103 protein-coding genes, 1 tRNA gene and 1 other RNA gene (1 of these 105 running past the window's edge) are annotated in these 115343 nt (G+C 58.3%); 61 read left to right on the forward strand and 44 right to left on the reverse strand.

What is annotated here, in order from left to right:
• Positions 1-398: 398 nt before the first annotated feature.
• The 4 genes from KFE13_RS05280 to KFE13_RS05295 all read right to left on the reverse strand — a co-directional run bounded on the left by KFE13_RS05280 (position 399) and on the right by KFE13_RS05295 (position 5472).
• The gene (locus tag KFE13_RS05280; RefSeq protein WP_260706122.1) at positions 399-953 is read right to left on the reverse strand and encodes a DUF2127 domain-containing protein; all 555 of its coding nucleotides are present in this window, start codon (positions 951-953) and stop codon (positions 399-401) included.
• A gap of 170 nt (positions 954-1123) precedes the next feature.
• The gene (gene dxs / locus KFE13_RS05285) at positions 1124-3022 is read right to left on the reverse strand and encodes a 1-deoxy-D-xylulose-5-phosphate synthase (RefSeq protein ID WP_260706123.1); all 1899 of its coding nucleotides are present in this window, start codon (positions 3020-3022) and stop codon (positions 1124-1126) included.
• Between the two features lie 194 nt (positions 3023-3216).
• A complete protein-coding gene (locus tag KFE13_RS05290) occupies positions 3217-4011 on the reverse strand; it encodes an NIPSNAP family protein (RefSeq protein WP_260706124.1) in 795 nt (264 codons plus the stop codon).
• Positions 4012-4083: 72 nt separating this feature from the next.
• Entirely contained in the window at positions 4084-5472 is a 1389-nt protein-coding gene (locus tag KFE13_RS05295; protein WP_260706912.1) for a dicarboxylate/amino acid:cation symporter, read from the reverse strand.
• 237 nt (positions 5473-5709) lie between these two features.
• Between KFE13_RS05295 and KFE13_RS05300 the strand changes: the two genes are divergently transcribed.
• Positions 5710-6297: a YybH family protein gene (locus KFE13_RS05300; protein WP_260706125.1), complete on the forward strand. Its 588-nt coding sequence runs from the start codon at positions 5710-5712 to the stop codon at positions 6295-6297.
• A 67-nt stretch (positions 6298-6364) separates the two neighbouring features.
• Positions 6365-8764: a PAS domain S-box protein gene (locus KFE13_RS05305; RefSeq protein ID WP_260706126.1), complete on the forward strand. Its 2400-nt coding sequence runs from the start codon at positions 6365-6367 to the stop codon at positions 8762-8764.
• A 413-nt stretch (positions 8765-9177) separates the two neighbouring features.
• On the opposite strand, the gene acs is transcribed toward KFE13_RS05305, so the two are convergent.
• Both acs and KFE13_RS05315 read right to left on the reverse strand, forming a co-directional pair.
• On the reverse strand, positions 9178-11151 hold the full coding sequence (acs, locus tag KFE13_RS05310) for an acetate--CoA ligase (RefSeq protein ID WP_260706127.1): 1974 nt from the start codon (positions 11149-11151) through the stop codon (positions 9178-9180).
• Positions 11152-11258: 107 nt separating this feature from the next.
• Positions 11259-12596, reverse strand: a complete 1338-nt coding sequence (locus tag KFE13_RS05315; protein WP_260706128.1) for an amidohydrolase — start codon at positions 12594-12596, stop codon at positions 11259-11261.
• A 77-nt stretch (positions 12597-12673) separates the two neighbouring features.
• Here KFE13_RS05315 and KFE13_RS05320 point away from each other — a divergent pair, with 77 nt between their 5' ends.
• Positions 12674-12868, forward strand: coding sequence for a hypothetical protein (locus KFE13_RS05320; protein ID WP_260706129.1), 195 nt, complete (start codon positions 12674-12676; stop codon positions 12866-12868).
• Between the two features lies 1 nt (position 12869).
• Here the strand turns inward: KFE13_RS05320 and KFE13_RS05325 are convergent, their stop codons facing one another.
• Positions 12870-13445, reverse strand: coding sequence for a DUF421 domain-containing protein (locus KFE13_RS05325; RefSeq protein ID WP_260706130.1), 576 nt, complete (start codon positions 13443-13445; stop codon positions 12870-12872).
• A gap of 47 nt (positions 13446-13492) precedes the next feature.
• Positions 13493-14461 (reverse strand): UDP-glucose 4-epimerase GalE, encoded by a 969-nt coding sequence (galE, locus tag KFE13_RS05330; protein WP_260706131.1) that lies wholly within the window; start codon positions 14459-14461, stop codon positions 13493-13495.
• 362 nt (positions 14462-14823) lie between these two features.
• Here galE and KFE13_RS05335 point away from each other — a divergent pair, with 362 nt between their 5' ends.
• The 3 genes from KFE13_RS05335 to KFE13_RS05345 all read left to right on the forward strand — a co-directional run bounded on the left by KFE13_RS05335 (position 14824) and on the right by KFE13_RS05345 (position 18654).
• Entirely contained in the window at positions 14824-15909 is a 1086-nt protein-coding gene (locus KFE13_RS05335) for an energy transducer TonB (protein WP_260706132.1), read from the forward strand.
• Between the two features lie 107 nt (positions 15910-16016).
• A complete protein-coding gene (locus tag KFE13_RS05340) occupies positions 16017-17918 on the forward strand; it encodes a hypothetical protein (protein WP_260706133.1) in 1902 nt (633 codons plus the stop codon).
• 178 nt (positions 17919-18096) lie between these two features.
• Entirely contained in the window at positions 18097-18654 is a 558-nt protein-coding gene (locus tag KFE13_RS05345; protein ID WP_260706134.1) for a porin family protein, read from the forward strand.
• Positions 18655-18726: 72 nt separating this feature from the next.
• Here the strand turns inward: KFE13_RS05345 and KFE13_RS05350 are convergent, their stop codons facing one another.
• The 3 genes from KFE13_RS05350 to KFE13_RS05360 all read right to left on the reverse strand — a co-directional run bounded on the left by KFE13_RS05350 (position 18727) and on the right by KFE13_RS05360 (position 20971).
• A complete protein-coding gene (locus tag KFE13_RS05350) occupies positions 18727-19326 on the reverse strand; it encodes a porin family protein (protein ID WP_260706135.1) in 600 nt (199 codons plus the stop codon).
• 181 nt (positions 19327-19507) lie between these two features.
• Positions 19508-19948 (reverse strand): hypothetical protein, encoded by a 441-nt coding sequence (locus KFE13_RS05355; RefSeq protein ID WP_260706136.1) that lies wholly within the window; start codon positions 19946-19948, stop codon positions 19508-19510.
• Positions 19949-20047: 99 nt separating this feature from the next.
• The gene (locus tag KFE13_RS05360; protein WP_260706137.1) at positions 20048-20971 is read right to left on the reverse strand and encodes a LysR family transcriptional regulator; all 924 of its coding nucleotides are present in this window, start codon (positions 20969-20971) and stop codon (positions 20048-20050) included.
• Positions 20972-21096: 125 nt separating this feature from the next.
• Between KFE13_RS05360 and KFE13_RS05365 the strand changes: the two genes are divergently transcribed.
• From KFE13_RS05365 to KFE13_RS05425, 13 genes are all read left to right on the forward strand, one after another.
• The gene (locus KFE13_RS05365) at positions 21097-22272 is read left to right on the forward strand and encodes a 2-isopropylmalate synthase (RefSeq protein WP_260706913.1); all 1176 of its coding nucleotides are present in this window, start codon (positions 21097-21099) and stop codon (positions 22270-22272) included.
• A gap of 78 nt (positions 22273-22350) precedes the next feature.
• Positions 22351-23457, forward strand: coding sequence for a 3-isopropylmalate dehydrogenase (gene leuB / locus KFE13_RS05370; RefSeq protein ID WP_260706138.1), 1107 nt, complete (start codon positions 22351-22353; stop codon positions 23455-23457).
• 9 nt (positions 23458-23466) lie between these two features.
• Positions 23467-23637 carry a hypothetical protein gene (locus KFE13_RS05375; protein ID WP_260706139.1) on the forward strand — a complete coding sequence of 57 codons (171 nt, stop codon included), beginning with the start codon at positions 23467-23469 and terminating at the stop codon, positions 23635-23637.
• Positions 23637-24353, forward strand: a complete 717-nt coding sequence (locus KFE13_RS05380) for a hypothetical protein (RefSeq protein ID WP_260706140.1) — start codon at positions 23637-23639, stop codon at positions 24351-24353. Before KFE13_RS05375 ends, KFE13_RS05380 begins: the two co-directional genes overlap by 1 nt.
• Positions 24350-25783 (forward strand): 3-isopropylmalate dehydratase large subunit, encoded by a 1434-nt coding sequence (gene leuC / locus KFE13_RS05385; protein WP_260706141.1) that lies wholly within the window; start codon positions 24350-24352, stop codon positions 25781-25783. The genes KFE13_RS05380 and leuC overlap by 4 nt, the downstream gene beginning before the upstream one ends.
• The gene (leuD, locus tag KFE13_RS05390; protein WP_260706142.1) at positions 25783-26418 is read left to right on the forward strand and encodes a 3-isopropylmalate dehydratase small subunit; all 636 of its coding nucleotides are present in this window, start codon (positions 25783-25785) and stop codon (positions 26416-26418) included. The genes leuC and leuD overlap by 1 nt, the downstream gene beginning before the upstream one ends.
• A 41-nt stretch (positions 26419-26459) precedes the next feature.
• The gene (gene ilvD, locus KFE13_RS05395; protein WP_260706143.1) at positions 26460-28160 is read left to right on the forward strand and encodes a dihydroxy-acid dehydratase; all 1701 of its coding nucleotides are present in this window, start codon (positions 26460-26462) and stop codon (positions 28158-28160) included.
• 56 nt (positions 28161-28216) lie between these two features.
• A complete protein-coding gene (gene ilvB, locus KFE13_RS05400; RefSeq protein ID WP_390891604.1) occupies positions 28217-30010 on the forward strand; it encodes a biosynthetic-type acetolactate synthase large subunit in 1794 nt (597 codons plus the stop codon).
• Between the two features lie 135 nt (positions 30011-30145).
• A complete protein-coding gene (locus KFE13_RS05405) occupies positions 30146-30763 on the forward strand; it encodes a hypothetical protein (protein WP_260706144.1) in 618 nt (205 codons plus the stop codon).
• Positions 30764-30777: 14 nt separating this feature from the next.
• Positions 30778-31395 carry an acetolactate synthase small subunit gene (gene ilvN / locus KFE13_RS05410; protein WP_260706145.1) on the forward strand — a complete coding sequence of 206 codons (618 nt, stop codon included), beginning with the start codon at positions 30778-30780 and terminating at the stop codon, positions 31393-31395.
• Positions 31396-31530: 135 nt separating this feature from the next.
• Positions 31531-32556, forward strand: coding sequence for a ketol-acid reductoisomerase (gene ilvC, locus KFE13_RS05415; RefSeq protein WP_260706146.1), 1026 nt, complete (start codon positions 31531-31533; stop codon positions 32554-32556).
• Between the two features lie 79 nt (positions 32557-32635).
• Entirely contained in the window at positions 32636-34168 is a 1533-nt protein-coding gene (locus KFE13_RS05420) for a sulfatase family protein (RefSeq protein WP_260706147.1), read from the forward strand.
• Between the two features lie 195 nt (positions 34169-34363).
• Positions 34364-35860, forward strand: coding sequence for an ATP-binding protein (locus tag KFE13_RS05425; RefSeq protein WP_260706148.1), 1497 nt, complete (start codon positions 34364-34366; stop codon positions 35858-35860).
• Between the two features lie 272 nt (positions 35861-36132).
• Here KFE13_RS05425 and KFE13_RS05430 read toward each other — a convergent pair whose 3' ends face one another.
• A complete protein-coding gene (locus KFE13_RS05430) occupies positions 36133-37605 on the reverse strand; it encodes a pyridoxal phosphate-dependent decarboxylase family protein (RefSeq protein WP_260706149.1) in 1473 nt (490 codons plus the stop codon).
• 62 nt (positions 37606-37667) lie between these two features.
• On the opposite strand from KFE13_RS05430, the gene KFE13_RS05435 reads away from it, so the two are divergent.
• On the forward strand, positions 37668-38033 hold the full coding sequence (locus KFE13_RS05435) for a cupin domain-containing protein (RefSeq protein ID WP_260706150.1): 366 nt from the start codon (positions 37668-37670) through the stop codon (positions 38031-38033).
• A gap of 12 nt (positions 38034-38045) precedes the next feature.
• Here the strand turns inward: KFE13_RS05435 and KFE13_RS05440 are convergent, their stop codons facing one another.
• The 6 genes from KFE13_RS05440 to KFE13_RS05465 all read right to left on the reverse strand — a co-directional run bounded on the left by KFE13_RS05440 (position 38046) and on the right by KFE13_RS05465 (position 44705).
• Positions 38046-38330 carry a DUF427 domain-containing protein gene (locus KFE13_RS05440; protein WP_260706151.1) on the reverse strand — a complete coding sequence of 95 codons (285 nt, stop codon included), beginning with the start codon at positions 38328-38330 and terminating at the stop codon, positions 38046-38048.
• Between the two features lie 181 nt (positions 38331-38511).
• Entirely contained in the window at positions 38512-38925 is a 414-nt protein-coding gene (locus KFE13_RS05445) for a DUF4760 domain-containing protein (RefSeq protein ID WP_260706152.1), read from the reverse strand.
• A 10-nt stretch (positions 38926-38935) separates the two neighbouring features.
• Positions 38936-41836: a type I DNA topoisomerase gene (gene topA, locus KFE13_RS05450; protein WP_260706153.1), complete on the reverse strand. Its 2901-nt coding sequence runs from the start codon at positions 41834-41836 to the stop codon at positions 38936-38938.
• 284 nt (positions 41837-42120) lie between these two features.
• Positions 42121-43311, reverse strand: coding sequence for a DNA-processing protein DprA (gene dprA / locus KFE13_RS05455; RefSeq protein ID WP_260706154.1), 1191 nt, complete (start codon positions 43309-43311; stop codon positions 42121-42123).
• Between the two features lie 22 nt (positions 43312-43333).
• Positions 43334-44458, reverse strand: a complete 1125-nt coding sequence (locus KFE13_RS05460; protein ID WP_260706155.1) for a mannonate dehydratase — start codon at positions 44456-44458, stop codon at positions 43334-43336.
• 37 nt (positions 44459-44495) lie between these two features.
• The gene (locus KFE13_RS05465) at positions 44496-44705 is read right to left on the reverse strand and encodes a DUF3565 domain-containing protein (RefSeq protein ID WP_260706156.1); all 210 of its coding nucleotides are present in this window, start codon (positions 44703-44705) and stop codon (positions 44496-44498) included.
• 35 nt (positions 44706-44740) lie between these two features.
• Here KFE13_RS05465 and KFE13_RS05470 point away from each other — a divergent pair, with 35 nt between their 5' ends.
• Both KFE13_RS05470 and KFE13_RS05475 read left to right on the forward strand, forming a co-directional pair.
• Positions 44741-45601 (forward strand): menaquinone biosynthesis protein, encoded by an 861-nt coding sequence (locus KFE13_RS05470; protein ID WP_260706157.1) that lies wholly within the window; start codon positions 44741-44743, stop codon positions 45599-45601.
• A 71-nt stretch (positions 45602-45672) separates the two neighbouring features.
• The gene (locus KFE13_RS05475; RefSeq protein WP_260706158.1) at positions 45673-46386 is read left to right on the forward strand and encodes a YqaA family protein; all 714 of its coding nucleotides are present in this window, start codon (positions 45673-45675) and stop codon (positions 46384-46386) included.
• Positions 46387-46389: 3 nt separating this feature from the next.
• Here the strand turns inward: KFE13_RS05475 and KFE13_RS05480 are convergent, their stop codons facing one another.
• The 4 genes from KFE13_RS05480 to ffs form a co-directional block, all read right to left on the reverse strand.
• Complete coding sequence (locus KFE13_RS05480; protein WP_260706159.1) at positions 46390-47088, reverse strand: DUF2306 domain-containing protein; 699 nt, start codon at positions 47086-47088, stop codon at positions 46390-46392.
• Positions 47089-47097: 9 nt separating this feature from the next.
• A complete protein-coding gene (locus KFE13_RS05485; RefSeq protein ID WP_260706160.1) occupies positions 47098-47685 on the reverse strand; it encodes a PadR family transcriptional regulator in 588 nt (195 codons plus the stop codon).
• A 122-nt stretch (positions 47686-47807) separates the two neighbouring features.
• Positions 47808-48824, reverse strand: a complete 1017-nt coding sequence (locus KFE13_RS05490; protein ID WP_260706161.1) for a beta-ketoacyl-ACP synthase III — start codon at positions 48822-48824, stop codon at positions 47808-47810.
• Positions 48825-49032: 208 nt separating this feature from the next.
• An RNA gene (gene ffs / locus KFE13_RS05495) (signal recognition particle sRNA small type) lies at positions 49033-49130 on the reverse strand.
• Between the two features lie 68 nt (positions 49131-49198).
• On the opposite strand from ffs, the gene KFE13_RS05500 reads away from it, so the two are divergent.
• The 5 genes from KFE13_RS05500 to KFE13_RS05520 all read left to right on the forward strand — a co-directional run bounded on the left by KFE13_RS05500 (position 49199) and on the right by KFE13_RS05520 (position 54492).
• On the forward strand, positions 49199-50419 hold the full coding sequence (locus tag KFE13_RS05500) for a hypothetical protein (protein ID WP_260706162.1): 1221 nt from the start codon (positions 49199-49201) through the stop codon (positions 50417-50419).
• Positions 50350-51003 carry a MutS-related protein gene (locus tag KFE13_RS05505; protein WP_260706163.1) on the forward strand — a complete coding sequence of 218 codons (654 nt, stop codon included), beginning with the start codon at positions 50350-50352 and terminating at the stop codon, positions 51001-51003. Before KFE13_RS05500 ends, KFE13_RS05505 begins: the two co-directional genes overlap by 70 nt.
• Positions 51004-51059: 56 nt before the next feature.
• Entirely contained in the window at positions 51060-52091 is a 1032-nt protein-coding gene (locus KFE13_RS05510; RefSeq protein ID WP_260706164.1) for a pectinesterase family protein, read from the forward strand.
• 87 nt (positions 52092-52178) lie between these two features.
• A complete protein-coding gene (locus KFE13_RS05515; RefSeq protein ID WP_260706165.1) occupies positions 52179-53633 on the forward strand; it encodes a GH1 family beta-glucosidase in 1455 nt (484 codons plus the stop codon).
• A 301-nt stretch (positions 53634-53934) separates the two neighbouring features.
• Positions 53935-54492, forward strand: coding sequence for a PEP-CTERM sorting domain-containing protein (locus KFE13_RS05520; protein WP_260706166.1), 558 nt, complete (start codon positions 53935-53937; stop codon positions 54490-54492).
• 80 nt (positions 54493-54572) lie between these two features.
• On the opposite strand, the gene argG is transcribed toward KFE13_RS05520, so the two are convergent.
• Positions 54573-55907 carry an argininosuccinate synthase gene (gene argG / locus KFE13_RS05525; RefSeq protein ID WP_260706167.1) on the reverse strand — a complete coding sequence of 445 codons (1335 nt, stop codon included), beginning with the start codon at positions 55905-55907 and terminating at the stop codon, positions 54573-54575.
• A 181-nt stretch (positions 55908-56088) separates the two neighbouring features.
• Between argG and KFE13_RS05530 the strand changes: the two genes are divergently transcribed.
• Both KFE13_RS05530 and rimO read left to right on the forward strand, forming a co-directional pair.
• The gene (locus KFE13_RS05530) at positions 56089-56862 is read left to right on the forward strand and encodes a hypothetical protein (RefSeq protein ID WP_260706168.1); all 774 of its coding nucleotides are present in this window, start codon (positions 56089-56091) and stop codon (positions 56860-56862) included.
• A 356-nt stretch (positions 56863-57218) separates the two neighbouring features.
• The gene (gene rimO, locus KFE13_RS05535) at positions 57219-58817 is read left to right on the forward strand and encodes a 30S ribosomal protein S12 methylthiotransferase RimO (RefSeq protein ID WP_260706169.1); all 1599 of its coding nucleotides are present in this window, start codon (positions 57219-57221) and stop codon (positions 58815-58817) included.
• Here the strand turns inward: rimO and KFE13_RS05540 are convergent, their stop codons facing one another.
• Positions 58818-59594: a response regulator gene (locus KFE13_RS05540; RefSeq protein ID WP_260706170.1), complete on the reverse strand. Its 777-nt coding sequence runs from the start codon at positions 59592-59594 to the stop codon at positions 58818-58820.
• Positions 59595-59737: 143 nt separating this feature from the next.
• Here KFE13_RS05540 and KFE13_RS05545 point away from each other — a divergent pair, with 143 nt between their 5' ends.
• The 14 genes from KFE13_RS05545 (at position 59738) to KFE13_RS05610 (ending at position 74711) form a co-directional block, all read left to right on the forward strand.
• Entirely contained in the window at positions 59738-60514 is a 777-nt protein-coding gene (locus tag KFE13_RS05545) for an SDR family NAD(P)-dependent oxidoreductase (RefSeq protein ID WP_260706171.1), read from the forward strand.
• Between the two features lie 50 nt (positions 60515-60564).
• Positions 60565-60780 carry a DNA gyrase inhibitor YacG gene (locus tag KFE13_RS05550; protein ID WP_260706172.1) on the forward strand — a complete coding sequence of 72 codons (216 nt, stop codon included), beginning with the start codon at positions 60565-60567 and terminating at the stop codon, positions 60778-60780.
• On the forward strand, positions 60780-61289 hold the full coding sequence (locus tag KFE13_RS05555) for a phosphatidylglycerophosphatase A family protein (protein ID WP_260706173.1): 510 nt from the start codon (positions 60780-60782) through the stop codon (positions 61287-61289). The genes KFE13_RS05550 and KFE13_RS05555 overlap by 1 nt, the downstream gene beginning before the upstream one ends.
• A 52-nt stretch (positions 61290-61341) precedes the next feature.
• Positions 61342-62382 carry an SMP-30/gluconolactonase/LRE family protein gene (locus KFE13_RS05560; protein WP_260706174.1) on the forward strand — a complete coding sequence of 347 codons (1041 nt, stop codon included), beginning with the start codon at positions 61342-61344 and terminating at the stop codon, positions 62380-62382.
• 181 nt (positions 62383-62563) lie between these two features.
• Positions 62564-65908, forward strand: a complete 3345-nt coding sequence (locus KFE13_RS05565; protein WP_260706175.1) for a TonB-dependent receptor — start codon at positions 62564-62566, stop codon at positions 65906-65908.
• 182 nt (positions 65909-66090) lie between these two features.
• Positions 66091-67416 carry a Gfo/Idh/MocA family protein gene (locus tag KFE13_RS05570; RefSeq protein WP_260706176.1) on the forward strand — a complete coding sequence of 442 codons (1326 nt, stop codon included), beginning with the start codon at positions 66091-66093 and terminating at the stop codon, positions 67414-67416.
• A gap of 121 nt (positions 67417-67537) precedes the next feature.
• Complete coding sequence (locus KFE13_RS05575) at positions 67538-68245, forward strand: 2OG-Fe(II) oxygenase (RefSeq protein ID WP_260706177.1); 708 nt, start codon at positions 67538-67540, stop codon at positions 68243-68245.
• On the forward strand, positions 68235-68891 hold the full coding sequence (gene alkB, locus KFE13_RS05580) for a DNA oxidative demethylase AlkB (RefSeq protein ID WP_260706178.1): 657 nt from the start codon (positions 68235-68237) through the stop codon (positions 68889-68891). The genes KFE13_RS05575 and alkB overlap by 11 nt, the downstream gene beginning before the upstream one ends.
• Before the next feature lie 86 nt (positions 68892-68977).
• On the forward strand, positions 68978-70246 hold the full coding sequence (locus KFE13_RS05585; RefSeq protein ID WP_260706179.1) for a competence/damage-inducible protein A: 1269 nt from the start codon (positions 68978-68980) through the stop codon (positions 70244-70246).
• 73 nt (positions 70247-70319) lie between these two features.
• Positions 70320-70949, forward strand: coding sequence for a glycerol-3-phosphate 1-O-acyltransferase PlsY (gene plsY / locus KFE13_RS05590; RefSeq protein ID WP_260706180.1), 630 nt, complete (start codon positions 70320-70322; stop codon positions 70947-70949).
• Complete coding sequence (locus KFE13_RS05595) at positions 70946-71944, forward strand: NAD(P)H-dependent glycerol-3-phosphate dehydrogenase (RefSeq protein ID WP_260706181.1); 999 nt, start codon at positions 70946-70948, stop codon at positions 71942-71944. Before plsY ends, KFE13_RS05595 begins: the two co-directional genes overlap by 4 nt.
• A 31-nt stretch (positions 71945-71975) precedes the next feature.
• Positions 71976-72968, forward strand: a complete 993-nt coding sequence (gene ftsY / locus KFE13_RS05600) for a signal recognition particle-docking protein FtsY (protein ID WP_260706182.1) — start codon at positions 71976-71978, stop codon at positions 72966-72968.
• A 139-nt stretch (positions 72969-73107) separates the two neighbouring features.
• Positions 73108-73797, forward strand: coding sequence for an LVIVD repeat-containing protein (locus tag KFE13_RS05605; RefSeq protein WP_260706183.1), 690 nt, complete (start codon positions 73108-73110; stop codon positions 73795-73797).
• A gap of 119 nt (positions 73798-73916) precedes the next feature.
• Entirely contained in the window at positions 73917-74711 is a 795-nt protein-coding gene (locus KFE13_RS05610; RefSeq protein WP_260706184.1) for a YbaY family lipoprotein, read from the forward strand.
• Between the two features lie 29 nt (positions 74712-74740).
• Here the strand turns inward: KFE13_RS05610 and KFE13_RS05615 are convergent.
• Together KFE13_RS05615 and KFE13_RS05620 are read right to left on the reverse strand one after the other, a co-directional pair.
• Positions 74741-74815: transfer RNA gene (locus tag KFE13_RS05615), tRNA-Gly, on the reverse strand.
• 50 nt (positions 74816-74865) lie between these two features.
• Complete coding sequence (locus tag KFE13_RS05620) at positions 74866-75933, reverse strand: alpha-L-fucosidase (RefSeq protein WP_260706185.1); 1068 nt, start codon at positions 75931-75933, stop codon at positions 74866-74868.
• 245 nt (positions 75934-76178) lie between these two features.
• On the opposite strand from KFE13_RS05620, the gene adh reads away from it, so the two are divergent.
• Positions 76179-77714: an aldehyde dehydrogenase gene (adh, locus tag KFE13_RS05625; protein ID WP_260706186.1), complete on the forward strand. Its 1536-nt coding sequence runs from the start codon at positions 76179-76181 to the stop codon at positions 77712-77714.
• Positions 77714-78109 (forward strand): DUF779 domain-containing protein, encoded by a 396-nt coding sequence (locus KFE13_RS05630; RefSeq protein ID WP_260706187.1) that lies wholly within the window; start codon positions 77714-77716, stop codon positions 78107-78109. Before adh ends, KFE13_RS05630 begins: the two co-directional genes overlap by 1 nt.
• Here the strand turns inward: KFE13_RS05630 and KFE13_RS05635 are convergent.
• A complete protein-coding gene (locus KFE13_RS05635) occupies positions 78106-79491 on the reverse strand; it encodes an amidase (RefSeq protein WP_260706188.1) in 1386 nt (461 codons plus the stop codon). The two genes, KFE13_RS05630 and KFE13_RS05635, sit on opposite strands and share 4 nt — an antisense overlap.
• A gap of 68 nt (positions 79492-79559) precedes the next feature.
• Here KFE13_RS05635 and KFE13_RS05640 point away from each other — a divergent pair, with 68 nt between their 5' ends.
• From KFE13_RS05640 to murA, 3 genes are all read left to right on the forward strand, one after another.
• Complete coding sequence (locus tag KFE13_RS05640; RefSeq protein WP_260706189.1) at positions 79560-80321, forward strand: carbohydrate-binding family 9-like protein; 762 nt, start codon at positions 79560-79562, stop codon at positions 80319-80321.
• A 28-nt stretch (positions 80322-80349) separates the two neighbouring features.
• Positions 80350-80904, forward strand: coding sequence for a hypothetical protein (locus tag KFE13_RS05645; RefSeq protein ID WP_260706190.1), 555 nt, complete (start codon positions 80350-80352; stop codon positions 80902-80904).
• A 114-nt stretch (positions 80905-81018) separates the two neighbouring features.
• Positions 81019-82302 (forward strand): UDP-N-acetylglucosamine 1-carboxyvinyltransferase, encoded by a 1284-nt coding sequence (gene murA, locus KFE13_RS05650; RefSeq protein WP_260706191.1) that lies wholly within the window; start codon positions 81019-81021, stop codon positions 82300-82302.
• 13 nt (positions 82303-82315) lie between these two features.
• Here murA and KFE13_RS05655 read toward each other — a convergent pair whose 3' ends face one another.
• A complete protein-coding gene (locus tag KFE13_RS05655; RefSeq protein WP_260706192.1) occupies positions 82316-82786 on the reverse strand; it encodes a GNAT family N-acetyltransferase in 471 nt (156 codons plus the stop codon).
• A 105-nt stretch (positions 82787-82891) separates the two neighbouring features.
• Between KFE13_RS05655 and KFE13_RS05660 the strand changes: the two genes are divergently transcribed.
• Positions 82892-83947, forward strand: a complete 1056-nt coding sequence (locus tag KFE13_RS05660; protein WP_260706193.1) for a LacI family DNA-binding transcriptional regulator — start codon at positions 82892-82894, stop codon at positions 83945-83947.
• A 6-nt stretch (positions 83948-83953) separates the two neighbouring features.
• Positions 83954-85111 carry an MFS transporter gene (locus KFE13_RS05665; protein WP_260706194.1) on the forward strand — a complete coding sequence of 386 codons (1158 nt, stop codon included), beginning with the start codon at positions 83954-83956 and terminating at the stop codon, positions 85109-85111.
• 613 nt (positions 85112-85724) lie between these two features.
• Here KFE13_RS05665 and mqnE read toward each other — a convergent pair.
• The 12 genes from mqnE to KFE13_RS05725 form a co-directional block, all read right to left on the reverse strand.
• Positions 85725-86894 (reverse strand): aminofutalosine synthase MqnE, encoded by a 1170-nt coding sequence (mqnE, locus tag KFE13_RS05670; RefSeq protein WP_260706195.1) that lies wholly within the window; start codon positions 86892-86894, stop codon positions 85725-85727.
• 37 nt (positions 86895-86931) lie between these two features.
• On the reverse strand, positions 86932-88449 hold the full coding sequence (locus KFE13_RS05675; protein ID WP_260706196.1) for a Gfo/Idh/MocA family protein: 1518 nt from the start codon (positions 88447-88449) through the stop codon (positions 86932-86934).
• 146 nt (positions 88450-88595) lie between these two features.
• Complete coding sequence (locus KFE13_RS05680) at positions 88596-88997, reverse strand: nuclear transport factor 2 family protein (RefSeq protein WP_260706197.1); 402 nt, start codon at positions 88995-88997, stop codon at positions 88596-88598.
• 601 nt (positions 88998-89598) lie between these two features.
• Complete coding sequence (locus tag KFE13_RS05685) at positions 89599-91626, reverse strand: WD40/YVTN/BNR-like repeat-containing protein (protein WP_260706198.1); 2028 nt, start codon at positions 91624-91626, stop codon at positions 89599-89601.
• A 113-nt stretch (positions 91627-91739) separates the two neighbouring features.
• The gene (locus tag KFE13_RS05690; RefSeq protein ID WP_260706199.1) at positions 91740-93371 is read right to left on the reverse strand and encodes an OmpA family protein; all 1632 of its coding nucleotides are present in this window, start codon (positions 93369-93371) and stop codon (positions 91740-91742) included.
• Between the two features lie 244 nt (positions 93372-93615).
• Positions 93616-94233 carry an NADH-quinone oxidoreductase subunit B gene (locus KFE13_RS05695; RefSeq protein WP_260706200.1) on the reverse strand — a complete coding sequence of 206 codons (618 nt, stop codon included), beginning with the start codon at positions 94231-94233 and terminating at the stop codon, positions 93616-93618.
• Positions 94234-94323: 90 nt separating this feature from the next.
• Positions 94324-94941 (reverse strand): hypothetical protein, encoded by a 618-nt coding sequence (locus tag KFE13_RS05700; protein WP_260706201.1) that lies wholly within the window; start codon positions 94939-94941, stop codon positions 94324-94326.
• Positions 94942-95017: 76 nt separating this feature from the next.
• Entirely contained in the window at positions 95018-97639 is a 2622-nt protein-coding gene (glnD, locus tag KFE13_RS05705) for a [protein-PII] uridylyltransferase (RefSeq protein WP_260706202.1), read from the reverse strand.
• A gap of 56 nt (positions 97640-97695) precedes the next feature.
• A complete protein-coding gene (locus tag KFE13_RS05710; protein WP_260706203.1) occupies positions 97696-98034 on the reverse strand; it encodes a P-II family nitrogen regulator in 339 nt (112 codons plus the stop codon).
• Positions 98035-98069: 35 nt separating this feature from the next.
• Positions 98070-99491: an ammonium transporter gene (locus tag KFE13_RS05715; RefSeq protein ID WP_313900685.1), complete on the reverse strand. Its 1422-nt coding sequence runs from the start codon at positions 99489-99491 to the stop codon at positions 98070-98072.
• Positions 99492-99712: 221 nt separating this feature from the next.
• Positions 99713-99991: a hypothetical protein gene (locus KFE13_RS05720; RefSeq protein ID WP_260706204.1), complete on the reverse strand. Its 279-nt coding sequence runs from the start codon at positions 99989-99991 to the stop codon at positions 99713-99715.
• Between the two features lie 10 nt (positions 99992-100001).
• Positions 100002-100904: an alpha/beta hydrolase gene (locus tag KFE13_RS05725; protein ID WP_260706205.1), complete on the reverse strand. Its 903-nt coding sequence runs from the start codon at positions 100902-100904 to the stop codon at positions 100002-100004.
• A gap of 145 nt (positions 100905-101049) precedes the next feature.
• On the opposite strand from KFE13_RS05725, the gene KFE13_RS05730 reads away from it, so the two are divergent.
• Positions 101050-101643: a D-sedoheptulose-7-phosphate isomerase gene (locus KFE13_RS05730; RefSeq protein ID WP_260706206.1), complete on the forward strand. Its 594-nt coding sequence runs from the start codon at positions 101050-101052 to the stop codon at positions 101641-101643.
• Positions 101644-101649: 6 nt separating this feature from the next.
• Here the strand turns inward: KFE13_RS05730 and KFE13_RS05735 are convergent, their stop codons facing one another.
• Positions 101650-101925 (reverse strand): Dabb family protein, encoded by a 276-nt coding sequence (locus KFE13_RS05735; RefSeq protein ID WP_260706207.1) that lies wholly within the window; start codon positions 101923-101925, stop codon positions 101650-101652.
• Between the two features lie 67 nt (positions 101926-101992).
• Between KFE13_RS05735 and KFE13_RS05740 the strand changes: the two genes are divergently transcribed.
• From KFE13_RS05740 to KFE13_RS05750, 3 genes are read left to right on the forward strand one after another with little or no spacing between them, the layout of a single operon-like run.
• On the forward strand, positions 101993-102565 hold the full coding sequence (locus KFE13_RS05740) for a thioredoxin family protein (protein WP_260706208.1): 573 nt from the start codon (positions 101993-101995) through the stop codon (positions 102563-102565).
• An 8-nt stretch (positions 102566-102573) separates the two neighbouring features.
• Positions 102574-103224, forward strand: a complete 651-nt coding sequence (locus KFE13_RS05745; protein ID WP_260706209.1) for a carbonic anhydrase — start codon at positions 102574-102576, stop codon at positions 103222-103224.
• A complete protein-coding gene (locus KFE13_RS05750; protein ID WP_260706210.1) occupies positions 103221-104138 on the forward strand; it encodes a bestrophin family protein in 918 nt (305 codons plus the stop codon). Before KFE13_RS05745 ends, KFE13_RS05750 begins: the two co-directional genes overlap by 4 nt.
• 18 nt (positions 104139-104156) lie before the next feature.
• On the opposite strand, the gene KFE13_RS05755 is transcribed toward KFE13_RS05750, so the two are convergent.
• A complete protein-coding gene (locus KFE13_RS05755; protein ID WP_260706211.1) occupies positions 104157-104930 on the reverse strand; it encodes an ABC transporter ATP-binding protein in 774 nt (257 codons plus the stop codon).
• A gap of 36 nt (positions 104931-104966) precedes the next feature.
• Here KFE13_RS05755 and KFE13_RS05760 point away from each other — a divergent pair, with 36 nt between their 5' ends.
• Positions 104967-105557, forward strand: coding sequence for a hypothetical protein (locus KFE13_RS05760; RefSeq protein ID WP_260706212.1), 591 nt, complete (start codon positions 104967-104969; stop codon positions 105555-105557).
• A 12-nt stretch (positions 105558-105569) separates the two neighbouring features.
• On the opposite strand, the gene KFE13_RS05765 is transcribed toward KFE13_RS05760, so the two are convergent.
• A complete protein-coding gene (locus KFE13_RS05765; RefSeq protein WP_260706213.1) occupies positions 105570-105935 on the reverse strand; it encodes a hypothetical protein in 366 nt (121 codons plus the stop codon).
• 107 nt (positions 105936-106042) lie between these two features.
• Between KFE13_RS05765 and acpS the strand changes: the two genes are divergently transcribed.
• The 6 genes from acpS (at position 106043) to KFE13_RS05795 (ending at position 114047) form a co-directional block, all read left to right on the forward strand.
• Positions 106043-106423 (forward strand): holo-ACP synthase, encoded by a 381-nt coding sequence (gene acpS, locus KFE13_RS05770; protein WP_260706214.1) that lies wholly within the window; start codon positions 106043-106045, stop codon positions 106421-106423.
• 153 nt (positions 106424-106576) lie between these two features.
• Entirely contained in the window at positions 106577-107662 is a 1086-nt protein-coding gene (locus tag KFE13_RS05775; protein ID WP_260706215.1) for an MlaD family protein, read from the forward strand.
• Positions 107663-107841: 179 nt separating this feature from the next.
• Complete coding sequence (locus tag KFE13_RS05780) at positions 107842-109905, forward strand: M13 family metallopeptidase (protein ID WP_260706216.1); 2064 nt, start codon at positions 107842-107844, stop codon at positions 109903-109905.
• A gap of 305 nt (positions 109906-110210) precedes the next feature.
• Positions 110211-111395: a lactonase family protein gene (locus KFE13_RS05785; RefSeq protein ID WP_260706217.1), complete on the forward strand. Its 1185-nt coding sequence runs from the start codon at positions 110211-110213 to the stop codon at positions 111393-111395.
• 78 nt (positions 111396-111473) lie between these two features.
• Positions 111474-112718 carry a lactonase family protein gene (locus KFE13_RS05790; RefSeq protein ID WP_260706218.1) on the forward strand — a complete coding sequence of 415 codons (1245 nt, stop codon included), beginning with the start codon at positions 111474-111476 and terminating at the stop codon, positions 112716-112718.
• A 63-nt stretch (positions 112719-112781) separates the two neighbouring features.
• Positions 112782-114047 carry a lactonase family protein gene (locus KFE13_RS05795; protein WP_260706219.1) on the forward strand — a complete coding sequence of 422 codons (1266 nt, stop codon included), beginning with the start codon at positions 112782-112784 and terminating at the stop codon, positions 114045-114047.
• A gap of 374 nt (positions 114048-114421) precedes the next feature.
• Here the strand turns inward: KFE13_RS05795 and KFE13_RS05800 are convergent, their stop codons facing one another.
• Positions 114422-115343 carry the 3' portion of an acyltransferase family protein gene (locus KFE13_RS05800; protein WP_260706220.1) on the reverse strand. It continues 230 nt past the right edge of the window, so only the last 922 of its 1152 coding nucleotides appear in the window; its start codon lies beyond the right edge, outside the window — the gene reads right to left on this strand; the stop codon is at positions 114422-114424.

Consider the following 115343-nt stretch of genomic DNA (forward strand, 5'->3'; position numbering starts at 1 on the left):
CAGCCAAACCGCCTGGAGGTGTCATCTGAGGAGTAAACTTTCCCTAATCTTGCTTGGGATGGTCCTTTTCACTCCACTTTTGACCACTTCCATCCACATCCTTACCCAGCCAAAGCTCGCTGTAAAGCGGTAATTTGTGCTACTTAGGCGTTATTCCCACAATGGGTTGTGGATAACTCAGCGAGTAGGGGAAATCAAGAAGGTAACCACTATAGGTTGTGTTGTAAAAGTTGGTTCATGCCATGGGAGACACTTGTGCGGGTGGTTGCAATCTGGTAGGCGAAATAAAGGCGAAAACGAGATGCTTTGCTGGGCCGCATTTTGTAGCCAAGATACGGAATGCGAGTTCAGTGACTTCGCTGCGCCAGAAATGACACGTTTGTGAGTTGGTAGAGCACCTATCCAATAGGGGCTGCTGCTGACTGTTTTTCTACCCGCTTCTTGCGGAGCAGCCAGAGCAGATACCAGAGCACGGCGAGGTTGATCACCAGCAGGCTCAGGCGGAACCAGTTAGGATGGCGCGCTAATTCAAAGAGCTCCCATGGCAGGAACGACACGGTGAGGATCAGGGTCAGGTATTCAGCCCAGACCTTTTCCAGCATCAACCCAATGCCTTCGGTGAGCGCGAGAGCCGAATAAGCGAACGTTGCGAAGCCAATCTGCTTCAGCCGGTGTGCATCGATCAGATCGACCTTCTCCAGCAGCAGGTTGATGAACTTGCTCTCCTGGTCGAACTTCAGCGCGGCAGCGAGCTTCAACACCTCGTCGGCAAGATCCTTATGAAGCAGATGGATCGCACCAACGCCCAGGGCGAAGAAGAGCAATGCTTTGCCCAGCTTGAAGAGACCGATCAGCATTAGGCCACGGTCGTGATGATGCACCGCCCCCGCTGCACTTTCCTGCGCGATCGGCATCTCAATCCATCCGTGCTCTGTTGTGAATTCGCTCTGCATGCACTCTCAGTTGACGGACTCGCAGAGCAATTGTCAACGACCCAACCGCGTCACCCATATCACCCTTCACGCGCCATACTTTAACGATGCCATGCCATCCCTCTGCCGATGATGAAACGAAAAATGATTTCTATTTTCATTTCTCCACAGCACTAATTCGTCACAAAGATTCAGGAATGCCTCGCGAGGACCTGTTCCATCATGCGGCTGAGATAAGGCCGTGCCTTCTCAAGCGCCGCCTCGGCAGTCAGGCCATAGCGAATACGTAGCGCATCGGGTTTGCCGTGTTCGATAAAGGTGTCAGGCCAACCGATGCGCACGACGGGCGTGGTCTGCTCGAGATCACTCAGTGCCTCCATCACGGCCGAGCCAAAACCTCCGGCAAGAACGTGATCTTCAAGTGTGATGATGAGGCCGGCCCGTGAGGCGAAGTTGCTGACGCAGTCCTTGTCGATGGGCTTAGCGAAGCGCGGATTAATAACCGCGGCGGCAAAGCCTTCGTGCTCGAGCATCTCCTTCAGGCGCATTGCTTCGGGAAGCATCGCGCCGAGGCCGAAGATGGCGACGTCCGTGCGGCCGGGATCGCTGACGATCTCGGCTTTGCCGATTTCAAGAGCGACGGGCTGTGCTTTCGGTGTAACGCCGGGGCCGGTGCCGCGTGGATAGCGAATCGCGGACGGACCTTCATGCAGCATGGCGGTATACATCATGTCCTGCAATTCATCCTCGTCCTTGGGAACCATGTGGATGATGTTCGGAATGCAGCGCAGGTAGCTGATATCGAACAAGCCGTGATGTGTCGGGCCATCATCGCCGCTGAGACCGCCGCGGTCCATGCAGAAAACGACGGGTAAATTCTGAAGCGCGACGTCGTGCACGATCGGATCGAAAGCGCGCTGCAGGAAGGTCGAATAGATGGCGCAGAAAGGCTTGTATCCCTTGGTCGCCATGCCTGCCGCAAAGATGACCGCGTGCTCCTCGGCAATGCCGACGTCGAAGTAACGCTTCGGATGATGTGGCCGGAAGAGATCGAGCGCCGTGCCATTGGGCATGGCCGCCGTAATAGCGACGACTTTGTCGTTTTTATCGGCGAGCTTCGAGAGGCTTTCGGCGAAGATCTCGGAGTACGTCTTTTGACCTGCAGATTTCGTCTCACCAGACTCGGGATCGTACGGCCCTAACCCGTGGAACTTCTTCTGTTTCTCCATCGCAGGCTGGAAGCCTTTACCCTTCTGCGTGATGGCGTGCAGCACGACGGGCTTATTCTGCTGCTTGAGGAAGCGGAAGGTCTCGATCAGCAGAGGCAGATTGTGACCGTCGATGGGGCCGTAATAGCTGAGGCCAAACTCCTCGAAGAGCATGCCGGGGCCGATCAAGCCTTTTGCGGCCTCTTCAGCTTTGCGTGCAACGTGACGGACAGCTTTGCCTCCGAACCTTTCGATCAGGCCAGCAGCCTTATCGTGCAGATGGCTGAAGGTTGGGTTGGCAGTGAGCTTATGAAAATATTCGGCGATGGCACCGACATTCTTGTCGATCGACCAGTCGTTATCGTTCAGCACAACGATCATCCGGCGCGTCTGCACGGCGATATTGTTCAGCGCCTCGAAGGAGATTCCGTTGGTAAATGCAGCGTCGCCTGCCAGCGCAATAATGTTTTCGTTGCCGCCTGCAAGATCGCGGGCCACAGCCATACCCAGGGCTGCCGACAGTGCCGTGCCTGCATGTCCTGCGCCGTAGCTGTCGTGCTCACTCTCGGTGCGAAGCATAAAGCCATTCAGGCCATCGGGCTGCCGAATGGTATGAAAGCGATTCTCGCGTCCGGTTAGCAGCTTGTGGACGTAGGCCTGATGGCTGACGTCGAAGACAAAACTGTCAGTAGGCGTATCGAAGACGTAATGGAGCGCAATAGTCAGCTCCACGACGCCGAGATTCGGACCGATATGGCCGCCTGTCTTAGCGACTCCCGTAATCAGGCGTTCGCGAATCTCTTCGGCGAGCCTCTCCAACTCCACGGTAGAGAGTCGCTTCACATCATCTGGTGATTTAATTCTGCTTAAGATCCCGTTCATTCATAAACCTGCCTCGCAGAGTCTTCACCTCAGAATGATCTCCGCGCCAGCGTCAAAAGGCTCTCTCGGCCTTAGTCACGCCATCTCAAAGTATATCAACCGGTGCAGCAGACAATCAGGCGCGCAGGCGATCACACTGTCTGACTGCGAACGGACGTAGTCGTGAGCAGTGGACCGGAAACCTGAGTAGAACGTTAGATTTGCGAGTAAGGCAAAGGATTCAGAATCAGACTGTCGACATTGCTGACAATAGATTCGAAGCTATATCGCGGATCGGAGGACAGCTTTTTCCAATCGGGATCGGAACCAAAGCGCTGCCATCCTGCGCTCAACGCTTCCATGTCGGGAAAGGAAAGCATGTACGTCAGTTTGGGCAGGTTCGGCCCCACCAGCGCATCGCCATAGAAGACCTGTCCGCAGCCGGCCTTCTCAAAGAATTTGAACTCGCCATGATGGAACATCTCCACCTTGCGAACATGATCTGCAGGTGACGGACTCTCGTAAGTACGCAGCTGAAAGATGCGCTTCGCCTTGGGATCTTTAATGGCAGGAGCAACAAGCTTCGGCCAGCCTTCGAAGGCTTTCAGCAGTGTGCTCTCGATCCTTTCAAATGGAGGCTCCTTTGCCGGGGCGCTCCAGAACGGCTCGGCCTGCTTCAGGAAATCGTTGTCGGCTGCAAGCAGCAGGTCGACGTTCGTCACTGTCTCCAGATTGGTGCCAGGGATCAGCACATAGTACGTCGGTGTCTGCGGGCCGAATTCGACGCGAAAAACTCCGATGGGCGAGAGACCTAGCCGGTTGAGCGCAGGAATCAGCGCGGTGGAGAAAAATTGATCTGCCAGCTTAGGCTGGGGGCCGCTGCGCAGGAGATATTTGCGGAGCTGGTAGTATTCGCGCGCATTGGTCGCCGACGACTGCGCTTCAGCAGTTGCGGCAAAAGAAGCGGCTGAGGTCGCAAGCGCGGCCTTGAGAAAATTTCTACGCTGCACAGAGATCTCCTGATACGTCTCAGACTCTTGTTTCGCAGTTTAGCAAACCTTTCTCCAAGGTGCGGTAAACACTTACTCTGCCATGCCTTCGATCACCGTTTCGCTCACGGGTTCAGCACCAAACTCGCCCTCCCACTTAGCGACAACAACGCTAGCCAGGCAGTTCCCCACCACATTGACCGTGGTGCGTGCCATGTCGGCGAGCGCATCGACACCAAGCAGCACGAAAATCGGCTCCGAGGGCAACCCGAAGGTCGCGGCAGTCGCCAGCAGAATGACAAGCGTGGCGCGTGGAACGCCTGCCACTCCTTTGCTGGTCAGCATCAGGGTCGCCATCATCATCAACTGCTCGCCAATGGACATGTGCCGGCCGGCTGCCTGCGCGGCGAACATGCTGGCAGCAGCAAGATGCAGCGTCGAGCCATCGAGGTTGAAGCTATAGCCTGCCGGTATGACGAACGCAACGATGCGCCGTGGAACCCCAAGCGCCTCCATCGCCTCCATCGCCCGAGGCAGCGCTGCCTCGCTGGTCGCTGTAGCAAACGCAATCGTCGCCGGTTCCGCGACTGCCGCCAGAAACCTGCGCACAGGAACGCGGAAGAGCATCGCCACCGGAAGCATCACCAGCAGCCCGAACGCCACCAGCGCACCGTATATCGTCAGCAGCAGCTTGCCGAGATTCACCAGTACGCCAAGCCCCATGTGTCCGACGGTATAGGACATCGCCGCGCCGACCCCGATCGGAGCCACATACATCACCACGTTGGTGAAGTTGAACATCACCTCGCTCAGGCTCTCGCAGAGGTGAAGCACAGGGGCTCGCTTTTTTTCGCTGAGTCCGGCAAGAGCAATGCCAAAGATCACAGCGAAGACGGCCACCTGCAGAATCTGGCCGTCGGCAACCGACTTCGCGAGATTCTCCGGGAAGACGTGAACGAGGAAGTCCTGCCAGTGCGCCGGTGGTGGAACCTGCGGAACATCCGCTGCCGAAACATGGGCAGGCATGGTGAGGCCGACTCCCGCCTTGCTGATGTTGATCGCGACCAGACCGACGACTAGTGCCAGCGTCGTCAGGACCTCGAAGTAGATGAGGCTCTTGATGCCCATCCGCCCGACGCTTTTGAGATCGCCGTGCCCGGCAATGCCTGTGATCAGCGTGGCCAGAATCAGCGGCGCCACAATCGTCTTGATAAGACGAAGGAAAATATCGCTGAGGAAACGCAGCGAGACAGCGAAGTGAGGCGCGTCGAAGCCGAGCTCCGCTCCGGCAATCATGGCGACAAAGATCCAGGGGGTCAGCGTGCGGCGACGTGCGGCGAAGAAAGCAAGGAGCGCCACAGCGGTCCAGCGCAGCACAACCGCAGCGTGGGGAGCGCGGCTGTGCACGGCCAGGATAATGCCGCTTGCGAACAATGCTATTGCTGCACCGATCAGGGTGCGTTCTGTATGTTGGTTCGTCACTTCGCGCAAGCATATCAGCTACAGAAACAGGAAAGCTTGGGGTAAAGCCCACGGGCAAAGTGATCCTCTACCCCGGTTTACTGTATAAAGAGCTTTACCTGCTAGAGAAGGGTTACCTTCCGCACCGGGGACCAGACTCCGTCTAAACGATCAGAGGGCACGTCTGTCTCCCGGGAAGTAAAACAACGATCCGACCAGACTCCCCCTGTTGTTCGGAAGCATTCGCCGAGGTCTGTCATGCCTGGAACCGAGAACGTCAAGAAGATCCGATCTATCTGCGCCTTAGCTTTCGTGATGAATCTCGCAGGCACAGTCGTCTGCCAGATGCCATCCAGCTCTGCTGCTCCTACGCTCAGCCCTCTGGGGCAGAAGCCATCCATCATCAGCCCGTTGGCGCAGCCCACCTTGTCACCTGGTGTGATTCTGCTGATGGAGCTTGAAGGGCGGTTCGCACAGGCCGTCGCCGCAGGTGGAGGCAAAGCCTTCTCTGACTGGTTTGCCGACGATGGTGTCACTTTGAATAACGGTCAACTTCCCGTTTTGGGAAGAGCAGCCATTGCAGCCAAGGCACAGTGGGACCCCAAAGAGTACCAGTTGACCTGGGTTCCTGAAGGCGCGCAGATGGGGCCATCCAACGATATGGGTTTCACGTGGGGGCATTACGAAGGCCGCTCAAAAGACAAGAGCGGACAGCCGATTGTGATCTCAGGCAGATACATGACGGTGTGGAAAAAGATGCCCGATGGAAACTGGAAAGTGGCCCTTGACGCAAGCGCGAACGAGCCTGCTGCAGCAGGCGAATGCTGTGTCGTTCCAAAACCTTAGTGGATGCGGCTACACCTAAAGTAGCAGTGCGAGCCCACCTTCAACTCTCCTACCATTTTGAGGGAAGATGAACGCACTTTTAGTCAAAGACGAAGCGCTCCGGAACCAGGCCCTCGAGCAGTATGAGGTGGTCAATCCGGCGATCGATCCTGTGCTTGACGAGATCGTGCGTCTTGCTGCGCAGCTGTGTAGTGTTCCGGTCGCAGTTGTGTGTCTGGTGACGCCCGACCGGCTCTTCCTGAAGGCGCGTTTCGGCGTCGAAGCCGGAGAGGTTGCGTTGGGCAGTCTTCCCTGCGAGACGACCATTCAGGGGGACTCCGTGTATGAGATTCCGGATGCGCGAGCGAATCCCAACTATGGCCCCGACGGCATCCTGCTCGAGCGGCGCACGTATCGCTTTTATGCTGGAGCGCCGTTGACGACTCCGGCAGGTATTAACATTGGGACCCTTGCTGTACTCGATCACATGCCTCGCAGGTTGACCGAGGCGCAGATGGATGCGCTTGGCATTCTGAGCCGCCAGGTGATTGCACGGCTCGAGCTGAACGGTCGCATGCGGCAGATGGACCGCGCGGCGCGGTCACAGCAGAGGATTGAATCGGCGCTGACAGTGGAGCGCAACTTCGTCTCCGCCGTGCTCGACACGGTCGGCGCGCTGGTTGCTGTCTTCGATACGGCTGGACGCATCGTCCGTTTCAACCGTGCGTGTGAAGTGGCTTCCGGCTACGACTTCGCCACGCTGGTAGGCCGCTACACGTGGGACCGCCTGATTCCGCGGCATGAGATTCCTGAAGCGATCGAGACCTTTGAGCGGCTGCGCAACGGCCCGTTCCCTGCTGCGTTTGAGAACCAGTGGCTGAACCGCGATGGCAGCATGCGGCGCATTGCGTGGTCGGCCACGGCGCTGAAAGATGCGCAGGATCAGGTGGCTTTCATCATCGCTACCGGAATCGACGTTACGACACAGCGCGTCGCGGAAGCAACACTTCGCGAGAGTGAAGCGCGTTACAGGCAGCTGGTCGAAGGCTCGCTCGGCATGGTCTACACGCACGACATGAAGGGTCGTCTACAGTCGATCAACGTGCATGGCGCTGCGACGATTGGAAGGACCGTCGAACAGATGATCGGCGCCCCGCTTTCGCGGTTTGTAACAGCGGACCGTCGCAGCGGCATCGAAGATTATCTGAAGACCATCGCCGATACAGGCGAAGCGCAGGGCATGCTCTATCTCGAGCATACGGACGGCGAGACGCGCGTGGTTGCGTACCGCAACAAGCTGATCGAATCGCCGGGCCGCGCGCCATATGTGCTGGGCTTCGGCGTCGATATCACGGAGCAGGTGCGCGCTGAAGGCAGGTTGCGCACGCTGACGCGGCAGTCGGACTCGATCCTGGAGTCGGTCGGCGACGGCATCTACTGCATCGACCTGGAAGGGCAGGCGACGGTGGTAAACGCAGCGGCAGCGCAGATGCTGGGCTATCGCGAAGAGGAGTTGCTGGGCCGCGTGCTACACGGCCTGATCCATCACACGAAGGCGGATGGAACTCCGTATCCCGCCGAAGAGTCGCCGATTCGCAAGAGTCTTTCGAACTTCCATACAGCGCGCGTCACCGACGAGGTGTTCTGGCGCAAGGACGGTACAAGCTTTCCGGTGGAGTACATTGCACGTCCGCTGATTGATACGAACACGGGTGAGCCCGGTGAGGGGGCTCGCGCCATAGGGGTGGTTGTGGCATTTACCGATACAACAGAGCGCAGAGCGCTCGACAAGATGAAGGACGAGTTCATCTCGACGGTCTCGCATGAGCTGAGAACGCCATTGACCTCGTTGCGTGGGGCCCTTGGACTACTTTCAGGTGGGGCCCTGGAAGCACGTCCGGAGAAGTCGCGTCAGATGCTGGAGATTGCGATCAACAACACGGACCGGCTGGTCAGGCTGGTGAACGACATTCTGGATCTGGAGCGCATCTCGAGCGGTAAGAGCGAGCTGCACTCGACGATGGTGAGCGCGGAAGATCTGCTGCGCAAGGCAGTCAGCACGCAGCAGGCGCGTACGCCGAAGCCGAATACACGGATCTTCTACGCGGCCAACGGCGTGAGCGTGTGGGCCGATCCGGATCGCATCCTGCAGGCGCTGGATAACCTGCTGTCGAATGCGATCAAGTTTTCGCCTCCGGGCGGCGAGGTCCATTTGTCGGCGCGCAACCTGGACGATCAGGAGGCGCTGTTCGAGGTGAGCGACAACGGCCAAGGCATCGCCGCGGACAAGCTCGAACACATCTTCGAGCGGTTCCACCAGGGCGATGCATCGGACACGCGCACGCTGGGCGGAACAGGGCTTGGGCTGGCTATCTGCCGGAGCATCATCAATCAGCACGGCGGACGCATCTGGGCGACGAGCACTCCGGGTAAAGGGACGACGTTCCACTTCACGTTGCCGACGCGGCCCAAGACAAACCTGCTGTAGCCATCCTCGAGCCACATCGGACGCGATGCGGTCTGCGTCCGATGTGCGGGGCACCCGGCAACATGCTCCCCCTCCCCCCTGTCATGGGGACGCAACTTGCTCTTTTTCAATAGTTTGCTAGTTTTGCACAGGGCAAAATATTGAAAGCAGATGGGTTAACCCCCAAAATATAGATTCCAAAAGAGTTATCCCCAGCACGTGAGGCTGGGGATTTTTTATGGCTGATTTAAGTGTAGCGAAACGGGGGAAACTAATCGGCAGTTTTCGTGCGGTTTATTTGCTTTGAAATGAGCGAGTTGCAAATTCAGGGGCTTGACAGGTTTTTGATTCGGCCTGGCCATCCCTCCCTGCAAAAGCGAAGGGATGGCACCCTCGAGGCGCCATCCCCTTTTGTGCTGCGTTTTATGCGCGACCTACTCCTCGTTTTCGCGGAGCTTGGCGATGACGGAGAAGTCTTCGAGGGTGGTGGTATCTCCCTTAACCTCGCCGGTCGTGGCCAACTCGCGGAGGAGGCGACGCATGATCTTACCGGAACGTGTCTTGGGAAGGGTTTCGGTGAAACGGACGTCGTCGGGACGAGCGAGCGCCCCGATCTCCTTGGCGACCCACTGACGAATCTCCTGACGAAGCTCTTCGGTGGCGGCGTGTCCCTGTTCGAGGGTGACGAAGGCGCAGATGGCCTGTCCCTTGAGATCGTCGGGGCGTCCTACAACGGCGGCCTCGGCGACCTTGGGATGCGCGACGAGGGCGGACTCGACCTCCATCGTGCCGAGACGATGACCGCTGACGTTGAGCACATCGTCGACGCGGCCCATAAGCCAGAAGTAGCCATCGCTGTCGCGGCGCGCGCCGTCGCCGGTGAAGTAGCTGCCGGGAATCTCGCTGAAATAAGCAGCCTGGTAACGCTCGGGATTGCCGTAGACGGTGCGTGCGAGCGAGGGCCAGGGTGTGCGGAAGACGAGCAGGCCACCCTGTCCGTCGGGAACAGGCTCGCCTTCTTTTGTAACTACTTCAGGCACAATTCCGAAGAAGGGGCGCGTGGCCGATCCGGGCTTGGTGGCGACGGCACCGGGGATAGGTGCGATCATGATGGCCCCGGTCTCGGTCTGCCAGAAGGTATCGACGATGGGGCAGCGCTCGTGGCCGACCTCGCGATGGAACCACATCCAGGCCTCGGGGTTGATGGGTTCGCCGACGGTACCGAGGAGGCGAAGCGAGGCAAGCGAATACTTGCGGACCCAGTCGACACCCCACTTGGTGAAGGCGCGAATCGCTGTCGGTGCGGTGTAGAAGATGGAGACCTTGTGCGCGTCGATGATCTTCCAGAAGCGATCACACTCGGGCCAGTTGGGTGCACCTTCGTACATCATCACCGTAGCGCCGTTCTGCAGCGGGCCGTAGACGACGTAGCTATGGCCGGTGACCCAGCCGATGTCGGCGGTGCACCAGTAAACGTCGTTCTCCTGCAAGTCGAAGATGTACTTCGAGGTGAGGTAGGTCTGAACGGCGTAGCCACCGGTGGTGTGGAGCAGGCCCTTGGGCTTGCCGGTGGTGCCGGAGGTGTAGAGGAGGTAGAGCGGATCCTCGGAGTCCATCCACTCGGGCTCGCACTCTTTTTCAGCGGCGAGCATGGACTCGTCCCACCAGACGTCGCGGCCTTCGGTCATCGGAACAGCGGTTCCGCTGCGGCGGTAGACGACGACGTTTTTAACGGAGGGACACTGCTTAAGAGCTTCGTCTACGGTCTTTTTAAGCGGAATTTCGGAGCCGCGGCGATAGGCGGTGTCCTGCGTGATGACGGCGACGCAGGAGGAGTCGTTGACGCGGTCGACGATCGCGTGCGAGGCGAAGCCGCCGAAGATGACGGAGTGCACGGCTCCGATGCGGGCGCAGGCGAGCAACGCGATGGCGAGCTCGGGGCACATGCCCATGTAGATGGCGACGCGGTCGCCCTTTTTGATGCCGAGGTTCTTCAGTACATTCGCAAAGCGCTGGACTTGGGCGTGCAGGTCGGCATAGGTGAGTTTGCGGACCTCGCCGGGCTCACCTTCCCAGAGCAAGGCGACTTTGTCGCGGCGCGCGCCGGTGGCGTGACGGTCGACGCAGTTATGCGCGAGGTTAAGCTTGCCACCAACAAACCACTGGGCACCGAGAGCGGAGCCATCGGGGCCGGGCTGAAGAACTTTGGTCCACGGGGTGAACCAGTCGAGCTCGCGGGCGGCTTCGGCCCAGAACTCTTCGGGTTTCTCGACGCTGTGGCGGTACATCCGCTCGTACTGCTCGAGGCTCGAAATATGCGCCCTGGACCGGAACTCCTGCGAAGGCTCAAAGAGCCGGTTTTCACGCAGGTTCGAATCCAGATTTGTTCCTTCTGCAATGACGGTCACTAACTACTCCCTCAGTTTTCGGTTCACCCAAAAAGGTACGCTAACGATTGCACGACCGGCAACCGAAGCGTAGGACAAATGACGCAGGGGGTGGGGTTCCATCCAGCTTACTGGAGCAAATCGAGGGCAGCGTCGGTCATGGCGGTAATACCCGTCTTGAGAGCAGGCTCGGGCAGCGGAGCGAAGTGTGCGGAGTGGAGTGCGGGCATCGGCGTGCTGGACTTCTGGTGCTCTGCGAACTGCTGCGGATCGTCGGCACCGAGCCAGAAGATGACATAGGGGACTTTGCCGTCGTCGCCGAAGTAGCCAAAGTCTTCGCTCCCCATGATGGGTTTGACCTGGATGACGTGGTCGGCACCGAGCTTTTGCGCGAAGAGTTTTTCGAGCCGGGCGGAGAGCGCGGGGTCGTTGATGGTGGCGGGGGCGAACTCGTTGTCGAGGACGGTGACGATGGGCATGCGGTCGTCGGGGACTCCGGCGGCGATGGCGACGCCGCGAGCGGTGCGGCGGACCCCTTCGATGATGGTCTGGCGAACGGGCTCGGAGTAGGAGCGGGTAGTGAGCTCGAGCTTGACTTCGTCGGGGATGATGTTGCGCTTGGTGCCTCCGTGGATTTGTCCGACGGTGACGACGGCGGGCTGCTGCGGAGGCACGGAGCGGCTGACGACGGTCTGAAGCTGGGTGATGAATTCGCCGGCCATGACGATGGGGTCTTTGCCCTGCTCGGGCGCGGAGCCGTGGCTGCCGATGCCGCGCATGATGACGTCGATGGAGGTGGAGCTTGCGAGCGCGGGGCCGGGCACGACGGCGACGAGTCCTGCGGGGAAGGGCGAGTCGTGCAGGGCGATGGCCATGTCGGGCTTGCCGAAGCGCTGGTAAAGGTGGTCGGACATCATGGCGCGGGCTCCGTCGATGGTTTCTTCACTGGGCTGGCCGATGAGCGTGAGGGTACCGTGCCACTGGCTCTTGAGTGCAGCCATGGCGCGGGCGACGCCGATGAGCGTGGTGATGTGGATGTCGTGTCCGCAGGCGTGCATGACGCCGACGTCCTGTCCGGCGGGATTTTTGGAGCGGACTTTGCTGGCGTAGGGTAGGCCAGTGTCCTCGGTGACGGGGAGCGCATCCATGTCGGCGCGGATGAGGAGCGTGGGGCCGGAGCCGTTTTTGAGGATGCCGACGACTCCGTAGGCCTGCGAGCCGTCTGCGTAATGGCCGACGTGTTCGGTGACGGTGTAGCCGGCTTTGCGAAGCTCGGCGGCGAGGAAGGCAGAGGTCTTCTCTTCGTGATGGGAGAGCTCCGGGGCGGCATGGAGGTCTTTGTACGTTGCGACCAGGCCGGAGAGCTCACGATCGACGAACGACGGGACAGTCTGCGTCATCGCGGTTTGGGGCATCGCGGACACAGAGAGCACACATCCGCCCAGAAGAGCTGCACAACGCTTCATGCGATTCACCTCGTATGCCACATGATGTCACAGGGCGAGCGAGGACTCACCGGCGAGCCGATACAATCAAGGCCATCATGGCTTCTACGTCTCTGTTCTGGTCGGTCGGCATTGGGTTCTTTCTGGGCTTTGCCTTCGGAGTGGGATGCGCGCTGGCGGTGATGTACTCGATCTACATGGGTGGCTATCGCGCGGCGGTGAAGGATGCACAGATGGCGGAGCGTCCGGAACGGTATCGCGAGGCACTGGAGAAGCTGAGCGGGAAGCAGTGAGCTATCCGCGAGCGGCAAGAAGCTGCTTCAGGTCGCGGACCTCCTGGGTGAGCGCATCGATCTGGTTGAGGATTTCGCTGCGCTGGCGGCCTTCGAGCAAGGGGTCGATCTGTTCGACGTAGAAGTTGCCGCTGGGCTCGAGGACACAGCGCTCGACCTGGGAATAATCGCGCAGGCCCTGGCGGTGGAGAACGGTCTTCAACTCAAGTTCGGTCAGTGCTTCGCGCTTGAGCGCTTCCCAATCGACCTTGCCGTGGCGGATGAGGACGGTTTCTTTGCCTTCGAGCGTGCGGTTGAGTTTGGGCATGCGGAAGAGAGCCCGGCTGAGGAGCCAGTTGATGGTGAGCAGCGAGAAGACGCCGACGATGCCTCCGGTGATCGTGTTGTCGTCGCCGATGATGGCGTTCTGCACGGTGTTCGAGAGACAGAGGAGAACGACGAGATCGAAGGGGTTCAGCTGGGCCAGCTCGCGCTTGCCGAAGAGGCGCAGGAAGCCGACCAGGCAGAGGTAGACGAGGATGGGCCGCAGGATCTTTTCCAGCAGCGGAAGGTGAAGGTGAAACATGCTCTCGATCAAGACGGGAGACTCCTTTCCGTGTGTGATGCCTGCGGCCCGCAATTGTGTCAGGCGTAGCGAATCTGGTGCCACTGCCAGGCGCTGGCGATGATGGAGTCCAGCTCTGAGAACTTTGGTTTCCATCCCAGCTCGGACTTGATCTTTTCGGAGCTGGCGACGAGGATCGCGGGATCGCCGGGCCGGGGCTCGTGCTCTTCGACGGCGATGGGTTTGCCGGTGACGCGGCTGACCGAGTCGATAACCTCGCGCACGGTGAATCCCTGTCCATTGCCGATGTTGTAGATCAGGCGGCTTTGCTTCTCGAGGGCGGCGAGAGCGAGGAAATGAGCGTCGGCGAGGTCCTGGACGTGGATGTAATCGCGGACGCAGGTGCCGTCTTTCGTGGGGTAATCCTTGCCGAAGACCTTGATGCTGGCGCGGCGTCCCATGGCGACATCGAGGATGAGCGGGATAAGGTGGGACTCCGGCTCGTGGGCTTCGCCGTAGCCTTCGATGGCCCCGGCGACGTTGAAGTAGCGCAGGCTGGCATAGCGGAAGCCGTGGATGCGGTTACTCCAGGTGAGCATCTGTTCGACCAGCAGCTTGCTTTCTCCATAGGCATTGGTGGGCAGGAGTCGGGCGTCTTCGGTGATAGGGGTCGAGAGGGGTTCGCCATAGCAGGCGGCGGTGGAGCTGAAGACGAGGCGGTTGTGGCCGGTGGCGAGCATGGCCTCGATCAGGGTAAGGGTCGCCATGGCGTTGTTGCGGAAGTAGAGCTCGGGGACCTTCATACTCTCCCCTGCCTCGATGAGGGCGGCGAAGTGCATGACGCCATCAAAACGACCCTCGCGGAGGGTGGCCTCGATGAGGCTGCGGTCGGACAGATCGCCCTCGACCAGCCGGGCTCCCGGGGCGACGGCCTCGGGGCGGCTGTGGCAAAAATTATCGAATACTGTGACTTTATGGCCCGAGGCCAGAAGAAGGCGGGAAACGGTACCCCCGATATAACCTGCTCCGCCAGTCACTAAGATGTTCATTTCATGCTCCTTTCACCTACCTATGGATACCACGAAAGTACCAGTGTCAACGGAATGCAATTACGGCACTATACTTGCAGTAGTGGATTGGCAGAGGCTCGGCGTTGGACCGGGATTGGTCTCCCAATTGCACGGCCCTGCTGCAACCTTTGGCGCAACACCTTTCGTCTGTCTTGGATGATGCCTCACGCGATGGTCGAAGCAACCTTCGTGGATCGAAGTAACAAAATTCGAGTGGGGCCAGGCCCCTCACTGAAAAACGCTCTGGTTAGTTTTAAACGCAGTAAGCCGGTCGGGAGAAATTCTGAGACTGGCCAAAACTCCCCGCCTCTCACGAGAAGAGGCAGCGACTAAGGATTTTTATGGCTAAGCCGCTACGCTCCGATGATTTGAATCCACAGAACATGCAGTTTGCCCACTTTGGCGTTCTCAACGATGGGAACCAGAGCAAGGGATCGCTTGTCACCTCGGTTACGGTGAACATCATCATCGCAATTGTGGTTTGCATTCTGGGCGCAGCAGCGAAGAAGACCATGGACAACCGTCACAAGTTGACGGAGATCAGCATTGCTCCTCTTCCCAAAGAGATTGAGCCGATCAAGCCGAAGATTATTCCCAAGCCGCTGCCGCCTGTTCCGCAGGTCAAGGTGGAGCCGCCGAAGATCAAGATGCCGGACGTCAAGGTTCCGGAGCCGCCGAAGCTGCCTGAGGTGAAGATGACCCAGCCAGCCCCGGTAATTCTGCCTGCTCCTCCGAAGCAGGTGATTGCGCCCGCCGCTCCCAAGGTGGTATCGCTGGCGCACCCCATGGCGGCCTCCGTACCCAATAACTCGCCTCATCCGTCAGCCGTTGCCCTTGGACAGGCGAATAACCCGATTGCTCCATCGAATCGCCCGGCGACTTCGGCTGTGAACCTGGGTCAGCGTGGTCTGGCTGGGATGCCCGCTTCGAATACCGGTGGGGGACCGCAGGCTACGGCAGTCAACCTGGGATCCGGTTCAGCAGGCAGCCAGAGCATGACTGGCAATGGAGCCCGTGCGGTACAGGGAGTGAAGCTTGGCGTTACTGGCGGAACGGGGCCGATGAATGCTCCCGGGCGCATTGCCGGACCTGTGAACCTGGGTCAGGCGGTTCAACCAACGATGCCGAAGCCGGTTGCTCCGGTTGCGACGGCATCGAAGCCACCGAAGGTGCTGTTCAAGCCTCGCCCGGAGTACACGGCTGAAGCGATCAAGATGCACATCGAGGGCACCGTCTCGGTCAGGCTGAAGGTTTCTGCGACCGGAGCCGTGCATGTACTTGGCGTGACAAGTGATCTGGGCCATGGCCTAGGCGAATCAGCCATTCGCGCGGTGCAGGCGACGCGTTTCTCTCCTGCGACCGATGCTCAGGGCAATCCCGTTGACTGGGAAGGTGTTGTGAATGTTGCCTTCCAACTTGCCGGGTAAGGTTACCGGAGGAGTTTTTCGCGTTGTAACTCAATTTGTTGAACAATAGGATTGTGACCAACCTCAAAGGGTGACCCTAAAACGTCATCGCAGGAGCATTAAACAAAATGAATTTCCGGAACCTCCCCGCCGCCGGTCTCACACTGGCATTCCTCGCAACCAGCTTTTCGGCGCCTGCTGCGCACGGCCTTCCGTTGCTGGGGAAGAAAAAGACGGATAAGGATGTACTCCCCTCCAGAAAGCTGACAGCAGGCCAGAATCAGTTGATCGACAAGGCCATTGTCCGCGAAAAAGAGGTTATTAAGGTCGTCAAGGAACGTGCTCCCCTGGTTGAGACCTACATCCAAAACATGCGTCCGGATGACAAGCTGGGCCAGGTTCCAGAGTCGGACCAGCACTTTCTGAGCCGCGTCGAGTTCAGCAAGATTATCGGCAGCGAAAACTATCAGGTCAACAAAGCGACCTCGCAGGGAACGGCCAACAACGGCAAGCTGGGATTTTTCAAGAATTCACTGTCTGCGATTACCGGCATCGGCTCGAGCCTGCACCTGAACTTCAATGAAGCCGGCTTTGTACAGATGATCCTGATGGATTCGAATGACTTCGACCGTCAGCACTATGCGTTCGGCTACGTCCGAAATGAGTTTCTGGGAACGACACAGACGGCCGTCTTTGATGTGACGCCGAGCAACGGCAAGCGCGCTACCGGCCGCTTCTTTGGCCGTATCTGGGTGGAGACGCGCAATGGCAACGTGGTCCGCTTCAACGGCAACTTTGCCGGAACCGAGCGCGATTCGCGTGAGTACTACCACTTCGACAGCTGGCGTACGAATGTTCAGCCCGACCTATGGCTGCCGACCTCCTTCTACGTGGAAGAGAGCGACCCGAAGAGCGTAACCCGTACGCTGAAGTTCAAGGCGATCAACCACATCTGGGGCTATGTGCTGAAGGTTCCGCAGCAGCAGGCGGAGAACACGTCGCTGGACGTTGTTGGCGCAACAGACGTCAGCAGCGAAGCGCAGGACGTCAGCCCGCTGGGAGCGCAGCGCGCATGGGTACAGCAGGCTGAAGATAACGTCGTCGAGCGCCTGTTCCAGGCAGGACTGCTGGATGCTCCGAGCGAATTCGACAAGACGCTGGAGGCGCTGGCTGGAAACATCCTCGCCTACAACAACATCACCCTCTCACGGCCGATCCGCTGCCGTACGCTGCTGACGGAGCCGCTGGAGTCGCTGGCGGTCGGTAACACGATCATCATCTCGAAGAGCCTGATCGACACCACCGGCATCATCAGCCAGGACGGCGCCCAGCAGATGGGTAACCTGAATGCGATTCTTGCCTTCCAGATCGCGCACATCATTCTTGGCCATCGTCTGGATACGAAGTACGCCTTCAACGACCGGCTTCTCTTCCCCACAACTTCGGTCTTCAACCGTATCCCGATGCATCACACGGATGCAGACAATACCGCGGCGGCTAAGAAAGCAGTCGAACTGCTGAGCGCCAAGGAGCTCGAGGGCGGACAGCAGTACTTCGGACTCTACCTGCAGCAGTTGCAGCAGCGTGTGAAGTCGCTGAAGTCGCTGAACGAGCCGATGATCGGCGATGCGCTGGTGAAGAGCGATCAGGACCAGACGTTCTGGCTTGCAGCCCTGATGGGCAAAGCTCCGAAGCTGGATATGGCCGACCTGAAGCAGCAGGCAGCTATGCCGCTGGCAAGCTTCCTGCGCCGCGATCCGTGGACCGATCAGGTCATCACGCTGCACAGCGCTTATGAGCCTCTGCTGTCGCCTGCCGACAAGATGCCGTTTGAGGTCGAGCCGATCTACATCAAGCTGGGCTACTACAAGCCACCGGTCGATGCAGCTCCGGCAGCAGCAGCTCCTGCGGCAACGGACGCTGCTCCAGCAGCAGCGGCAGCTCCGGCAACAGCTCAGCCGGCTGACAATACAGCGGCTCCGGCCCCGGCGGCACCTGGTGCAGCACCTGCCAACCCGCCGCAGAACTAGCAGCACTGGCATCCTGTGGGACTGGTCTAAAACGGCTAGTCCCACAAGACTATTTTGTGGAGGCTGACCTGAAATTTTCCTACGTACGTAGGATCGGCTTTCGAATTTTCTGGTAGTTGTTGTACGAATTTCAAGATTTGCGGCTGCTGAGATTTGAGGCCGTTTTGAGGTGGATGCAGTGCTTAAGAAAGTCGTGATCGCAATCAGTCTGCTGGGAGCACCAGCTATCACGTTCGCCCAGGCCGTTCCGACGGCCTCCCGTGCTGGCGACCTGCAGATTGGCGGCGGAATCTCAAATGCCAATACCGATTATGTGCCGAACCGCGTGAACGGCGGAACGGTTTATGTGGACTTCGATTTCTATCGCCATTTTGGCGTCGAGGGTGAGTTCCGCTTCCTCAAGGACGGCAAAACAAATATCTACGAAAAGACCTACGAGGTAGGTGGACGGTACTCGCGGGTTTATCACAACCGGTTTGTCCCTTACGGCAAGGTGATGTATGGACGCGGCGTCTTCAACTTCGCCAATAATGGCCAGACGTATGCCAATCTGGCATACAACATGTTTGCAGGCGGCATCGGCCTGGACTATCGCGTGCTAACGCGGGTCAATGTACGCGCTGAGTACGAGTATCAGAAATGGATGAGCTTTCCGCCGAATGGCCTGAGCCCTTCCGTGATCACGATCGGAGCAGCGTATCACTTCCCTGCCGGAAAGCTCTCGATTGCACACTGAGCTCAAACAAAGGACATAGGAAAAGCCCCGGGATCCCGGGGCTTTCTCTTTTGCACCACTGCATCGCTGTATTTAGAAGTGGTAGGCAATGCCGACTGCGGGCATAGAGACGACTTCCCAGCGATTGGTCTTGAAGTTGGTCAGGCCGAAGTCCGGTGTCTTCACGAAGAATCCGCGGTACTGTACGCGAACGTCCCAGCTTGGGCTGAGTTCATAGGCGACACCAGCGCCAAACAGAGCTCCGATGTTGGTGTTCTGCTTGGTGTCGAGGTTGGTGGTCGCGTAATCCCGGATCGGAGTAAAGATCAGGCCGCCGACGCCGACTTCGGCAAAGGGGTTAAAGTTCCTGTAGCTGCGGAAGTTATACACATAGGCACCCGTGATCTCCTGCTGGCGGGTATGAATCCGCACATTGGGAAGGAAGCTGGTGCTGTAGCGGGTCGAATACTGCGCAAAGGAGTAGTTCAGCTCCAGCGCACTGCGCGGCGTGAGCATGTAACGATAGCTGCCCAGAAAGCCGATGGTGCTCGATGCGTTCGCCTGTACTGCATTGCCATTTACCTGAGGCGCAAAAGTTCCAATCACGCTTACGCTGGCGTCCTGCCGGCTCTCCTGCGCATACCCAGCGGAAGCCAGCAGCATCAGCGCACCCAACAACATCGTTTTCTTCATTCTTCGCTTGATCCCTTCAAAATCATCCAGACCGGCCCCGGGGTAAACCCGCAAAGTGCTGAGCCATCTTTTGCCGTGCCTTCATTGTAACCGCACAGAACATGCCCGGTGGGCGTTGGACGAAGAAAGACCGGCAGAGGTAAGCTCTGCCGGTCCTGTCTTTTGGAGATCGGTGACGAATTTACTGCGGAGGAGGAGGCGGATTTCCGCCCTGGCCGCGCTCTTTCATTCTGTCTTTCATCTCGGCGAGCATGGCGTCGTACTTCGTCTTCTGATCGTCGGTGAGGATGCCGCGGATCTTGTCCTGCGATGCTTTGCGGATATCCATCATCTTGGATCGCTTGTCGTCCTGCGACAACGAGGTATCGTTGCGAACCGCCATCATCTGCTTGCCGGTGTCTTCGTCGATTGCTTTGACCTGCGTCTGCTGATCGGCGGTGAGATTCAATCGCTTGGTCAGCATTTCAAGCTGCCCTCTGCCGCCTCCTCGTGGGCCCATCTGGCCTGGGGGAGGACCGGCAGGAGCAGCATCCTGCGCAACCATCGGAACGGCGCAGAGTGCACCACAACAGAGTGCCATCAAGGCCATTCGCCTGGCGTGCGTACGTAACGTCATCATCATGTTTTACCTCGCATTCGGGCCTGTGGAGTTTGGCCACGAGATTCTGCACGTACAGACGAGAATGTTTTCGGAGATGTCTATAGACATCGGAAAAATATTTCAGGCGCCCCGCTCGGTTTGAAAACTGTAGGGGTCGCCCTGGGCGGCGGCGTAGGACTCAACCACCTTGAGGAAGGCCAGGGCTGCATGCGAGAGGTTGGCCTGCCGACGATAGACGAGGCGTAACTTACGCTCCGTCTGCAGCTCCGGTACCTCGACACGTACGAGTGAGCCGCTCCTGAGCTCGGGTTCGACGGTGAGCCGGGGGACGAGGGCGACGCCGTTGCCCATCTCGACGAATCGCTTGATGGCCTCAAGGGAAGGAAGCTCAACCCCCATATTCAAAGGAGTTTTATGGCGGTTGAAGGTCTGGATGACTTTCTGCCGCTGCGGTGAGGGAATGTTGTGGGCGATGAAGTTCTGCGAGCCAAGCTGGCGGATGGAGACCTTCTCGGCCGTCGCCAGGGGGTGGCGCGGATTGACGACAAAGGCGAGCTCGTCGCGGTAGACGACGACGGATTTCAACTGGCTGTCGTCGGGACGGAAGGAGAGGACACCAAACTCGACCGAGTGCATCAGCACCTCGTCGGAGATGCGGCTGGCGAGGGTTCGCTGGACGGCCAGCTTAATCAAAGGGTTGCGGCGGCGGAACTCATCGAGCAGAGGCAGCAGGTAGAGGCAGGTGTACTCGTTTGCCGCAAGGTTCAGGCGACCCCGATGCAGGGATCTAAGGTCGCTGAGAGCGGAGGCGGCTTCTCCACGCAGATTCAGCAACTTAGCAGCGTATTCGCGCAGGACTTCGCCTGCGTCGGTGAGGGTGCCGTCGCGTGAGGAGCGGTCGAAGAGCACCTCGCCGAGTTCGCTTTCGAGCTTGGCGATTGCCTGACTGACGGCAGGCTGAGTACGATGGAGCCGTGAGGCGGCCCGTGAGAAACTCCGCTCCTCTGCTACGGCCAGAAATGTCTCCATCTGGACCAGATCCACTTGTGCACCTCGCTTTGGGCCGCCGGTTAGACAGCGCGAATAGAACGATTAGAAGTTTTGATATACGCGCAAACCATCATAAGCCTGCGTTATGATAACTCCTGAGATCGAGAGTGACTACCGTTATGCGTGATCCCAACCAGATTGTCTTCTTCGACACGACCCTGCGCGATGGTGAGCAGTCGCCTGGCTGTACCATGCACCTGGACGAAAAACTGCGCATGGCACACCAGCTTCGCGACCTGGGTGTGGATATTCTCGAGGCCGGTTTTGCCATTGCCTCCGAGGGCGACTTCCATGCCGTGCAGACGATCGCACGCGAGGTGAAGGGAACGCGTATCGCTTCGCTGGCCCGCTGTAAGCGCGAGGACATTGACGCTGCCGGACGCGCGATTCAGCCCGCCGCCTCAAACCGCATCCATGTGTTTCTTGCGTCCTCGGACCTGCATCTGGAGTACAAGCTGCGCATCACGCGTGAGCAGGCGCTGGACCAGGCGGCAGAGTCGGTTCAGCAGGCTCTGACTTATACCGACGATGTCGAGTTTTCGACCGAAGACGGCACACGCACCGATCCTGACTTTCTGGTGAAGATGATTACTGTCGCCGTGCAGGCGGGTGCAAAGACGATCAATATTCCTGATACGGTTGGCTACACGACTCCGGCAGAGTACGAAGCGCTGTTTCGTATGGTGCGTGAGCGCGTTCCGGGTTCGGAGAATGTCACCTACTCGACGCACTGCCACGACGATCTTGGCATGGCGGTCGCAAATACGCTGGCCGGTATTCAAGGTGGAGCGCGCCAGGTGGAGTGCACGATCAACGGCATTGGCGAGCGAGCAGGCAATGCGGCTCTCGAAGAGATTGCTGCAGCACTGATGGTTCGCCGTGACAAGTTTCCTTATAAAAACAATATTGTGATGGAGAAGCTCTTCCCCACCAGCCAGATGCTGGCCGAGTGCATCAGCTTTGGCGCGGCCCCGAACAAGGCCGTGGTGGGCGCGAATGCTTTCGCGCATGAGTCGGGTATTCATCAGCATGGAATGCTGGCCAATCCGCTGACGTACGAGATCATGACGCCAGCCTCTGTCGGTGCGGGCCATACAAATCTGGTGCTCGGCAAGCACTCTGGCCGTCGTGCGCTGGCTGATCGCCTTGAAAAACTTGGACACACGCTGACGCGCGAGCAGCTGGATGAGGTGTATCACCGCTTCACAGAACTGGCTGACCGCAAAAAGTCCATCTACGACCAGGACATTCTTGGGCTGCTGAAGCCGGAGAAAAATCCTGTGGTCGTCGCATAACGCAGAGACGGCTCGCAAGAGTCACACAGGCAGCAGGGCTTTGAAGCCCTCCCAACCCTCATTGAAGGAAGAAACGGAATGCGCCTCAAGATTGCAGTTCTCGCCGGCGACGGCATCGGCCCCGAAGTCACTCGTGAAGCTACCAATATTCTGCGCGCGGTTGCGGAGCTTGGCGGACACGACTTTACCTTCGTCGATGGCCTGATTGGCGGCGTTGCGATTACGGCGACGGGCTCTCCTCTTCCGACGGCGACGCTCGATGCGGCGCTGGACTCCGATGCGGTGCTGCTGGGCGCGGTGGGCGACAACAAGTTCAATGCGCTGACTCCGGACAAGCGCCCCGAGGCTGGGCTATTGCAGATTCGTCAGGCGCTGGGCGGCTTTGCCAACCTGCGTCCTTCCGTTGCTTATGCAGCGCTGGCGGCGAGCTCGCCGCTGCGGCCTGAGGTTACGAAGGACGCCGACATTCTGTTTGTGCGTGAGCTGCTGGGTGGTCTGTACTTCGGCGCTCCCCGCTGGTGGAACAAGGAGACGAACGAAGCGATCAATACGATGCGTTACACGCGCGATGAGGTGGTTCGCGTTGCGCGTGTCGCTTTTGAGCTGGCCAGCAAGCGTCGCAAGAAGGTCACCTCAGTCGATAAGGCAAATGTTCTTGAGGTCTCGCAGCTTTGGCGCGCTGTCGTCACGGAAGTGGCGAAGGATTATCCGGAGGTCACGCTCGAGCATCAGCTGGTCGATTCGATGGCGATGCACATCATGAATATTCCGCGGAACTTCGACGTCGTGCTGACGGAGAACCTCTTCGGCGACATCCTTTCGGACGAGGCCGGTGTGATCACGGGATCGCTGGGCATGCTGCCTTCGGCGACGATTGGCGGCGCAGTGAATCTTTATGAGCCGGTCCATGGCTCGGCGCCTGATATTGCAGGCACGGGCAAGGCGAATCCTCTGGGAGCGATTCTGACAGCAGCGATGGTGCTGCGTCACTCGGCCGGGCTGGAGCAGGATGCGCGGGCGGTAGAACAGGCCGTGCTGAAAGTACTCGACGCAGGCTACCGTACCGCCGATATCGCACGCGGAGGCGAGAAGACACAGCTTGTTTCGACGCAGGAGATGGGCAAGCACGTGCATCAGGCGCTGGCCGAATCGATCGATCGGCGTCAGGCGATGCACGCGGTATAGAACGCATTTATGCAGAGCAAGACAAAGCTCATTCTGATGAACTGCGCTGTTGCCGCAGGTCTCATCTACCGTTGGAAGACGGGAACGCAGATCGTTCCGCTGGCTATTACAGCAGTCATCATGTTCACGCTGGTTAACGTGCTTTTGATATTCGCAACAAAGAGATCGACGAATCGGTGATGCGCCGCACACTCCAACTCGCCGCCGCTGCACTGCTGGTAGCAGGAATGGCCTCGCATGCGCAGATGCATCTGCATGCAAACAAGCCGCAGGTGGAGGACATCTCGTGGATGTGGCCGTATACGCAGCCTGGCCCGGAGAGTCGTGAAAACAGGCTGGTGTTGGACCCGCATTTCATGCCGTTTCTTGAGAGAAACCTCAGAGCACCGCAGACGTTCTGGACCAAAAACGGCAAGCACTCGCCACTGAGTGATGTGGCTGAAGAGTTTCTTATGGTTCCAGGTGAGGTGATCGGCGAGGAGAACCGGTACATCACGGCCGATGGCTGCGTGCCCCACTTCTGCGAGGACCGCGGAATGCTGTGGGTGGACCTCAGGCCGACAAACTCTCTGGTCGTCTTCGCCGCGATTGACTGGATCAGTGAGAACAGATCGACGGAGGACAAGGACGCGGCGTACACGATGTGGGTCTTCTCCAGCCGTGCTCTCAACACCGAACATCTTCCTCCGGCGCTGACGCGCAGCATCGCGCGATGGACCACGCACCCTTCCCGGAAAACCGAGTTGCAAAACATCACTCGAGTCTTCCTGGTCGATCCTGATGGAACGCCGCATCCGGTCGCACCTTTCGATATCGGCGCACACAATACACTTCCCGCTGAAACCACGAAGGAACCGACTCAGAGCTTGAGCACAACACCAAAGGCACAACAATGAGCACAGTAGCAAAGACGTTGTTTGAAAAAGTCTGGGAGCAGCACGTCGTTGCAGAACCTGAAGGCGAGCCGACGATTCTCTACATCGACCTGCACCTCGTCCACGAGGTCACCTCGCCGCAGGCCTTCGACGGGCTGCGCATGGCGGGACGCAAGATTCGCCGTCCTGATCGTCACATCGCTACGGTCGACCATAACGTTCCGACAACGAGCGCCTATGACCGGCTGCATATCGTCGATCAGATCTCGGCCGCGCAGGTGAATGCGCTGCGCAAGAACTGTGCTGAGTTCGGCGTGGAGTTCTTCGATGTGCAGGACTCCTCGCAGGGCATCGTACACATGATTGGGCCGGAGCTGGGAGCAACGAAGCCGGGCATGACGATTGTCTGTGGCGATTCGCACACGTCGACGCATGGAGCCTTTGGCGCGCTGGCCTTTGGCATCGGCACCAGCGAAGTCGAACATGTAATGGCCACGCAGACGCTGCCGCAAGGAAAGCCGAAGACCTTCCGCATCACCGTGGATGGCGAGCTTCCCTTTGGCGTCACGGCGAAGGACATCATCCTCGACATCATCGGACGCATCGGCACGGACGGGGCGACGGGCTATGCCGTCGAGTACGCGGGCTCGGCGATTCGTTCACTCTCGATGGAAGGACGCATGACGATCTGCAACATGAGCATCGAAGCAGGCGCACGCGCGGGCATGATCGCTCCGGATGAGACGACATTCGCGTATCTGAAGGGCCGCCGCTTTGTTCCGCAGGGCGCGGCCTGGGATGAAGCTGTTGCGCACTGGAAGACGCTGCCTACGGATGAAGGCGCTGTCTTCGATCGCGAGCTGCATATCGATGCTGCGACGATTGCTCCCGCGGTAACGTGGGGAACTTCGCCCGGCATGCATGCCACCATCGAAGGCAAGGTGCCTTCGCTTGCAGAGGCAAAGACCGACGCCGACCGCAAGAGTTTCGAGCGCGCCTATGAGTACATGGATTTGAAGCCGGGCACGCCGATGGAAGAGATCAAAATTGACGCCGTTTTTCTTGGCTCGTGCACGAACGGCCGCATCGAAGATCTTCGCGCCGCAGCAAAAGTGGTCAAAGGCCATCACATCGCGACGACGGTGCGCGCAATGGTCGTGCCAGGGTCGCAGGCAGTGAAGCGGCAGGCTGAAGAAGAAGGCCTGGATGAGGTCTTCAAATCGGCAGGGTTTGAGTGGCGTGAGCCGGGATGCTCGATGTGCCTCGGCATGAATCCCGACATTCTCTCACCCGGCGAGCGCTGCGCCTCCACGTCGAACCGCAACTTTGAAGGACGCCAGGGACGCGGTGGACGCACGCATCTGGTTTCGCCGGAGATGGCCGCCGTTGCCGCGATCACCGGCCACTTCACCGACATTCGCAAGTGGAAGCAGAAGGAGGGACAGCGCTAATGGAACCGATCAATATCATCACCTCGAAGGCCGTGCCGCTTCCGCTGCCGAACATCGACACGGACCAGATCATCCCGAAGCAGTTCCTGAAGCGCATCGAGCGGACGGGCTATGGCGAGTTTTTGTTCTTCGACTGGCGGTACGACGTCGATACTCCAGACATCGTCAAGGAGCGGCCGGACTTCGTGCTGAACAAGCCGGAGTACAAAGGTGCCGAAATTCTGATCGCGGAAAAGAACTTCGGCTGCGGTTCCTCGCGGGAACATGCTGCGTGGGCGATCAACCAATACGGCTTCCGCGCGGTGATCGCGCCGACCTTCGCCGATATCTTCTTCTCGAACGCGGGCAAGAACGGCATCGTGCTCGCTCGCCTTAGCGAAGGAGAGGTGCAGACACTTCTCGATCGCTCGACGAAGAACCCCGATCACACGATCACCATCAATCTCGAGCAGCAGACCGTTACCGACGACCAGGGCTTTCACGCGACGTTTGAGATTGATCCATTCCGCAAGTATTGCCTGCTGAATGGACTGGACGATATCGGTCTGACGCTGCGGCATGAGAAGGATCTCGACAGTTTCGAAAGCAAACACGACAAAGATTTCTGGTCCGCACCGAAGACTGCGACCGCTTAAACATGGGCGCAACAGAAACGAAGAGAGGAAGAGAAGAAGCAGTGAGCAACGTACTCGATCCGGCAAAGAAGAACTCCGTTGTGCTTACCGAAGGCCCCAGCCGTGCGGCTGCGCGCAGCTACTTTCGCAGCGTCGGCTTCAGCAAAGACGATTTGCATAAGCCCATCATCGGCATTGCCAACACGTGGACTGAGGTCGGGCCGTGCAACTTCCACCTGCGCCAGGTCGCCGAAGCCGTCAAGCAGGGCGTGCGCGATGCGGGCGGCACGCCGATGGAGTTCAACACCATCACCGTTCATGACGGCATCACGATGGGCACGCAGGGCATGAAGGCTTCGCTGATCTCACGTGAGGTAATCGCCGACTCCATCGAGCTCGTCACGCGCGCCAACTCCTTCGACGGACTGGTCTGCATCGCAGGCTGCGACAAAAACATGCCCGCGGCCATCATGGCGCTGGGACGGCTCGATATTCCGGGGCTGATGCTCTATGGCGGCTCCATTGCTCCGGGCAAGCTGCCACAGCCGGATGGCTCCGTGAAGGAGATCACCATTCTGCAGGTCTTCGAGGCCATCGGCTCGCACGCTGCGGGCAAGATCAACGATGACGAATTGGAAGCCGTCGAAGCAGCAGCATGTCCCGGCCCTGGGGCCTGCGGCGGTCAGTTCACAGCGAACACGATGGCGATGGCCGGCGAGTTCCTCGGCATCTCGCCGATCGAGATCACCGGCGTGCCTGCGATGTCGCCTGAGAAGGCACGCGCCAGCCGCGAAGCAGGGCGGCTTGTGATGGAGCTTGCCCGTAAGGATCTGCGTCCTTCGAAGATCGTCACGCGTAAAGCCATTGAGAATGCCTATGCCGCCGCCTGTGCCAGCGGAGGCAGCACGAACGCGGTGCTGCATCTTCTTGCCATCGCGCGCGAGTTCAACATCCCCTTCACTATCGATGACTTCAATGCCATCAGCGACCGTACGCCGCACATCTGCGATCTTTCGCCGGGCGGCAAGTATGCGGCGAAGGATTATCAGGATGCGGGTGGCTCGCGTGTGCTGGCCAAGCGGCTACTCGATGCTGGCCTGATCGACGGCGGGCAGATCACCGTTACCGGCAAGACGCTCGCAGAAGAAGCAGAGCATGCGAAGGAAACGCCGAACCAGCCGGTGATCTATCCGGTTGACAAGCCTCTGAAGCCAACCGGCGGACTCGTCATCCTCAAGGGCAACCTTGCTCCCGATGGCTGCGTGGTAAAAGTTGCGGGCCACGAACGGGTGCTGCACACCGGCCCGGCGCGTGTCTTCGACTCCGAGGATGCATGCTTCGCCGCAGTGGAGGCGGGCAAGATCAAGCCAAACGACGTTTGCGTTATCCGCTATGAGGGCCCACGCGGAGGCCCGGGGATGCGCGAGATGCTCGCGGTCACTGCCGCCATCAAGGGCATTCCTGAGCTTTCAGAGACCGTCGCGCTGCTAACGGACGGACGCTTCTCCGGAGCTACGCGCGGCCTGATGGTGGGCCACATCGCTCCCGAGGCTTATCTCGGTGGACCGATCGCTGCCGTGCATGAAGGCGATCTGATCACCTTCGACATCAACAAGCGCGAACTGCGTCTTGAGGTCCCCGCTGCGGAGATTGCGAAACGTCTGAAGGACTTCAAGGCTCCCGAGCCGCGATTCAAGCGTGGCGTCTTCGCAAAGTATGCCAACACGGTGAGCAGCGCGAGCGAAGGCGCTGTCACGACATAACTGCGCGCGCAAGTATTGCAGTCGCAAAAAATCAACGGAGCAGTCTGCAAAGGAGAATGATGATGACCGACAAAAATCAGCACCCGACCCTCACCGGAGCCGAGATTCTCTGGGCCACGCTTGTAGGCGAAGGTGTCACCACGGTCTTCGGCTATCCGGGCGGAGCTATCCTTCCTGCGTATGACGCGCTGCGTAAATTCCCGATCCATCACGTGCTCACGCGGCACGAGCAGGGCGCTGCGCACATGGCTGACGGCTACGCGCGCGCCTCGGGCAAGGTCGGCGTCGCGATTGCGACATCGGGACCTGGCGCGACGAATCTCGTCACCGGCATTGCGACGGCCATGCTGGACTCGGTGCCGATCGTCTGCATCACGGGCCAGGTCTCGTCGAAGGTGCTTGGCTCCGATGCCTTCCAGGAGATCGACATCACCGGCATCACGCTGCCGATCACGAAGCATAACTTCGTCGCCACGCGGCCCGAGCAGATCGCACCGATGATTCGCGAGGCCTTTCAGATCGCTGCCTCCGGCCGCCCTGGTCCGGTGCTGGTGGATATCACCAAGGACGCGCAGCAGGGTACGGCTCTCTTCAACTTTGAAGAGGCCGCGCCTGCTCCGTATCGCCCGCACCCGATGCTGCGTACGGAGTCGGCTGAGATGCATCGCGCTATCGAGTTGATGCGCGCCTCGACGCGGCCCGTCATTCTCGCGGGTCACGGCATCATTCTCTCGGAGGCGGAGCGCGAAGTCCTTGCCTTTGCCGAGCGCTACCAGATTCCCGTTGCCACCACGCTGCTGGGTCTGGGAGCCTTCCCTGCCTCGCATCCGCTGGCGCTTGGCATGATGGGCATGCATGGCGAGAGCTGGGTCAACAATGCGATCCAGCAGGCTGACCTGCTGCTGGCCTTTGGCATGCGCTTCGACGACCGCGTGACCGGCAACCTTGCCAGCTACGCGCCGAATGCGAAGAAGATTCATATCGAGATCGATCCCAGCGAGATCAACAAGAACGTTCGCGTCGATGTTGCACTGATTGGTGACCTGAAAGAAGTGCTGAACACGATGGAGCCACTGATCCACGATAAGAGCTATGTCGTCGATGGTAAGTCCGCCCCCGAGAACAATACCAAGGAGTGGCTCCGCGAGATTCGTGCGATGAAGGGCGATGCAGCCGTGCGCGACATTATCAATCTGCCCGACAACGGCCATCTATACGCTGCGCACGTGATCAACGACATCTGGCAGGAGGCCAAGGCCGCCGGGCGTCTCGACAAGACGATTATCGCTACCGACGTGGGCCAGCACCAGATGTGGGAGGCGCAGTACTTCAAGCATGAGGACTCGCGCACGCTCATCACCTCGGGCGGTCTCGGTACGATGGGCTTTGCGCTGCCCGCCGCCATCGGCGCGAAGATTGCGCGTCCCGACTGCGATGTCTGGTGCATCGCCGGTGACGGAGGCTTCCAGATGACGGCGGCGGAACTCTCCACCATTCAGCAGGAGCATCTGCACATCAACGTGGCCGTCATCAATAATGGATTCCTCGGCATGGTGCGCCAGTGGCAGGAGGCCTTCTACGACAAGAACTACGCCTGCTCACCGATTCTCTCGCCGGACTTCGTCAAGCTCGCCGATGCGCATGGAATTCCCGGCGCGCACGTCACGCAGCGCAAGGATGTAACGCCTACGGTTACAAAGGCGCGCGCTGGCTCATCAGCATATCTGATCAACTTCTCCGTCGAGAAGGAGGACGGCGTTTATCCGATGATCGCACCAGGTGCAGCGCTGCATGAGATGGTACGCAGGCCGCAGAAAGATCCGCTGCTTGAAACTGCGGAGGATGAGTAGATGTTCTTCGTCCGTATTGCGACACTATCTCTTCTCTGTGGTACGGTTGGCAGCTTGCCAATCGCCGCACAGCAGCCGGGGCCTTTTCTGAGCCTAGCCCAGCTGCGAGGAGACGCGTCGCGACTTGGAGGCAGGATGGCGGTTGTTCGCTGTCATTTCTCCCAGAACAACGGCGCTCCGATAGTTTATGACGACGGATATAAAACCACTTTTTCCGCCTCCTGGAGTGATCAGGCTCGCAATACACCGCAATATCGCGAGCTGACTAACGCTACGGAAACGGATTGGCTCGTTCTCACAGGCCATCTCGATGGAGGAAAGAACTTCGTTATCTACGACGGACAGTTTGACAACACACCGCATGTAACCATCAAGGTTATCGATGCAAGAAACAATCTCCCCATCTCGGACGAGAAACTGAACGTTGCGCTTCGCGAAGACCAGATCGGCTCCGTCGCAATGCCCACAGATAAGAAGGGTGCCATCGATGTAACTACCGGTACTGCTTCTATCATTCGCATACTCTCGAACATGTACGCCGACTGCCGCCCGCGCGGCGAACTTTACAAAAACTATTCGCTCGCTCAGATTCGCGAGAATGGCATTACCACCGGCAATCTCTGCAGCGATGCCAGACCACAGGCTAAACCCGGAGAGCTTATCCTCTTCGAAATTCCCCGGACCTTCATTCCGTCGTACCCGAAGCCCCCTCTATCGTCGGTGCCACCTGTACCTGTTCCCTCCACACACTAACCCTCTGAGGATTTATGCTCCACACGTTCGTAGCACTGGTAGACGACAAGCCCGGCGTATTGACCCGGGTCGCTTCCCTCTTTCGCCGTCTCAACGTCAACATCGTCTCGCTCACCGTCGGCGAGAGCGAGCGCGAGGGCGTCTCGCGCATGACCATCGTCTGTGATGCACCTGAGCATGCGGCCGACCGCGTTCGCGCTTCACTCTACAAGCTCGAGATCGTGCGCGATGTCGATGAGCTTGGGCGCAGCGAGGCCGTCATCCGCGAGCTTTGCCTGATCAAGGTTGCTGCCGGTCCCACCACGCCGCATGGGCAGCACTCGCGATCGCAGATCTTCGAGCTGGCTAATGTCTTCCGCGCGCGTGTCGTCGATCTTGCGCCCGAGTCCATCATGCTGGAGATGACCGGCGCCGCCTCGAAGATTGAGGGCCTTCTGCAGGTGCTTCGCGAGTCAAACTTTGAAGTGCTTGAGGTTTCGCGCACCGGCCGCATGGCCATGCGTCGCGGCCACCACACCAGTCGTGTACTGAAGGCTCTCGGCACGAAGACTGCCGAAGATATGCCGGTCGCCTATCCGGATCGTCCGATGGTCGACAATCTGCCCAATCAGTTTGCTGAGGATGAAGCCTGATCCTCGTGCATTGCTAAACTTTTATCAACCCGAGACAAAAACGCATCATCAATCCGCAGCGCCACAACTCAAACGAACGGCTCCACGCTGACTCGCTGATTTGCTGACTCGCTGACTTGTGAAGGAAGAAAGAAAATGGCAAAGACATACCACGATCAGGACGCAGACCTTTCGCTTATCCAGGGTAAGAAGGTCGGCATCATCGGCTACGGCTCGCAGGGCCACGCCCATGCGCTCAACCTCAAGGATTCGGGCGTCGAAGTCCGCGTCGGCCTCCGCGCTGATTCACCCAACGCCGACCGCGCGCGCAAGGCTGGCCTTGTCGTCGACACAGTGGCCAACGTCTCCAAGTGGGCCGACGTCATCATGAACCTCACGCCGGACCAGACGGCCGCGAAGGTACACAAGGCTGAGATCGAGCCGAACCTCGCTCCCGGCAAGACGCTGCTCTTCGCGCATGGCTTCAATATCCGCTTCGGCACCATTGTGCCTCCTGCTGGCGTCGATGTCGCGCTGGTTGCACCGAAGGCTCCTGGCCATCGCGTTCGCGAGGTCTTCACGGAAGGCGGTGGCGTTCCCGGATTGGTTGCCGTCGAGCAGGATGCCAGCGGCAACGCGCTCAAGCTGGCGCTGAGCTATGCCAAGGGCATCGGCTGCACACGCGCCGGCGTTCTGGAAACGACCTTCACCGAAGAGACCGAGACAGACCTCTTCGGCGAACAGGCCGTTCTGTGCGGCGGCACCGCGGCTCTCGTCAAGGCAGGCTTCGAGACGCTGACGGAGGCAGGCTATCAGCCGGAGCTCGCGTACTTCGAGGTGCTACACGAGCTGAAGCTGATCGTCGACCTCATGTATCGTGGCGGGCTGGCCTACATGCGTCACTCCATCTCCGACACGGCAGAGTGGGGCGACTATGTTGCCGGACCGCGCATCGTCACTGCCGAGACGAAGAAAGCCATGAAGAAGCTGCTCGAAGAGATCCAGGACGGCTCGTTCGCCAAGAAGTTCATCGAAGAGAACGAAACCGGTCGCCACGAGTTTGCTCGCATCCGCCAGCAGGAAGCTGCGCACGGTATCGAGAAGGTCGGCGCTGAGCTGCGCAAGAACATGCCATTCCTCGATCCCGTCAAGGTCGAAAACGGCGCGGTCGTCAAAGCTTAGCTATTGCTCTCACTCCCCGAAAGGGCTGCTCAAAAAATTTGAGCAGCCCTTTCTTTTTGTTTCGAGATATTATTCTTTCATGTCTTTCATGAACAGACGCCAGTTCCTCGGGACCGCGACTGCAGCTTCGGCTGCAACTCTGCTGGGAGCAAAAAAACCAAGCGCACAGCCAAATATCGTGCTCATTTATGCCGATGACGTAGGCTACGGCGATGTCGGCTGCTATGGCGCAACATCTGTTCATACTCCAAATCTCGATACTCTCGCAGCGCAGGGACTTCGCTTTACTGATGCGCATGCAACCTCGGCCACCTGCACGCCTTCGCGCTATTCGCTGCTGACAGGACAGTACGCCTGGCGCAAGCCCGGAACGGGTGTCTTGCCGGGCGATGCGGCACTAATTATCGACACAGACAAACTCACGCTGCCTGCTCTCTTCAAACGCAGCGGCTACGCTACGGGCGTTGTCGGCAAGTGGCATCTTGGGCTTGGGCAGGGCGACATCGACTGGAATGGAGAGATCAAGCCGGGGCCTCTGGAGATCGGCTTCGACTACTCCTTCATCATTCCAGCTACGCCGGACCGCGTACCGTGCGTCTTCGTCGAAGACCATCGCGTCGTCAACGCCGATCCATCCGATCCAATTCACATCAGCTACAAGGCTCCATTCCCGGGCGAGCTGACGGGCAAAGAGCATCCCGAACTGTTGAAGATGAAGCCCAGCCACGGCCACGACATGGCCATCGTCGATGGCGTCAGCCGTATCGGTTACATGGAGGGCGGCAAGTCAGCGTTGTGGGTGGATGAAGATATTGCCGATACGCTTTCGTCGAAGGCAGTCCGGTTTATCGAGAAGCACAAAGACGAACCCTTCTTCCTTTACTATCCGGTCCACGACATTCATGTTCCGCGCATGCCGAATCCGCGCTTTGTTGGTAAGACCAGTATGGGGCCGCGCGGCGATGCGATCGCTGAGCTTGACTGGTGTGTGGGTCAGGTTCTGGCAACGCTTAAGAAAAATGGGCTTGAGGAAAACACGATTGTGATCTTCTCGAGCGATAACGGCCCTGTCGTTGACGACGGCTATCAGGACGAAGCAGTTGCGCGTCTGGGTTCGCATCGGCCTGCGGGCATCTATCGCGGAGGCAAGTACAGCAACTTCGATGGCGGCACGCGTGTGCCTTTCATCATTCGATGGCCTGACCACATCAAGCCGAAGACGACAACGAACGCGCTGGTCGATCAGATCGATCTGATTGCATCCTTCGCATCGCTGACGGGTCAGAAGCTGGCAACGAACGATGCTCCCGACAGCATGGATATTCTTCCTGCGCTGCTTGGTCGCTCGCATACGGCGCGCCAATCTCTCGTTGAAGAGGCTGGAGTGCTATCGCTGGTCGAAGGCGACTGGAAATTGATACGGCCCAGCAATAAGCCTGCCTACGACCAATATACAAATACCGAACTTGGAAACGCTCCGCAGCCGCAGTTGTACAATCGCATCAGCGATCCGTCAGAGAAGCATGATGTTGCAGCCGAACATCCTGAAGTGGTGAAGCGTATGCTTGCGGCGTTGAATCAGGTTGAAGCGGCAGGCCGCAGCAGAAACTAATCCACAGTTCTTCTTTCCATCTCAGGCCCGATTCGGCGCATCTAATCTCTATTCCTGACTTTTTGTCTTCGTCACAAACGCGGGGCTTTCCCGCGTTGTATTGCTCTCTTCTCTCAGGCAAACCTGTCACAATAGAGACTAGTTGCCTGGTCGTTTCTATGAGCCTGCCCGCGACGGCAGAAGGAGATTCGCACAATGGCCGCCTCCAGCAGTTTTGAAGCTGTGCTTCCCCAACAGCAGTTTGTACCTACAGCCTTTGCTTCCACTCCCGAGCAGCCGACGCCCGTCGAGCAGATCGTCGCCGCCTTGCGCACGATCCCTGCGATCGATGGACTGACCGATGAAGAGTACACATGGCTTGCGACACATGGCGTGGAGCGTAAGGGTGAAGACGGAGCCATCGTTTTTACCGAAGGCACACCTGCGGACAGCATGATCTTTCTGCTACAGGGAGATGTCCAGGTACGACGCCGCAACGGCGGACCGCTGACCATGTGGATTGGGCGCGCCGGCCTGATGACAGGCAAACTTCCCTTCTCGCGCATGAAGACCTACGGCGGCGAGGGCTATCTCGTAGGGCCGGGCTGGTCGCTCGGTATTCACGAGGACAAGTTTCCGGAGATGCTGGCTGCGATTCCGTCGATGGCACAACGTTGTGTCTCAGCGCTGCTGGATCGCGTGCGCGAAGTAACGCGCATCGAACAACAGGCCGAGAAGCTTAACGCTTTGGGCAAGCTCGCCGGCAATCTTGCGCATGAGTTGAACAATCCCGCATCGGCGGCGCAGCGCTCGGCTTCGAGCCTCTTTTCGGAGCTGCGGCAGTATGGCGACCAGAAGTACCGTATGGGAAATCTTTGTTTACCCGAATCGATCACATCGCGGTATCGCACCTGGGTGATCAACGTTCGCGCGGTCATGGCCGAGCGTGACATGAAGGGCGGCACGAAGGACATCCTTGCGGACAGCGATCGCGAGATGGATCTGGTTCGCTGGCTGGAGAGTCACAGCATTCCCAATCCGTGGGCGATTGCTCCCGCGCTTGCTGAGACGGGATTGCCGATCGAACATCTCGATGAGCTGGCCAACATTATGACGGCAGAGGCTCTGCCGGTTGCTGTGGCGACAGTTGCCAGCTCGTTACGTGCCGAGCGCATGGCGGAGACGGTCGTCAACTCGACGATGCGCATCTTCGACCTGATTCGCGCGATCAAAGACTACTCGTACATGGACCAGGCTCCGATTCAGGAGGTCGATCTGGCGCAGTCGCTGACGAATACGCTGGCGATGTTCAAGTCGCGGATGTACGACGTGAAGGTTGAGACGGACTTCGATCCGCTGTTGCCTCCGGTTGCAGCCTATGGACGCGAGCTGAACCAGGTGTGGACGGCTTTGATCGAGAACGCTCTGGATGCGATTCACGACAAAGGGACGCTGCAGCTGAAGACGCATCTGCAGGGTCAGATGGCCATCGTCGAGATATGGGACAACGGCGTGGGTATCGATCCTGAACTGCAGAGCCGCATCTTCGAGCCCTTCTACACGACCAAGGCTCCCGGACTTGGGCTGGGGCTGGGGCTGGATACGGCGCAGCGGATCGTGCAGCGCCATTCGGGCTATATCCACGTCGAATCGAAGCCGGGCGCAACCTGCTTCCAGGTTCGCCTGCCTCTGGAACAGGCGGGAGCATACTAGCCCGCACCCCCGGTAGGCTTGTTTACAACCCATTTCTATTCAATGACTTATGCGTTTTCAACAAGCCAAAATATTGAATAGAAATGGGTTATCCGTAAAAATATTGATTCTAAAGGAGAAAGCCCCAACCGTTCCGGCTGGGGCTTTCTTCTTTCTTCCATCTATTCCAGTCGACCGAAACGACCATAACTGATCGGCAGTTTTATGGAGCTTTATTTCTTTTGGAATGAGTAGTTTGCCATTTCAGGGGGGCTTGACAGATTTTGACTGCCTCAGGCTCCCAGGCGCAGGACCTCGGCACCAATCGTCTCTACTGCTTTGACGAGCAGCTCGAGATCTTCCAGCCGGGTGCGGTGGTTTGTGTTCGCGACGCGGATGGCGAACCGGCCACCTACGACCGTGCTGGATGGAACGGCGAGGCCGCTCTCCTGCAGCCGCATCAGAATCTCCTTGTTCTGTGCATCGGTCGCATCGCGGTAGACGAAACAGACGATATTGAGCGGAGCTTCGGCAGCCATCTCCAGAACCGGAGATGCTTCGATGAGGCGCACCAGATAGCGCGTCTGCTCGACGTTCTGCTCGATCAGCGCCGTGATGGCATCGACGCCATAGGTCTTCAGGCTCATCCAGGCTTTGAGAGCGCGGAAGCCGCGGGAGAGCTCGATATTGCGATCGGCGAAGTAGAAGCCGCCTGCGGCTGGCCCACGATCCATCGTCGTGAGATAGCTGGCTGTCGAAGCGAAGGCGGCTTTGTGCAGCTCGGCATCGCGCACCAGCACGCAGCCGATGTCGTACGGCATGTAGCCCCATTTGTGGAGATCGAAGGCGATGGAATCGGCGCGCTCGATACCACGCACACGAGGCTGTAACTTTGTTGACCAGTATGCCGGAGCGCCGATGGCTCCATCGACGTGAAACCAGATGTCCTGCTCGGCGCAGAGATCGGCAATAGCCGACAGATCGTCGATGGCTCCTGTATTGACGGTGCCTGCGCTGGCGACGACGCAGAGAGGTTTGATTCCCTGAGCCTGGTCTGCTGCGATTGCAGCCTTCAGCTCATCGATCCGTATGCGATATCCGGCATCGACACCCACAGCGTGCAGGCAGGCGCGGCCCATCCCCATCAGCTCCACGGACTTCTTCAGCCAGCTATGCGTTTCGGAGGAACAGTAAACGCGCACGGGGCTGCCTCCGCGCATGCCTTCGGCGCGTACGTCGAATCCTGCCTTGGCATATCGACCCACGTTGAGACCGACGAGATTGGCCATGGTGCCACCGCTCATCAGCAAACCGCTGGTGGTCGCGGGCATGTCCATGAGCTCGGCCATCCAGCGGACGACCTGTTTTTCGACCAGCGTGGCGGTGTCGTCCATGCCCCCGACATTCGGATTCATCGCGGCGGCGAGCATCTCGGCCATTATGCCAACGGCAGTGCCCCCGCCCTTGACCCATCCCCAGTAACGCGGATGCGTGTTGCCGGTGGCATAGGGCAGCACGTTGGTAAGGAAGCTCTGGTAGACGTGCTCGGCGGCCTGGGGCGTGCGCGGTACGGCTTCGCCGGCAATGAGGCGGCGAACCGTATCTGGCGGGCTCTGCCATACGGGCTGCTCGCGGCGACCTTCGAGATGGTCAAAAACGCCATCGACCATGACATGAGCAAGCTCGCGCATGCGCTCCCATTCGGCCGGCGTGCCGGGATCCAGTGTCAGCTCGTCCTGGGCAATTTCAATTTCCTGTTCCGTCATCCTTTTCTCCCGGTTATTATTTTCCCACTTCGCATACGACATGAAGAAAAGGGGATTCGACGATGCGCCGATGGTGTGCAGCACTAGGGATTGGTTTGCCTGTCGCAGCGCTGGGAGTTGTGATCGCCCAGCAGAACCTTAGCCAACGATTCCCGCAGTTTGAAAACGAGGATGTAAAAGTATGGCGATCGGTGATCGCTACCGGCACGCCGCTGCCCTTGCATCACCACGATCATGGCCGGGTGATTATTCCGCTGAAGGGAGGGAAGATCGATGTGGTGGAACAGGACGGCTCCACGGAGCACCACGTGTGGGAGGCAGGCAAGGCCTACTGGCTACCGAAGAATGCACCCAACACGATGCATAAGGACGTCAACGTGGGCGGCAGCCAGGTGGTGGTGATGGTGGTCGAGCTGAAGAAAGACTAAAAACGCCAACAGCTACTTGGTGACTTCGACGCCGCGCCAGAAGGCGATGTGGTGCTTGACGTTACGCGCCGCAGGCTTGGGGTCGGGATAGTACCAGGCGGCATCCTGGTTCTCCTGTCCATCGACGACGATGGTGTAGTAGCGGGCCTGGCCCTTCCAGGGGCAGCTTGAGGTGGTGGAGCTGGGACGGAGGAACTCCCGCTTTACGGTCTCGTCGGGAAAGTAAATGTTGCCTTCAACGGTCTCGTACGTTTCGCTTTCGGCCAGGGTCTGACCATTCCAAACTGCTTTCGCCATAAATAAAACCCAATCTTTTCAGTAAATTACAGCAAGTAACACCAGACCCCAAACCAGATCCAAGACACGCAGGGGCGAGCTTCTGCCCGCAAACACTCCTTTCTAGTTGTAACAGAATTGCAGCAAAATAGAAAACCGCCGCCCTGAAGGCAGCGGTCTTCGATGCTGGACAGTTTTGCGCTTAGGCCAGTCCCAGAGACTTCAGGAAGCCGTCGTGCAGCTTTTGAGCAGTGGGGTACTTGGCGATCAGCGCAGCCGTATTGCGCATAAAAGGGTTGCCGGACTGCTTTTCTGTCTCCACGTGGAAGTGGTGGAACTTGGCATAGATGAGGATGCCTTCGCCATTGGTATCGAGGAAGAGGTCGGCATCGAGCGCGCCACGAAGGACGAGCGCGTGGGCCATCTCCCAATAGCTGGTGACCTGACGCCAGGCCGGGTTGTGCGGCGAGTCGAGATCGCGCGAGACGGCGCGCAGCTCTTCAAGCGTTTTGGGTTGAAAGTCGAAGATCATAAAGCGGCGGGCTTTCCGCATCTCTGCTTCGCGCCGCATCTCATAAAGTTTCAGGATCAGTTCACCATCTGCTGCTGTTGCCACTCGCTCTCCTTCAGGCTACGCTCTCGACCACGGGCCGAGTCTTTTCAGGGTCCGGGCGGGTGAGCGGCTCGGTTGTTTTGGGAGCCGGCCCCGCCACCTTCTTCTTATACGTGCATGGAGGAGTCGTCGGCGCGGCCTCCACTTCGCCCTTCTTCTTCCGCTTCTTCGGCAGGTCCTCGTGGTTGTTAGGGCAGACCCAGAAAGTGCCCTTGTCGTTGACCACTTCAAGCAGATATGCGCTCTCGCACTTGGGGCAGGTCTCGTCGATCAGTTTCTGATTCGAAGCGAAGTCACACTTCGGATAGTTGACGCAGCCGTAGAACGTGTCTCCGCGCTTGGTTTTGCGGACGGCGATATCGCCACCATCCTTCGGGCACTTGGCCTCGAGCAGCTCCTGCTTGATGTACTTGCACTTGGGATAGCCGCTGCAGCTGATGAACTCGCCGTACTGGCCGTTGCGCAGCAAGAGCGGCTTGCCGCACTTGGGGCATGCTTCCTCAAGCTGCACCGGCGGCTTCTGCTGCACCTTCTGGTTGAGCTTGCGGATGGTCTTGCACGGCGGGTCTTCGTTGTAGCCGGGACAGGCCATGAACGGACCCCATGGCCCGTTACGCAGCACCATCGTGCGACCGCAGTTGTCGCAGGCTTCTTCTTCAGGAGCATCATCGGCTCCGGGAGCGCTCAGGTCAGGCTTGGCGGCGAAGTTCTCCTTGGTGAAGTCGCAGCTGAAGGTTTCGACGGTGACCTTCTTGCCCTTCTGCTGCGCCTCTTCGATCGCGGCCGTGAGAGCCTTGGCGTCGGCGGCCTCGGCGGTGAAGTCGGTTACGTCGCCGGTCAGCGCCTTCACGGTCATGGGGAAGGTGAACGCAGAGGTGATCTTCTTCAGGATGGCCTTCTGATCCTTCTTCCAGCGTCCGCCAGCGACGGTCATCGGCTTGGTCTTGGAGAAGTTCGAACAGGAATAGAAGCTGCCGAACTTGCCCCATTTCAGAATCAGCGGGCTTCCGCACTTGTCGCAGACTTCCTTCGTCGGCTCTTCCATCCGCTTGATGTCTTCCATGTGCTTCTCGGCGACCTTGAGCTCTTTCTCAAAATGGTCGTAGAAGCCGTTCAGCAGATCAGTCCAGCGCTCCTGTCCATCTTCCACGGCGTCGAGCTCGCCTTCGAGCGTGGCCGTGTACTGCGTGTCGAAGATGTAGGGGAAGTTTTTCACCAGCAGCTTCGTGACGACGATGCCAATCTCCGTCGGCACAAAGCGGCCCGCAATCTTCTTGACGTAGTCGCGGTCCTGGATGGTGTTGATGATCGACGCGTAGGTCGAAGGACGTCCAATTCCCTTCTCTTCGAGCGTTTTCACCAGGCTGGCCTCGTTGTAACGTGGAGGCGGCTGGGTGAACTTCTGCTGCGTATCGAGCTTTTCGAGCTTGAGGGCTTCGCCTGCTGCGAGCTCAGGCAGCCTGCTCTCGCCTTCGGCATCGTCGTCGTTCTCGGCATCGACACCAGTCTGCGGAGCGAGCTTCGCTTCTTCGCGCGCTGCCTTTTCTTTCGCAGCAGCACGGGCGCGCTTCTCTTCCTCTTCGAATTTCAGGTGGCCTTCAAACTTGAGCACGCTGCCGCTCACGCGGAAGTCATAGGTCAGTTTCGCCTTCGCCTCGATGTCGACCGTCGTCTGATCGAAGATCGCAGGCGTCATCTGACTGGAGACGAAGCGCTGCCAGATCAGCTTGTACAGCCGGTACTGCTCGTCCGAAAGATACTTGCGGATCGAGTCGGGTGTGAACTTGACCGACGTGGGACGAATCGCTTCGTGCGCGTCCTGAGCCTGCACCTGCTTCTTGCCGGCATATTCATTCGGCTTTGCCGGAAGATAGGCGCTGCCGAGCTTGCCGATGTACTCGCGCGCCTCGGCAATCGCATCGGGGCTGACGCGGGTGGAGTCGGTACGCATGTAGGTGATGAGTCCGACCGTGCCTTCGGCACCGATCTCGACACCTTCATATAGACGCTGAGCCACGCCCATCGTACGGCGCACGTTGAAGCCGAGACGGCCCGCAGCGTCCTGCTGCAGCTTGCTGGTTGTATAAGGAGCCTTCGGATTATTGCGGCGCTCTTTCTTCTCAACCGAGCGTACACGCCATGTTGCTTTGTTCAGCTCGCTGACGACTTCTTCGACGGCTTCACCATCGGGTAAAGCGTTGGCGATGAACTGCTCTTTGCCGTCCTCGCCTGTTCCATTGGCTACACGCGATGGAACGCCGTTGACACCGACAAAGCGCGCGGTGAATCCCTGTTTGCCTCCGCCGGGCAGAAGATCGGCATCAATGGTCCAGTACTCAACCGGCTTGAAGTCGTTGATCTCCTGCTCGCGCTCGACGATCAGGCGCAGTGCAACGGTCTGGACGCGACCGGCACTGAGTCCGCGGCGCACCTTGTCCCACAACAACGGCGATATCTGGTAGCCCACCAGACGGTCGAGCACACGGCGTGTCTGCTGCGCATCGACCAGATTCTCATCGACGTCGCGAGCATGCAGGAAGGCCGCATTCACCGCCTTCTTCGTAATCTCATTAAAAGTGACGCGGCGCACCTTCGATTTGTCCTTAACGACAGGAAGGAGCTGCATGGAGAGATGCGCGGCGATAGCCTCGCCTTCGCGGTCCGGGTCAGGCGCCAGATAAACAGCATCGGCCTTCGCCGCCAGCTTCTTCAGGCGGTCGACGACCTTCTCCTTACCAGGAGAGACGATCAGCGTCGGCTGAAACGTGCGAGGCTTCAGCTCTACGCCGATGTCGTTTTTGGGCAGGTCCATGATGTGGCCGATTGAGGCCTCCACCGTGTAGTCGCTGCCGAGATATTTTCCGATCGTCTTCGCCTTCGCGGGCGACTCCACGATCACAAGTGACTTAGCCATCGGGTCCCTTCACTTCCAACAAAGAACGATTCGCGCAGACGAAACGTTCCATTCTTTCTCATGTTCTGACGATTCCCTTGCGAACCTAACACGGTTTCGTCGGGTACGTCATCTCTTCACGTTGTGCAACTGACGAACCGAGTGCGAAAACGTTACCACTATTAATTAGTTAACACGCCACATCGTACGACCTCTGTCCTTATGCCAAGTCAAAGGACAGACGGCACTTAGACTTCTCGAGCGAGTATTTTTCCACCGGCTGCCATCCATACCGCCGATACGTCTCAAAGTGTCCGGACGTAATTTTTTCCGGGAAGCTGCTTCACCCGTCCTGCCAGCTCCAGTTCAAACAGCGCCGTGAAGATCTCCGCCGATCCAAGCTCTCCTTCCAGCCCCTCGATCAACTCATCCAGTTGCGTCGCTTCGTCCGGTCGTAGCCGTTCCAAAACGACCCGTTCCTGCCCGGAGAGCTCGATTGCGTTAAATAAGGATGCAGCATTTTGTGAATTCGATTCATCGGCGCCCGTAACTCCCAGCTCCTCTTCCAGTTGCAGACGCGCGGAGGTGGGCAGGTCCTCCCAGACGTCCTCCCAGGTGGCCGTGAGCCTGGCTCCTTGCTTGATGAGTGTGTTCGGCCCCCAGGCATTCTTGTTCGTCACGTTGCCGGGAAGCGCGTAGACGTCGCGGTTCTGCTCCATCGCCAGCCGTGCGGTGATGCGTGTGCCGCTGTGTTCCGCTGCTTCGATGACGAGCACGCCGATGCTGAGGCCGCTGAGGATGCGATTGCGCACGGGAAAGTTCTGCGGCGCGGGAAAGGTGCCCAGTGGGTACTCGCTGACGATGGCGCCACCGCTTTCGACGATCTGCTCGGCCAGCCGTTTGTTCTCCTTCGGGTAGATGACGTCGATCCCTGTGCCCCAGACGGCGACAGTATTTCCCTTCGCTGCCAGTGCTCCCTTGTGTGCGGCGGTATCGACGCCGCGGGCCATGCCACTGAAGATCGTCAGCCTGCGCGCCGCCAGATCGCGCGACAGCATCTCGGCCATGCCCGCACCGTAGGTTGACGGATGCCGCGTGCCCACGACGGCGATGCCGGGACGCGAGAGCGATGCCACGTTGCCGCGAATCCACAATACGGCAGGCGGATCGTAGATCTCTTTCAGACGCTCGGGGTATGCGTCGTCGTTCGGCGTCAGGATGCTGCCGCCGGCCTCGGCGACACGTTGCCACTCGCTCTCGGCAGCCGCGCGCGCCTTGCGGTCGAAGATGAACTGCGCGGAGTGGGCAGGCATTCCCAGACCTTCAAGGTCGGTCAGCGAGGCCTCGAACAGACGCTCCGGCTCGGCGAGGCGCTGCATCACTTTCCACGCCCGAGTCGCTCCAATGCCTGGGGTCAGGATCAACCCCAGCCACGCTAACTTTGCCGTCTCACTTTGCCCCACCGTAGCCGTACTGCTCTGCTGGCCCAACTCCATCCAAACTCCTCCGCCATCTTCTCTAAGTCTGCGACCGCGCCACCTGGATCAACCCGCGAATATATCCATAACAGAAGGCGAACGATTGCAGTCCCTCTGGATCATTGGGTGCCTGCGGGACGTGGTCTGGCATCAGCATATAAGGATAGCCAACCTCCTTATAGACCTGAACCGCCTTCCACATATCGACATCGCCCTCATCCGGATAGACCTCGACAAAGTCATCCCGATGCCCGCGGATGTTGCGGAAGTGCACGTTGAAAATCTTCTTCCGCGTACCGAAGTACCGGATCACGTCATAAATCTCCTTGCCGGGATCGGCGAGCATCTCCGAGACGGTTCCCTGGCAGAAGTTCAGCCCGTGGTATTCGCTTTCGCGGATGGAGATGAATCGTTTCAGCCCGTCCACCGTGCCGAGCACGCGATCGACGCCCTGATAGCCCTCCGGCGGAACGCCTGGATCGTGCGGATGGCAGGCCATGCGAATCTTGTACTCGTTCGCAACGGGAATGACACGGTCGAGGAAGTAGGTGATTCTCTCCCAAAAAGCGTCTGCGTCGACGTGACCGGCCTTCGTCAGTGGAGTCTTCGGATGCGCGTCCTTCAGCTTCCACTGGCTGTAGGTCGCGTCCCCGCGGCCTGGTACGCGGCCCGTTCGCAGCACACCGAGGATGCTCATGTTGTATTTGATCGAAGGCAGACCAACGCGCGCGCAGTTGCGGATCAGCGTCTGGAACTGCTCGATGTCGCGGTCGCGCTCGGGACTCTGCGCCAGCATGATGGCGGGATGCTTTTCGTTGTCGATGTAGGTCGACTCCAGCGCCGGTGGTCCTACGCACATCACGGTCACGCCGTTCTTCTCGGCCAGCTCGCGCATCCGGCTCAACTCATCGACAGTCGAGTAGATACGTCCCTCGGCGGTCTCCGGATAGCCGCAGATATGCTTTACGCCATACCGCACCAGATACTTCAGGTGTGCGTCCGTTGTCGGGTGGGACTGACAGCCCAGCTTCAGCAGCACGCGCTTCGATGCGGCTTCGCCTTGCGAAGAAGTTTGTGCGAAGGCACTCTGCGAGGCCGTCTCGCCTGCACCGAGAGCAAACGCTGCCGCTGCGGTCGTACCAGAAAGAAATCGTCTGCGATCCATAGCCCACCACTATCGCCGATCAGAGACAAAATATCCATCACGAATCCGCGTCTGCAGCAGCTTCTTCATCGCAACGCTTGCAATCAAGTTCCACGCCGAGACGCGAAGCACGCCCCTGCTCCGTCGTCACCCACTCACGCACCGTCCACGGAGGATCGTGGCGCACATGCTGGCCATGCCCACACGCCAGGCGGGCGACCCAGTGGTTCTGCTCGTCCTTTTCGAAGCCGATGATCGCCCGCTTCATCTTGCCCTCTTCCCGTCATCTTCTACACTAGATCTTTGCGCACCTTCTCACATCCCGTCCACGTTGCGGCGATCAACTTTTTGAATCCTGCGCCGCTTATGTGGGACTTCGAGCATCCTCCTCTGGCGGCGAAGCTCGCGGAACGCTATCAGCTTCACTACACCCTGCCCTCGCTTTGTGCCGATGAGCTGCTTGCGGGCCGCGCCGATCTTGGCCTTATCCCCATTGCATCGCTTACGCCTTCGCTGGCCATCGTGCCCGGTTGCACGATTGCATCGCTCGGCCATGTCCGCTCCATTCAGCTCATCGTGAAAGCCCCGCTCACACTGGAGCAGGTGCGCACCGTCGCAGCGGACAATGCCTCGCGAAGCTCACGTGCGTATGCCGAGATCCTCTTCCGCAGATTTCTCCGGACATCGCCCGCGTTCCTCACGCAACCTGCCGACCCGGTTACGATGCTTCGCAATGCCGATGCGGCACTGCTGATCGGCGATCCTGCGCTGCTGGCTCTTGAGTCGCGCAGCCAGATTGAGGCCGCTGTAGGGCCATGCCAGTGGTTTGACCTTGCCAACGAGTGGCGCACACGGACCGGCCTGCCCTGGGTGGCCGCCGTCTGGGCTGTTCGTCCAGAGTCGCTCGCGCAGAGTCACGTTACCGCTTCTACATTGATCGACGACCTCATCCGTTCCCGCGACCACGGACTTGCCCATACCGACGACCTGGTCGCCGAATGGGTACCGCGTATCGCGTTGCCGGCTGAGACGATTCACCACTACCTCACCGCCAACATTCACTACACGCTGACGCCGGAATGCATCCGCACCATTGAGGTCTTTCGTGAATATGCGGCTGGCGAGGGCATCCTTCCGTCTCTGCCCTCATTGCATTTTGTGTAAATTCAATACCCGCCTGCATTTTTCGTACCCCGCACCGCGACTTCATCGGCGTTTCGTGCGTCATAACCGGTATGATCTCGACCGTCACCTCACTGGGAGCCGATACCGCAGGTACCGCGATTGAGATTGTTGCTCCGCGCTATCCGCGCTCGCCGCTGCTGCACTTCCTCTTCAGCTTCGGACTCTTCGGGCTCTTCTTCGTCGCACTGGTCGACTCGTCGTTCGTGCCTCTGCCGATCCCAGGGCTCACCGACATCATGCTCATCCTGATGGCCGCGCGGCATACCAACCCCTTCCTGCTTGTTGCGATCGCATCGGTAGGGGGAGCCATCGGCGGTTTGGTCAGCTATCGCGTCGGCCGCTCCGGCGGTATGGCATTGCTGGAGCGCCGCGTTCCGCCACGCATCTTCAACCTTGTATGCGAGTGGATGGAGCGCCACGCCATCCTCTCCATTGCGCTTCCGGCGCTTCTGCCGCCGCCGGTTCCGCTCACGCCGTTTGTGCTGGCTGCAGGAGCATTGAAGCTGCCGCGGAAGAAGTTCCTTATCGCCTTCATCACCAGCAGGACGGCACGCTATGCCATCGATGTCCTCCTCGGCCTGCATTATGGGCGTCACATTTTGCGAGGGTGGAACCACCTTTCGGCCAAGTACTCTACACCGATCCTCGTCGTCCTCTGGACAGCGATCGGCTTAAGCTGTGGCTTCGCTGTGTGGAAGCTGTACAAGGCGTCGAAGAGTGTCTCACCACAGAGCTTCGTACCTCCCACCAAATCGGTGGTGTAAGCCCTACGCTACCGCAGGGCTTTTCGGACGCGGCGCGAATTTCCGTTTATAGTAAGCCGTCGTGATGATGATCGCAGGAATGCCGATCATCACTGGCCACAGCCATACATACCATTGGTTTCCCAGGACTCGCGATAGCGTCACCACGCTGAACGCCGACCACGCCGCAATGTAGCTGCCGATAAAGTTCCCCAGATGCGTGTACCACCAGAACATCTTCTCCTTCGGCTTGCGCACGAATGAGATTATCTGCTGAGCCGAGACACGCATTCCGATCAATCCAAAGACCACACCGACGATTGGAATCACCTCCATCGTGGCGGGCCGGAACCAGCTTAACCACGCCAGCAGCGTGCTCGTCGCAAAAGTAATCACCGCGGCGATCCAATCGATGGGCCCGGCACTACCGTCGCGGGCCAGATCCTTCAACCGCAATACGCGATAGCCTGAAAATGCGAAGTAGAAGCTGAAGACCGAGACGAGCGCCAGAAACCGCACCGGGAAGAAGAACGCCATAGGAACGGCGGTGAACGCAACGGCTCCCATCGACCACAGGTACACCATGCCCCAGCGTTTATGCTGCTTGCCTCCCTTGGCCGTCGCCAGGGCTATAGGAGCCAGCAGGAACGACATGGCTCCCGCTGCAATATGAATGGTCAGAAACAGCTTTACCCACAACGGATCATGCGCATGTGCCGACATTGTTTCCTCCTACACCTTCTTCGATTTCTTCCTGCTCTCCAGCTCGTCCAGTTTCTTCAACGTCTCCCTGCCCCATCGCACCAGTGCCTCGCTGCGATGTCTCCCAAAGCTCAATGTCATCAGCCAGTACGGCAGCTGCGGATCGTTGGCCTCCTCGCGCCGGAGCTGTTTTTCTATAGCCGCAAAATGTTTTAGCGTCGCCTGATGTGTCGCGATAAAGCTTTCGACATGCTGCCGGTTCACCTCGGCCGATACGTGGCTACCAAAGAAAAGCTTCAGCAGCAGCTCGCTGCGTGACGTCTCCACCTGCGTGATCGGTTCACGCAGCCATGCCTTCAGCCTCTCCTTGCCTGCCGGCGTCAACGAGAAGACATTTCTGTCGGGCTTCCCCTTCGTGCGCTCGGTCTTCTTCTCGACCAGCCCCGCGGCTGCCATCCGCTTAAGCGATGGGTAAATCTGTCCGTAACTCTCGCTCCAGAAGTGCCCGATCGACCGATCAATCAAGGCTCGCATGTCATAGCCCGACATAGGGCACAGAGTCAAAAGCCCCAGCAGCGCATTCGATGTCGTTCCCTGATCGGCCTTTTTCGTTTTCATGACTTAAAGATATATATCTTTTAGATATAAGAACGCAAATCACGACGAAGAAGTTCCAATAAAAATTTAGGGACAGGCCCTGAAGGCCTGTCCCTAAATCCTATCCATGCCCGCAATCTCCTTTAGAACTCCCAGCGCAGCAGCGTGGCACCCACGGTAAAACCAGCACCAACGCTGGCCAGCAACACCAGATCGCCCTTCTTCAGCCGCCCGTCGTCGATGGCCGTCTGCATCGCCAGCGGGATGGTTCCTGCGGTCGTATTGCCAAAGCGATCGATATTGATGACCACGCGATCCTCCGGCATCCCAAGCCGTTCTGCCGTCGAAAGAATGATGCGCTTGTTCGCCTGGTGGGGAATGAAGCAGCCCAGCTCGTTGCCCTCTACGCCATTGCGCTTGAGGATTATCTCCGAAGCCTCGGCCATCTTGCGTACGGCGAACTTGTAGACCGCCTGACCGTCCTGATGGACATAGTGCATCTTCTTCGCCACGGTCTCTTCCGTCGTTGGATTCAGGCTTCCTCCGCCCGGCATGTTCAGCGAGACGCCGCCGGAGCCATCGATCTCATGCCAGAAGTCGACCAGGCCGATCTCGCCCTCTGCGCACGGCTCCAGCAACACAGCACCCGCGCCGTCGCCAAAGATCACGCACGTCGCTCGATCCGTGTAGTCGATGATCGAGCTCATCACGTCGGCTCCAATCACCAACACCTTCTTATGCACACCGCTCTCCACCAACTTCGCGCCCACCTGCAACGCATACGGAAAGCCTGAGCAAGCCGCCGAGAGGTCGAATCCCCACGCACCGGGAACGCCCAGCTTGTTCTGCACCAGGCAGGCCGTCGCCGGAAACATCATGTCGGGCGTGACGGTGGCGACGATGATGACCTCCACCTCGGTTGCCGGAATGCCGCGCTGCTCCAGGCAGCGCTTCGCCGCCGCAACGGCCAGATCGCTGGTGGCTACGCCCTTATCGACAAGGTGACGCTCGCGAATTCCCGTCCGCTCCACGATCCACTGATCGTTCGTCTCCACCATCTTTTCCAGATCGGCGTTCGTTAACAGACGCGGAGGAACATAGGTTCCAACCGAAGAAATCTTTGCCCGCACCTGTGTCCGCGGCTTCAATGTAAGACTCAAACGCTCACCTCAACCTAATGCTTCGCACGAAAATGAATAGCCATTCACAACGCCAACCATTCTTACCGAGAATAACAACTCTGTCACGTTCCCGGCACACAGCTCTGCCATGCAGCATGCGCCGCACCTTGTCATTCTCAATCATCTTGTCCGGTGGAGAGTGGTGGGAGGAACCCGCGATGGCACATAAAGGACGCCAAAATTAAAAATGTACCGGGCGACCCACTGCGCCCGTAATGACCCGTTACCGTTGCTTCCTTCCGGACCTGGCGGGGTTGGCGGGATTACGTCGCGTAGGACCCGGCACACGATCTAGTCTACCATCCTCGCGCCCTTCGACGCATCCACAGCCTGCTACCCTTGACAGTGCATCTATGCTGGCGCCTGCGGAGAACGAAGCAGTCCAAACCTACTACCGTGAGCGCCTCGCCGCACTTGAGGTGGAACAACAGCACGTCATTACGGGCCGTCAGCAGCATCGCATCTTTCTCGTTGGCTGCGCCGCGCTCTTTCTCTTCCTGGGCCTCGGCTCGCATTCCACCTCGCCATGGATTGTCTCCATTCCGGCCGTTGCCTTCGCGGTCTCTCTTCCTGCGTACATCGGCCGGCAGAATGAGCTGCTTCGTATCCACCGTTTGCAGGTTTTCTACGACATCGGCATTGCGCGCGTCGATGGAACCAATCCTCAATCGGGTCATACCGGCGAGGAGTTCCATTCGCCAGCGCATCTCTACGATCACGATCTTAACGTTCTGGGCTCTAGTTCTCTCTTCGGCCTGCTCGCCACTACCCGCACCGGCATAGGCCGCCGCGGGTTAGCTCATCTTCTTCTCGACCCCATCACTCCCACTGAAGTTCTGGAACGCCAGCAATGTGTGCAGGAGCTGGCGCCGCTCCCCGCGCTTCGCGAGCAACTCGCGCTTCTCGGTCCGTCTCGCTTTCAGGACGCTCCCGCCTCCGCGTTCGATTCCTGGCTCGCCTCCCCACCACCGCGCTTTAATCCAGCCATCACTCCCGCGCTCGTTCTTATCTCCATCGCTGTCCTCTCACTCCTTTTCTGCGGGATCTTTCACTTTCTTTCCTGGCCCAGTATCTTTCCGGTGCTTGCAGCGTGTTTCGCTCTTCAGGGACTTATCTTCCTCTCAGTAAGAAGCAAAGTTCTACCTATCCTCAACGCCTCCCGCGTCTCCTCGCAGATGCAGCTCTTCCATGACGGCGTCGATCTCTTCCTGAAGCAGCAATTCAATACGACACACCTGCAACACCTGCAGCAGATTCTTCGCGAGCCCATGCCTGCCCTGCCTGCACTTCGCCGCATTCAGAGCCAGTTTGTCATCGTCGAGCAACTCAAGAAGGAATACGCTGTTGTCCTTTCCATCCTGTTCTCGACCGGCACGCACGCCGCCATCAACATCGCGAACTGGAAGCCACTTATGCCGCTGCCATGCCGCAGTGGTTGCAAGCCTGGGCGAGCTTCGAGGCTCTCTGCGCCATCGCCAACTATGCCTTCGAGCATCCTCGAGATGTGTACCCCACATTTTCTCCACTCGACAAGCCCGCCGTCTTTTACGCCTCGGCGCTCGGCCATCCGCTGATCTCTGTCGCCACCTGCGTTCGCAACGACATTGCACTCGATACCTCCACACGCTTCTATCTCATCAGTGGCTCTAACATGGCCGGCAAATCAACCCTGCTGCGTTCTATCGGACTCAATGCCGTGCTCGCCTACGCTGGTGCTCCCGTCCGCGCCAGCTCGCTGCACCTCACCTTCTTCACCATCGGTGCCTCGCTCGCACTCACCGACTCCCTTGCCGATGGGAAATCCAAGTTCCTTGCTGAGGTTGAGCGCCTCAGCGCCATCCTCACAGCCAGCAAACAATCCCCTACGCTCTTTCTTATCGACGAGCTCTTCAGCGGAACCAACTCGCACGACCGGGCCATTGCCGCCGGTGCCGTTCTTCGCGATCTCCTGCACAATCACGCCATTGGAGCACTCTCCACCCACGACCTTGCGCTCACCGGCCTGGCTACTCCTCAGACGCACGGCATCAATGTGCACATGGCCAGCCCCGAACCCAACGATCCTCTCGCCTTCGACTTTCTTCTCAAACCCGGCGTCAATCCCACCTCCAATGCTCTTGCCATCGTTCGCATGATGGGCATCGATCCGGATTCGTAAAAACCGTTAGCAGCCCACGGCCAGAGGTTTGTCGCTGCCGTGGTACTCTTGCTGCCATGAAAGTGGTCCTGCCAATTTTCCTAGCAGCCTCCATAATTGCTTACGCGCAGGACATCCACGTTCGCGTCGATCCCGCAGCGCCACACGCCGATCCCGGCAACGAAAATCGCACCGTTTTTCCTACGATCCAGAATGCGCTGGACCATCACCCCTGGCCCGCCGCTGGATCGCTCGGAAAAGATGGCAGCCCCGCACGCGTCTATATCGAGATCGAGCCCGGCATCTATCACGAGCGCGTGATCGTCACGCAGAACCATCCCAACATCACTCTCATCGGCAAAGGCAAATCTCCTGAAGATGTCGTCATCACGAACTCGCTGAACGCCAGGCAGGCAGGCGGGACCTTCTTTACCCAGACCGTTGAGGTAAACGGGGATGGCTTCGAAGCCGACAACCTCACCTTCGAGAACTCCGCCGGAAACACCGGCCAGGCCGTCGCGATTGCCGTCCGCTCCGACCGCGCCATCTTCAAGCATTGCCGCTTCCTCGGCCATCAGGACACGCTTTTCGCCGATTACGGCCGTCAGTACTACATCGATTCCTACATCGAGGGCGGCGTGGACTTCATCTTCGGCAACGCCGCCGCTGTCTTCGATCGTTCCGAGCTGCACGCCAACGGCCCCGGCTACCTTACCGCACAGTCGCGCACCTCCGCCGATCAGTCCACGGGTTACGTCATCATCAACAGCAACGTCACCAGCAGCATCGATCACACCGGCGGCAATGCTGCACGAACCACCACAGCCCTCGGCCGTCCGTGGCGTCCCTACTCGCGGGTCGTCTCTATCCATACCGAGCTCCCTGCCGACCTGGACCCCGCTGGCTGGAATAATTGGAACAATCCCGCAAACGAAAAGACTGCCTACTATGCCGAATTCGGCAACAAAGGCCCCGGCGCCAACGTTCTCCATCGCGTGCCGTGGTCGCATCCGCTCACCGCCGAGCAGGCTAACCAGTTTCTGCCGCAGAACTTTCTCCGTGGCAAGGACCATTGGGACCCGATTCAAGAGGCAGCCAGACTTCCTTAACTCATTTTTGTTCGCCAAAATTCATTGGCACCTACAGCCAGAAGCAGCTACACTTCCCTGACAACAAAAGGAAGGCAGGAAAAACCTTTGAACAATCGTTTGTCTCGACGAACATTCGCCAAACTTTTCGGCTCCGCGGCACTTGCTCCAACTGTTCTTCCCGCCTTCGCGGCACCGTCCGGCGCAGGCTCCGCGCCGACACCGCATCCTTTTCCTAAAGGCTTTCTGTGGGGATCGGCTACGGCCTCGTATCAGGTCGAAGGCGCTGTCAACGAAGACGGACGCGGCCCATCCATCTGGGACACCTTCTCGCACACGCCCGGTAAGACCAACAACGGCGACACAGGCGACGTTGCCAACGACCACTACCATCGCTACAAGAGCGACATCCAGCTCATGAAAGCGCTTGGCCTCCAGACCTACCGCTTCTCCGTCGCGTGGCCACGCATCTTCCCAACCGGAACGGGCACTCCTAACCCAAAGGGCCTCGATTTCTATAACCGCCTCGTCGACGAGTTGCTCGCCAACAACATTCAGCCCTACTGCACGCTCTTCCACTGGGACCTCCCGCAGGCGCTCGAAGACAAAGGCGGCTGGCAGTCGCGCGATACCTCCGAAGCCTTCGCCAACTATGCGGGCTACGTCGCCGGACATCTCTCTGACCGCGTCAAGCACTTCATGACGCTCAATGAGATGAGTTCCTTCGTCGACATCGGCTACCGCGAAGGGCGCCATGCTCCGGGACTCCGCCTCACGCCCGACAAGGTCAACCAGGTGCGCCACCACGCCGTGCTTGCCCACGGACTCGGCGTGCAGGCCATCCGCGCCCACGCCAGGCCCGGCACCAAGATCGGATTCGCCGAAAACTCGCAGGCCTGTGCTCCCGTCATCGAGAACGCCGAACACATCGCCGCCGCCCGCAAAGCCATGCGCGAAGAAAACGCCGGCTACCTCACCGTTGTGCTCGAAGGCAAATATACCGACGCCTATCTCGAACACCACGGCGCGAACGCCCCCAGATTCACCGCCGCCGACATGAAGGCCATCGGCTCGCCCATCGATTTCGTCGGCTTCAACAACTACACCGCCACCTGGGTGCGCGCCGATGCCAACCCGCGAGGCTACGCCGTCGTTCCCGACCCAGCCTCGTACCCGCACATGATGAGTTCCTGGCTGCATGTCGGCCCACAGGGCCTCTACTGGGGCCCGAAGTTCATCTCGGAGATCTGGGGAGTGAAGGAGATCTACATCACCGAGAACGGAGCCTCGTCTACCGACATCCTCACCCCCGATGGACACGTCTACGACTCCGACCGCGTGATGTACCTGCGCAACTACCTCACACAGCTGCAGCGCGGCGTCTCCGAAGGCGTCCCCGTCAAGGGCTACTTCTGCTGGTCGTTCATGGATAACTTCGAGTGGGCCGATGGCTACGACTACCGCTTCGGTCTTCATTATGTCGACTTCAAGACTCAAAAGCGCACGCCGAAACTAAGCGCTCACTTCTACAAAGAAGTCATCACGCGCAACGGACTGGCATAAGCTTCCATCGTTGTTCTGCATTGCAGAAAAGAGCGCTATGTCGCATGGCATAGCGCTCTTTTGCGAATGGCCATCACCAGTCAAGGGCGATAATCGCACCAAATTTAGCCTCCTTTTCGGGCCTCACGGCACTGCGAGGAATCACTTATTTCATTCATAAAAAGAGAGAACTCATTTCAGTGCAACACTTTGCATAATCCCGGAAAATGCTTTCAGACTAGGCACTTGCGCGATGCGGCTCTATTGTAAGGCTGGGTTTTCAAAGCAGAGCTTTTCCAGTTCATTTGCAGGAGAAACAACCTTGCGCAAACTTCTTCTTTCTCTCGGAGTCATTCTGGCGTTCGCCATCGTACCGGCGCTCCATGCAACTCCAATTACGGGCCAGTTCACGATCGTCGGCCCTGCCGTTCAGGACACAGGCTCTGAGCTGATCTTCGCCACGAAAGACCTTCATATCGGCGATCAGAGCGCATTGACCGGTTCGTTTCCATCGCTGCTGTATGGCGGTTTGTACGGCTATGTGACGCCGACGACGATCGACTACGCAAGCTATGTCCCCGACAGCGCCGTATTCACCTTCAGCAGTGGAGCGACACAGTTCACCTTCACGCTCGCTTCTCTTACTCCGGATTGGTTCGGCATACCCGGCTATTTTGTGGGCACAGGTACGATTGCATCGCTGAAGCCAGGCTTTGATCCAACACCGGGCTGGCTCTCCTTCAGCACGGACCCGGACGGCACAGTCAACTTCTCGGCCACAGGCTCTACCGTTGCGCCAACGCCTGAGCCCTCCACGCTGCTACTGCTCGGCACCGGCCTGGTGGGAGCTGTCGGAGCGCTACGCCGCAGACTCGCCTGAGCCTGTCCCAAAAACTCATCTTGCGGATGCAAAAGCGGCCTCTCCTGAGAGAGGCCGCTTTATGTGTAATCATGCCGGACTTATTCTTTGCCGTCCTTCAGCTTCGGCATCTCCGCTCCACTCGACAGCGTCATCAACCCAGCCTTCGCATACGTCAGCAGTTTCTCCCGCGTGTCGGTGATATCGAGGTTCCGCATCGTCAGCTGGCCGATGCGATCCCGCGGCGAGAAGGTCGACTCGCCCTTCTCCATCGTCAGCCGCTCCGGCTTGAACGTCAGGTTCGGCGACTCCGTATTCAAAATCGAATAATCGTTCCCGCGCCGCAACTCCAGCGTTACCTCGCCTGTCACTGCCTTCGCCACCCAGCGCTGCGCGCTCTCACGCAGCATGATCGCCTGTGGATCGAACCAACGCCCCTGGTAGAGCAACCGGCCGAGCTTGCGACCGTTCTCGCGATACTGCTCGATCGTGTCCTCATTGTGGATGCCCGTGATCAAACGCTCATACGCGATATACAACAGTGCCAGCCCAGGCGACTCGTAGATGCCGCGGCTCTTTGCCTCGATGATGCGATTCTCAATCTGGTCGCTCATGCCCAGGCCGTGACGTCCGCCAATGCGGTTGGCCTCGTACATCATCTCTACGTGGTCTGGATACTCGACGCCATTCAGCGCAACCGGCATGCCTTCGACAAACCTCACCGTCACCTGCTCGCGCTTCACGTCGACATCGTCGCGCCAGAACGCTACACCCATAATCGGCACCACGATCTTCATGCTCGAGCTCAAAAATTCCAGGTCCTTCGCCTCATGCGTCGCACCCAGCAGATTCGAGTCCGTCGAATATGCCTTCTCCGTCGACATCTTGTACTCGAAGCCGGACTTCACCATGAACTCCGACATCTCCTTGCGCCCACCCAGCTCGTCGATAAACACCGGATCCAGCCACGGCTTATAAATCTTCAAATCCGGATTCACCAGCAGGCCATAGCGATAGAACCGCTCAATATCGTTGCCCTTATAGGTCGAGCCGTCGCCCCAGATGCTGACGTCGTCTTCCTTCATCGCCGACACCAGCATCGTGCCCGTGACCGCACGGCCGATAGGAGTCGTATTGAAGTACGTCACACCCGCCGTCGTAATGTGGAACGCGCCCGACTGCAGCGCGGCCAGCCCCTCAGCCACCAGCTGCGGACGGCAGTCGATCAACCGCGCCTTCTCCGCGCCATATTCCAGCGCCTTGCGTGGAATCGCCTCGTAGTCCGCTTCGTCCGGCTGCCCCAGGTTCGCCGTATAGGCATAGGGCAATGCCCCCTTCAGCTTCATCCAGTGCAGCGCAGCGCTTGTATCCAGACCACCGGAGAATGCAATTCCAACCTTCTGCCCAACAGGGAGCGATTCGAGAATATTCGACACGTATCAGCCTTCAAACACAGAGATTTTCGGAGTTATCCGAGTTTCAGTATCCTTGCCCGTCAACAGCAGAGTCAAACCCGCCGCCGTAATAAACTCCGGCAGCGTGTGCCTCCGAATAATTAGTATCCGGCTAACATTATTTTTGCGTTACGCTGTCCCTCAGCCGTGCCACGAGGTTCCGATGCGTTCTTTGCCGTCGTCTCTCGCTGCAATCTCTCTGCTTAGCCTCTTCGCCTCTACGTCGGTCTCCGCTCAGACTCCAGCGCCACCACCTCCAGCGCAGGCGCGAGTCTACCCGGGCGTTCAGACCTATATCCCCGGCATCTTTGTCACGCCGGTGCCCAACGCTCCCTTTACGGCCAAGGTCGATATCATCTCGCACGAGCTTCTCCCCGACGGCACCGTTAATATCCGTACAACGATCAACCACATCGCCCGCTCTTCTTCTGGCCGCATCTACAACGAGCGGCGCCAGCTTGTCCCCGCCAGCTTCAAGGGCGAGCCCCGCATCCTCGAAACCCACATCTACGATCCCAATGACCGCTCCAACATCTTCTGCAATCCCTACACCCACATTGCCCGCGAAGCTACGCTCCGCCAGCCGCCGCAGGCTCCGCCGAATGCCGTGCCTCGCCCTGCTCTAGCCAATCCTTACTTGAAAGAGGAGCAGATCGGCACCCAACCTCTCGCCGGCCTCACCCTCACCGGCATCCGCCGCACCCGGACAATCCCTGCACAGGTCAGCACAACCGGCAAAGACGTCATCATCACCGATGAATACTGGTACTCTCCCGACCTCTCCATCTACATGATCATCAAGCACAACGATCCCCGCACCGGCGAACAGATCGTAGCCGTCAGCGAGGTCGACCGCCATGAACCCTCTGCAAGCCTTCTGGCCGTTCCTCAGGGTTATAAGATCGTCGACGAAAACCCACCTGAAGCAACGCAGTGAAGCTTCGCGCACAAAACCCTGTCAAGCTCTCCGAGAATGCAAATCAGCTCGCATATCACGCCAACTGACAGAATCGAAATAACTTGCCGCATCCATAGAGATGCGTCTCGAAGTGCCGATTCATTCCACTCCATTCGCTACAATAGAAGGAGTAGAGAAACAGTCCGGACACTGTGTCCGGACTGTTTCTTTTGCAGAATGAATACTTTGCAAACCTCCTCGCAGCGTTTTCAGGACTTCAGCTATGCCGCCGCCGGGGGTGCGCCTATAAGCCAATATTTATGAATACTTTGCGCAAATTCGAACGGAGTGGGGCGCGCAGCAGATACATCGAAAAACTGGTAAACTAGGAGGCTGTGACTCCCCCTGTCCAAACCGAAGCCACAGGTGTGTCCGAAGCCCCGTCTGGCTCTGCAAAGCCCAAAATCGGCTTCGTCTCCTTGGGGTGCCCCAAAAACCTCGTCGACTCCGAGGTCATGATGGGCCTGCTTCACTCCGCCGGAGGCCAACTCACCCCAGCAGCCGAAGACGCCGAGATCATCGTGGTCAACACCTGCAGCTTCATCGACTCGGCGAAACAAGAGTCCGTCAACACCATCCTCGAGATGGCCCAGCACAAGCAGGCCAACGGTGGCCGCGCTCGCAAGCTGATCGTTGCCGGCTGCCTCGTCGAGCGTTACCGTGACGAGATACAAAAAAATATCCCCGAGGTTGATGCCGTCGTCGGAACCGGCGAGCTCGAAGCAATCCTCGCCGCCGCAGGGCTCGCACCCAAGCCGACGCAGCCGCAGGATTCGCCCTTCAACATCCTGCCGCAGGGACTGGTCAGCCGCGCTCACAGCGCCGTGCAGCAACATTCGCGGCCAGAAGAAGACTCAACGCAGGTCAGGATCGAGCACCACGAGATCGCATCACGCCCCGAAGGCGATCTCCGCGAGCAGCAGGGCCGCTTCTCCCGCGCCTCTTGGGACGGAGCCACCGCAGCACTGCCCGAGTATCTCTACTCCGACGAGACGCCGCGCATCCTCGCCACGCCACGCGCGTCGGCTTATATCAAGATCGCCGAAGGCTGCGACCACCCCTGCAGCTTCTGCATCATCCCGCAGCTCCGCGGAAAGTTCCGCTCGCGGCGCATGTCGTCGATCGTGTCTGAGGCGGAAAAGCTCATCGCGCAGGGCGTCCGCGAGATTACCCTCATCGGCCAGGACACCACCTGCTACGGCGAAGACCTCGGCCTCACCGACGGCCTCGCCCAGCTGCTCGAAGCGCTCGCCGCGCTGCCCGGCCTCAAGTGGCTCCGCTTCCTCTACACCTACCCCAACAAGGTGACGACGCGACTGCTTGAAACGATGGCGAAGCACGACAACATCGCCAAGTACCTCGACGTACCTCTGCAGCACGCCAGCGCCAGCGTCCTCAAGCGCATGAAGCGCGGCGGCAACGCCAAAATCTTCCTCGACCTCATCGAGAAGGCCCGCCGCATCGTTCCTGGCATCGTCATCCGCACCAGCTTCATCGTCGGCTTCCCGGGCGAGACCGAAAACGACTACAAAGAGCTCGAAGCCTTCATCAAGGCAGCGAAGATCGACTGGCTCGGAGTCTTCACCTACTCCGACGAAGAGGGCGCTAAAGCCTTCGAGCTCGACGCCGCGCTCAAGGTCCCCGAGCGCACCATTCAGGCCCGCCGCCGCAAGCTGATGAAGCTCCAGCAAAAGATCAGCGCAAGGGCAAAGGCAGAATGGGTAGGCCGCGAGGTCGACCTCCTCGTCGAAGGCGAGTCCGAAGAGACCGAACTCCTTTGGGAAGGCCGCACCATCCAGCACGCCCCCGAGATCGACGGCAAGGTCTTCATCAACGACTTCGGCCCACACGAAGAACTCGTCCCCGGCACCTTCTACCGCGCCGAGATCACCGAGTCCCACGACTACGACGTAGTCGTGAGAATCATCGAATAACTAATTTGCGCCCAAAATCGCTCGAGTAACACTTTGGAAAAGCTCTTGAGGATTGTTCGTGCAGCCTTGGCCCCCATGCTCAGCGGTCTCTCGCTTGTGCTGGGGAGCGTTGGAACTTGCATAAAAGAAAAATGGCGTTTGATCTCCACCAGAACGAACAGCATCCAGTAAAACGTAGCCTTCTCTTGGTCCTTCGCGTCGACCCATGTCAGAAATTATCGCTGCGAATTTCCGAGTAGAAAGTATGCGTAATGCTTCGTTGGTCGATTCAGCCAAAGTAAACGTTATTCCGACTGACTCAAATGCACTTCTCTCATGAATATTGTTGTCGGGCCGATCATCCACCCACAAAACCTGCCTGCGCCACCCATCTGGCGCAGGAGAAGTCGCCGTTGGCTTGGCATGCTGAACCATCTCTACTAAGTGTTCAACTTCAAGAGATGTCGTTGGAGGTTGACTTTTCGCGGAAGCAAGCGTCAACGAAGCAACCGCTGACATTTGCATCTTCATATAGTTTTCTTCATTTTTAAAGTCTTCGGGCGCAAATAGCTTCCCACTATGCTTGCTCACTAACCAACAAAAAACACTCAATACCAAAACCGGAAAGCCAACAAGAAAATAGATCAGAGGGGTCTTTTGTTCAGCTGTAAAGGAACTACTAAAGGCGGTTACGAGACAAGCAAACCCGTATACAAGCACTATAAACAGCGCAATGATCCCTAGTGGATTACGCGCAAGGCCTTTGGCTGTTTCTCCAAAATCTTTGGTATCACTCAAGGCACCGTCCTCAGTTGAACTAATAGGAAACTTGGGTAAGGATAAGGGGACTACTACCTTGCGTACAAGCTCAAATGAGCATTCGCTGTTGCGTGAATCCACGGAATCCCTCTTGCATCCTATTTGGTAACACAGGAGACGACATGGACCTGCAGCTCAAAGGCAAAACAGCAATCGTCACCGGAGGGTCCGCAGGCATCGGCCTCGCCATCACCAAGGCTCTTGCCGCTGAAGGCGTCACGGTCACAGTCCCCGGACGCAGCAAAGAGAAGCTCGACAAAGCCCTCGCCGGAATCAGCAACGTCAAAGGCGTCGTCGCCGATCCCGGAACCGCCGAAGGCGCAGCTTCACTTATTCAGCAGGTCCCCGACACCGATATTCTGATCAACAACCTCGGCATCTACGAGCCCAAGCCCTTCGCCGAGATCACCGACGCCGACTGGCTCCGGCTCTTTGAGGTCAACGTCCTCAGCGGTGTCCGCCTCTCGCGCCACTACTTTCCGCGTATGCTCGAGCGCAACTGGGGCCGCGTCATCTTCATCTCGTCGGAGTCCGGCATCATGACGCCGCCTGAGATGATCCACTACGGCGTCACCAAATCCTCACAACTCGCCATCTCGCGCGGCCTTGCCGAACTCACCAAAGGCACTACGGTTACGGTCAACACCATCCTGCCGGGACCAACACGCTCCGAGGGCATCGTGGATTTCCTCAAAAACATCTCTTCGGAAAAGAACCCGACGCCTGAGCAGGCAGAGAAGGAGTTCTTTGAGAAGCATCGCTCCAGCTCGCTGCTGCAGCGGCTGATCAAAAGCGAGGAGATCGCGAGCCTCGTCGCCTACATTGCCAGCCCACTCTCTGCCGCGACCAATGGCGCTGCTCTGCGTGCCGAAGGCGGCCTGCTGCGCTCCATTGCCTGATGGAGCTGCAGCTATCCTTGATCACGCAGAGATTTACAATCGATATTGCAATGGCTAAAGCACTTTTCTGTCCGACCTGTCGTAATGTCGTCCTCGCCGAGAACGAAAACTTCCCTTTCTGTTCGGATCGATGCCGTCTGCTCGACCTTGGCAAGTGGGCCTCAGGCGATTACAAGGTCTCGACGCCGATTCAGGACCCGGATCTGCTGGAAGAGCTTTCGCGCTCGAAGCGCGATAAGCCGAGCGATGGTGGCGACGAAGACTAGTGGCGAACTCCAACGTTCAGCTTCGCCCGCCTGCAGAGAAAAAAACGCTTTGGGCATGGACGCTCGGCACCTTCTTCGGTGCGGGTCTGCTTAAACCTGGCCCCGGAACTTACGGCTCTATCGCTGCGCTCATCCTCTGGTATGTTGCGGGCCACATCGTTCATCCTTCGACGACCGCACTTGCCGTGGGCACAGCGATCGCTGCGGTCGTGATTACTCTTATCGGCATCCCTGTCGCCACGATTGTCGCAAGAGAGTCCGGCCGCGAAGACCCCGGCCATGTGGTGATTGACGAAGCTGCAGGCCAGTTGATCGCGCTGATCGGACTGCCATGCGTTCCGGGATATGCTGTGCTTGGCCTTCTGCTCTTTCGCCTCTTCGATATCTTCAAACCCTGGCCCATACGTCGCTTCGAAGCTCTGCCTGAAGGCACGGGCATCATGATGGACGATGTTGCCGCAGGTGTCCTTGCGCTGATTCTGGGTCACATCGTTCAGCATCTGCTGTAGCGCAGCGAACAACCTTGTTTTGGTCCGGCTGGCAGTCTACCCTTAACAGTGAATGAGCCTCTTCAGCACCACATCGCCTCACGCACCGCACATTACGCGCATCTCACCGCCTGCGGCTATGCCCGGCGGCGAGGTCGAGCTGCACGGCACGCACCTTGACCCCGGCAGTAATCGCATGCCCCATGCGACGATCGGAGATGTCTTCGCCCCGGTCAGCCTCAGCCGGCCCGGCCGGGCAAGCGTTCGCGTGCAGGACGGCAGCATCTCCGGCGAGCTGATTCTGCACCGTAACGGTGAGGTGTCGAATCCAGTGACACTTCGCGTCGCTGTGCCGATGGCAGAAAACCTGCATCCAGTCGCCAATCCTGCAGTAGACGCGAACGGACAGGTCTTTACGACACTCTCGGGAGCGCGCGGCCAGGCCACGCCTGTATCCATCTTTCGCATTCAACGCGACTTCCAGATGCTTCCGTTCGTGCGCGATCTGATGAATCCTACCGGGCTCGCCTTCGACGATGCGGGTTATCTTTATGCCAGCTCGCGAGCAGAAGGGACCGTCTATCGCATCTCGTCCGAAGGAGCCATCTCGACGTATGCCGAAGGCATGGGCATTGCGACCGGTATCGCGTTCGACCGTGAGGGCAATCTGTACGTCGGCGACCGCTCAGGAACAATCTTCAAGATCAATCCGAACCGCGAGATCTTCGTCTTCGCCACGCTTGAGCCCTCCATCGCTGCCTATCATCTGGCGTTCGACGATACAGGAACGCTTTACGTCACCGGACCGACAACTTCTTCCAATCAGGCGATTCACGCCATCGATCGGGACGGGAACACCACAATCTTTTATCAGGGGCTTGGACGCGCGCAGGGCATGGCGTTCGATGTTGCCGGCAACCTGTATGTCGCCGCGAGCCTTCACGGCCAGCGAGGCATCGTACGCATCACACCTTCACGCGAAGCGTCACTGACTGTCTCTGGCAGCAATCTTGTCGGACTGGCTTTTGTCGAAGATGGCTGCGCCGTACTGGCAACCCGCGACGCCCTGTTTCACGTAGCACTCGATATCGAAGGCCGTTCGCTGATCGGCTAAAAGCCTCTAGGCAGAGGCTTTTCTCCTACACTTCGTCACATTTGGAAAGATTCAGGTATTGAAACACACTTTCACCTGTTGACAGTCGTCTTCGCGGGGCGAGAGACTGACAAGCGTGTTTTTATTTGAAAAATAATACTTGCACTCACAGAAAACGGGACCTTCTTCGGAGGCATTTAAAGTGAAGCACTCTTTCCGCAATCTCCTGATCTGTCTGGCCCTTGGCATGTTTATCCTTTTGCCAAGCAGCTACGCTCAACAGATCACTGCCACACTCTCGGGCCTTGTGACCGACTCGACCGGCGGTGTGATACCCGGCGCGCACATCATTGCCACCAATACCGGCACCAACATCTCATTTCCCGCCGATAGCTCCGCTTCCGGTGAATACCGCATCAACCTGCTGCCGGTCGGAAACTATACCGTGAAGATTACGGCCGCCGGGTTCAAGACTTTCCAGCAGACGAACGTCGTCCTCGATCTGGGCCAGTCGGCCAGCCTGAACGCGCAGCTTACGGTCGGTGGAGCTGAAGAGACGATCGACGTCTCAACCTCCGTGCCGCTGGTGAACACAACGACCTCTGAAGTCGGCGCAACTGTGCAAAATGTTGAGATCGAGAACCTGCCCATCGTCAACCGCAACGTGTACGACCTTCTCTCGCTGGTCCCCGGCGTACAGACCAGCACAGAGAACTTCACGCTCGGCTATCCTCAGCGTGTTGTGCTGATCAACGGTGGCGTGCAGATCGCCAACTCCGGCTCCACCAGCTACTACCTCGATGGCGGCACCAACATGACCGGACTGCGTAATACCGGCAATGTGCAGCCGAACCCCGACGCCGTCGACCAGTTCCGCGTTGAGACCAACAACTACAGCGCGGAGTACGGCCGCTTCCCCAATGGCGTCATCAACGTCATCACCAAATCCGGCACCAACCAGTGGCATGGCTCAGCCTTCGAGTTCTGGCGCGAGAACGGCCTTAATGCGCTCGACTGGACGAACAATACCAATACGGCAACGACCCAGCCATTGCACCGTCATCAGTTCGGCGGCACGATCGGCGGCCCCATCATCAAGGACAAGACCTTCTTCTTCTTCAGCTATGGCGGTCTGCGGCAAATCACCTCGGGTGTTCTTAACGGAGCCATCACACCGACGACAGCTCAACGCGCAGGAGATTTTTCGGCCAGCCTGCCGACGCAGAGCGGTGCCATCACCTCATGCACACAGACTCTCAGCGCAGCAGACAAGAGCGCTGGCAACTTCATCGTCTGTAACCCAACAACTCGCAAGCCATTCGCTGGCAACATCATTCCGAAGGGACTGCTCGATCCGACGGTTCAGAATCTGGTCAATCCCAACGGCACGCTTCCGTTTATCCCTCTGCCCAACCAGCCCGGCAACTTCTATCAGGGCATTCTGCGGCTTCAGTACAACACGGATGAATACCTGCTGAAGATCGATCACAACTTCTCGGAAAAACACCGTTTCAGCGGTGAGGTCTTCGAGAATGGCGGCATCAACCAGAGCAACCCCGGCGGAAACATTGGCTGGTCCAAGCAGAACTACACCTTCCGTCAGTGGAACGCTGTGCTCAGCGACACGTATACCTTCAACCCCAGCTGGGTCAATGAGGCATGGGTGAGCTACGCACGCAATCTCGGCGGACGCATCAACACTCCAGCAATCGCCATTGGACAGTACGGCTCGGCCTTCCAGGTGCAGGGGACGCCTTCGCTTCCTGCGATCAATGTCAGTGGATTCTTCAACGCAGGTCAAGCCATCTCGGGCCCTCGCGCTGGCTCCAACTACTATGAGCTTCGCGATACCGTGCTTTGGACGCATGGCCGGCACTCTGTCCGCTTTGGCGGTAACGTATCGCTCGACAAAGACGTGCAGGAGACGCTGCTGAATAACTACGGCGTCTTTGCCTTCGCCGATTCAACCACCTCGCGTACAGGTAAAGCTCTTTCCGACTTCATCATGGGCTTGCCCAACACCATGAACCAGGATGCTCCGAACATTGCTCGCATGAACAGCTGGTATGGCGGCGCATTTATTCTCGACGACTTCCGCGTTCGTCCCAACCTGACGCTGAACCTCGGGCTGCGCTGGGACCTCCAGACCCCGCCCGTCGAGACGGACAACAAGGTCACCAACTTCAACCTGGGCCAGCAGTCCACCGTCATGCCTACAGCGCCGCTCGGCCAGCTTACCGTGGGTGATAAGGGTGTATCGCGCGGCATCGTTCCGACCCGTTGGAATCACTTTGGCCCGCGTGTCGGCTTCGCCTGGGACGTCTACGGAAATGGCAAGACGGCAGTTCGCGGCGGCTTCGGCTGGTTCTGGGGCTCGGTCTCCGGAAACGAATGGGGCGGTTCGAGCCAACCCTTCGGCCTGCGTCAGCAGTTCAACAACATTCAGTCAGTCACTAACCCCTACGGCAACTACCCAGCAGGTTCGCCGTTCCCTTACAACTACGTACCGGGCGGAACGCCGCGCTTCACGCTCCCCTTCGGCACCAACCGGACCGATCCGAACTTTGACTGGACTTCGGCCTATCAGGCGAATCTTTCGGTTGAGCAACAGTGGACGAACTCCTTTGCCACCTCGATTGGTTACGTTGGCAACATGGGCCGTCACCTGCCGTTCAGCACGGATATCAACTACCCCGTGATCGCCACTCAACAGAACCCGGTCAACTGCAACACGGCAGTGAACTGCCAATATACGAGCACCACTTCCAACGTCGATCAGCGTCGACTGATCTTGCCCGGAACGTATCAGGGCATCAGCCTCTTCGCGTCGAACCAGACCTCGACTTATCACGCTCTCCAGATCACGGCGAATAAGCGTATGAGCCGCAACTTCAGTCTGCGTTCGTACTACCTGTGGGCGAAGAACTGGTCGAGCGCCGGAATGCAGAGCAGCTCCGCTACGGTCGAGAACCCAACCAAGATGTATCTCGAGCGTGGACGTACAGACAACGACTACCGCAATAACTTTGTGGCCTCCGTCGTCTGGATGTTGGACTACTACCATGGATCAGAGTTCCTGATGAAGAACCTGATCAACGGGTGGCAGATCTCTCCCATCATCAAGCTGCGTAGCGGTTCGCCGTTCACCGTCACTTCTGGATCGGACGTCAACCTCGATGGAACCAACAACGACCGCCCGAACCTGACCGGCAATCCAGCGCGGAAGACGTCATTCAATCGGCTCGATCAGACCTCGAGATGGTTTGATTCGTCGGCCTTTACCATCCCTGCTCTCGGAAGCGATGGAACCGCACCACGAAACGTTCTGGATGCCCCAGGCTACAAGAACATAGACGTTGCGCTCTTTCGAAACTTCAAGTTCTATGAGCGCTACAACCTGCAGTTCCGTGGCGAGTTCACCAACTTCTTCAATACCGTGAACCTGTCAAACCCATCTGCGTCGCTGGCCAACTTGAGCACAGTCGGCACCATCCGCAGCGCCTCGCCTATGCGTCAAACCCAGCTGGGTCTGCGCCTTACCTTCTAACCGCATCATTTACAACGAGAAAAGCGCACCGAACTCCGGTGCGCTTTCTTATTTAACCAAACCTCTGGCTCATCGCTATTGCACTCGTGTACATTTATTCCGCAATCGTTTGCCAAAACGTTTTAGGTACTGTGGTACCCGATTAAGACGAAGCCCGAACTAATTCCTGAAGGAGAACGAAAGTGATCACCCGACGCGAATTTCTCGACACCCTCGCGGTAAGCGCAGCTGGCGCAGCCGTCAGTTCCAGCGCCAAGAGCTACGCCCAGATTGTTGGCTCCAACGACCGCGTCAACTTTGCGGTCATTGGCCTCAATAGCCGTGCCTATGCGCATCTCTCTTCCCTCAAGGCGAACGAGAAGACTGCCCGCATTACGCACGTCTGCGATGTCGATACGCCAATCCTTGATAAGTTTTCTGCGGCAACCGAAAAGAAATTCGGCACGAAGCCGCTCAACGAGAAAGATTTCCGGAAGGTGCTGGCTTCGAAGGATGTCGATGCCATCACCATCGCCACTCCCGATCACTGGCACGCACCCATGGCCATTGCGGGTGTCGAAGCCGGCAAGCACGTCTACGTGGAGAAGCCCTGCAGCCACAATCCCGCTGAGGGTGCCATGCTGGTCGCTGCGCGCGACAAGTACAAGAAGCTCGTTCAGATGGGTAGCCAGCAGCGCTCGTCCCCCCATACGCAGGAAGTCGCGCAGAAGGTGAAGGAAGGCGCAATTGGGCGTCCGTACTATGCCAAGGCCTGGTACAGCAACACGCGTAAGTCCATTGGCACGGGCAAGCCTGCGCCAGTACCCGCGACGCTCGACTGGGACCTGTGGCAGGGCCCAGCTCCGCGCAAGGCCTACATGAGTAATTACCATCCCTACAACTGGCACTGGTTCAAGCACTGGGGCACTGGCGAGACGCTCAATAACGGTACGCACGAGATCGATGTCTGCCGCTGGATTCTTGGCGTCGACTTCCCCAAGCACGTCTCCGCATCAGGCGGCCGCTATCAGTTCAAGGACGACTGGCAGTTCTATGACACGCTTGTCACCAGCTTCGAGTACGACGACAAGATCATCTCCTGGGAAGGCAAGTGTTGCCAGGGCATGAAATTTTACGATCGCGACCGCGGGGCGGCCATCATGGGCACAACCGGCACGATCGTCGTCGACCGCGAAGGCTACGACGTCTATGACCTGAAGGGCACGAAGCTCTCGTCCTTCCGCGCCAAGAAAGAGTCTTCTGCGTCCTCTGCCGATACCGTCGGCGCAGACTCGATGACCGACCTGCACTTCGCCAACTTCATCGCCGGCATCCAGAAGGGCGAGAAACTGAATGCCCCCATCGAGGTCGGCAACGTTGCCGTCACCATGCTGCAGCTTTCAAACGTTGCATGGGAGCTGAACCGCGGTCTGTCGCTTGACACCACGAATGGCCACGTCCTGAACGACCCCGAAGCGATGAAGCACTGGGGACGCGAGTACGAAAAGGGCTGGGCTCCGAAAGTCTAACTCCTCCTTTTCAGCAGCACAGAACGGCAGCTCGCATCGCGCGGGCTGCCGTTTTTTCATGGCCACTTTGCATGCACAAATCGGAGTGCCGCATTGCACATCATGCGGGCACAGTAAAACAATGCCTCTTTCTGAACAGATCGCCTCTCTCGACTGGCCGCGCATCTCCACCCAACTCAACGAGCAAGGCTATGCCACCACCGGCCCCTTGCTCTCCACAGCAGAATGCAATCAGCTTGCCGCCGGATACAACGACGCGACACAATTTCGCAGTCGTGTCATCATGGCTCGTCATGGCTTCGGACGCGGCGAATATCAGTACTACACTTATCCGCTGCCTGCGCTTATCCAGACACTGCGCGACTCCCTCTATCCATCGCTGGCTGGCATTGCGAACCAGTGGCATGAGGATCTCGGCAATCCCACGCGCTTCCCTCTCGATCATCGCGTTTTTCAGCAGCTCTGCCACAATGCCGGTCAGACACGACCAACTCCACTTCTCCTCAAATATCAGCAGGGCGATTACAACTGTCTGCACCAGGATCTCTATGGCGAGCTGGTCTTCCCTCTACAGGTTGCATTTCTGCTCAGCGACCCGGCACGCGACTTCACAGGAGGTGAGTTCGTTCTGACCGAACAACGTCCGCGCATGCAATCGCGGGCGTCCGTCGTACCTCTGCGGCAAGGAGAAGCTGTTATCTTCGCCGTCAATCATCGGCCGCAGCGAGGAACACGCGGCGTCTATCGTGTTGCCATGCGCCACGGCGTCAGCGCGATACGATCAGGGCAGCGTTTTACTCTAGGAGTGATCTTTCACGATGCACAGTAGCGGCTCACTCTGGCCTGAAACTCCATCGCCCTCCACAGAATCTCTCGCCGAGGGCATTACGCTGTTGCGCGGCTTTTGCGCGAACGAAGCGTTTGCATTGCTTGATTCCATTCATGCCGTCGCCGAAATTTCTCCCTTCCGCCAGATGATCGTACCCAGCGGCCACACGATGTCGGTCGCGATGACGAATACAGGCGACCTTGGCTGGACGACCGACCGTACGGGGTACCGCTACACCACCCTCGATCCCACATCCGGCCAACCCTGGCCGCCCATGCCTGCACCTCTGCTCACGCTCGCACAGAATGCCGCAATCGCTTCCGGTTTCGCGGGCTTTACGCCGAATGCCTGCCTGATCAATCGCTATGCTGTTGGCGCGCGCCTCTCGCTCCATCAGGATAGGAACGAGCAGGACTACACCCATCCCATCGTCTCGGTCTCACTTGGGCTGCCCGCGACCTTTCTCCTTGGTACCCTGCGCCGCACAGACACCCCGCGCCGCATACGCATCGAGCACGGTGACATCCTCGTCTGGGGAGGCCCCGCCCGGCTCATCTACCATGGCGTCGCCCCCATCCGGCCCGGGATTCATCCCCTCACCGGCCCCTTTCGGATCAACCTTACCTTCCGCCGCGTCGCGCTCTAGATTGCGTCCCGTCAGCCAATCTCCCGAAAATTCTCTATCATGGTGCACGAGGCTTTGCGCAAGACCACAGGACGCTGACGTCAACCATGATCGCTGAAATCATCGCAGCCGGCTCGGAGATGCTGACGCCGCACCGGCAGGACACCAATTCCCTCTTCCTTACCGAACAGCTCAACGATCTCGGCGTCCAGGTGGCCTTCAAGACCATCGTCGGAGACAACCTCGATCATCTGACAGGCGCCGCACGCAACGCGCTGGCACGCGCCGATATCGTCCTCTTTTCCGGCGGCCTCGGTCCTACAGAGGACGACCTCACCCGCGAGGCAGCCGCGGAGGCCCTTGGCCTTGAGCTCGATCGCAACCCCACCATCCTTGCCGAACTCTACAAGCGATTTGCGGCGCGCAAATTGGTCATGCCGCCCAACAATGCCCGACAGGCCGACGTTATTGCAGGCGCAACCGTTCTCAACAATCCGGCAGGCAGCGCACCAGGCCAGTTTCTCGATACGACCGTCAACGGCTTCCGCAAGATCATTGTCCTGTTGCCTGGACCTCCCGGCGAGCTCAAACCGCTCTTCCTTCAGGAGGTGAAGCCACGCCTTGCAGCAACGTTGCCGCCACGTCATCTCTCGCGCCGCCAGCTGCGCATGGCGCTCATTCCTGAATCGCACGTCGATGCCCGCACCGCACCGATCTACAAGCAATATTCCGATGTCGATACCACCATCCTTGCCGGTCATGGCGAGATTCAGCTTCACTTCGTCGCTTCGAAAGCCACTGCTATCGAAGCGCAGGAGCGCGTCGACGAGCTGGCAGGTCGCATTGAGGCCGAGATGGAGGATGCCATCTTCTCCTCGCACGGTGAGAGCCTCGAGGAAGTCGTCCTCCTCATGCTCGGGCTGCGTCACCTGACGCTCGCTGCGGCCGAGAGCTGCACCGGCGGCCTGCTCGCCTCGCGCCTCACCGCTGTACCCGGAAGCTCGCGCTACTTCCTCGGCGGAGCCGTCGTCTATGCCGATGCGCTCAAGACCATCTTTGCGGACGTACCAGCCGACCTCGTCGCCACATCTGGTCCTGTCTCCGAGCCCGTGACCCGTGCCCTGGCTGAAGGCATCCGCATTCGCACCGGAGCTTCGCTTGGCATCGCCATTACCGGTATTGCTGGCCCCACTCCTGGGACGGGTCCCGATGCTGAAAAGCCGATCGGATTGGTCTACATCGCGCTGGCCGATGGCAAAGAGACACGCATCAAGGAGTTAAACCTGCCCGGCGACCGCGACCGCATCCGCTGGTGGGCCAGCCAGCACGCGCTTGAGATGATCCGCATCGCGCTCCTGGAGCAACAGCGTTTTTAAACGTGCAATAAACTCTGGGTCGCCCTGTTAACGCTCTGGCGCCGTGACTTGATAAACTCAAGTTTCGGCCCTCATGACTCCCTGGCTCCTCTCCATTTCGGTCGCTTACCTGCTGGGCTCCATCCCTTTCGGCTACCTTCTCGTCCGCATCTTTCGCCATCAGGACATCCGGGCGACGGGCAGCGGTAACATTGGCGCAACCAATGTCGCTCGGTCCGGAGCAAAGGGCCTCGGCATCGCCACGCTTATCCTCGATGCACTCAAGGGCTTCGTCGCGGTTCTTATTGCGCTGCACATCGCCGCACCATCTGGACTTCCTCATTCCTACGAGATCGCCGTCTGCGCAGCGGTGGCAGCCGTCCTCGGCCACTGCTTCCCAGTCTGGCTCGGCTTCAAGGGAGGCAAAGGCGTCGCCACCGCACTTGGCGTCTTCTTTGGCCTTGTGCCGGTCATCACAGTGCTTTATCTGTTGGCCGTCTTCCTCATCATCGTCTTTATCACACGCTACGTTTCACTTGCCTCGATTGTGGCGGCGGCGTTATTTCCTTTTCTTGCGCTCCCGCACGCCCCTGTCCGGACACCTATCGTGATCGCGGGATATATCTTCATTCCGCTGCTGGTTATCCTCAAACATCACGGGAACATCCGCCGCCTGCTCTCCGGCACGGAGAATCGCTTCGGCTCGCGTAAGGTGGCTGCTTGAGCCGCATTGGCATCCTCGGCGCCGGCGCCTGGGGCACGGCCCTTGCACTCTCCCTCGCTCGTCGAGGAGGACACGACATCACGCTCTGGGCTCACTCTTCCTCTCTGGCCGAACATCTCAATGAGAACGGCGAGAATCTTCCCTATCTTCCCGGCTTCACGTTACCCGCAGGCATCGTCGTCACCGATGACCTGCCGGCCACTATATTCGAAGCAGATATCCTTCTCTGCGTCACGCCATCCCAACATCTGCGCGGCGTCATCTCGCACATTGCGCCGCTACTGACCAGAAACCAGATCGTCGTCTCCGCCTCCAAAGGAATTGAGGAAGGCAGCTTCCTGCGCATGTCGCAGGTTATCGCCGCCGTCACCTCAAACCCTTGCGCCGTGCTTTCCGGCCCCTCCTTCGCGCAGGAGGTCGCAGCTGGCTCTCCGACAGCGATCGTCGCAGCTGCAACAGAGCCACGGCTCGCTCAGATCATTCAACGCGACTTCTCCTCTCCGACGCTTCGCGTCTACACCAATGATGACGTCGCTGGCGTCGAGCTCGGCGGCGCACTAAAGAACGTCATCGCGCTTGCTGCCGGTGTCGTCGCTGGACTCAACCTCGGCCACAACTCCGCAGCCGCACTCATCACCCGCGGCATCGCCGAGATCACGAGACTCTCCGTCGCCTGCGGAGGCCGGCGTCAGACGCTGGCTGGCCTCGCCGGCATTGGCGATCTCGTGCTCACCTGCACCGGCAACCTCTCACGCAATCGCTCCGTCGGTATCGAGCTGGGCCGTGGCCGCAAGCTCGAAGACATCCTCGCCGGCATGGGCGGTAAAGTCGCCGAAGGCGTCCGCTCCACGACCGCCGCTCTCGGCCTGGCCGCGCGCTACGGCGTCGAGATGCCCATCACGCAGCAGGTCGACGCCATCCTGCATCACAACAAAAAGCCGGCCGACGCCATCCGCGATCTGATGTCCCGCCCCGGCCGTGATGAATTTCAATAGCTTGCCGCCGATCCGATAAACTAAAAGCAGCATGGTCTTCTCGTCTCTCTTCGGCAAGCGTTCTGCCGAACCTGAAAAGCCCGAATCAGCAGAACCCGAGCCGCCACAGAAGCTCGGCTTCTTCGACCGCATGCGGCAGGCGGTCACCCGCACCCGCGAGTCACTTTCCGAGTCCATCAGCTCGGTCGTCGCACTTACGCGCGAAGTCGACCAGGCCTCCCTCGACGAGCTTGAGCCGCGCCTTCTTGCCGCCGATATCGGCAGCGCAACCACAGCCATCATCATGGAGCACCTCCGCCAGCGTGCACTCCGCACCGGCATCGAAAGCGGAGCGCAGCTCAAGGAGCTCCTCAAAGCCGAGCTCAAGCAGATCCTCGACGGCGTCGCTCATCCCATCCAACATCCGGCCACACCACCCGAAGTCATTCTCATGGTCGGCGTCAACGGCACGGGCAAAACGACCACCACCGGTAAGCTTGCAAACCTCTACAAGTCACAGGGCCGCAGTGTCCTGCTCTGCGCCGCCGACACCTTCCGCGCCGCTGCTATCGAACAGCTTGAAGTCTGGGCACAGCGCTCCGATGTTCCGCTCATCAAGACGAAGCAGGGCGGCGATCCATCTGCTGCTCTCTACGATGCGCTTGCCGCTGCCAAATCGCGCTCCACCGACGTGATGATCGCCGACACCGCAGGCCGGCTCCACACCAAGACCGACTTGATGAAAGAGCTCGACAAGATGCGCCGTACTTGCGAGAAACTGGTGCCGGGTGCGCCGCACCAGACCTTCCTCGTCATGGATGCAACGACTGGTCAGAACGGCCTGCAGCAGGCTCGCCTGTTCACCGAAGCCGCACGTGTTAGCGGCATCGTGCTCACCAAGCTCGACGGCACGGCAAAGGGCGGCATCGTGCTCGCCATCGCCACCGAACTTAAATTGCCCGTGCTCTATGCCGGTATCGGCGAGAAGATCGACGACCTCATCCCCTTCGACAGCACGGCCTTCATCGACTCCATGGTCAGCTAGCGCGCAAAGCACGCACTGTTTCGTATGGCGCTTATAGCTTATAAGAGCGCCGTGCCGGCACGTTTATACGCCATCACAATTACTACTTGGACGAGAGGCATTCGCCGGGTTCATTGTTGATCTCGAAAGGATGAACGATATGAACACTCCGACACGTTATCTCGCAGCCAGCCTGATTCTCTTCGCAACCCTCGCCGTACCCACTCTTCAGGCAGAGATTCTTTCCAGCTCGAAGGACCTGGTTGTCCTGGAGCCACGTGATCTTCCTGAGCTCACTCGCACTGCTGGCGACGCTCTTCTCCTGCACTCCGACAACGCAGGTCGCACCTATCTCTACATCGAACAGTTGCAAGGCAAGCGTCTGACCATCCTCAACGTGACAGATCCAGCCAGAATCAAAGTCGCATCGTCTGTCGCGCTAACAGCGCCATCGGCCTTCGACTTTATCAAGCCGCTTGGCGCTCATACAGAGCTGGTGCGCTTCCGCAACGACCATAGCTTCGCGATCTTCGACATGCAGAAGTCACTCGTTCCACAGCTGCAAAAGACCGCGCTCATCAACCTCGATGGCTCAGAGCCTCTGGGCATTACCGGACTCCTGACAACTCACCAAACGGCCTTCAATTCTGCACCTCTACCCCGCGAATATCAGATCGTCGATACCTCGGTAGCATCTCGTCCCGCGACGCTCGCTACGGTCGAGCAAGTGCAGGCTCGTTTGACGAATGGCGAGACAGGAACAACATTCCTGCTCGGCGAGCAAGGACTCACCGTCATACGGCAATTACCTGTCGAAGAGCAGTACAAAGTCCATCAGATGCAGATGTAGGGCAACTGATCGCCTAACTTGCAGGCCGTACGATTTCCATCGTGCGGCCTGCAACCGAACAACCGAAGCACCAACCACAGACAAAGCGGTATAGTCTCCAGTACGAAGGAGGATCGAGGATGATCCGAATTGCCGTCGTTGTCTCGATGCTGACTCTTGCAGCGGCCGCACCGTGCCAGACACTTCAAGTTACTGGAACTGCGACCTACCGCGAAAGAATGGCCCTTCCGCCAAATGCCATCTTCGAAGCAACACTGGAAGATGTCTCGCTTGCCGATGCCCCAGCAACTGTAATCGGCAACACACGGTTGGAGTCTCCAGGCAATCCTCCATTTCAGTTCTCCATTTCCTATGACTCCAGCAAAATTGTGCCCAACCACACCTATGCCGTACGTGCACAAATCAAGGTGGACAAAAAACTCTGGTTCACCACCGACCAACGATATGCGGTACTGACGCAAGGCCATGGCAGCGAGATCTCCATGATGATGCTGCGGCGCGCCTCCGGAGGCGGTTCGCGCAGCAAGCCGTCGCCTGCCACAGCTCAGGCTGCTGCACCGGCGGACGAGCCTCTGCGCGAGACATATTGGAAGTTGATGGAGCTGCGTGGCAAGCCTGTCAATGCAGCCAACCAACAGCAGGAGGCGCATCTCGTCTTTCGCACCGGCGACAGACTCTCCGGCTCAGGAGGATGCAACCGGCTGATGGGCGGCTACTCCGTCGAAGGAAACACTCTGCACTTCAAAGGCATTGGCAGCACCATGATGGCCTGCGCACAGGGCATGGATATCGAGCAGGCCTTCCTTGCGGCTCTCAATAAAGTTGAAACCTGGAAGATTACAAACAATACATTGGAGCTGTACGATAGCGGTGCCAAACTACTGGCAAAGTTTGAAGCCCGCGCCATGAAGTAGGGCGGGATTTATAAAGTCTATTGGCAATATGGAGCGGGAGACCGGGATCGAACCGGCGACATTCAGCTTGGGAAGCTGACGTTCTGCCACTGAACTACTCCCGCTTTCAGCCACGATTATACATTGCATCGCACATCACCTCGCGGCGAAGCGCTTAGCCTGCGTTCCTCGGAAACACCTTGCCGAGCGCAGTCAATTGATCGAGAAACGGCTGCGTAATGGTTCCATCAAGCTCTACCGGAACATCCCATGTCACCGAGCCATTGGCATCCCGGACCCTCTTCGTAAACGCAATAATTTGTTCTGTCGAAAAACGCGGCTTACCCGACCCCCACTTCTCACCCAGAAAACTGAGTACGTGAATCTGCGTACCGTCGACACGTCCATCCTGCGAGCGACGAATCGTGGCCTGCTCCGGCTTGTCGATCTCACCCGCCGTATAGTCCTCATCCGGACACATCGAGATCAGCCTGTAGACCACGCCCGGATTAAAGGCAACCACCGAATCCGCATTGCCCGCGCGCGCCGCAGCAGCAAAGCTGGTGAAGTTTGGCGACGACGGCGAGCGATACATCGAGTTCGGAAAATAGCAGCCATCAAACCACCAGCCCTCGACCTTCTTCCCCCATCGCCGCGACCATTCCGCGATAATCTGCTCCCACTTCTTTTGAAAATTCTTATTTGGATATGGCCCGTTCTCCCACTCCAGTGCAGCCACCGCGGCCTTGTCCTGTGCTGGCGCGCCCGAAGGCAAATAAACCATCAGCTTGATGTCCCGCTTATGCAGCGGTTCGTAGAGATCGGCAACCAGGTCCCGGCGCGAGCACTTGCTCGTAGTAGCGCCGGTGATCCTGTCATAGACCGCATTCGGCGAAAGATAATAGCCCGAGTTCTGACCGATGCTGATCTGGTAGTGACCGGCGCCGACTGACTCCAGACGCTTCGCCATTCCCTCCACATCGAACCCATCGATCATCTTGTTCCAGCGGTCCGCCGACATGTCGAGCTTATGGTCGCGCCCCTGCCAATCCGACAGGTAGTGCGTCATCACACCCCAGGTATAGCGAGGCTGCTGCATCCAATGAGCACGCCCTGAATCATAGGGTTGCTGCGAAGCCTGCATCACTTCGCCCATAGCTGCCTGCATTGGAAGCGCACCTGTTGCCAGCGCGGCTGCGGTACCGATCATCACATCACGACGCGACCACTGTTTGTTGCTCATGAAATTTAATTTCCTCCTGTAAATATTTCCCTGGATTTTCGTCAGCCATTCTATAGGTATCGGGCTCTCTTTTCCTTCCTCCCAAAAGATTCATCCTGTAAAAAGCACCGCCGCCCAACACATCGCCCAGACCCTTCTCTATCTAAGGGATACGGTCAGCGACACGTCATCGCTTGACCACGGATGCTTCAAGCGAGCATCCTTCCGAGGTCAATCTCTTCGTGAGCATTGGAAAGGTGAAAACAATGGCAACTGCAACCACTCTTCAGATCGCACCCGGGCAATACGGCTACGCCGTTCCCTTCCGCAAGCGTTACGGCAACTTCATTGGCGGACACTGGGTCGAGCCCCTCTCCGGGCAGTACTTCGAAAACATCACGCCGATCACCGGTAAAGCCTTCTGCGAGATTCCGCGCTCCAACGCGGCTGACATCGACCGTGCACTTGACGCAGCCCACAAGGCGAAAAAGGCCTGGGGCAAGACTGCGGTCGCAACGCGCGCACGCATCCTCGAACAGATTGCGCAGCGCATCGATGACAATCTTGAGCTGCTCGCCACCGCCGAAACCTGGGACAACGGCAAGCCTATCCGCGAAACGCTCGCCGCAGACATCCCGCTCTGCTCCGACCACTTCCGCTACTTCGCCGCAGCCATCCGCGCACAGGAAGGCGGCATCTCCGAGATCGATGGTGATACCGTTGCTTATCACTATCACGAGCCTCTCGGCGTCGTCGGCCAGATCATCCCCTGGAACTTCCCCCTACTGATGGCCTCGTGGAAGCTCGCTCCTGCTCTCGCCGCCGGCAATTGTGTCGTGCTCAAGCCGGCAGAACAGACACCCGCCTCCATCCTCGTTCTCATGGAACTGATCTCCGATCTGCTTCCTCCCGGCGTCGTCAACGTCGTCAATGGATTTGGCGTCGAGGCAGGCAAGCCGCTCGCCTCCAGCCCGCGCGTCAACAAGGTCGCCTTCACCGGTGAGACAACCACAGGCCGCCTGATCATGCAGTACGCCTCACAGACCATCATCCCGGTCACACTTGAGCTTGGCGGCAAATCGCCCAATATCTTCTTCGCCGACGTCATGAGCCAGGACGACTCCTTCATCGACAAAGCCGTCGAAGGACTTGTACTCTTCGCCTTCAATCAGGGCGAGGTCTGTACCTGCCCATCGCGCGCCATCATCCATGAATCCATCTACGACCGCTTCATGGAGCGTGCGCTCAAGAGCATCAAGGCCATCAAGCGCGGCAACCCGCTCGACAAAGACACGATGATCGGCGCGCAGGCTTCCGAGGAGCAGCAGCACAAGATCCTCTCCTATCTCGACATCGGCAAGCAGGAGGGCGCAGAAGTGCTCACCGGCGGCAACGCTGCCAAGATGGAAGGCGACCTCGCCACCGGCTTCTACATCGAGCCAACCGTCTTCAAGGGCCACAACAAGATGCGCATCTTCCAGGAGGAGATCTTTGGCCCCGTGCTCTCCGTCACGACCTTCAAGGATGACGACGAAGCGCTCTCCATCGCCAACGACACGCTCTACGGTCTCGGCGCTGGCGTGTGGACGCGCGACCTGAACCGCGCCTATCGCTTCGGCCGCGAGATCGAAGCGGGCCGTGTCTGGACCAACTGCTATCACATGTATCCAGCCCACGCAGCATTCGGTGGTTACAAGCAGTCCGGCATCGGACGCGAAAATCACAAGATGATGCTCAACCACTACCAGCAGACGAAGAACCAGCTCGTCAGCTACAGCACAAAGCCCCTCGGCCTGTACTAATGACGATCGCAACAACAGCCGTTCCGCTTCAAGTCACCGCAACTGCTGCAGCCCTGAGCCTGATCGACAGGCTCAGGGCTGCGCACGGTGACATCATGTTTCATCAATCCGGTGGATGCTGCGACGGAAGCTCGCCCATGTGCTATCCGCTCGGCGAATTCCTCACCGGCGATCAGGATGTGCTGCTCGGCACCGTAGGCGGCGCACCGTTCTATATCGGCCGTGCCCAATTCGAATACTGGAAGCACACCCAAATCATCCTCGACGTCGTCCCCGGACGCGGCGGCATGTTCTCGCTCGAAGGCCCTGAAGGTGTTCGCTTCCTCACACGCTCACGCGTCTTCACCGACGACGAAATCGTCGCGCTCCGTACCGCAGGCCGCATCACCGGTTAGAAACTCACCTGCCCCTGTATCGCGAATCCTGCTTCGGCCAGCACACGTTCAACCGCCAGCGACACCTGCAACAGCCGGGCATCATCGTCGCCACGCGCCGAGAGCATCAACCCCACAGGAGCCTCGCCCTGCCTGTGGCACGGCATCGACAAGGAACACGCATCCAGAAAATTGAACACCAGCGTGTTCCGCAACATTGCGCCGTTCGCATCGAAGTAAGCCTCATCGCTGCGCTCCAGCTCTGCAACCAGCGGAGCAACGCGCGGCACCGTCGGCATCACCCATGCATCCACCATCGCAAAGACCTTCTCGGCACCCGCGATGATGCGCCGCCGCGCATCCAGCAGATCGCGATACTCGCTGTCTGATATCTCTCCTCCGCGCACAATGCGAGTCAGCACACGCGGATCGTAGCGATCTCCAGCACGCGCGATCAGCTCACGATGCCATGCATAGGACTCTGCAGCCGCAATCCCTCCATAGCGATAGCACTGCGGAATCTCATCCAGCGCATCGAATCGCACCGCCGACACCTTCACTCCAGCATGCGAAAGCGCATCCAGTGCTGCATCGAACGACGTCGCCACGTGGCTCTCTAAGCCATCGAGCACGTAGCCCTGCAGCACTCCAAGACGCAGACCGGCCGCATCTTCCTGCTGCAACGCATGCGTCTCTCCCGACAACACCTCATCCATCGCAGCACAACACGCAACCGTCGCAGCAATCGGTCCAATCGAATCCAGGCTGGGCGACAGCGGTAACACGCCCTGCATCGATACGCGCCGTGCCGTTGGCTTGAATCCCGTCAAACCGCACAGCGCCGCAGGAATGCGAATCGAGCCACCCGTATCCGATCCCACCGCAGCGACCGCCATACCATCGCTCACCGAAACCGCCGATCCCGAAGACGACCCACCCGAGATCCTTCCCTCTTCTCGCGCATACGGAGTCCGCGGCGTTCCATAGTGCGGATTCAACCCCAGCCCCGAGAATGCAAACTCCGTCATGTTCGTCCGGCCCACCACCACCGCACCGGCATCACGCAACCGCCTCACCACCGCCGCATCACTTGCTGCTGGCGGCGCATCGTTGAGCACCACCGACCCGGCGCGCGTCACCTGTCCCTCGACATCGAACAGATCCTTTACCGTCACCGGCACACCGCGCAACGGCAGCCCGGCGCTCACAGGCAGATAATCCGCAGCCTCCGCCTCAGCGCGTGCCGTCGATTCGAACACCTTCGTGAAGACATGCGCACCCTCACCTTCGCGGTCCAGCGCAGCCTCCAGGCAAGCCTCCACCAGCTCTCTGCTCGTAACGCGTCCCTCATCCAATGCCTCACGATAAGCCTTCAACGAATAAGCCGGAGAAACTCTCTTCATAGAAGACACTCTATATCGCCACCGCTCCAGCACGAAGCACTTCCAGCCCTTTATGATGACTGTCACACATGCAAACCTTCCGATCCTTCGCACCACACAACGTCTTCGCCTGTGTCGCATCGCTCCTCATCACTGCGACACCGGCCCTTCACGCCCAAACACCGAAGACCTACGACTGCGTCCGAGCCGAGAAGCCTCTAGTCATCGACGGCAAGCTCGATGATCCCGCATGGCAGAAAGCTGCATGGACCGACGACTTCGTCGACATCGAAGGCGACGCCAAGCCCAGGCCGCGCTTCCGCACCCGCACCAGGCTCCTGTGGGACGACGACTATCTCTACATTGGCGCCGAGCTCGAAGAGCCCGAAATCAAGGCCACGCTCACCCAACACGACTCCGTCATCTTCCACGACAACGACTTCGAAGTCTTCCTCAAGCCGCCTACCAACACATCCGGCTACTTTGAGTTCGAAATCAACGCCCTCAACACCTCCTGGGACCTCTACCTCAACAAGCCCTACCGCGAAGGCGGCAAAGCCGATAACTCCTGGGACATCCCCGGTCTCAAAACCGCCGTCGCGCTCAACGGCACACTCAACAACCCCAACGACAAAGACCACAGCTGGACCGTCGAGATTGCCATCCCCTGGACCGCGTTCCGCTCGCGCCTCCCTGTCGAGCGTCCAAAGCCCGGCACCGAGTGGCGCGTCAACTTCAGCCGCGTCGAATGGAAGGCCGGCCAGCCGAAGGAAGACAACTGGGTCTGGTCGCCGCAAGGCGTCGTCAACATGCACATCCCCGACAAGTGGGGCTATGTGCGCTTCCGCTAACAGCGCTGGCATTTGACGAGCATTACGCTTGAAAAGACGCGGCATACTCACCACAACATTCCACCGGGCTTGTGTTTACTCCTGCAGAGCAACACCGGCAGCCCAAGCGCAGCCGCAAGGAGCAACACAAGGTATGAAACGCATCCTGATTCATTCGACCCTAGCCCTCACCCTGGCCGCGACCGCAGCGTTCGCACAACAGACTGCGCCTGCGCCGGCCGACAACCAGAACAGCGCCGCGCAGCAGCCAGCAGGACCGCACGGTCGCCATCACGCCTTCGATGCACACAAGGCAGCCCAGCACATGGGCAAGAAGCTGGGCCTGTCCGATGATCAGACAGCCAAGCTCGAACCCATCCTCGCCGACCGCCAGCAGAAGATGGCCGCCCTGCGTGCCAATACCAGTCTCACGCCCGACCAGCGCCGCGAGCAGGCGCGCGCTATCCAGAAGGACACCCATACCCAGCTCGCGGGCGTCCTTACCCCCGACCAGATGCAGCAGCTGAAGTCCATGCATCGTGGCCCGCACGGCAAGCAGCAGGGTCAGCAACCCGAGGCCGCAACGCCTCCTTCTGCCAGCTAAAACCGGCGTCACCTGCCCGAAGCCGCACACCTGCACCATTCCGTGTGCGGCTTCGGCTTTTTCCGCACCAATCTCAATACCCATTTCCTCGTAACTCTTCCGTAAACTGGGGCAATGGACAAGTTTGTTGTACGCGGCGGAAACCCTCTACTCGGAACCATCAAAGTCTCCGGAGCCAAGAACTCCGCCCTTCCCTGCATGGCCGCCGCCATCCTCACCGAAGACGAGGTCATCCTCGAAAACATCCCCCAGGTCCGCGACATCGAGACTGAGCGCAAGTTGCTCGCCTCCATGGGCGCCGAAGTCGAGCTAGGCTACGGACGCGCCCAGCACCGCACGCGCATCAAGTGCGGCATCCTCTCCGATCCCGTCGCCAAATACGAGATCGTCAAGACCATGCGCGCCAGCTCGCTCGTCCTCGGCCCGCTCATCGCGCGCACCGGCATCGCTCGCGTCGCCATGCCCGGCGGCTGCGCCATCGGCGGCCGTCCCATCGACCTCCACATCAAGGGCCTCGAGTCCATGGGTGCCACCATCACCTACGACCACGGCTACCTCGAAGCCAGGGCCGACCGCCTCAAAGGTGCACACATCGTCTTCGACAAGATCACCGTCACAGGCACCGAAGACCTGCTGATGGCCGCAGTCCTCGCCGATGGCGAGACCATCTTCGAGAACTGCGCCCGCGAGCCCGAAGTCACCGATCTCGCCGCCCTGCTTGTCGCCATGGGAGCCAAAATTGAAGGCGCCGGAACCTCCACCATCAAGGTGCAGGGTGTCAGCAGCCTCCATGGCGCCCGGCACCGCATCAACCCCGACCGCATCGAAGCCGGAACCTTCCTCATCGCGGGAGCCATCACCGGCGGCGACCTCAACGTCGATTCCTGCGAGCCCGCACATCTCAGCGCACTCATCTCCAAGCTCGAAGAGTGCGGCGTCAAGCTGGACGTCGGCAAAGATCACGTCCGCGTTCGCTCCGGCGCAGGCGAGCTCAAAGCTGCCGACATCTCCACCGAGGAGTATCCCGGCTTCCCCACCGACATGCAGGCCCAGTACATGGCCCTCGCCACGCAGATGGAAGGCACCTCCGTTGTTACAGAAAACATCTTCGAGAACCGATTCATGCACGTTGGCGAGCTCAACCGCATGGGAGCCAACATTACCGTGCAGGGCCGCACTGCCACCGTTCGCGGCAAGACCCCGCTGCAGTCCGCGGCCGTCATGTGCTCCGACCTCCGCGCCTCCGCCTCACTTGTCCTCGCTGCATTGGTCGCTGATGGCGAAACCATCCTCGACCGCGTTTATCACATCGATCGTGGCTACGAGCGCATCGAAGAAAAACTCCGCGGCGTGGGAGCGCAGATCCGCCGCATGGGCGACGTCTTCGGCAAAAAGTAACCGATACGGTGGCTTATAGCGAAAGCCGCTTCCAGTACAACAACGCATCCGCCCCCGGGCCGTAGAAGTCCTCCTCTTCTGCGGCCCGTTCGTATCCGCTCCTCTCATAAAAACGTATGGCGCCCGCGTTCTTCGCATAAACATGCAGCAGCATGGCAACTCCTCCCAAGCCAGCAATCCATGCCTCACCATCCCGAAGCATCCGTTCTCCAATGCCTCTCCTGCGAACCGCGTCGGCCACATCGATCGTGATCACATAACCCACCTTCGCGCCCCGCATCTCCTCTCGATGCACAATGCAGAATCCAGCAATCGCGCCTGCTGACTCCGCCACAACCACCCACGCATTCTCTGCCTCGACATAACGCTGCATCGCCGTCCGGCTGAAGCGGAACGGCGGCGCAAAACAAGCTGCATCCAGCTCCACAATCGCAGCCAGGTCGCGTGGCTCATATCGTCGAAATGTCAGTGCAGCGTCGCCCATCCCCTCATCCCATCACAATCCTCTTCCCTGCACCATCTGTAGAAGAGGTTCCCACTCTCATCCTTGCGATGTAATACTGATGCATCGCAACGTACAGGAAGACGGATGACCAAACGTAAGAGCGTCCCCGATACCGGCAGACCAATCACTCTCAAAACTCTCGCCGAATACCTCGGGCTCTCCCCGGCGACCGTCTCCATCGTCCTCAACAACTCTTCACTCGCCAAATCCATCTCGCCGCAGACCCGCCAGCGCGTGCTCGACGCAGCCAAAAAGCTGCAGTATCGCCCCAATCCGCACGCCCGCATGCTCCGCACCCGGCAAAGCAACACCATCGGTGTCGTCGTCCCTGAGATCAGCGAAGGCTACTTCACCCGCCTCATGCTCGGCGTCGAGCCTTATCTCATGCAGGCTGGCTACCTCTACTTCACCGTCAGCCATCTCTGCCGTCCCGACCTGCTCGAGGAGTACCCCGACCTGCTCATGAGCCGCGCCGTCGACGGCTTCCTGCTCGTCAACACCGAGCTTCGCAGTCAGATCAAGCTGCCCGCCGTCGCCGTCTCCTCCCACATCCCGACTCCCGGAGTCACCAACTTCGTCATCGACCACGACCGCGCCACACGCCTCGCCTTGCGTCACCTGTACGAGCTTGGCCACCGCCGCATCGCCTTCATGAAAGGCCAGCACTTCTCTCTCGACTCCGAGTCGCGCTGGCAGTCCATCACCGCCATCGCGCACGAGATCGGCATCGACATACGTCCCGAGCTCTGCATCTACCTCGAGAAAAATCTCTGGTCCCCCGAGCTCGGCTACCTCCCCGTGCGCAACCTCCTCGACCGTACCCGCGACTTCACCGCCGTCTTCTGCTTCAACGACACCGCCGCCATCGGCGCCATCCGCGCCATCGAAGACGCAGGCCTCTCCTGCCCCCGCGACATCTCCGTCATCGGCTTCGACGACATCATCGTCGCCGAATACTTCAACCCGCGCCTCACCACCGTGCGCCAGCCGCTCGCCAAAATGGGCAGCGATGCCGCCGAGCTCCTCATCCAGCGCATACAGTCCCCCACGCAGCCCTACCCCGAAACCGTGCTCTTCACGCCCGAGCTGGTCGTTCGCGAATCCACCGCCGCCGCACCGCTCCGCCGCACCCGGCCCTGATCCGCAATGTCTCCGCCTGCATCGACTGACGCCGCTCCCGCCACGCCCTGGCGATCGCTCCTGCCCATCTTCCTCTACTTCGCAGCTACAGGCATCGTCACCGTCATGCTGGGCCCCCTTCTGCCTTCCTTCATCCAGCGTTGGCATCTCGAAGACGCCCAGGCCGGCACCCTCTTCTCCTCCTTCTTCGCCGGACAGTTCCTCGGCTCCTGGTTCGCCACCCGCAACCTTCGGTTCAGCCTCCTCGCCGGTGCAGCACTCGCCGCCGCAGGATGCACCGCTCTCCACTGGACCACGTTCCACACCGCCCACCTCGCTCTCGCCACCTGCGGCCTCGGCCTCGGCCTCTCGCTCGCCGCAGGCAACGTCGTCGCCGGAACCAGCTCCGCCAATCGAGCTCGTGTCCTCGCCATCCTCAACGTCAGTTGGAGTCTCGGGGCCATCGCCTGCCCTGCCCTCCTCCACGCCGCCGGCTCCTCTTTTTTCGCCATCGCCGGAGCCATCCTCGCCCTCTCCGGCCTCTGCATCGCGATCACCGGATTGCCCTCTGCAGCCTCTGCTCCCGATGCCGCAGCATCTCCCTCGCGCCTGCCGCTTTCTCTCCTCACGATGCTTCTCTTTGCCGCATCGCTCCTGCTCTACATCGGCACAGAAAACTCTCTCGGTGGGTGGCTCCCCAGCTTCGCCCTGCGGAACAGCACCGTGCTCAGCTCCGCCGCAATTGCTCTCTCGTACTGGTTAGCCGAACTCATGGGACGCCTGCTGCTGGCCGCGCTACCGCCCCACCTCAGCCCGTCCAAGCTCTACCGCGCATTCCTTACCCTGCTCCTCTTAGTGCAAGCCACGCTTCTGCTCACACCCCATCCAGCAAATACCCTCATCGTCGCCGCAGTCATCCTCAGCGGAGTCGCCCTCGGCCCGCTCTATCCTCTCCTCGTCTCTCTCCTTCTCGCGCGTACCGGACAGCACCCTCGCCTCGGCGCTCTCTTCGCCTGCGCCTCTCTCGGCGGAGCCATCCTTCCCTGGCTCACCGGAGCAGCCTCCACCCGCTTCAGCACCCTCCGCGCCGGACTCTGCATTCCGCTCATCGGTGTGCTGGCCATGCTCCTCTTTTCCTCCGCCACCCAACAGCCCGCCAGCGACACGCAGAAATCATCCGCTTAAAAAGCGGAACCAGGCGCAAAGGCCCGGCTCTCTCATAACAAAATTTGTATTGGACGCAGCATAGCTGCCTCACAAGTGATCTTTCCCCACACACCCCGGGGTCACGCAGCGGAGGCCCAACAGGCCTCCGCACTTCGACTTACCCCACCCGTTAGCGGTTGGTCGAGAAGCGGAACTGATCGCGAAGGGTAATGGAGCAGATCACGCACAGAGCAACGATAGACGGCAGAAAGAATACGTACATAAATGCCTCCTCAGGCAAAAGTGAATTAGGTCCCCGGTGAATCCTTGTGGTCATCGGGAGCGTCCTGCACTCTGCCTTATTGCAAACGTGCGGCCAATCTTTAAAAGCCGGTTATCCACCGGAAAATGGCCGTTTGACCCCCTCCCACTGGCTCTGAAGAGGGAAATCTGCGCATTCGAGGGAAAATCAGTTCCAAAAGATTGCCACCATGAGTGGCAAAACTTTTCACATTGCCACAAGTAACCAGAAAAGCGAGACTTTTGGGCAAAAGACAGGCCTCCCGGCCTACCTTAGGGCCGCAAAAACTCGATCCGGCACCCACAAGGAGTGCCGGACCGATGTTTCAACCGCTCAATTGAAAAGCGGCAATTAGACTGCAATCGTAAAGCTGTCCTCGCTGCGAGTCACCGCACGGTACATCGTGTCCCGCTCAAACGGCACACGCCCCGCCTCCGTAATCAGCCGCACCAGATCCTTGCGCCGCAGCCCCTGCGGAGTCGTCGCGCCCGCATCGTGGTAGATCTTCTCTTCCACCACCGTGCCGTCGATATCGTCCGCGCCGAACCGTAGCGAGATCTGCGCCATCTTCGGCGACACCATCTGCCAGTAACTCTTGATGTGGGCAAAGTTATCCAGCATCAGGCGGCCAATCGCAATCTGCTTGATGTCCAGCATGCCCGTTGTCTTGGGAATATGCGCCAGCGCCGTATTGTCCGGATGGAACGACAGCGGAATAAATGTCTGGAACCCGCCCGTATCGTCCTGCACCTCGCGCAGCCGGATCATGTGGTCGACCCGGTCCTCATCGTTCTCGACATGCCCGTAAAGCATCGTCGCATTCGACCGCAAACCGATCTTGTGCGCCGTCCGCGCCGTCTCCAGCCACTCCGAGCCGTCAATCTTGTGATCACAGATGATGTGCCGTATCCGGTCGGCAAAAATCTCCGCGCCGCCTCCCGGCATCGAATCCACACCCGCGGCCTTCATCCGCTCCAGCGTCTCCGGAATCGTCATCTTGCCGCGCTTGGCCAGAAACGCAACCTCGACCATCGTGAACGCCTTGATGTGGACCTTCGGGAAGCGTTCCTTCAACCCGCGCACCAGGTCCATGAAGTACTCGAACGGCAGATCGGGATGCAGCCCGCCCACAATATGGAACTCCGTCACTGCCTCCGTATAGCCCTCGCCCGCCGCCGCCCAGGCTTCCTCGAGCGCCATCGTATACGTCCCCGCCTCGCCCTTCTTGCGCCCGAACGCGCACAGCCTGCACGAGGCCACGCAGACATTCGTCGGATTGATATGGCGGTTCACATTGAAGTACGCCACATCCCCATGCAGCTTCTCGCGAACATAGTTCGCCAGCCAGCCCACAGCCAGAATGTCGCCGCTGCGATACAGCGCCACCCCGTCGTCGAAGCTCAATCGCTCCCCGGCAAGCACCTTCTCTGCAATCGCACCCAGCGCCGGATCGTCCGTTTGAAAGGAGTGCCGCGGCTGCTGCGCCGCCTCCAGGCCACGCGTATTCGCCTCAAAGCTCATACAACGATTCTACGCTCTCCCGCTCCCTGCCGGTACGCTACGAAAGGGCCCAGCCGGAACGGTTTTGCCGCCGTATAAACGGCGCCGCCTGCGGACAATTTTTGGCAACCATCTTCGGGCCATCCCACTCGATCTTCTGGCCAACACGCAACGACACGCAGCCCAGCAGCATGATCTCCGTCAACCGCGCGGCGACGTCAAAACGCGAGTAGCACATCTCCGGCTTGTTTTCCTTGATGGCAACGAGCCATTCCTGTGCATGCGCAACAACACCATTCCCCTCATGACGATTCCGCAGAATCCGCTCCGGATACTGCGCCATGGCCGGATGCTTGAGGTAGTTGACGAATTTCTCTTCGCCCTTCAATTTGATGAAGAAATTCGTCCCATAATCGTCCGGCGAAAACACCATACCTCCCTCGCCAATCAGCAGACAGCCGCTATCCGGAACCTTGCCCTGCAGCGCCACGATATCCGCCGTCAGTTCGATCGGAGGCTTGTTGCTCAGGTCATGGCCACCACGGGCTGCCGGGTCAGGCTGGCCGCCGTCATACCACCACAGCGTCACCGCATCGTGCTCGATCTTCCTGTAATGGTGAAAAAGATGCGGATGCTCAAGCGGAATGCGGCCCTGGCGCTTCGGAAAATCGAACCGAATCTTGGACCCGACGGGATACGATTCCTTATTCATCTGGCCGAAGGGCATCGCTTCAATCGTCGTCGGGTGATCGAGATCTAAAGCGCGAAACGGCATATTCACCGTATGGCAGGCCATATCGCCCAGCGCACCCGTACCGAAATCCTGCCACCCACGCCAGTTGAACGGCTCGTAAACTCCTGCCTTCGGATTGCTGCCTCCCTTATAGGGCCGCATCGGCGCAGGCCCAATCCAGACATCCCAGTCCAGCGTCGCAGGAACCGGGTCTTCTCCCACGGGACGCTCCATCGCCTGCGGCCAGACCGGGCGGTTCGTCCAGACATGAACCTCATGCACCTGACCGATAAGTCCGTCCTGAATCGTCTCCACCGCGCGGCGCAAACCGTCCGAGGCGCTGCCCTGGTTGCCCATCTGCGTAACGATCTTTCTCTTGTGGGCCATCTCCCGCAGATAACGCGCCTCATAGATCGTTTGCGTCAATGGCTTCTGGCAAAACACCGCCTTGTTCCTCTTCATAGCCGCCGACGCCACAATCGCATGCATATGATCCGGCGTCGAAACCGTCACCGCATCGATCCGGTCGCCCATCTGATCCAGCATCTGCCGAAAATCCTTGTAAAACTTCGCATTCGGATATTTCTTCGTCTGCGTCTGATACGCCTCCGAACCCGTATCCACATCGCACAACGCGACGATATTCTCGCCCGCACAGGCATCCGTATCGCTCCGGCCTTTTCCTCCAACGCCGATGCAGGCAATGTTCAATTTGCTGTTGAGGTTCTGTCCGCGCAAAAACGCAGGCGCACCAAGCACGAGAGCACCGGCAGCCAGAGAACTCGTTTTGATAAATTCACGACGATCGACACGCGACAGCGCAGCGGTCTCAGGAGCGTTCACAGAGGATAATTTTTCAGATGGTTTCGACACGCGCCCAGAATACACTGCCCCGACATTCTGAGCGTGGTGGATCAACAGATCGAAACCGAGTGTGCAACCATGGATTCCTGCATCCATGCGTCACCCACCCGTAGTGTTATTTCGCGTCAGCCCATCTTCCGAACCCACTGACTCCGCCATGCAGGAGCCTCGAAGGGGTCAGCGAAATATTGTGTCTCGTGCACAACCTTGCCATCCCGAAACTCCATGATGCTGACCGTGTATGCCGGTCGTCCCTGATAGAGAATCGTGTACTCCGTAACCCAAAGATTGCCGCCTCCGAGAATTCGTCTTACCTCGAAACCCGATGGCTTACCCGGATGATGACTTCGCAGAGCCTGTAAATTTCTTCGCCCCACGATGCGTTCGCCCGACTGTGGATAGTCACAAATTGCATCGTCCGCGTAAATATCGTGCTCTGCCTCCGCATCGCCTGCTGCCGACGCGCGCCAATGTTGGTCGAGAGCCTTCTGTATCTGTTCCTGATCTGGAGAATATTCGTTTGTCATATAGCTCTGCCTTATGGAAAGAAATCTAAGACTGCGTTCATGCGATGTCCAGGATCAAAGACCATCGGAATACCCGCAGGGCACCTTATTCCTGAAATCGGTCTCGGGCTGAAAAAATTTGGGTGCCTGGCGTGTGGCCCATACATCCAATCAGCCACGGCCATCGGGGAGTGAATACGTCAGGACGGAACGTCTGAATTGCCTCCCTCTTGCTCAGCCGCAAATCTCGCCCGAGCCTTTCGAAAGATGTGTCAGCAATAGCACCGAAGTGCGACTTCCATTGTCCTTGAAAACCCTGCCCCGACGAAGGTCGCATGGCCGCCGAAATTTAGCCAAAAATTCCTGTCAAGCCCCTGAAATTTGCATCTCACTCATTTCAAAGCCAATAGAACGCCAAAAATCTGCCGATTAGTTTCCCTCGCCTCGCTATACTTAAACCAGTCGAATCAAATAAAGAAGCCCCGACCTTTTAGTCGGGGCTTAACTCTTTATAAATCAATATTTTTGCACTTAAACCATCTGTTTCCAATATTTTACCCTGTGCAAATCGCACAAGCCATTGAAAACAGGCTGCTTTCCCGTCCACCCTGGGGGGAGGGGGTTAGTGCTTCACCTCGGCCGAGTTCGTCATCTCCGGTTGGATCACGATACCGTCAAACATCGTCGCACCCACCAGGTGATCGCCCACCGGACGCACAAGACGCATGTTCCATCCCGTGTTCCAGTAGGTCACCTTCTTGTCCGGAAGATGCGCGGCAAAGACCAGCGTCGTCGGGCTGTTTGCTGTCACCAGCACCCGCTCTCCGCGCTCGTCGTAGAAGATGTTGTTCACGTCGCGCATAAAGAGGTTCTGCACAATGTGCCAGCTTGCGCCCTTGTCCTCCGAGAGGTAAACGCCTTCGCGGCCGCCGATCCAGAGTCCGCCGAAACCATCGACGGCGACCGCCGCAATCTGCGTCAGCTCCGATGGAGGCGTCACCGGAGTCCACGTTTTACCGCCGTCCGAAGTCAGCTCCGCCTTCGAAAGCGAAGCCGCAAACGTCACGCCCTTCTGCGACGCGACCGCGTACCACAGGTGACCCTGCGGATCGGCCGCCAGCGCCCAGCTCTGGCCCGAATCCGTGCTCTTCAGAATCCCGGCAGACGTCGCAGCATAAATCGCATCGCCATCGCGCGTGAAAGCAAAAACCGTTCCATCAAATGGCTTCGCTGCAGGCTTCACAACCTTCTTTACCGGAGCCTTCGCAACTGGCTTGCGCGCGCCCTTCCTGGTCGCAACAACCGGCTTCGCGACAGCAGGAGTCTCTACAACCGGAAGCTCCAGCGAGACCTTCTCCACCTTCGTCCACGTTGGACCGGCCAGCCGATAGATTCCGTGACGCGTTCCCGCAACCAGAGAACCATCCGGAGCCTGACCAAGACTGAAGACGTCATGCGCCTCAAGCCCGGCATTCTTCTGTGTCCACGTCATTCCACCATTGCTGCTGACGAAAACGCCGCCCCACGCCTTGTCGTTCACCAAACCAACATAGATCGTGTTCGGCTGACGCTGGTCTTCGACATACGACGTAATCTGACGCGACGAAAATCCTGCATTCGCAGGCTTGAAGCTCGCGCCGCCATCGTTCGAAACCAGAACACCACCACGATCCGTTGCCAGCAGAACACGATTCGTGTCCGTCGGATTGATGTAGACATCATTGACGATCAACTCAGGCCCCGACATGCGAACCCACGTCTTGCCCGAGTCCACCGTGCGATAAAGACCTTCCGTCGTGCCCGCAAAGACGATGTTCTGGTGCTGCGGATCCTGCATCAGCACGCGCGTACGACGCGCCGTCGAAGGAATTCCCTGGATCTTATGAAATACAGAGCCTAAGTCTTCGCTCTTATAAATACCCGAGCATGCACTCGCATACATAACGCCCGGGTTTACCGGATCGATGATGATCGAGAAGACATCGGAATCATCAATCACACCATTCTTCGACGTGATGTTGCTCCAGGTCACGCCGCCATCCGTTGTCTTCCATGGAAGATGCCATGTGCCGGCAAAGATGATCTTCGGATTTTTGGGATCGATCGCAACTGACTCGACCTCATGAATCTCGGTGCTTCCCGGAGGGCTGATCAGCGTCCAGTGCGCGCCACTGTCATTCGATTGATAGACTCCCTTGAGCGTACCGGCAACGAACATCTTCGGATCAGAGGCAGCGTTCGCCAGAGCAAGGACCGACTGCCCCTTCAGCTCGGGAATCGTCTTCCAGGTCACACCCGCATCATCGCTGGTGAAGAGATCGCCAACCTGACCGCCAAGCACCCACGCACCAACCATGACGTGGTTGGTATTGAGCGGATCGACCACGATCGAATCCAGTACCAGATCATCGCGCTTGCCGACCCGCGCAAGACGCTTCCACTCTGCGCCTTCATTGTGCGACTCGTAAATCCAGCCGTTCGCGGTGCCGAGATACAGATGGTTCTTGTCGTGTGGATCGGCAGCAATCGAGCGCGCATCTCCACCATCCGGTCCAAAAGGCAGCCAGCCTGTTACTGCAGCCTGAGAATGGAAGACGGGAAGAAACAGAATAGAAAGGAGGGCAACGAGGGATATCCGGTTGGTTCGCATAGTTCTGTGAAGAAGTTTACCGAATTGCTAATAGCCCAGTCATTACGAGGGAAAAGAAAAAGGCTGACTGGGTTGGTTCCCAGTCAGCCTTTTGTTCGACTTACTCGTTAGAACTACTTCTTCTTGTGGTGCTTTTTGACAGGAGCCGTGCGCGACACAACCTTCGTGGCGCTCTCGTCAACTGGCGTCAGGCCAGACTGGTCGAGCGTCGCTCCGGTCGGGATCAGCGTGGAGGTTACCGACTTGCCGTCCTGCGATCCGGTGTAGACCGAGATACGGCTTGCGTCGATGCCCTTCTCCTTGACCAGGTAGTCCTTGGTGTTGACTGCGCGAGATGCCGCCGCCTTGCTGCCAGCCTTCTCGGTGGATGCTGCGTTGCCGACAACAGCCAGCTTCGCATCCGAGGAGCGCTGCATGTTCAGAGCGATGTCATCCAGGCAAGCCTTAGCTTCGTTGTCCACGCGGGTCGGGCGCTTCTTGTCACGATCGAAGGTGATCGAGCAGAGAGCCTGCGTCGTCGGAGCCGGAGGCGCCGGAGGAGCATTGACCGTAACCGTCGTGGTGCAGGAAGCCGACTGACCCTTGTCATCAACCACATTCGCCGTCACCGTGATGGTTCCAGGTGCTGCGCCGGTCGTGTTGAGGGTTGCCGATGAGGTGTTACCCGTGACCGAACCAGCCGTCGAGCTGTAGCTGTAGGTCAGAGGACGATTCTGCGGGCTGACGCCGTTAGCAGTGATCGTCGACGAGTCGCCAGGAGCAACGGTCGAGGGCGATGCCGAGCAGGTGACCGTCGGAGGCTGATACGCCTGAACGGTGAACGGTGCCGAGCAGTCTGCCATCTCACCAGGCTTGTTGCCCTCGGAGACATGACCCTTGACGGTGTAGCTGCCGGGGTTCAGGTTCGTCGTCGTGACATTAGCCGTGTTGCTGGTTCCCGAAACGGTACCACCGTCCGAGGTCCAGTTGTAGGTGGCCGTCTTCTTCGGGTTCAGATTCGCAGCCGTACCGGTCACAGTGATCGGGTCGCCAGGATAAACGGTCGAGGGCGATGCCGAGCAGGTGTAGGTGACAGGAGGAGGAGGAATGATGTGGCCGAAGTGCGTAACGATACCGGTGCTGAGGTCCACGCCGTTCAGGTTCGCACGTCCACCCATCTGACCTGTAGTGGGAGGAGGCGTATACGGACCAAAGTTCGCGTGGATATAGCGGTAGTCAGCCTCAAAGAGACGGAACGAGAAGCGGTGATTGAAGAACGGCAGATCGTAGTCCATACCACCGCCGGCAGTCAGAGCCGGTCCCCACTGGTAGGGGTTGTGGTAGATGAAGGGATTCGACAGGTTCGGACCACCGAGCTTCGCGCCGCCAGCAAGGCCGTGAGCGAAGAGGGTGAAGTTTTGCATCGGAGCGCGGAAGATGGGGCCAGCCGAAGCCGTGTACAGACCATCGTTCTTTCCGTCGGGATGCGCAACGAAGTTGATCTCGCCGCCGAAATACTTGTTGAAGTAGTAGGCACCGCTACCGATCGCACCGAGGTCAACCGAAGAATAGTTGATGCCAGCTGGCTTCAACTGTCCGTGCGCACCAAAGTACGAATAGCCGGTGAACAGATCAAAGCGTGATGGATTTGCGCCCACCGGGGCGGCTGTGCTGGGAGTCTGCGCACCCAGACTCGCGACTCCAAGGCTGACTGCACACGCAGCCAGTACGAACCGGCCAAAACTACGTAAAGGGCTATAAACCATTACACTTCCTCCGCTCAAATACTTGCATTTTTTATGAGCCTGAACAGTACGCATTTCTCGAAGGTTACTGAACAGGTTAATAAATTCCAATAAACTGCTTCGATTCTGTAAAGCTTACCTTAGTTGCTAAAGCTATCGCTAAAAAAAATACTCTACGGTAATACTATTTTCAATAGTTTACCTTTCGTGCAACAGGGTATCCGAAAGAGAAGAATCTTCCGAGTTACCCAAGTCACCTCTTGTTCTACGCAAGGTTCAGAGTCTTTCGTACTGTACCCCGCTCACTCTGAATCTTCTCCTGGAGCAGCGTAATCGCATACAGCAACTGCTCCGGGCGCGGCGGACAGCCAGGAACATAGATATCCACCGGAATCACCTGATTCACTCCCTGCAACAGGGCGTAATTATTGAAGACACCACCCGAAGTCGCACAGGCTCCCATCGAGATAACCCATTTGGGTTCAGGCATCTGCTCATAAAGGCGGCGGATCACCGGCGCCATCTTCTGCGAGACGCGACCAGCGATAATCATCAGATCGCTCTGCCGGGGCGAAGGCCGAAAAACCTCTGCGCCAAAGCGAGCGATATCGTACCGCGAACCGCCCATGGACATCATCTCGATCGCGCAGCAGGCCAGGCCGAAGGTCATCGGCCAGACAGAATTCTTTCTGACCCAGTTGATGGCTGCATCCAGCGAGGCCAGCACGATGCCTTCCGGCTGGTCATATCCCCAGTTAACTTCTTTGAGCTTCTCCTGGTTTTTTGCAGAGCTCTCAAGGTTGCCGAAAAGGTAGCGATCACCCTTCTGCGGCACATCCGTGGGCCGTCCACTGCTGGTATTGCCGTTTGAAACTGTGCTCATGTAGCCATGATAGAGCGGCGGATCGTGTTTGGGACGAATTATTCGGATATTTACGAGCTGAACAGGAAAACCAGCATGCAGGCGAATCGATTACCGACCACACGAAACCGGCTTGAGGCTTAGACGGCGGTCAGGCCTGAATCCTTGAGGAAGCTCAAGCTCGACACGAAAGCGCATGGCAGTGATCTTTCCCAGAGGTGATGTTTTTCCATCGGTAGGCGTTTCGATCGTATGCGCGGTCGCAGCAAAATGCGATGCTACGGGCGCCACAGTGCGCGCCTGATCTCCCGTTCCTGGTATCAGGCGTGCATCGAGGATCGTAAAGGTAGCTGCGGGAGCCTGGCTGGCTAACTCTGCAAGCTGTGTTTGCGCCGAAACGGAAGCAGGCCCTTTCGACTCGTACTCCTCGTACGCCTTGAGCATCCGAATGAAGTTCGCATCACTGGCAGCGAAATGAAAACGGCGAGGATTCCAGCCGATAGCATCCTGCGCACGAAAGCTGTAGTCGGTGCTGATCAGCAATGGGCTGACCGAGCGATACGGCGGAGTCGCCAGTTCAGCGTAATCGTGCGATGGACGCGGTTTTCCTGCAGGTAGTACGCGCACAATCCAACCCGATGCGAGCGGTTCCAGCATCAGTTCCAGGCCGGTGCCGATGGGGCTGAGAAATGATTCGCCTGCTCGTACTTCGCCTTCAAGTGTTGCCACATTACATCGCTTTATGGATGGCTGCGCAATAGCGGCGGCGGAGCAAATTGTCATTACAAGGCAGCATGCCGCCAACTTACCGTGCATTCTCTTCCATGGCCTCAAGCAGCGCCGTGCGCAGAGCACGCTGTTGTTTCTTTTCAAGCTTCGCCCCATTGTGCGTCAGATAAAAGACGTCGATCGCTGTTTCGCCTTCGGTATCGATCAACGCTACCTCAATGTTAAGGCCGTTTGCCGCAATGGTAAGACTCAGAACACGCAGCAGACCGGGAACGTCTTGTGCAACGACCTCAAGCAATGTGCTGTGGGATGAAGCCTCGTCATCAAAGGTGAAGCGAGGGGTCACGACAATCTTTGGAGCTTTGCGCCTTGCACGACGGCGACCGCTTAACAGCTTCTCTACGGAGATAGCACCGGACATGACGTCATGCACGCTTTTCACAAAGCGCTCGTGCTCAGAAGAATTCATCTCAAGCGTGCGAAATGTATCAGTAAAGCGAAAACTGTCGACGACGATTCCGCCACGATTGGAGAATGCGTCTGCCGTGACAATATTCATTCCCCAGGCCGCGAGTGCACCTGTCATATTGGCAAAAAGTTGTGCGCGATCAGGGGTAACGACCGTCAGCTCGCTGACCCCGGGCGCATAACGGAAATCAAGTTGTACGCGGTCTGCATCCAGCTGCTGCGACATGCGGAAATGCGTGCGAATCTGCTCTGGCGCACGCGTAAGAACATAACGCTCGGGGAAGCCTTCGAGGAAGTCTGCAACGGCAGCTCTCTGGTTTGGGAGTAACGCGGCGACACGATCTACCAGTTCGCGCGCCTCTTGTCCGCCTACGCGGTCATCATCGACGCTGCGGTCGAGATAGTTCGCCGTTGCGATGTAGAGACGCCACAGATTCTCTGCCTTCCACGGAGTCAGCGCGTCAGGATGAACGGCGTTGATATCGGAGTAGGTAAAAAGGGTGAGCATACGCAGCAGCTCGGGCGTCTGCACCTTGCCGGCAAAGGCACGTACCGTCTCGGCGTCGAAGATGTCGCGACGCAGTGTGGAGGACATCTCCAGATGCAGCGCGATCAGGTTGGTCACAAGATCGCTCTCGTAGGGATCGAGCTCCAGCCGAGCAAGAACGCTTTGCGCAAGACGTGCGCTCTCCTGTGCATGATCGCCAGTGCTGCGGCCTTTGCCTGTATCGTGCAGAAGAGCCATCAGGTAAAGGACTGCGGGATGCGGCAACTCACGCAGCAGCGCGCCAACCCTCGATGCCCACTCACCACGGTGGCCAGTCTCCGGTCTGGTCGCACTATTGAGATTGTGCAATGTATCGATCAGCACAAAGGTGTGTTCGTCAACGGTGTAGCGATGGTAGGCATCGCGAATGACCAACGCATCGATGCCGTGGAATTCGGGGATGATGAGCTCGAGGATGCCGAGGACATGCATTGTGCGCAAGGCATCGCCTGCATATTGGCCAATCAGGATTCGCTGCAGCTGTTGCCAGAGCGCAGGACCTTCTTCGAGATTGGCTGAAAGCTGTCCAATAGCCTGGGCAAGCCTGTCCTCAGTTTCGCGGGCGAGCCTGGCCCCGGATTGCGCCATCGCGCCGAAGATACCGAGGACGATCTCCGGATCTTGAGCAGGATCATCCGATGTGGAAGGATTGAGCACGATGCGGCCACGTTCGATATGGAAGCCGTGGAAAGGATCGGATTTGCTCTCGCGCCGGAAGCTCAGCTTCCTTGAAGCGCTCTTCTGCGGAGGCAGGTCCTCGATCTTCCTGGTCAAAGAGCGCTCAACAATGCGCGCATAACGGAAATAAGCACGCATCCAGTACGCTGCATCGATCGTGACGCCCTCATTGTGCTGCAACCCGATGGCAGCTCTTGCTGCTGCATCCTGCGCCTGCCAGTCGAGTGTGTTGTCGTCGCGGTCGTGTCGATAATGCAGAAAGCAGCGGACCAGACGCAGGAACTCCACGGCTAGCCGAAACTCCGCCTCGTTGTGGTGTGGCTCACTCAGCGATGGATCGAGCGTAGCCAGCCATCCGCAGACATGAACATCACGCAAACCACCGGGGCAGTCTTTGATATTGGGCTCGAGATGGAAGAGCGTATCGCCATACTTCGCATGACGCTCGCGCGTTAGCTCCAGGAGGCGCGACAGAATAGATTTCCTGTCACGCTCGATCATTTTAGGGACTGTCTCTCCTGCCAGCCTGGCATAGAGATCAGCGTCTCCGGCAAGAAAACGATGGTCCATCAGCGAGAGGGTGAACTCGGCATTGTCGGCGGAAAATCGCTCGCACTCGGCTAACTTTCGAGTCGCAGGCGAGACACGGATGCCACAGTCCCACATATCCTGTCCGATACGCCGAATGGTTCCTTTTACGTCTTTTTCCTGCACACGAGAATCGAGCAGAAAAAGCAGATCGACGTCAGAGTAGGGGAAGAGCTCCTTGCGACCATATCCTCCAATTGCAAGGATGGAAACACCTTTAGCGATGCCACGATCAGCTGCCAGTGCGAGCTGCCAGAGGGCGGTGACCAATGCGTCCGTGGCTACAGTACGTGCGGCAAGCGTAGCCGAACCCGACGCTCCAGCCTCGAAGGCGCCACGGATCTCGAGCATCCTTCGCTGATACTGGCGCTGGTGTTCTGCGCGCAACTCGATGCCTTTGGACTCGTCCGACTGCATCTTCTTCTCCCGAGCCTTCAGCTTACCCTGATGCGAGAAAGCGCACGTACTGCTGTTTACAGCGCGATCTCACCGCGTTCGTCGTTGCGGATGCGAATCGCCTCATCGATCTTCGAGATAAAGATCTTGCCGTCGCCAATCGTTCCCGTACGTGCCGAAGTAATGATGGCCTGCACAGCGCGATCGACCATCTCGTCGGCGACGACGAGCTCGAGCTTCACCTTGGGCAGCAGATCGACGGAGTACTCGCGACCACGATAGACCTCAGTGTGTCCCTTCTGCCGGCCATGCCCACGCGCCTCAAAGATCGTCATGCCATTGATGCCAATCTCGACCAGCGCGTCCTTGACCGCATCCAGCTTCGACGGCTGAATCACCGCTTCAATCTTCTGCATATTCGTCCATTCCTCTCGACGTCACGCTTATGAGTTTAGTGCGCCCAATCGTAGCCTTCTTCGCCATGCTGAGACAGGTCCAGACCGTCGCGCTCTTCATCCTCACTCACCCTAAGGCCCAGCGTCTTGTCGACGACGAACAAAATGATGAGCGTACCCACAATCGAAATACTCCAGGCAAGAGCAACACCGATGATCTGGTTCAACACCTGATGTCCGTTGCCCTCGAACAGGCCGGTTGCCTTGCCTGCGCCAAAAATGGGGTTAATCGTGCTGTTGGCAAAAAAGCCCGTCAGCACAGCACCCAGGGTTCCGCCTGCACCGTGAACGCCGAAGGCATCCAGTGAGTCGTCGTAGCCGAAGAGAGCCTTCACCTTGACGACCATCAGATAACAGAAGACACCAGCAATCAGGCCGATCCAGATAGCCGAGATGGGGGTAACGAAACCGGCCGCAGGAGTAATCGCCACCAGGCCGGCAACAGCGCCAGAGATAGCTCCCAGAGCCGAAACCTTGCCCTGACGAATCCATTCAGCACCACTCCAGCCGATAGCCGCAGCGGCGGCACCGAAATGAGTCGCGACGAAGGCTGAGGTGGCAAGGGTTCCAGCAGCCAATGCCGAGCCAGCATTGAAGCCGAACCAGCCCACCCAGAGCAGGCAGGCGCCAATGAAGCTAAGAACGACGGAGTGCGGCGGCATTGGCTCCTTGGGGTAACCCAGACGCTTTCCAAGATAGATTGCCGTTACCAGCGCCGAGACACCCGAAGTGACATGAACCACCGTGCCGCCAGCAAAATCCAGGCATGGAATGCGTCCGCCCATTGCCGCGTTGAGGAGGCCACCCTTGCCCCAGACCATATGGGCCATCGGGCCATAGATGAACAGCGACCACAGCACCATGAAGGCCAGCATCGCCGAGAACTTCATACGTTCGGCAAAGGCACCGGAGATCAGTGCAGGCGTGATAATAGCGAACATCAACTGGTAGACCATGAAGGTCTGCGAAGGGATGGTCGGTGCGTAGACATCCGGCGTCAGCCCTACACCGCGAAGAAAAATGTTATGGAAGCCACCGATGAAGGCATTGCCATCACCAAAAGCCAACGAATAGAGCACCACGGCCCATAAGACCGTAATGACCGCCATCATGGCAAAGGTCTGCATCATGGTGCCGAGGACATTCTTTTTGCGCACAAGGCCGCCATAAAAGAGCGCAAGACCGGGGCCGCTCATCATCAGCACCAGCGCCGACGAGACAAGCATCCACGCATTGTCTCCCGAGGTCTGAGCCGCAGCGATGGCATCTTTATTCGCGGCCGCCTGTTTCTCGAGCGCTGCGATACGGTCGGTCTGGCTTGCAGTCTGAGCCTCAGCAAGCTGTCCGGACAGCAGTGGGCCTGCAACAAACATCGTCAGCAAAAGCCCCAAAAACACCTTCACTACGGCAACACGCATGGGTTCCATCACCTGCCTGAAAGATTCTTGAAACGCGAAGAAGAGATACCATTGCCTGTCATCCAGATGACATCATGATCACCGGAGAGCGTTCGGTACACTTCGCTGCAGCATGGGAGCGAAGCCTCGGTTGGTTCGTTGAGTAATTTTAAATTTACACAAGCACTGGCGCTTCTCAAAGCAGGAATTTCACCTCAAGCAGAAGAGCCGATATTTCTCGACTACTGCCTGGAGAGAAGCTCAGCCGCGATCCTCTCCCACTCAGCGGCGATGTCGTCCTTCGCCACGGCTCTGCCCGCCTGCCTATACCAGTAAGCAGCGTTACCGAGGTCGCCTTCTTTACGATGCAGGTAGGCGTGGACCCACGCCGCATCTCTTCCCTGCACATCCTGGGCGATCTCATGCGCGCGATTCCAGTCTCCTTTTGCATCCCACCACAAAGCGAGCAGGAGACCACTGAGATGGTCTGCCGGCATGGCACGAAACTCGGCAATCGTCATAACTTCCTCCCTATGGAGTTGCTGCGGCATATCCGCGCTCGCGCATCCACTTAATGACCAGATCAGGCCAGATGCTGAGCGCAGGATTCGCCGTGGCCAATCCTGCACCATGCGCTCCGTGCTGAAAGAGATGCATCTCGGCTGGAACACCAGCCTTCACCAGCGCCTCATAGAACATGACGCTGTTCGCAACAGGAACGACCGGGTCATCGGTCGTCGCGAAAAGGAAAGTGGGTGGCGTATCGGCAGTAACTCGTGTCTCTGCGGAAAGAGACTTCACCAGAGCAGGATCGGGGTTGTCCCCCAAAAGATATTTTCTCGATCCAGTGTGAGCCGAAGGGTCCATCAACGTGATGACCGGATATGCGAGAACGAGGAACTCCGGGCGGCTACTCTCACGCTCTATCGGATCGGCAGCCTCCGGCGTGCCTGCATCAAACTGCGTTCCTGCAGTCGCCGTCAGGTGACCTCCGGCAGAGAAGCCCCACATCCCGAGGCGCTCTTTCTCGATGCCGAACTCAGCGGCATGAGCTCGCACATACCGGATCGCCCGCTGTGCGTCACCAAGCTCAATCGGGTGGTGGTATCGAGGTCCTAGCCTGTACCTCAGGACGAAAGCAGCTACTCCGCGTTGGTTCAACCAGCGAGCAAACGCGTAGCCTTCTTTGTCGATAGCAAGGTCGTGATATCCCCCACCAGGGACGACAACCACTCCGGTCCGGGTTGTGTTTGGCACTATTGGCAGAAAGACCGTAATCGCTGGCTTATCTGCTTCTGTATCCCCCAGGGCTCCGGGCGCACCCGATGGCCACAAAAGCGTAGCTGGTGGAATCGTCGCATCCTTAGGCTGCTGCGCGAAGCAGGGCCCCGCAATCAAAATCCAGCCGAGAACAACCGTTGCAGTCAATCGCAAATGAATCCCTCCACCACCGTCACACCCCTACTGTAAATAATTCATGTCAAACCACTACATCGGACTGCCAAACAGACCTCGCTTATAGATTTCTGCGGTGCAATCCCTTAGGCTTAACGGGAGATTGCCTTCCCCCGGAGTTCTGATGAAGCATCTGGTACAGAAACAGCTTGCACAATCTATCGGCACCATGCAGGCTACGCTTGCCGATCTTCATATTGCCGACACAATTTCAAAGATTGCAGAGTTGACGGCGAATGCCATGCTGGCTGGCCGCAAGCTGATGGTTGCCGGTAACGGAGGTTCCGCCGCGGATGCTCAGCATCTGGTGGCGGAGTTTGTTGTTCGACTCAGGGCGAACCGTCCTGCACTGCGTGCCGTGGCGCTTACGACAGATACATCGATCATTACTGCGGGCGGAAATGATTTTGGCTTCGACTGCATCTTTGCGAGGCAGATTGAAGCGCTTGGGCAACCGGGCGATATCTTCCTGGGCATTTCGACTTCAGGCAATTCGAAGAACATTCTGCAGGCGATTCAGCAGGCCAAGTCGATGAACATCACGACCATTGGTTTTACGGGAAATGGTGGCGGGCAGATGAAGGCGCTCTGCGATCACAACGTCATCATCCCATCCGATGTCACGATGAATATTCAGGAGTGCCACCTGGCACTGGAGCACATCTTCTGCATGGCCGTGGAACGCTTCTACTTTGGCAAGGATATCGACGCAGAGTAGACCGCCTCAGCTCTCGAAATCGACCTCGAGCGGCTCGATCAGCGGCATCAACCAGGAGAGCAGCTTCTGGTGAATCGGATGGTCGTTGTAGGCCTCATAGGCGGCACGATCTGCGAACTGCATCACGCCTCCCAACTCGTATCCCTGCGAACGAGGCGAGATATTGACGCCTACCGCCGTCTCCATGAGGCCAGGAATCTCACTCTGCAGAGCGCGAATCTCTTCAATCGCCTGCTGCTTTTGATCAGCTGTAACATCGGGCTTCCAGCGAAAAGCAAACATGTGGATGATCATGCAGTCAGTGTAACGATCTCCGCATAGAATAGGTGGAGCAAACCGGAGAGTCCGTATGTCGAGAACACAGTCGATGATGGTTGAACTGGGGACTGTCGCTCCACCATTCGAGCTGCAGGACGTGGTGACAGGCAAGGCAGTCGGACGTGACGATGTGGCCGCGGGTCACAAGGGACTGCTGGTTATGTTCATCTGCGTGCACTGTCCTTATGTGAAGCATGTAGAAGAAGAGCTGGCCCGTATCGGCCGCGATTATGAAAAGACAATTGGCATTGTCGCAATCTCGTCGAACGACATTGCCAGCTATCCGGATGATTCCCCTGAAGAGATGAAGAAGCAGGCCGAGAGACTAGGCTTCCGATTCCCTTACCTCTATGACGAGACGCAGGAGGTTGCGCGCGAATACGACGCCGCATGTACACCTGACCTGTTTCTATTCGATGGCGAGATGAAGCTGGTCTATCGCGGACAGCTTGACGACAGCCGCCCCCGCCGTAAAGATTTCGGCAACGACCTTCCCGTGACCGGCAAGGATCTGCGTGCTGCACTGGATGCTGTCATTGCTGGAAAACGACCTGACATAAATCAGAAATTTGCCGTAGGATGCAACATCAAGTGGAAGGAGTAGCAGAGCTCATGGACGGTGTACTTAATAAATTGAAACTGGGCATCCTCAAGTTCCAGAGCGATATCTATCCAGAGCAGGCGCAGACGTATCGCAAAGCAGCAAGCGAGCCGCAGCGGCCTGCTGCCTTGATCGTCACCTGCGCCGATTCGCGCATCGACCCCGAACTGATTACGGACTCAGGCCCAGGAGAATTGTTCGTAACACGCAACATCGGCAACCTTGTACCCGCCTATGGGGAGATGATGGGCGGCGTCAGCGCGGTCATCGAGTACGCCGTCAGCGCCCTCAAGGTAAAACACATTGCCATCTGCGGCCATAGCGACTGCGGCGCCATGAAAGCTTTGCTGAATCCGGAGAGCCTGGAATCCATGTCTACCGTAAAGCGCTGGATGCGAAATGCCGAAGCAGCGCTCAGCGTCGCCAGCTCATTGTCGGACAAAGATGACAAGCCGAGCGAACGCCTGCGAAAGCTGACCGAAGAAAATGTTCTGCTGCAGGTCCAGCACCTGCGCACACATCCTTCTGTCGCCGGAGCCGTCGCGCGCGCAGAGCTTACGCTTTCCGGCTGGGTCTATGACATTGGCACCGGACAGGTCCGTATCTCTGAAAATGGAGATAGAACTTTCCACCCTGTCGCACAAAAAGGCACAGCTCGATGATTGCGCCGCAACACCGGCAGCTGGTCCTGAATACGTTGCGCTATGTAGGCTGGCCTCTCCTGGTACTTCTGATCTACGACATTGCAGTTGTGATCGCGTACAAGGAAGGCTATCTCCACTGGGCAGCGTTGAACCAGATTCCCGTATCCCTGCTGGGTTCAGTCATCAGCATCCTGGTCGCGTTTCGCAATACGACATCCTATGCCCGCTGGTGGGAAGCCCGCACACTATGGGGTTCGATTGTGAACAACTCCAGAAGCTGGGGGCGTCAGGTCACGACGGTGCTCCGTTCGCCCGCCGGACAAGACTCCGTAGAGCTGCGCCAGTTGCAGCAGCGAATGGTTTACTACCAGATTGCGTGGGTCCACGCGCTACGGGCGCACCTGAGACGGACCGACCCCTGGGAAGATCTCACAGCGTTTCTGTCCGAGGAAGAACTGGCCAGCCTCAGGCAGGAAAAGAATGTACCCGTGGCGATTCAGCAACGCCAGAGCATTGTTTTGCGCGATGTTCTCGATCGTGGCCTGATCGATGCTCTGCAATGGCGCGCTATGGACGAGAGTCTGAACGATCTTGTGGATGCACAGGGCGGCGCAGAACGCATTAAAAACACGCCGATGCCGCGTCAATACGACTACCTGCCGCAGTTGTGCGTACAGATCTTCTGCATCCTGCTGCCGCTGGCTATGGGAGCCAGCATGGGATGGTTTACACCGCTAGGCTCAGCGCTGGTCGGCTTTATCTTCCTGACTCTCGACAAAATTGGCCGCGACCTCGAAGATCCATTCGACAACACAGTCCACGATATTCCGCTCACATCGATCACGCGGACGATCGAGATCAACCTGCGGCAGATGCTAGGCGAAACCAATCTTCCAGAGGCTGTTGTGCCAGTTCGGAATGTCCTCTGGTAAATCGGTAGATAGAGCCGATCAACCTTCGTGGACGATACGCCGGGTTCCCTGTTCGACGCCCGTGATCTCGCCGTCGCGCATATGCAGAATGCGGTCGGCAATCTGAGCGGCCTCAGGATTGTGCGTAATCATCAACACCGTCTGATTCAGATCACGGCTTGATCGCTGTAGCATCTCAAGAACGGCATCCGAGTTCTTCGTATCGAGGTTGCCCGTAGGCTCATCGGCCAGAACAATAGACGGACGCGAGATCAGCGCCCGTGCAATAGCCACACGTTGCTGCTCTCCCCCTGAAAGTTCGTTGGGTCTATGGTCGAGCCTGCCTTCGATACCGAGAAGATGGGCGAGATGATTAAGCAGCTCGCGATCCAGAGGCTTTTTCTTTTCTGCACCAAGGTTGGCGATATCGTGCGCGATCTCGATATTTCCCATCGCAGTGAGCGTCGGCAGCAAATTGAACTTCTGGAAGATGAATCCTATCTTTGCCCGGCGCAGGCGTGTTCTCTCGATATCAGAGAGCTTTGAAAAGTCAGCACCATCGATAATCAACGATCCGCTTGTCGGCGAGGTAAGGCCACCCAGGATGTAGAAGAGCGTCGACTTACCTGAACCGGACGGGCCTACGATCGAGACAAATTCTCCCGGCACGACAGAAAAACTGACGCTACGCAGCGCTGGAACCTCCAACTTGCCGGAACGGTAGGTCTTCCCAAGTGCCTGCGCCACGATGATGGGTTGAACCGCAGCACTGGCCGCAGGTATGGTCGGAGATGAGGATGCATTGATCGTCATGAGTTACTTTGAGTTTATCGTGAGCAGGGGCCGCGAATGCGCCTGACTGAGCTTTTGCTGCTTATCCTGGTGGGGTGGACGCTGGTCGGAGCACTCGGGGTCACCGTCTCCTTTCGACAGCAACAGCGGCCTAAAGCCTTGCATCATCTAGGCTGGATTGTTGCCATCTGGATTGTCTATCTAAGCACTGTGATCGGAGTCTCACTGGCGCAGAAACAGCGATTTGTCGCCTTCGGCGCACCCCAATGTTATGACGAGATGTGTTTTGCCGTCGTGGGACTGGAAGAACTGCCCGGATATCCCGAACAAAGCAGCCACCTTGTACGCGTGAAGATCAGCATCACCAATCACGGACACAAGCCTGAGAGCGAAAGCTTGATACGCGCCTATCTGGTAGACCAGCAAGGTAGGCACTGGGGCGAGGAGCCCGGTCTCTCCGGAGTCAAACTTACAGCGCGAATATCAGGTGGAGAGTCTGCCATCAGCGAACCCGTCTTTAAACTTCCCGCCGATGCATCTCCCGCTGGACTGATTCTTTCGCACGGGCGCATGCAGCCAGGCGTCCTGGTGATTGCCGATTCCGACAGCCTGTTTCACAAGCCGACGATATTTCGATTGGCGAAGTAATGAAGCCCACCATTAGACCGGCGTACTCCCCGAAGCAAGAAGCGAGTGCAGCGTAATATCTTCGAGGAAGCTGATCTCCAGCCGCAACGTAATAATCTGCCCCAGATCGACCGAGGTCGCAGCATTTCTGCGGCAGGTGCAGAGATCGGTAAGCGCCAGATGCGAGGAGCGCGTCAGTTCCAGCCCCGCAGCAACGATGCCTCCGTATAGCTCGATGATGGAGCGGAGTTGCGCCTCCACACGTAGCTCGACCATGCTGGCCGAGAGCGTGCGTCGGTCGATAACCCAACCGCCTCCATCAGCCAGTGCGGTAAGAAGCACCGGCAGCAGCCCTGCGCGGTCGTCGTAGCTAAAACTTTGTAGATCGAGCGATTGCATGAATGATCGTCCTGTCTTTCCCCTTCATCGGAGAACCCAGGTTGAAGCGTGATAGCTGCGCGCGGTACGGTGGTCATATGACCAATGTGAGCGGAGCGAGGTAACTCATGGTTCTCGGCGTAGGGACCGATCTGATTGAGATCCGAAGAATCGAAGAGAGTATCGCGCAATTTGGAGAGCGCTTCCTGAATCGCGTCTTTACCGCCGGGGAGATCGCGTACTGTCAGGCAAAGAAGAAAGGAGCGGCGGAAAGCTTCGCTGCCCGGTTCGCCGCCAAAGAAGCCGGAGCCAAGGCCCTGGGAACAGGGATCAGTCGTGGCGTCAGATGGAAGGAACTTGAGGTGCGCCGCCAGCCGGGTGAGCGCCCCACCTTGCACCTGAGCGGCCGTGCAGCAGAACTGGCAAATAAAATGGGACTCCGCCGCCTCTCCCTCAGCCTCTCCCATAGCCGTGATGTCGCGCTGGCAGTTGTCATCGCAGAAGATTGAAAGCTTGAAACCCTGGACTGCAACCCTGCATCCATTCAAGGCAGGTCTTAAAGGATTGCTACAGCACGGAATGCACCAGATTTAGAACGCTGTCATGTATCCTCACAGTACAGAATTGGTGAGCAACACCAGGATCGCTTTTCAAGGAGAGCTATGCCCAGTCAGCAGGAGGTTCGATGGTCACAGTTGAAGATAGGCCTCATAGTCCTCGTAGCTGCAATCATCCTGGTGGCACTTCTCTTCCTCATGACCAGTTCGGCTGGAATCGGCATCTTTTCTCATAAGCTCACGATCACAACCTACTTTGAAAATTCCGCCGGCTTGAAACCCGGTGCGCCGGTCAACTTGCAGGGTGTCACCATCGGCAATGTCAAAACGGTCACAGTCGTCTCCTCACCTGAGCGTAAGCTGACACCGGTTCAGGTCGTCATGAAGCTGAACGAGAAATACGCTGACGAATTGAAGAAGGACTCCAAGGCATCGCTGACGACAATCGGTGTGCTGGGCGATACGGTCGTCGATATTAATAGCCAGTTCGCCGTGGGTCCTCCTTTGCGTGACGGCGACGAGCTAAAGACGCTGGAAACCCCCAGTCTGACGGATGTCGTCAAGGCGAGCCAAGGCACAATCGAGAGCCTCAACGTCATCCTTGCCAAGCTGAACACGATGGTCGACAACATGCAGTCCGGTAAGGGGTCGCTCGGCCAGATCGTCAGCAACCCGGACCTCTACAACAAGCTGAATGCGACGATCGACGAACTGCACAAAATGACCGTGAACCTGAACAACGGTAAAGGGTCGCTCGGCAAACTGGTCACGGACGACACGCTCTACAACCATCTGAACGATACGGTGGCAAAGCTCAACAACATTACGACGGAGCTGGACAAGGGCAACGGTACTGCCGGCAAACTGCTCAAGGACCCTTCACTGTTCGATAACCTGAACTCGACGCTGAAGCACGCCAATTCTCTGATGGCCGAGGCCGATGCCGGTAAAGGTGGCCTTGGATTGCTGGTCAAAGATCCGCAGTTCCGTCAGCAGCTAAGCAACACGGTCACGCAGGTGGATAAGCTGGTGACTGGAATCAATGACGGCCGCGGAACGCTGGGCAAGCTGGCTACCGAGGACACGCTGCACACCAACATGAACCATCTGCTGACGAACAGCAATGAGCTGGTCACAGCGATACGTCAGGATCCGAAGAAATATCTGACGATCCACCTGAAGATTTTCTAAGACCCCTCATAGTAATCACGCCACTTCTTTCATTTTTTGTGACCAACCGCTTATGGCATAAGAGCCACAAGCACATACACAGGGTTGGGATACAGGTAGTCCTTTTCATCGCCTCCTTTGCAAGAGTAGTGTTGAAGACATCGCAACAATGAACTCTTGTACTAATTTCAAGGAGAGCCATGAACCTGAGGTCTTTCACACTTCGGGCTGCTGCAGTACTGACACTCAGTGCTTCGCTGCTTCCAGCCACCGCCGAAGATATCTCCGGACCGAAGTCCGTCCCTAAGAAACCCACCATCTTCGACAAGTCCGCTATCGATACTTCCGCCGATCCCTGCGTGGACTTCTACCAGTACGCCTGCGGCAACTGGAGAAAGAACAACCCTATCCCGGGTGACCAGATCCGGTGGGGACGCTTCAACGAGCTGGCCGAGTACAACAACTACCTGCTGTATTCCGAACTGAAGGCCGCCGCCGACGCTCCGAAGACGCCTCTCCAGAAGAAGTACGGTGACTACTTCGCTGCCTGCATGAACGCCGATCTCGCCGACAAGCTTGGAGCCAAACCGATCCAGCCGATTCTTAGGACGATTGCGGATTGGAAGGACCGCAGAACACTGGCGAACTTGATGGGAACGACCGAGGATAAGTTCGCTATCGGATACCTGTTCGACTTTGGCTCCGGCCAGGACCAGAAGGATTCCAGCCAGCAGATCGGCGAGGTGGACCAGGGCGGCCTTGGGCTGCCCGACCGCGATTACTACCTGAACCAGGACGATCGCTCGAAGAAGCTGCGCGAGCAGTATGTCGCCCACATCGCGAAGATGTTCACCCTACTGGGAGACAGCCAGGAGCAGGCAGCAAAAGAAGCGGCGAACGTTCTCGCTATCGAGACGGCGCTGGCTCAAGGATCCATGTCGCGCGTCGACCGCCGCACACCGGCCAACGTGTATCACATCATGACGATCGCCGAGCTGCAGCAGCTTACCCCCGACTTCAATTGGACCACATACTTCGCGGCCAAGGGGCAGAGCAAGCTGAAGACGGTCAACGTCGCCACGCCCGAGTTCTTCAAAGCGATGAACGCACAGCTGGAAGCAGCAGACCTGGATGCCCTGAAGAGCTATATGCGCTGGCATACCGTTCATCGCTTCGCCGCCAACCTGAGCGAGCCGTTCGTCCAGGAGAACTTCAACTTCTACGCGGCTACGCTCGCCGGCCAGAAGGAGATTACCCCACGGTGGAAGCGCTGCACCGCAGCCACCGACCGCGCTCTGGGGGAGGCCGTCGGGCAGGATTGGGTAGCAAAGAACTTTCCGCCCGCCGCCAAAGACAATATGGAGAAGCTTGTCACTGCGCTTGAAAAAGCTCTCAACGAAGACATCAAGCAGCTGGACTGGATGAGCGACGCCACAAAGGTTGAGGCAGAGAAAAAGCTCGACGCCTTCCGCCGAAACATCGGCTATCCGGAGAAGTGGCGCGACTACTCTTCGATGAAGATCTCCCGCAACAATGCGGTGAGCAATGTTCAGCAGGTCGCGGCCTTCAACGACCGCCGCAGTCTGGCAAAGATTGGCAAGCCTGTGGACGAAAAGGAATGGAGTATGACTCCGCCCACGGTCAACGCCTATTACCGGCCATCGATGAACGACATCAACTTCCCTGCCGGCATTCTGCAGCCGCCGTTCTATGACTTCAAGATCGACCCGGCGGTCAACTTCGGCGGTATCGGTGTCGTTATCGGCCATGAGATGACGCATGGCTTCGACGACCAGGGCAGCCAGTTTGACCCGAAGGGCAATGTCAGAATGTGGTGGACTGCCGACGACCGCAAGAAATTCGACGAACGGACGGACTGTGAGGTCAAGGAATACTCGAGCTTCGAGGTCGCCCCGGGCCAGAACCTCAACGGGAAGCTGACGCTCGGCGAAAATACAGCCGATAACGGCGGCCTGCGCATCGCATATAAGGCCCTGATGGAAACCATGGCCGAACAGGGCCTCTCCACCACAGCGAAGACCGATGATTACACCCCGGCGCAGCGCTTCTTCCTGGGTTTTGGCCAGGTCTGGTGCGAAAACATCACCGAGCAGGGAGCACGGCTACGGGCAAAGACCGACCCGCACTCTTCGGGCCGCTGGCGCACCAACGGCAGCGTGCAGAACTTCGAGGAGTTCGGCAAGGCCTTTGGCTGCAAGGTTGGCCAGCCGATGATGCCGGTGAATGCCTGCCGCGTCTGGTAGCCGAAAATTTTCTCAGAAAGCCCAGGCTTCGGCCTGGGCTTTTTCTTTTTCTGGTGCGTCAAACTACCGGCAGCAGGTTTCCCTAAAGCAGTCAGGCATATGAAAAGCATCACGATTCCATCCCCTGAAGGTGGCACAAACTCGTTTCACCTTCTACAATATGCAGAGGAATTTATCCCTAAGAATTGCTCGCTACAGACGACGCCGGAGACCGGTGTCGGCGAGGATTAAGGAAGCACATGAGGTTGAGCAGGATTGGCCGGTTTTCCCTGGCCTTAGCAGTGTCCGTTGCATTGAGTCTGGGTATGACAGCGTGCGGCGGCGGCACAGTCGCTTTCATCTGGGTTCTTGGAACACAGTACAACCAGATCGGCGGCTTCAAGGTTGACAACTACACCGGCAACCTGACCTCGATCGTCCATTCGCCCTTCAGCTCGAATGGCACCAACCCGGTGTCCATTGCAATAAAGCCTGGCGGCCGCTATGTGTATGTTGTCAACAAGGGCAATTCGACAACGGGCGGCAATATTGCGCTGTTTACTGTGGGCGGCGATGGAGTGCTGACTTTCCAGCAGTCTTACACCAGCCGCGGGTCCAACCCGGTTTGGGCTACGGTCGACTCGACGGGTAACTACCTCTACGTCCTCGATTCACTGTATCCGGATACGCCTGCATTTCCGAACCCGAATGGCTACGGCGACATTACCGTCTTCGCTATCGCCTCGGATACCGGTCGTCTCCAGCTGGTTCCCAATCAGCAGATCAAGGACAGCAACCAGACGCAGCTCACCTTCTTCCCGGTTGGCCCAAAGCCGATCATGATGCGGGTCGCCAGCGGTTGCTTATTCACTGTCGACTCGGGCGATCAGACAGTCTTCCCCTATTCTGTGGGCAGCAGTGGACAACTTACGCTGACGGCAAACGGCACGATTACGACTGGCGCAGGCAACCTGACTTCGATAAATGTCAGCGGCAACTATGTCTACCTGACCGATGCAGCGCCGACCTCGACAAGCACTGGCGGACGTGTCCTTCCTTACACTGTGGGAACAGGCTCTTCTGCTTGCTCGTTGAACACTCTGACCGGTGGTCCAGTCGACAATCTTCCGCTGACCTCGAACCCGGTTTACTCAATGGCGGATAACAAGAGCAAGTCGCTCTATGTGCTGAACCGCTCCTCGCTGGATCCCAACAACAAGACGAGCTCGGTTTCGGCGTTCACGATCGACCCGACCTCCGGCAAGCTGTCCTTCCTTGGCACGGGTGGAAGCCCTGCCGCCGGCAACCCCTACAAAGTAGGCGCCGGGCCAGTCTGCATGGTAGAGGATCCGACAAACCAGTACGTGTACACGTCCAATAACATCGACTCGACTATTACCGGACAACGCATCGATTCCAACACCGGCGAGTTGAGGGATCTGGCGCGTGGAAACACATTCCCGACCGTCGGGCAGCCAACCTGTCTGGCGATCAGCGGAAACGTCAACTAGCCGGCTCGAGCGGCAGCAAGCAACGCCGGTCGGGATGACCGACCGGCAACTGAATCGGCATTGGAGTAAGAGAAGCGCATGACGTTGAAGACAATGGGCCGTGGAGCGATCGCTTCGATTGTGTCCGTAACGATGGGGCTTGGCCTTACAGCGTGCGGCCGTGACTACACGGTTGGCTACGTCTATGCCACCACCGCGCAGGCCACGGCCGGTCTGGTCAACGGCTACAAGGTCGACTATCAGCTGGGTTATCTGGTCCAGCTGGCCAACTCTCCTATTGCCTCAGGCGGCAAGAATCCAGTCACACTGGTAGCTTCTCCGGATCATCTCAGCATCTACGTCGTGCATCGCGATGATTCCAACGTCGTTCACTTCCTGATCGGCACAGACGGCAAACTATATCCGCAGAAGACCTACAATATCGCAGGAAGCTTCGCCACCGACGCATCGATCGACGCATCCGGCAAATTTTTGTACGTGACATACACGTATCAGAATGCGCTTACGTTCAATGCGGATGGAACGGTGGCCTCACAGAGCCAGCTATACACTCCGGCAAATCCTGGGCCCGGCGGCGTAACGATCTTCCCCATCAACTCGGATGGATCGCTTGGCGCACCGAGGAACTTCAACCTGGGACGTGCGCCGGTCAAGATTTCTGCAGCGAGTCCAAATCACTTTGTTTATGTCGTCAATCAGGACTCGGCAACTACTGCGAATCTGTTCGGCTTCTCACAGAACACCAGCACGGGCATGCTGACTCCGCTGCCCGGCGTGACGATCAACCCGACTTCGGGCAATGTGGGTTCGACTGGATATCCATCGGGGATTAAGCCTGCGGGCATCACTGTCGATGCCGCAGGCAGCCATCTTTACGTCACCGATCAGGTTTCGAATCAGGTTATTGGCTATTCCATCGCGACTAATGGCGTACCAAGCCAGGTTGGAACGGCACAGACGGGCGGATCGCCGGCAGGCATGACCATCGATTCGAGCGGCAAGTATCTCTATGTCGCGAGCTATACGGATGGTGCAGTGAACGGATTTACCTTTGGCGCGAATGGTCAGCCGGTTACGTCGACGGTAGCCACGAGCGTGCAGGTTGGAACGGGACCGACGTGCGTGACGACGATTGGCGCGCCCAGCACGGGAACTCCTTCGCATGCTGTTTACCTGTATGCCTCCAACCAGTTGAGCAACAATGTCTCAGGCACGCAGATGTCGACCAGCGATGGCAGCCTGAGGCAGATTCAGAACACTCCCTTTGGAGCGAACACATTACCCACTTGCCTGGTGGCGGTTCCGGTGATTCCGGGACGCTAATTTCCAGGATGCGAAGATAGATCATGGACGGCGGCAAAATCGCCTCCGGGATGAAGGAAACAGATGAGTTTGACAGAAAAGATCTTTGGATCGAAACCGGACGGACAGACCAGCAAGCGCGCCTCGCGGAAGGCTAAGGCTGTCTCCGTGGCAATGTTGTCCGCCATGCTTAGCCTGACGGCCTGCACGCGCGATTACACGGTCGCTTACGTATATGCAACGGCTGCAGGCGGCGGCGGCACTGGCGTCATCAATGAATATGGCGTCGACTACCAATCCGGCGCTCTGGTTCCGATCTCAGGTTCGCCCGTTGCCGCCGGGAACAATCCCGTCAAAGCTGTCGCCACCTCAAACGGCCTGTTTCTTTATGTCGTGAATCAGGGTGACTCGAATGTGCAGTTGTTCGCGGTAGGATCGGACGGCAAGCTGACTTCGAAAGCTACCTATAAGACCGGGACGAATCCGACCTCTGCGGCGCTGGATGCGGCGAACAAGTTTCTGTATGTGACTTATACGTATCAGCCGGGCTACTCGGCGACAAATGCCGGGCCTGGCGGCATTACGGTCTTCCCGGTCAATGCAGACAATACGCTGGGAACGGCGACCAATGTGAATGTCGGCAACAATCCGACCGGCATTGTTACGACGAACTTCAACAACTATGTCTATGTGATCGATGCGGAGCCTGCTGTTGGTTCAGGTTCGCCCTATGGCGTGTTGCTGGCGTTCTCGCAGAATGCAAGCTCGGGCGCGCTGACTCCGATTGGTAAGACTGTCATCTCGACCGATGTAACGGGACGCACTGTCGCCGCCGGCTATGGAGCAGGAACCTCTCCGAGCGGTATTGCTGTCGATCCGGCTTCGCGGTTTGTCTACGTCACGGACCGCGCGACCAACCAGCTTTACGGAAACATCGTGATCGCGGGCGGATTACTGCAGCCGATGCAGAATTCCCCGTTTGCGACCGGACTGCTTCCTATCTCAGTTACGGTTGATCCTCGCGGCAAGTATCTCTACGTTGCGAACTACAACTCGTCCACGGTTGGCGCTTATGTGATCAATGCATCGACGGGCGCTGCAACGGGTGCGGTTGGCTCGAACGCAACCAACGTTGGCACAGGACCGAACTGCGTGGCGATTGAACCTGCGCTCGGCATCTATCTGTACACAGCCGATAACCAGGGCAACACGACAAGCGGCCTGCAGCTTGATCCGCATAACGGCACCTTGAAGCCTGCACAGAACCAGCCTTATCCGGCAAGCGGAACGCCGACCTGTGTGGTTGCTGTCGCCAATGGCGCTCATGCTACCCAGGTGGTCAATCCGTAACCCTCCCCCTGGGGTTGTTCTTATAAGTCTCCTGTTTCCAATATTTTATCTGTTTTGCACAAGATAAAATATTGGAAACAGAGCGTTTAAGGCTAAAAATATTGATTACAAACGAGTTAGCCCCGGCTCCTGGAGACCGGGGCTTTGCTTTTGGCTCTACTGGTTTAAGTGTAGCGAAGTGAGAGAAACTAATCGGCAGATTTTTTAGCGTTTATCTGCTTTGAAATGAGCAGGTTGGGATTTCAGGGGGCTTGACAGGATTTTCACCTTGCGTTGGCTGGGGAAGCATCCTGCAAAACCTACCTTAGCCGTGTGCTCCGACGAAGGTGGGGCGCTCGATTTCTTTAGCTCTCGCTGAATCTGGTTGATACGAGCTAATGGGCGGCCGGTGTGGGGAGTTTGCGGGATGTGGGTGGGAAGCGGGTAAGGATGGCTTTGCGAGCCGGATTTTCGATGTAGCGGTAGACGAGGATGGAGAGCGCGATGAGTGCGGCGTAGGAGATCCAGGGATCGAACGCGGCGACGTGGAGGCGCTCGGGCAGCTTGTACATGTGGATGAGAATGAAGACGTTGAAGTGGAGCAGGTAGAGGCAATAGCTGCTCTCGCCGATGAGGAGGAGCGGGCCCCAGGAGAAGATGCTGGAGATGAAGTGGGGGCCGCAGAGCCCGAAGACGAGCGTGGCAAAGAGTGGGAGCAGGAGGCCTCCGTGCAGCAGCAGATAAGGCACACGCTCGGAGGCGAGGAAGAAGAAGAGGCCGAGCCCGAGAAGGGCGCAAAGTGCGATAGCGAGGCGCTGGAGCTGCGTGACCTTGAGGTTGAACTGCAGGCGCGAGAGCGCTACTCCCGTGAGGAAGGTGGCGGCATAGGGCAGAGGCGTGTACTTGAGGAAGCGGACCAGGTTCGTCGAAGTGTATCGGTCGACGGGTGCAGCGAGGTGGTCAGGGTTGGTGAGCAGATACAGGACGGCCGGAGCGAGATCGATGAGCCAGAAGAGGCCAATGAGCAGAAGGAGACGCGAAGGTTTGCTTGGCCAGGGCAGCCGAATGAGCCAGGGGAAGGCTGCGTAGAAGGCGACCTCGCAGGAGAGGGTCCAGGCGACGGTATTCCAGAAAGTGGCGAGCGATGGGCTCCAACCTTGCAGCAACAGCGGTGTGAGGGTGAGGCCTTGCCAGAACTCGGTGTGCGAGCGCGCGGTCCACTCGATCTGGAGCATCCTGAAGGAGATGAGGAGGACGAGCAGATAGACGGGATAGAGGCGCGAGAAGCGAGCCATCCAGAAGTCGCGCTTGATCAGG

Origin of the sequence: Edaphobacter flagellatus (assembly GCF_025264665.1) — a bacterium.
Lineage (GTDB): Bacteria > Acidobacteriota > Terriglobia > Terriglobales > Acidobacteriaceae > Edaphobacter > Edaphobacter flagellatus.

Coding starts and splice junctions, on each gene's coding strand:
- KFE13_RS05280 (WP_260706122.1), bottom strand. CDS start 953: ATGCAGAGCGAATTCACAACAGAGCACGGATGGATTGAGATGCCGATC.
- dxs (WP_260706123.1), bottom strand. CDS start 3,022: ATGAACGGGATCTTAAGCAGAATTAAATCACCAGATGATGTGAAGCGA.
- KFE13_RS05300 (WP_260706125.1), top strand. CDS start 5,710: ATGCCTGGAACCGAGAACGTCAAGAAGATCCGATCTATCTGCGCCTTA.
- KFE13_RS05305 (WP_260706126.1), top strand. CDS start 6,365: ATGAACGCACTTTTAGTCAAAGACGAAGCGCTCCGGAACCAGGCCCTC.
- KFE13_RS05315 (WP_260706128.1), bottom strand. CDS start 12,596: ATGAAGCGTTGTGCAGCTCTTCTGGGCGGATGTGTGCTCTCTGTGTCC.
- KFE13_RS05320 (WP_260706129.1), top strand. CDS start 12,674: ATGGCTTCTACGTCTCTGTTCTGGTCGGTCGGCATTGGGTTCTTTCTG.
- galE (WP_260706131.1), bottom strand. CDS start 14,461: ATGAACATCTTAGTGACTGGCGGAGCAGGTTATATCGGGGGTACCGTT.
- KFE13_RS05335 (WP_260706132.1), top strand. CDS start 14,824: ATGGCTAAGCCGCTACGCTCCGATGATTTGAATCCACAGAACATGCAG.
- KFE13_RS05340 (WP_260706133.1), top strand. CDS start 16,017: ATGAATTTCCGGAACCTCCCCGCCGCCGGTCTCACACTGGCATTCCTC.
- KFE13_RS05350 (WP_260706135.1), bottom strand. CDS start 19,326: ATGAAGAAAACGATGTTGTTGGGTGCGCTGATGCTGCTGGCTTCCGCT.
- KFE13_RS05355 (WP_260706136.1), bottom strand. CDS start 19,948: ATGATGATGACGTTACGTACGCACGCCAGGCGAATGGCCTTGATGGCA.
- KFE13_RS05365 (WP_260706913.1), top strand. CDS start 21,097: ATGCGTGATCCCAACCAGATTGTCTTCTTCGACACGACCCTGCGCGAT.
- leuB (WP_260706138.1), top strand. CDS start 22,351: ATGCGCCTCAAGATTGCAGTTCTCGCCGGCGACGGCATCGGCCCCGAA.
- KFE13_RS05375 (WP_260706139.1), top strand. CDS start 23,467: ATGCAGAGCAAGACAAAGCTCATTCTGATGAACTGCGCTGTTGCCGCA.
- KFE13_RS05380 (WP_260706140.1), top strand. CDS start 23,637: ATGCGCCGCACACTCCAACTCGCCGCCGCTGCACTGCTGGTAGCAGGA.
- leuC (WP_260706141.1), top strand. CDS start 24,350: ATGAGCACAGTAGCAAAGACGTTGTTTGAAAAAGTCTGGGAGCAGCAC.
- leuD (WP_260706142.1), top strand. CDS start 25,783: ATGGAACCGATCAATATCATCACCTCGAAGGCCGTGCCGCTTCCGCTG.
- ilvB (WP_390891604.1), top strand. CDS start 28,217: ATGATGATGACCGACAAAAATCAGCACCCGACCCTCACCGGAGCCGAG.
- KFE13_RS05405 (WP_260706144.1), top strand. CDS start 30,146: ATGGCGGTTGTTCGCTGTCATTTCTCCCAGAACAACGGCGCTCCGATA.
- ilvN (WP_260706145.1), top strand. CDS start 30,778: ATGCTCCACACGTTCGTAGCACTGGTAGACGACAAGCCCGGCGTATTG.
- ilvC (WP_260706146.1), top strand. CDS start 31,531: ATGGCAAAGACATACCACGATCAGGACGCAGACCTTTCGCTTATCCAG.
- KFE13_RS05420 (WP_260706147.1), top strand. CDS start 32,636: ATGTCTTTCATGAACAGACGCCAGTTCCTCGGGACCGCGACTGCAGCT.
- KFE13_RS05425 (WP_260706148.1), top strand. CDS start 34,364: ATGGCCGCCTCCAGCAGTTTTGAAGCTGTGCTTCCCCAACAGCAGTTT.
- KFE13_RS05430 (WP_260706149.1), bottom strand. CDS start 37,605: ATGACGGAACAGGAAATTGAAATTGCCCAGGACGAGCTGACACTGGAT.
- KFE13_RS05435 (WP_260706150.1), top strand. CDS start 37,668: ATGCGCCGATGGTGTGCAGCACTAGGGATTGGTTTGCCTGTCGCAGCG.
- KFE13_RS05440 (WP_260706151.1), bottom strand. CDS start 38,330: ATGGCGAAAGCAGTTTGGAATGGTCAGACCCTGGCCGAAAGCGAAACG.
- topA (WP_260706153.1), bottom strand. CDS start 41,836: ATGGCTAAGTCACTTGTGATCGTGGAGTCGCCCGCGAAGGCGAAGACG.
- dprA (WP_260706154.1), bottom strand. CDS start 43,311: ATGGAGTTGGGCCAGCAGAGCAGTACGGCTACGGTGGGGCAAAGTGAG.
- KFE13_RS05460 (WP_260706155.1), bottom strand. CDS start 44,458: ATGGATCGCAGACGATTTCTTTCTGGTACGACCGCAGCGGCAGCGTTT.
- KFE13_RS05465 (WP_260706156.1), bottom strand. CDS start 44,705: ATGAAGCGGGCGATCATCGGCTTCGAAAAGGACGAGCAGAACCACTGG.
- KFE13_RS05475 (WP_260706158.1), top strand. CDS start 45,673: ATGATCTCGACCGTCACCTCACTGGGAGCCGATACCGCAGGTACCGCG.
- KFE13_RS05480 (WP_260706159.1), bottom strand. CDS start 47,088: ATGTCGGCACATGCGCATGATCCGTTGTGGGTAAAGCTGTTTCTGACC.
- KFE13_RS05485 (WP_260706160.1), bottom strand. CDS start 47,685: ATGAAAACGAAAAAGGCCGATCAGGGAACGACATCGAATGCGCTGCTG.
- KFE13_RS05500 (WP_260706162.1), top strand. CDS start 49,199: ATGCTGGCGCCTGCGGAGAACGAAGCAGTCCAAACCTACTACCGTGAG.
- KFE13_RS05510 (WP_260706164.1), top strand. CDS start 51,060: ATGAAAGTGGTCCTGCCAATTTTCCTAGCAGCCTCCATAATTGCTTAC.
- KFE13_RS05530 (WP_260706168.1), top strand. CDS start 56,089: ATGCGTTCTTTGCCGTCGTCTCTCGCTGCAATCTCTCTGCTTAGCCTC.
- KFE13_RS05545 (WP_260706171.1), top strand. CDS start 59,738: ATGGACCTGCAGCTCAAAGGCAAAACAGCAATCGTCACCGGAGGGTCC.
- KFE13_RS05550 (WP_260706172.1), top strand. CDS start 60,565: ATGGCTAAAGCACTTTTCTGTCCGACCTGTCGTAATGTCGTCCTCGCC.
- KFE13_RS05560 (WP_260706174.1), top strand. CDS start 61,342: ATGAGCCTCTTCAGCACCACATCGCCTCACGCACCGCACATTACGCGC.
- KFE13_RS05575 (WP_260706177.1), top strand. CDS start 67,538: ATGCCTCTTTCTGAACAGATCGCCTCTCTCGACTGGCCGCGCATCTCC.
- alkB (WP_260706178.1), top strand. CDS start 68,235: ATGCACAGTAGCGGCTCACTCTGGCCTGAAACTCCATCGCCCTCCACA.
- KFE13_RS05585 (WP_260706179.1), top strand. CDS start 68,978: ATGATCGCTGAAATCATCGCAGCCGGCTCGGAGATGCTGACGCCGCAC.
- plsY (WP_260706180.1), top strand. CDS start 70,320: ATGACTCCCTGGCTCCTCTCCATTTCGGTCGCTTACCTGCTGGGCTCC.
- ftsY (WP_260706182.1), top strand. CDS start 71,976: ATGGTCTTCTCGTCTCTCTTCGGCAAGCGTTCTGCCGAACCTGAAAAG.
- KFE13_RS05605 (WP_260706183.1), top strand. CDS start 73,108: ATGAACACTCCGACACGTTATCTCGCAGCCAGCCTGATTCTCTTCGCA.
- KFE13_RS05610 (WP_260706184.1), top strand. CDS start 73,917: ATGATCCGAATTGCCGTCGTTGTCTCGATGCTGACTCTTGCAGCGGCC.
- KFE13_RS05620 (WP_260706185.1), bottom strand. CDS start 75,933: ATGAGCAACAAACAGTGGTCGCGTCGTGATGTGATGATCGGTACCGCA.
- adh (WP_260706186.1), top strand. CDS start 76,179: ATGGCAACTGCAACCACTCTTCAGATCGCACCCGGGCAATACGGCTAC.
- KFE13_RS05630 (WP_260706187.1), top strand. CDS start 77,714: ATGACGATCGCAACAACAGCCGTTCCGCTTCAAGTCACCGCAACTGCT.
- KFE13_RS05635 (WP_260706188.1), bottom strand. CDS start 79,491: ATGAAGAGAGTTTCTCCGGCTTATTCGTTGAAGGCTTATCGTGAGGCA.
- KFE13_RS05640 (WP_260706189.1), top strand. CDS start 79,560: ATGCAAACCTTCCGATCCTTCGCACCACACAACGTCTTCGCCTGTGTC.
- murA (WP_260706191.1), top strand. CDS start 81,019: ATGGACAAGTTTGTTGTACGCGGCGGAAACCCTCTACTCGGAACCATC.
- KFE13_RS05655 (WP_260706192.1), bottom strand. CDS start 82,786: ATGGGCGACGCTGCACTGACATTTCGACGATATGAGCCACGCGACCTG.
- KFE13_RS05660 (WP_260706193.1), top strand. CDS start 82,892: ATGACCAAACGTAAGAGCGTCCCCGATACCGGCAGACCAATCACTCTC.
- KFE13_RS05665 (WP_260706194.1), top strand. CDS start 83,954: ATGTCTCCGCCTGCATCGACTGACGCCGCTCCCGCCACGCCCTGGCGA.
- mqnE (WP_260706195.1), bottom strand. CDS start 86,894: ATGAGCTTTGAGGCGAATACGCGTGGCCTGGAGGCGGCGCAGCAGCCG.
- KFE13_RS05680 (WP_260706197.1), bottom strand. CDS start 88,997: ATGACAAACGAATATTCTCCAGATCAGGAACAGATACAGAAGGCTCTC.
- KFE13_RS05685 (WP_260706198.1), bottom strand. CDS start 91,626: ATGCGAACCAACCGGATATCCCTCGTTGCCCTCCTTTCTATTCTGTTT.
- KFE13_RS05690 (WP_260706199.1), bottom strand. CDS start 93,371: ATGGTTTATAGCCCTTTACGTAGTTTTGGCCGGTTCGTACTGGCTGCG.
- KFE13_RS05695 (WP_260706200.1), bottom strand. CDS start 94,233: ATGAGCACAGTTTCAAACGGCAATACCAGCAGTGGACGGCCCACGGAT.
- glnD (WP_260706202.1), bottom strand. CDS start 97,639: ATGCAGTCGGACGAGTCCAAAGGCATCGAGTTGCGCGCAGAACACCAG.
- KFE13_RS05710 (WP_260706203.1), bottom strand. CDS start 98,034: ATGCAGAAGATTGAAGCGGTGATTCAGCCGTCGAAGCTGGATGCGGTC.
- KFE13_RS05715 (WP_313900685.1), bottom strand. CDS start 99,491: ATGCGTGTTGCCGTAGTGAAGGTGTTTTTGGGGCTTTTGCTGACGATG.
- KFE13_RS05720 (WP_260706204.1), bottom strand. CDS start 99,991: ATGACGATTGCCGAGTTTCGTGCCATGCCGGCAGACCATCTCAGTGGT.
- KFE13_RS05730 (WP_260706206.1), top strand. CDS start 101,050: ATGAAGCATCTGGTACAGAAACAGCTTGCACAATCTATCGGCACCATG.
- KFE13_RS05735 (WP_260706207.1), bottom strand. CDS start 101,925: ATGTTTGCTTTTCGCTGGAAGCCCGATGTTACAGCTGATCAAAAGCAG.
- KFE13_RS05740 (WP_260706208.1), top strand. CDS start 101,993: ATGTCGAGAACACAGTCGATGATGGTTGAACTGGGGACTGTCGCTCCA.
- KFE13_RS05745 (WP_260706209.1), top strand. CDS start 102,574: ATGGACGGTGTACTTAATAAATTGAAACTGGGCATCCTCAAGTTCCAG.
- KFE13_RS05750 (WP_260706210.1), top strand. CDS start 103,221: ATGATTGCGCCGCAACACCGGCAGCTGGTCCTGAATACGTTGCGCTAT.
- KFE13_RS05755 (WP_260706211.1), bottom strand. CDS start 104,930: ATGACGATCAATGCATCCTCATCTCCGACCATACCTGCGGCCAGTGCT.
- KFE13_RS05760 (WP_260706212.1), top strand. CDS start 104,967: ATGCGCCTGACTGAGCTTTTGCTGCTTATCCTGGTGGGGTGGACGCTG.
- KFE13_RS05765 (WP_260706213.1), bottom strand. CDS start 105,935: ATGCAATCGCTCGATCTACAAAGTTTTAGCTACGACGACCGCGCAGGG.
- acpS (WP_260706214.1), top strand. CDS start 106,043: ATGGTTCTCGGCGTAGGGACCGATCTGATTGAGATCCGAAGAATCGAA.
- KFE13_RS05775 (WP_260706215.1), top strand. CDS start 106,577: ATGCCCAGTCAGCAGGAGGTTCGATGGTCACAGTTGAAGATAGGCCTC.
- KFE13_RS05780 (WP_260706216.1), top strand. CDS start 107,842: ATGAACCTGAGGTCTTTCACACTTCGGGCTGCTGCAGTACTGACACTC.
- KFE13_RS05785 (WP_260706217.1), top strand. CDS start 110,211: ATGACAGCGTGCGGCGGCGGCACAGTCGCTTTCATCTGGGTTCTTGGA.
- KFE13_RS05790 (WP_260706218.1), top strand. CDS start 111,474: ATGACGTTGAAGACAATGGGCCGTGGAGCGATCGCTTCGATTGTGTCC.
- KFE13_RS05795 (WP_260706219.1), top strand. CDS start 112,782: ATGAGTTTGACAGAAAAGATCTTTGGATCGAAACCGGACGGACAGACC.